The sequence below is a fragment of the Paenibacillus sambharensis genome (assembly GCF_003233845.1).
Classification (GTDB): Bacteria; Bacillota; Bacilli; order Paenibacillales; family Paenibacillaceae; genus Paenibacillus_I; species Paenibacillus_I sambharensis.
In genome coordinates this window covers 1-112,922 of record NZ_QKRB01000057.1, presented here as the reverse complement: position 1 = coordinate 112,922, position 112,922 = coordinate 1, and the positions used below count along the sequence as shown (strand labels likewise).

Below are 112,922 nucleotides of genomic sequence, written 5' to 3'. Positions count from 1 at the left end.
AAAAAGGGCGGTGAGAGGTTTTCACCTTCCAACCACCCTTTCTGTCATGGCCAAATTTCCATTAAGCCGTTGTTTGTTCGCCTTGGTTGGCTTCCACAATTGCATCAGCCATCTTGGAAGTCAGCAATTTAACAGCACGGATTGCATCGTCGTTACCCGGAATAACATAGTCGATTTCGTCCGGATCACAGTTCGTATCAACGATACCTACAATTGGGATACCAAGCTTGCGTGCTTCAGCAACCGCAATGCGCTCTTTGCGCGGGTCGATGATGAACAGTGCGCTTGGCAGGCCTCTCATGCCTTTGATGCCGCCCAGGAATTTCTCAAGACGGTCTTTCTCCTTGCGGAGGATGATAACTTCTTTCTTCGGAAGCACTTCAAATGTGCCGTCCTCTTCCCACTTCTCCAGCTGGCGCAGACGATCGATACGCTTCTGGATCGTTTGGAAGTTGGTCAGCGTGCCGCCGAGCCAACGTTGGTTGATATAGAAATGTCCACAGCGTTCCGCTTCTTCCTTCACGGAATCCTGGGCTTGTTTCTTCGTACCTACGAACAGGACAGTACCGCCCTCTTCAGAGATGGAACGTACAAAGTTGTACGCCTCTTCTACTTTCTTAACTGTCTTCTGCAGGTCAATGATGTAAATACCGTTTCTTTCGGTGAAGATATAACGATCCATCTTCGGGTTCCAACGACGGGTCTGATGACCGAAATGAACCCCAGCTTCGAGCAGCTGCTTCATGGAAATTACCGCCATCTCCACAACACCTCCTAGTATGGTTTTTGTTTACCTCCGCCTGTCGCATCTTTCGGCAAGACTCGCGCAATCACGCAAGCACCCTTGACGAAATTGACAGCCGTGTGTTTTTAACACCGTCAATTACTATAACATATTCACATTAGCCTTGCAACTGCCTGTAAATGAATAAAAAAACCGCCATCTATGTCGCAAATGGCGGGCTTGTAATAATCTTCTTAACATCGGCGTAAGTAAGCTCACCGTCAAAATAGTAGAAACCTGCAACAATCTTGCTGCTGTAATCGGTCATAATCGTCAAGAAAACCTTCTCATCGGCAATTACACCCTTGGATTTGAGCAGCGAAGCAATCTGGGTAAGATTCATTCCGCTCTTGATCCGCACGGGGAGCATGGATACCGTCATCGTCTCCGGCTCGGCCGCTGGCGCTTCCTTCACACTGCCGCTCTTGACAGGCGCTGTCTCCGCTTCCTTAGAAGGTCCATCTGCCTTGGCCGGCTCGCCAGACTCAGGCGTCCCCTCCGCATTGGCATCATCAGCCTTTGTGTCGTCAGCAGCTGACTCTTCTTCTGCAGGGGCTTGCAGCTCTGCGCGCAGCCGCTGCTTAGCCTCTGCGATCAGATCATCCACCTGTTCCTGCGTATACATGTCCTCTGGTCCCTGTTCAGCCCTGCCTGCCTGCTGCTCCGAGACATACATCAGCTGCAGCAGGAGAGCTCCGACAATGATTCCGATTCCTAAGCCAAAGAGGAACGTCCGGTTTCTAAACACGCCGCTCCTCCTCCTGTTTGGCAAGCTGAAGAATCAGCATAACCTCACCTTTGTTCATCGCCATCTTCTTCGCGATCCATTCCACAGACTTACCCTGGCTGTGCAAATCAAATACCTCTGCGTAGCGCTCCCGTATCGGCTGGTTATGCTCCAGCTCGGCAGCCGCCTCTGCCACTTGCTCTTCTTCTGCCCTCTCTTGTCCGGCGTCCGTTGAATGAAGCGGTGGTGGAGACACATTTATAGACGGCTTAGCGGTTTCCTGATAGCCGGCAAGCTTCTGCTCCAGCTCGGCACAGCGCTGTTCCAGCGCAGCAATGCGCTGCTCCTGAACCCGGCTGTCCTCCCGCTGCTCCTTGCGTGCCTGGGCTATCGTTTCAACCATTCCCCGGCTGTCCGCTTCCATCTGTTCCATGAAATGCTCAAGAGCCGCCTGCATCTGTTCAACCGTATCGTCCGTATTCTGGCCGGATTCAGTCTTCTTGCGAGGTATTACCATAGCGCATACGATGGCGAATGCGCCTAACAGGACTACAAGCTGCCAAGGGGACAAAAGCCATCACCCGCATTCTTTTTAGTATTTTGTAAATCAGAAGGAAATATCAATATGCTTTCCTTTATAGGGATGCTCCTTGGCAGGGGCTGCTTCTTCAGCGGACTTGGAGTCCTTCCGCCGCTCTCTGGACTGCCCGCCGCCCTGCTTTCCCGCTTCTCTGTCCCGGATCGTCTGTCCGGTGGCCTCTTCAATGCCAGTACTCATCTGTCTTTCCTTCACAGCCTGCTTCTGGGAATCCCCGGCCAGCATGGCCTGTTCATTGGCAGCCCGCTGCAGCTGCTGGCTGTGAATGCCGCTTGCCTCCTGTGTTCGCGGTATCGACATTTGAAGATCGATAGACTTAAAGGTCATCTGATCATCCCCTTTAACCGGAGTGGCCTTGTTCAATAGATCGCCGACATGACAACGTCACCTTCGGAGTAATGGAAATAAACGCGCTGAGCCGCATCCTTCACAAACCGGGTGTACCGCCCGATTACGACCTTCGTTCCTCCGTACACCGTGTTAATCACTTCAACACGTGCACGGTCCGTATCCTCCAAGGTCTTCTCAATCTCAAGAATACGTTCGCGGCCTTCCTTCATCTCCTGGGTTGTCTGCCGCTTGGTGGCGTTCAGCTTGACCCTTAGCGCCATCTTGTCGGGCGACAGCTGTCCCGCCGCAGCCATCTGGTCGAGTAAAATCAGCGCCTTCTCCGTCTTATCCAGGTTGTCCGCCATCGAGCGAGTCTGCTGACGGAGCTCGGTAAGCTCAGCTCTAAGCTCGGGCAGCACTCCCACCTCTATCGTTGTCGCTGTGGACATGGTATTCCCGACCGTCCTTGCTGTAACCCTCTCTCCAGCCTGCACTGCTCCGCCAACCAGCAGTCCCTTGGCGCCCGAGCATATTACACTGCGTCCCGCGCGGACATGAGAATGCATGATGGATTGGGAGACCAGCACGTCCTCACCCGCTACTACATTCCCATCCTGGATAAACGAACTCTTCACATTCTTACCCGCTTTGACCAGACCTTTATTGCCTGCCACTATGCCGCCGGTTATTTCGATGGAGCCGTCGCTCTCCAGCTCAGCACCTTCAACCCCGCCAATGACGCGGATATCGCCTGCTGCTCTGACACGGAATCCGGTCAGGACATTCCCCCGGATGACAACGGTTCCGACAAAATCGATATTGCCGATATTATAATCGACGTCGCCATTAACCTCGTATACCGGAAACACATTGATCTTATCCCGGTCCGTCTTGGCAATCATGCCGTCAATGGCTGCATACATGGCAGTTTGTTCCGGATTCAGTACAACATTCTTGCCAACCTTAAATCTCGCTTCCTTACCGCTTCTACCATTAATAACCTCACCGGTAACCGCCTTGCCGGGCTGGCCCTCTACAGCAGGCAGCCGCTCCGCGATCAGCTGACCCTTCTGTACATTGTTCAGCTGTGTAATCTCCTTGAAGTCAACTGTTCCATCATCTAGCTCGGCTGGCTTGCGGCTGTCACTGTCCATCCGATAGACAAAATTGATCTTACCATCCTGTCCATCAACTGCAGGTATCCCGTTCGCAACTACCGTTTCACTATCATAATAAGCTTTGGGATTAGCTGCAACCGCCGCTAGGGTATCCTCCCTGAGGCCAAATACAACTCCACTGTCATGAAGCAGTTCTCTAAGCTCGTCTACTGAAAAATCGCCAAGTCCGTCGGTTTTCTTGAATGTAAGTACTGCGCTCATGCTGTCTGCTGCCAGGCGGACTCCGATAAACGTATTCAACGCTACCGGATTCGACACATCGAACCCCTCCTTATATTAATGCTGCATCAGCTGATTCTTCTGCTTGTCCAACGCTCCTCTTAACCGGAGTATTGCCTTGGAATGCAGCTGGGAAATCCGCGATGGCGAAAGCTGCATGACCTCAGCGATTTCACTGAGAGACAGCTCCTCATAGTAGAACAGGGAAACCACGATTCGTTCCTTCTCGGTTAACCGCTCAATACCTTTAACCAGCGTTTCCTTCAAGAAAAATTCCTGTACCTTATGGTCAGGGTTCTTCGCCTTCTCGTCAATCAGCATGGACAGCCGGGTTTCCGACTCCTCCTCACGGATTGGATCCTCCAGCGAACAAACCGTCGTGACCGCTATATCCTGAAGCATCGTCTGAAATTCACGCTCGCTCACATTAAGATAGCTGCTGATCTCCTTGTCCGATACAGTTCTAAGATACTCCTGCTCTAGATGCTGATAGGCTTCTTCGATGCGTTTCGCCTTCTCGCGAACTGATCTTGGCACCCAGTCCCCTTGTCTCAAGCCATCAATCATAGCCCCGCGTATACGCCAAGAGGCATAGGTTTCAAACTGAAGGCCCCGCTGATAATCAAACTTCTCTATGGCATCAATCAGACCCATCACGCCGTTGCTGGCCAAGTCGTCTCTTGAAACGTTCTTGGGCAGGCCGATGGCCATCCGGTTCGTTACGTAGTCAACAAGCGGCAGGTAGTGCTCGATGAGCTGCTTCTTCGCCTGTATATCCTTATCTTCCTTCCATTTCTGCCACAACTCGATGTTGGACAAATGAGGCGCTTTTGGTTCCATTATCATCGTCTCACCCTCCCAAAGCTTTCCTTAAGGAAAACCGACCATGTCAGGATGATTCCCGTTTTGCTTAAGGAAAGCATTCCTTTCATCCGTTCGGTCATTTCCCTTCTTCTGATAGATGGCGAAGAGCGTTCGCCAATTCTTCCGGATTTTTATTCTGTGTCGAAACAAGCCGTTTAGGCTCAAATGGCTTGAAAGCATTCTCTTCGCTTCGATCCGGCTCCAAACTGCCTTCCAGCTGCGATTTGAGCAGATCGTTCAGGTCCTCGCCTTCATCCGGTGTAACAGCATCAACTTGGCCGCCGAGGCCTGCTGATGACGTCTCCATAACCGGTGCAGGAGAACCTCCAACGATTAAGGATAAAACTGCTCGAAATAAGAAGCCAATCAGAAAAAGGGCGATGAACGCATACAGCCCGCGCAATGACGAAATGGCAAATCCATTCTTTCCAAGCGAGACGAGGAATGTCAGAAGCATTCCGGCTCCGCCGATTACAAGATTCCAGCGCACTGACCCCAGCATGCTACAGCTCCTTTACACCGTGCTGGACACTCCGGATCAACAGAATTCCATTCGAGCTGTCCAGCTCAATCGTACGGCCATAATTGGCCCCCGTATCCTCTGCCGCCAGACGGATTGAATACCCGCCAAGCAGCGTTTTGCAGGTTTCCACATTACGCGGACCGATTCTCATCGTATCCTGCTGTCCCGCAAACATAAACATCTGAGCTCCTCCTGCGATCTTGGCAGTCATTCTGCCAATCGAGGCACCCAGCTTCAGCATGTGCTCAATCAGCATCGGGAGCGCCGTATCGGCGTATTTGGCCTTATTGAAGTTCTCCTCCCTCGCGATTTCCGAGGAAGGCAGCATGATGTGGGCCATTCCCGCTACCTTAGCGGTTGAATCATACAGCGTCAAACCAACGCAGGAACCAAGACCTGTCGTTTTGAGTACTTCCCCTTCGGCAGCTATGTTCAGATCGGCCATTCCTACTTTGATTTGTTGTTTCATTCCGTCGGCACTCCTAGTGCAAGGAAGATTTTCTCGAATGATTCCGGATCGGGGATCAGGAAGAAATGGCCTTCCACCTCTTCTTTGTCCTCCAGAAAGGAAGTTTCAATGAGAAGCGCATCATCGCCCATCGTCCCAAACTGCAGCAGTCCGTAGCTGAGAATAGCTCCGGCCATATCTACAGCCAGTGAAGGAACGGTCGGCGCCATGGAAAGCTTCGTGAAATCAGCCAGCGAAGATAAGTAAGAGCCTGCCAGTATATTACCAATTTCACTCAGAGCCGAAAATTCCATCTCGGAGTAAGTCAATCCGTTATCCAGCTCGATCGACAAGAGATTGCTGAGCAGTCTCTTCGCCGATTCTTCCTGGATGATGAAAAACATGTTGCCAGGCGCATCACCTTCAACGCGCAGAAATACAGCGACGACAATTTGCTCGGAGCCGCCGACCCGATCGGCTATTTCCTCGAACGGGACGAGAGCAACCGTAGGTACACCCATATCAACCGGCTTGTCCAGCAGGCGGGAGAGGGCAGTGGCCGCGTTACCTGCCCCGATATTCCCGACTTCTTTTAAGACATCCATCTTGAAATGGGAAAATTCATTGACCGGGTTCAAAACCTAGTCCTCGAACTGTTCGATCTGGACGATCTCTTCTTTGTTCAATACTTCGGCCAAGTTAAGCATAACGAGCAGTCTGCCATCATTCAGCTTGGCAACGCCGCGCAAATATCTGGCTCTAATGCCGCCGATCACTTCTGGCGGTGTATCAATGGCATCGGAGTCAATGTCGATGACATCGTTAGCCGAATCCACGATGAAGCCCACTTCAAGATCGTTGACAGCTACAATGATGATCCTTGAGTTTTCGGTAGCTTCCGCCTGCTCCATGTCGAAGCGGCCGCGCAAATCAATCACCGGAATAACTACGCCGCGCAGATTAATGACTCCTTTAATAAATGCAGGTGTCTTCGGTACGCGGGTAATCGGCATCATCCGCTCGATTGTCCGCACCTTGTCAACCTCAACGCCGTAATATTCGCTTGCAAGACCAAATATAATAACCTTTAATTCCTCACCCATGGGATAACCCTCCTAAAGTTCTTGTAAGGAAACTCTTTTACTTAATCAGTGCATTCGGATCAATAATGAGAGCAACTTGACCGTCTCCGAGAATCGTAGCGCCTGAAACGACAGCAGTATTCGACAAATATTTGCCGAGCGGTTTCAACACGATATCACTTTGCCCGATAAATTCATCCACCATGACGGCTGCCCACTTCTCACCCTTGCGGATGATGACAACCTCGGTTTCATTTTCGGTAAGCTCATCGAAATCTGGTGATTCCAGCAGCTTGCTGAGCGATACGACCGGAATAATGGCGCCTCTAAACTCAATCATGCTGCTGCCGTGTATATGGTGTACCTGGTCACGGCGGACAATGGACGTCTCCATAATAGAAGACAGCGGAATCGCATATTTCTCACTGCCCAGCTTGATCAGCATCGCTGAGATAATCGACAGCGTAAGCGGAAGCTGGATCGAGAAGATCGTTCCTTTGCCAAGCTGGGATTTGACGCTTACAGCACCACCCAGTGAATTAATCTTGGACTTAACAACATCCAGCCCAACACCGCGACCGGAGATATCCGAGATCTTATCTGCCGTACTGAATCCTGGAGCGTAAGAGGAGCATGTATACTTCCTCGTCTGTCATTCCCGCACCTTGTTCAGCTGTGATTACGCCGTTCTTCACCGCAATGCTGAGAACACGTTCACGGTTGATGCCTGCGCCGTCATCTTCAATCTCAATGAATACGTTATTGCCGCTGTGGAAGGCGCGCAGGTTGACTGTTCCGGTTTCAGGCTTGCCAGCCTCCACCCGTTTCTCCACCGACTCAATACCATGATCGAGCGAGTTGCGGAGCAAATGAACCAGCGGGTCGCCAATCTCGTCAATGACGGTTCTGTCAAGCTCTGTCTCAGCACCGGAGATAATCAGGTCGATCTTCTTCTCAAGTGTCTTCGCCAGATCCCGCACCATTCTCGGGAAGCGGTTGAATACCGATTCCACCGGCACCATCCGCAGCTTCAGTACGATGTTCTGCAGATCTCCGCTGACTCTTGCCATATGCTCAACGGTCTCTGTGAGATCACCGCGTTTGATTTCGCTTGCCAGCTGCTCGAGCCGTACACGGTCAATCAGCAGTTCGCTGAACAGGTTCATCAGCACATCCAGACGATCGATGTCGACACGAATCGTTTTGGTTACTGCTGCTGCTCCTCCGCCTCCGCCTGCTGCTGGTGCTCCGGCAGTTGGCTTGGCTTCAGATGCATCCTTCTGTGCCGCAGGCTTTGCTGTCTCAGGTCTTGATGGCTTAGACAGCATGCCGATGGATTCTTCATCCATAACCGTTACCTGAGCCGACTCGATCTCTGAAATATTCTCAATCCGCGACTTCAAGTCTTCAGAAGTATGCTGGGTGATGAGATAAACCGAGAAGGAACGGTCAAATTTCTCCTGCTCGATATCCTGTACGGACGGTTCAGATTTCACTACTTCCCCGCTTTGCTCAAGAAGTTCAAACACCATATAAGCACGAACTGCCTTAAGCATGCAGGTTTCCTGTACAGTTACCTGAATGTGGAACACCTGATGACCGGTTTCAATGGACTGCTTCAGTACAGAAATTTGGAACTGGTCAAGCTCAATATCCGCTCCTGCTTCCCCGCCAGATTTCTCAGGGGCGGATGCCGCTTCCGCTTTAGGCGCGCCCTGCGTTTTATAATCCGGACTCACAATGGCCTTGAGATTCGTAACGATTGCCGAAACATCCGCTTTACCAGTGCCTCCGCCAACCACGTCCTGGACCATTGCATCCAGCGCATCTAAGCCCTTGAACAGCGTATCGAAGATGAAGTCATCCATCTTAAGCTTGTTGTTTCGGACAAGATCCAGGACATTCTCCATCTCGTGAGTCAAGGCAGCCAGATCTTCAAACCCCATCGTAGCTGACATACCCTTAAGCGTGTGAGCAGACCGGAAAATAATCTGTACAATACTGATATCATCAGGAGCACTTTCCAGCTTTAGCAGATTTTCATTGAGTGATTGAAGATGATCGTTGGACTCATCAATAAACATGGACAAATACGCATTCATATCCATTCCCATTGCACCTCCTGTTGGACTGTAACTTGCTGTAAGCTTTTTATTTCATCACCGCAGAGACGATCTGTCCTGCTATGCCTTGCAAGGGCAGAACGGTTTTGACGGCGCCCCCTTCCACGGCTGACCTCGGCATCCCGTAAACAATACAGGTTTCTTCCGACTCTGCGATCGTCGACTTCGCACCGTTCTCCGCCAGCGCCTTCATTCCCTTGGCACCATCGCTTCCCATGCCTGTCATAATAACAGCGTGCCGGTTAAGCTCGCTGTAAGGGAGCAGCGATTCGAACAGCACATCAACGGAAGGGCGATGCCCGTTACGGGCGGGATCCTCAGTCAGCCGGATGCGGTACAAGCCGCCGTCCTTCTGCAGTTTCATGTGATAGCCTCCGGGTGCTATGTAGACAACCCCGGCAGCAAGCACGTCTCCCTGCTCTGCCTCCTTCACGGTCAGTTCGCTGTACGAATCCAGGCGCTGGGCGAGTGAATGCGTAAATTTGGGCGGCATGTGCTGCACGATCAGAACCGGAGCAGGCAGGCTGCCCGGCAGAGATGACAGCACTTGATGAAGCGCCCGCGGCCCCCCGGTCGATGTACCAATAGCAACCAGGTGCCGGAAGCTTGCCGCATGTGTTTTCTTCATTGCGGCTGCCGGCGGAGCATCCGGTTTAACGGTACGTTCGGCCGTCTTTCCCCGGGTTGAACCTGCTGCCGCTGCTTGATCAGCAGCTCTGGGCTTTGTTAGCCCGTTAAACGGCTCCCCAGCTGCATTATGTCCCGCTTCTCTGCCAGGCTGCACAGCTTTCTGCAGACCTGTCGGTTTCAGAGGTGCTGCCGGATGCTCCAGCGGATTGGCCGGCTCGGCCGGTGTTACATCCGCTTGACGGCTTGTTGCCGGGCTTTTACCGGTCAATCTGTCCTGCATCTTAGCCTTTTGTGGAGCGGCCGGAGGAGGGGCTGGTGCCTGCGGCTTGGGCTTCTTATCAGCTGCATCATCTCCGCGAATTATGGTCAGGGAAACCGGCTTGTCAGGTATCTTCAGCACCGGTTGATGCTTTCTGACACTGACCGCAAGCTTCAAGCGGATGATTAGCGCCTCTGCCACGCTCGCAATATCATCGGTAATCCCTGACGGCTTCCTGATAAAATCAAATGCGCCAAGCTGCAGAGCAGCAATGGTTTGCCGCGTGTTATCCTCACTGATTCCCGACAGCATAATGACCGGAGTCGGCTTCTTCGCCATGATAATCTTCAAGGCTTCCAACCCATTCATCTCAGGCATCTCAAGGTCCAGCGTCACAGCATCCGGATTAAGCGCTTCTACTAACCGGACTGCCTCTGCTCCCGTAGATGCAGTACCTACAATCGTAAAGGACGAATCCTGAGTGATAATATCGGAGAACAGCTTTCGCATAAAGGCAGAATCATCAACAATTAATATACGGTAAGGCGTCATGCTGCTCACCCCTAGCAAAGGATTAAATTATAGTCTGAACATACGGTGTATAAATCCTTTGATTCCGCCCCCCCGGGTGACGGTTTCAGCCGCCAGGAAACGCCTCGCGATATCTTCTACACCCCGGGACGCACTGCCAGAAGGGAAAGCCAGCGTAAAGGGCACCTGCTTCTTCACAGCCTTTGTCACCGAAGGGTCATCCATCACAACACCGAGTACCGGAATATCCATCTGCAAGAACTGCCTTGCGACCAATCCAATCTTGTCTGCAGTCTGCTTGCCCTCGCGGTTGTCCACTGCCCGGTTGACGATTAACTTGAAATCAACCTGGTGGTTCATGGACTTCACCATCTTAATGAGGGCGTAAGCATCGGTTATGGATGTTGGCTCCGGTGTCGTTACTACGATGGTTTCTTGTGCCGCAACGATGAATTTCACCGTTTCCCGGGATAGACCTGCCCCTGTATCAAATAAGATAAAATCATAGTGGCCGTGAAGCTTGCCGATCTGATCACCGAAATAATCCAGCTCTTCGTCTGATAAATCAAGCAAATCCTTAAATCCCGAGCCGCCGGCTATAAAATGCAGACCAAGCGGACCTTCATGGATAATATCCCATATCGTTTTGTCTCTCTTCAGCAGATGATACAGGTTGTAAGGAGTCGAGCAGCCCATCAGCACATCAATGTTGGCCATTCCGATATCAGCATCGAATACCAGTACACGCTTGCCGAGCTTCTGCATGGACAAGGCGAAGTTCAAGCTGAAATTCGACTTGCCCACTCCTCCTTTGCCGCTTGTCACCGTAAGAATCCGGGTCGATCTGGCACCCGCATCCGTACCCTGCACCTCCACAAGTCTGCGGAGAGCATGTGCCTGATCATTCATGAGCGGACGCCCCCAATAGCTGTTTTACAAAGGTGTCTGACTGAAATGGTTCAATGTCATCCGGTACATTTTGCCCGTAAGTTATATAAGCGGTCTTCAGCTGATGCTTCATCGACATATTCAGAACGGCTCCATAGGTATCGGTTTCGTCCATTTTTGTGAATATCAGCTTGCCGACACCGTACTGCGAGAAGCGCTCCGCCACCGCCTCCATGTCCCTCGTCTTGCCGGTAAGGCTGAGCACAAGATAGGTATCCTTGCTGTCTCCAGCTTGCATCAGGCTGTTCACTTCAGATACATAAAGGTCATTGCGGAAGTTCCGTCCCGCCGTGTCCATGAAGACCAGCTCACGGTCTTCCAGCTCCTTGTAAGCCCGGTTCAGTTCAGCCGGCGAGAACACAATTTGAAGCGGAATGTTGAGAATGTTAGCGTATGTCCGGAGCTGATCGACCGCTGCGATCCGATATGTGTCGGATGTGATCAGACCCACCTTGCGTTTATGCTTCAATGATTGTTCAGCAGCGAGCTTTGCAATTGTCGTCGTCTTGCCAACCCCTGTAGGGCCCACAACATGAACTACACGACCGGCATATTCGACTCCGGCTGTCTCGAACGGCTTCATCCATCCGGCCAGGATCGAACCAGCTGTATCGAGGACAGACTCAGCACTACCTTCAGGACTGTAATCGGGATGCTCAAGGAGCTCTTCGACCAGCTTGTCAACCCATATCTCCTCGACTTCCTGTTCAAGAAGCCTGCTCCGCAGCGGTGCCAGATTCTCCGGTTCGTTGCGGCTGTCCTGCTGCTTGGCAAGCCGGACCACCAGCTCCTTCATTTCCTTCAGCTCATCAAGTACGGCTGACTGATCTGCTGACTGCTGTTTGACTTGCGGACGTTCTGCCGGCTTAGCTTCCTGCACAGTTGTCTGTACCGCCGCTTGAGCAGCTGCCTGCTTCAACAGCGCCATCAGGTCTTCATTGCCGCCAGCTTCAAGGCTTACTGCGGATGAGGCAGCGGGCATAGCGCCAGCCCTCTCAGCCGATGAAGCCCGCGCCGCTTGCTTGCTGAGCGGGTCGGCCACTGCCGGCATACTACTGCCGCTAGCCTGCTGTTTGACCGGACTCTTAGGCGCCGCTTGCTTCGGCTTGGGCGCCGCCGCTCCGGATTCTATGGCGGCAATGACCTCCATCTTCTTCTTACGGAACATGCCCATGAAGCCGCCTACGAATATTTCCTTGGTGTTCAAGATCACTGCATCCTTGCCCAGCTCACTGCGGATTAACGGCAGCGCCTCCGGAACATCATTGACAATATACCTTTTCACCCTCATAGGTTCACCACCCCTACGCTTTGGACTTCAACGCTTGGTTCCAATTCACTGTAAGATAAGACGGGAATGTCCTGCATGGTTCGTTCGACCAGCTGCCTTAAGTACATGCGGATCGTCGGAGACGCCAGCACGATCGGCTGTTGTCCAGACTGCAGCTGCCTTGTAACCTGTTCATTCAGACGATGATAAATCTGTTGGGTTGATACAGGATCAAGCGCGAGATAGCTTCCCTGATCCGTCTGCTGCACACCTTCGGCAATCTTCTTCTCAAGCGAAGGACCGACTGTTATAACCTTCAGCGACTCGCCGGCAGCGGAGAACTGGTTGGTAATCTGTCTGGACAGCGACTGCCGTACATACTCGGTAAGAACATCGGGATCTTTCGTATAATTGCCATGGTCGGCAAGCGTCTCGAATATGGTGACAAGATCCCGGATCGAAATTTTCTCACGCAGCAGCTTAACAAGAACTTTCTGAATATCACCGACAGTCAGGATATTCGGGATTAGCTCATCAACAAGTGCCGGGTAAGACTCCTTCACATTCTCAACCAGCGCCTTCGTCTCCTGACGCCCAATCAGCTCATGCGCGTGCCGTTTGATAATTTCCGTCAGATGAGTTGCAACAACGGAAGGGGGATCAACGACCGTATAGCCGGAAACCTCCGCCCGCTCCTTCGTCACCTCATCGATCCAGAGGGCCGGAAGCCCGAATGCAGGCTCCTGGGTTTCGATGCCAATGATCGATTCGTCATCATAGCCGGGGCTCATTGCCAGGTAATGATTAAGAAGCAGTTCTCCCCTTGCTACTGTATTACCTTTGATTTTGATCACGTACTCATTCGGTTTGAGCTGAATGTTATCCCGGATCCGGATAACCGGTACAACCAGTCCAAGCTCAAGTGCACACTGCCTGCGAATCATGATAATCCGGTCGAGGAGATCCCCTCCCTGCTGAGTATCAGCAAGCGGGATCAAGCCGTAACCAAATTCGAATTCGATAGGATCAACCTGCAGCAGGCTGATGACACTTTCAGGACTGCGCACCTCTTCGATCTGCTGTTCTTCAATAATAAGCTCTTCTTCCTGCTGCTTCTTCGCCAGATTGGCTGACATGCGGTATCCTGCGAACACAAGCACCCCGGCAAAAGGCAGCGTGGCTACAGGTCCAATTGGTGTTGCAAGCCCCAGCAGCGCAACCGTACCGGCTACAATGTACAGCAGCTTCGGCTGCTGCAGCATCTGGTTCGAAAGATCATAGGCCAGATTGCCTTCAGAAGCAGCTCTCGTTACAATCAGGCCAGCTGCCGTAGATATAAGAAGCGCGGGGATCTGACTCACCAGACCATCGCCAATCGTCAAGATCGAATACGTTTCTAAGGCTTCGGAAAATGGCATGCCGTGCACCGACATCCCGATTACAAAGCCGCCAAGAAGGTTAATAATAAGAATGACGATTGAAGCGATGGCGTCGCCTTTAACAAATTTGCTGGCACCGTCCATTGCCCCGTAAAAATCCGCTTCCCGTTCGATTTTTTCGCGGCGGTCACGGGCTTGCTGTTCATTAATCAATCCCGAGTTCAAGTCAGCGTCTATACTCATCTGTTTACCAGGCATCGCATCGAGGGTGAAGCGGGCTGCAACCTCTGCTACCCGTTCAGAGCCTTTGGTGATCACGATGAACTGCACAACGACCAGGATGAGGAAGACGACAAAACCAACCGCAATCTGGTTACCTGCCACGAAACGACCGAACGTCTCGACTACATCTCCACCTTCTGCCTTGGACAAAATGTTTCGGGTAGAGGAGACATTAAGCGCCAGCCGGAACAATGTCGTGATAAGCAGTAAGGCAGGGAATATGCTGAAATCCAGCGCCTTCTGCGTATTCATAGCGATCAGCAGAATCATCAATGCCGCGGATATGTTGACGATCAGAAGAAAATCCATCATCACAAGCGGTACCGGGATGACCATCATCAGCACAATGCCTATGATACCGATCAATATAGCTAAATCTTTAACTTTCATCAGGCATTACCCTTCCTATGATGATTTCCCGCGACCGCGGCCTTTAAGTTTGTATACATAAGCCAGTACTTCCGCAACAGCCTGGAACAGGTCGGCCGGGATTGCTTCGCCGATTTCCGCCCTGTCGTACAGGGCTCGTGCCAGCGGCCTGTTTTCCATCATCATGACACCATTCTCTTTCGCAACTTCCCGAATCCGCAGGGCCAGATAATCAACCCCTTTGGCCAGTACGACAGGCGCATCCATATTGGATGCATCATACCGCAGTGCGACGGCAAAGTGAGTCGGGTTCGTAATGACCACATCGGCCTTTGGCACATCCTGCATCATTCGCCGCAGTGCCATTCGCCGCTGCCGCTCCCTGATCTTGCCCTTAATCAGCGGGTCACCTTCTGATTTCTTGTATTCATCTTTGATGTCTTGCTTGGACATTCTGAGGTTTTTCTCGTAATCATATTTCTGGTACATGTAGTCAAAGACTGCGAGAACCAAAAGAATTGCGGCAATCTTTATACCGAGTGACAGAGTGGTTGAAGCAGCAAAGCTGAAAATATCCTGAGGCGCCAGATGTGCAAGCTGCAGGATCTGCCCCCGCTCACCCCAGAGCGAAATGTACACCATAACACCGATGATCGTCAGTTTCAGTACACTTTTACTAAACTCAACTAATGACCGGAGCGAAAATATTTTCTTAAATCCCTTAATCGGATCGAGCTTCTTGAAATCAGGCTGCAGCGGCTTGCCGGTAAACAGAAAGCCTATCTGCAGATAATTGCCCACAATCGCAATAATAAAAGCAATTCCGAGTATCGGGGACAGGAGCAGAAGCAGCTGCACGAGTAAATTGGTAAATAACGGCATTACATTCCCTGTCGTCACATCGAAAGTCAGCCAATCCTCGAAGAAATCACCGAACAGCCTTAGAATACGCTCCCGGTAAAACCCGCCCAGCATCATGAAACTGAGGAAGATACTGAGCAGAATCAGCGCGGCTGGTATCTCGTTACTCTTGGCTACCTGGCCCTTCTTGCGTGAATCCTGCCTTTTCTTCGGGGTGGCACGTTCCGTCTTCTCCTGAGAGAAAAGCTGCAGATCAAGTGTCAACCTGAACTTGGTCAAGTACGGCCACCTCCTGTAAGCATAAGAACCATCACACCAGCTATCTTGCAGCACTGCCGTTGACGATCGCCATCAATTCTCCCATTGCGTTAAACATCTGGCTGAACAAGTGAGCGAACAGCCCCGTCAAGCCGGGTACTACGAGTGCCAGCAGCAGCAGACCGATCAGGATTTTCAGCGGCATTCCGATTACAAAGACGTTAAACTGCGGCGCCGTCTTGGCCAGAAATCCGAGGCCCACATCCGTTAGAAACAAGGCAACAACCAGCGGTGCGGATATTTGCAGGGCCAGCATAAACGTGATCACCAGCGCTTTGGTAAGGAACTGTGTGATCGTACCGGCTGCCATCTGTGTGAACAATCCGTTGTCGATCGGGATCCAGTCGTAGCTTTGGACAATTCCGTCAAGCAGGAAGTGATGGCCGTTCATTCCGAGGAAGATCAGCACCATGACATAAAACTTGAAGTTACCGGTAATCGGCGCCGATGCACCTGTCATCGGGTCGTACACATTCGCCATCGCCAGTCCCATCTGCAGGTCAATGAAGGCGCCGGCCGTCTGAACCACCGTGAAGAACAAGTAACAAGTGAAGCCAATCAGAAGACCTACCAAGATTTCTCTTCCAACCAGCAGCAGGTAGGTTGCATCTGCAGGCACCGCCGCCTGGCTTGATCCATAGCTGAGATAGACGATTACCGATAAGAAAAATCCCAGCCCCACCTTGAACATAGTCGGAACGCCTCGGGTCGAAAAGACTGGTGCCACGACGAAAAATGATGTTATTCGACAAAAAATTAATAAAAAAATTGGGAATGCCTGCAGAAATGTATTCATCTTTCCACAGCCTATCCGATATATTTATAGAGGTTATTAAATAGGTTGTACGTAAAGTCAACGAGCGTGTTCAAAATCCAGGGACCAAAGATCAGAATGGAGACCAGAACAGCGACAATCTTCGGTACAAATGCCAGTGTCTGCTCCTGGATTTGAGTTGTAGCCTGAAATATACTGACGATCAATCCCACCGCTAGTCCCAATACCAGCATCGGCGCACTGCTCTTCAGCGTAACATACACCGCCTGACCGGCAAGCCCGATTATAAAATCCGCATTCATGATGCCGCCCCTCTCGATAACCTATGGATTAAAACTCAGCAGCAGTGACCGCACAATCAAATACCAGCCGTCTACCAATACGAACAGCAAAATCTTAAACGGCAGTGAAATCATGACTGGCGGAAGCATCATCATACCCATGGCCATCAGCGTGCTGGAAACGACCATATCAATAACCAGGAATGGTATAAAGATCATAAATCCCATCTGAAACGCGGTTTTCAGCTCGCTTATTGCATAAGCCGGAACCAGTACGGTAAGCGGTATCTCCTCATAGCTGCTTGGCTTCTCCATCCGGCTGTACTTCATGAACAGCAGAAGATCCTTCTCTCTCGTATGCGAGAACATGAATTCCTTCATCGGCTTAGCGGCAGCTTCGAGCGCTTCCGTCTGGGTCAGTTCGCCCTTCAGGTATGGCTGAAGTCCTGCCTCATTCACCTGGGAAAGCGTAGGCGCCATGATGAAGAAAGTCAAGAAGAGCGCAAGCCCGATCAGTACCTGATTCGGCGGCATTTGCTGCGTTCCGAGCGAGGTCCGGACAAAGCCGAGAACAATGACAATACGGGTGAAGCTCGTCATTAACACGAGAATAGCTGGTGCGATACTTAGTACTGTAATGAGCAGCAGTATGGAAACCGCCGATGTATTCGGCTCCCCTTCTTCTCCGCCAATTGAGATATCAATGTTCGGGAGAGGCTCCGCATAAGCCTGGTTCATATAAAGCCCTGTCCCTGCAACGAGCAACAGCAGTACAGCTAATAGTAGTTTCTTCTTCATGCATCTCTCGACCGATCTGTATGGTTTGCGTCATTAAGCAGCGTTTCTACCTGCTGCTTATGTTCCGATTGACGCTTCAGCTTATCCTGTAAAATCGTCCGGAAGCTCTCTGCGTCCATCGTTGTCCCCTTCCCCTGTGGCTCCTCCTCACCCGAGCGTCCACGTAAGCGGTTAAGGACCGCCACGAAACCGCTGGCGTTCCAGCCTTCTGACTGCTGGCCTTCCAGCATGCTGATGATCGCTTCGGCCTGCCCTGGATCATCGATCTTGTCAAGAAGCGTCACATTCTCTCCAACCCCAACAACGTAGAGCAAGCCTCCGATATCGACCACCTGCATGGACTTGTTCTGTCCTAGTCCCACTCCGCCCAATGTACGGAGCGACCTGTTTATTCCCATTGCCCGGCTGCGGCCGGAGAGAAACTTGATGAAGAGAACAATCAAACCGATAACGAGAAGGAGAGCGATGATGACCCATACCAAACTTCCGGCAACATTGGTGTCAGGTGCGTATTCGATTCCGCTGTTAAGGTCGGCCAAGTCGTTGCCGTTACTCGCGGCTAATGCCGCAGCCGGGGCAGCGGCCATTGCAATTGCCGCAAGCCCGGCCGTCATCCATTTGGTTGTCCTCATGGCACTAACCGTTAACCCAGTGTCTTCTTAATTGCTTCGATAACACGGTCAGCCTGGAAGGGCTTAACGATAAAGTCTTTAGCGCCTGCCTGGATGGCATCGATAACCATGGCTTGCTGGCCCATAGCGGAGCACATAATAACCTTTGCATTGCCGTCAAGCTTCTTGATTTCCTTCAGCGCTGCAATGCCATCCATCTCCGGCATGGTGATATCCATCGTAACCAGGTCGGGCTTAAGTTCTTTATACTTTTCTACCGCTTGTGCGCCGTCCTGTCCTTCACCGACGACCTCGTAGCCGTTCTTAGTCAAGATGTCCCGGATCATCATTCTCATGAATGCTGCGTCGTCTACGATTAAAATGCGGTTTGCCATCTTTTTTCTTCCTCCCAGAAGTTATTGTAATTTTTGAAGCCGGTCCCATTGACTGACAATATCCGTCACGCGTACGCCGAAGTTCTCATCTATAACGACAACCTCGCCTTTGGCGATCAGTTTGTTGTTAACCAGTATATCTACCGGTTCACCTGCAAGCTTGTCCAGCTCAATGACAGATCCTTGTGAAAGCTCCAGAATCTCTTTGATCTGCTTCTGCGTCCTACCTAATTCTACAGTCACCTTCAGTGGAATGTCGAGCAATAAATTCAGGTTGGAATCATCCGCCTGAACATATGGCGCTCCCTGGAAATTAGCAAATTGCACAGGCTGCACATTCACGTTCCGGCCAGGCATTGAACCAAGCGTCTGCGGCGCGTGTGCATGCATTGGCATGCCGCCCCCGGTATAATCAGGCGCCATTGGCTGAGCATACTGCGGCTGTGGCGGTGCCATCGGCGGCGGTGTATGCTGAGGCGCTTGAGGCGCGTGAGGTGCTTGAGGCTCTGGCGATGCTGTCTGCTGCGGCGCAGGTGCAGCTGCCTGCGGTGCTGGTGCAGCAGCCGGAGCCGGAGCTGGATCCGGGGCTGTTCCGCCCATCAGGGTCGATACAAGCTCCTTCGCGAATGGAACAGGCAGCAGCTGCATAATGGTTGAATCTATCAAATCCCCAATCTTCAGGCGGAATGATATTTTTACAAACACATCCACCGGAGGCAGATTGCTGACGCCTTCTCCACTGGATACGTCAAGGATATCAATACCCGGAGGCGAGATGTTAACGAACCGGTTGAAGATCGTTGACATGGACGTTGCCGAAGAACCCATCATCTGGTTCATCGCTTCCTGAACGGCGCTGACGTGAATCTCGTTCAGCTCTTCAGCCGTCACGTTGCCTTCACCGCCCAGCATCAAATCTGCAATGATCTGAGCATCCAACGTCTTGATAACAAGCGAGTTAATACCCTGAAATCCATCCACATATTCCACATGGACAGCCACATGGGGTCTTGGAAACTCACTGTCCAGATCTTCCCGTCTAATCAGCGAAACCTGAGGTGTCGTGATGTCGACCTTCTTGCCAAGCAGTGTGGACAAGGCTGTCGCCGCACTGCCGAACGTGATATTGCCTATCTCTCCAAGCGCATCCTCTTCCAGCGGATCCAAATACTGATCAGCGGCCAGAGCCTCGCCTTCTCCGGAAGAATCTCCGTCCCCGGAAGATTGCCGCAGCAGCGCATCTATCTCTTCCTGCGACAAATAATCCTTACTCGTCATGATCTTCTTCCACTCCTTCGCTTACAATCTCGTCGACCTGTATGGCTACGCGGTCTCTGATAGTACCCGGGCTGCCGATAAATTTCAGCTTCTCGCCTACTTTAATTTGAAGCCCTTCTTCTACCCGCTTATCCAGCGAGATTACATCTCCTACCGACAGGCTGAGAAACTCCTGAATCGATATGCTGGAGGCGCCAAGCTCAGCGACAATCGGCAGCTTGGCTTTGCTGACCCGATTGCTGAGCATGTCCACTTCTTCCGGTGCACGGCTCTTCTTCTGTGATACGAACCAGTGATGTACGGATAAGCGTGACATAATCGGTTCGATGACGACATGCGGTATACACAGGTTAATCATACCGGTTGTATCACCGATTTTGGTGCTGAGTGATATCAAAGCAATTGTCTCGTTTGGAGAGACAATTTGCATGAACTGCGGGTTCGTCTCCAATGCTTCCAATCTGGGGGAGATATCGACAACCGTTTTCCACGCTTCCTGCAGACTCTCGAATGCCCGGTTAAATATCCGCTCCATGACAATCGTTTCAATTTCCGTAAGTGAGCTGATTTTGGTTGGTGCTACACCTTGTCCTCCCAGCATGCGGTCCAGCATCGCATAGGCTACGTTGGGATGGACCTCAAGCACCATACGGCCTTCAAGCGGATCCGCCTCGAAGATATTCAGAATCGTCATCTTCGGTATCGATCGGATAAACTCATCATAAGGAAGCTGCTCAACCTGCACCACATTAATCTGTACGAAAGTACGCAGCTGGGCTGAGAAATACGTTGTCAGATAACGGGCAAAATTTTCATGTATACGGGTCAGGCTCCGAAGATGGTCTTTCGAGAAACGGACGGCACGTTTGAAATCGTATGCGCGTATCTTCTTCGTGGTCTCTTCTTTCTTGAGTTCCTCCGCATCCATCTCACCGGATGAGAGGGCCGCGAGCAGCGCATCGATCTCATTTTGCGATAACACATCCACCATTTGTCTCACCCCCCTTAAAGAGCTGCAATTACATTCTGCCAATAATATGTTAGATCATTGTTACGATAAAGTTAGTCACTTCAACTTTTGTCACTTTTCCTGCAGAAAGTTCCTTATTGATGGCATTAATCAGCTTGGCGCTCAGTGCATCCTTGCCCTGCGAGCCCTTCAGCTCCTCCGGCATCATGTCTGCAAGCGCGCGGATAATAATCGGCTTGATCTGGATGTCCTTGATCTTGTCGAACTCTTCCTTGGATTTCTTGTCATCCAGCTGGAATGCGAAGCTCATAACAACCAGATAATCCGTATCAAGCAGGTTCGTCTTGATATCCTGAATTTCGGTTGTCATTTCAACCCGTTCGTCAGCGCTGAGCTTTTTGGGTTCAACTTCGTGAACGCTGTGCTCTGCTTGCAGAGCAGGGTCATCCTCACTGTTCATAAACTGGTTGTACAAAAACACTGCTACTACCGCGATCAGAGCAATCGCCAGCAGGATCGTAATCAGCCAAGGCAACATTTTCTTCATGATGATGGCCCCTCCGTTTGCTCGTTCCTGTATACAGCTGCCACCAAGCCAATTCCTCTTAAGTAATTCTGGATTCGTTCCTGCAGCAGTGCCGCAGGCTCTGTGGCCACGAATTTTTTACCAGTCGTCAGCGTGATCAGTGTATCGGGAACTTCTTCAATCAATTCGATCAGAAGTGCGTTAACCATGATCTTCGTACCGTTCAGCCGTGTTACTTCAATCATGAGCTACCTCCTTACAATACCGGGAGGCGGCTGTGCGCCCCCGCGGTTAATGTTCATTAACGCTTAAGATTAACAACTTCCTGCAGCACTTCATCCGATGTCGTAATAATTCTGGAGTTCGCCTGGAAACCGCGCTGTGCAGTGATCATTTCTGTAAATTCGTTTGTCAGGTCAACGTTGGACATCTCCAGCTGTCCGGAGATGATAGCGCCGGTACCTACTTCAATGTCGCCAGCCGCACTCAGTACAACCTCACCATCTGGATGCGCGTTCGGTGTCATGCGGTAGAGGTTGCCGCCGATCTTATCAAGACCGCTTGGGTTCGCTACCTTTACGACAGCAAGCTGGAAGTCAGTAGGTTCACTTGTACCGTCAGCACGAACCGAGATAATCCGTCCGTCCTGAGCGATTGAAAATGCTGTGACATCCTCTTCAAGAATGATAGGCTCGCCGTCGGCACTGAGAACGAACTGGCCATCAGCATTCACCAGCTGCCGGTTGGCATCAAGTGTAAAGTTACCGGCACGTGTCAAGTAAGGAACCTCTTGGTCAGGTGTGGACTTGACCGCGAAGAATCCGTCACCATCGATGCGTACATCCGTCGCAATATTAGTCGTCATGGCACTGCCAGGGGTATGAATCGTATCAATTGCCGAAAGGGTTACGCCAAGGCCGACTTGTTTGGCGTTCACACCGCCTCTTGCTCCCTCTTCCGGTGCAGACACACCCGATACGGTTTGGCTTAGGATATCTTTGAACATTACGCGGCTTGCCTTGAAGCCTACCGTGTTGACGTTGGCAATGTTGTTGCCGATAACGTCAAGCTTTGTCTGGAATGCTCTCATGCCGGATACGCCGGAATACATCGATCTTAACATAGGTTTGTTAGCCCCCTATTTGGAATGTGTTATGGATGGCCGCATCAATCGGTCAGCGGCCCCGGGCCTCCTGTAAGGTCCAGCCCTGATTATGAAAGAACGACGGCGCTGTCAATCTGGGTGAAAATATTACCTTCCAGCGATTTGTGATCCATTGCCGTAACAACTGTTTTGCTGGGAACATTGACGATCATTGCGATGTCCCGGTATAGGACCAGTGAATCCTTGGCACCTTTAGCTTCCGCTTGGCTCAGCATGTCCGCAATCCTGCTCAGCTGCTCAGGCTTTAGATCAATGCCCCGCTGCTTCATCCGCACTTCAGCATGATGACTGAACTTGAGTTCACTCGCATGGAGATAAGTATCAAAGGAGACGGATTTATTATCGGATACCGCCGGCTTGCGAACGCCGATCGGCATACCCTGAGAAGGATACAGATGTCCAATACGAATGGCATCAGACATTGCCGGCATCCTCCTTTGGCTCGGAGATAGACGTCACAAATTCCATTGGAATCTTGGATCCACCACTCTGTGCATACTGGACGCCATCGCTTACTCCGATCGACTCGACAATGCCTTTCTTCGTCATGAGCGTACCATTGGAGTCATATTCGAACCATTCGATCTGTTTGCCGATAAGACTGCTTGCCGTACCAAGGTTTTGGCGCAGCGCCGTCATTTCCTTGGACATGTTCATCAGCTGCTCTACCGAGGAGAACTGTGCCATCTGAGCAATGAAATCCCGGTCCTGCATCGGCTGCATCGGATCCTGATTACGCAGCTGGGTCACAAGAATTTTTAGAAAATCATCCTTGCCAAGTGTTGAGCTCTCGGTACTCGCTTTGCCGGCCGCCTTAATATTGGTTGAATCATAGTAAGGCCACACGTTGCGTGTTGATATAATGCTGTTGCCGCTCGACATGTTGTCGTCACCTCCGTTCATTCCTGGCTTATGCCTTGACGTTGATTGACCTGCCGTAGCCGAGTCCGTTGATGACTGCCTGTTCGACCAGCTCGCCTTCAAAGGCAGTAACAGAATCGTCATGAAGCCCGCCCTGCTTGCCCTTCTGCTGGAATGCCTGGCCGCTTCCTCCGCGCTGCTGAGGATCTTGGAATGCCTGGCCCTGTACAGGGTTATGGGTTACCTCAAGCTTCTCGACCTGAAGGCCTTGTGTTTGAAGCGATGCACGCAGTTGAACCATCTGGCTCTCAATCATATCCCTGGCCATCACATTATCGGTTACGAACTGTGCGGTAAGCTGTCCATTTTGCATCGATATCTTGACATCTACCTGCCCCAAATGTTCGGGCAGCAGTGTTAATCTCGCTTCCGACACGGCATTACCCTTAAGCAAGCCGAACTGCTTGACGAATGTACCGCTAACCGTTTCAGCGAACCGCTGTACTGGTACTTGTTCAGGCACCGGAAGCTTGGCTTGTTCAGTACCAGCGGACTTAGCTGTTTCCTGTACAGCTGAACCAGCGGTCGTTGCCACTGTTGGCACAGCAGGCTGTGCATCCAGATCTGCCACCGAATCAACTCCAGTTACTGCAGCTGAATCACCTGCATCCTGAACGACCGCAGATAAGACGGTAATCGGCACTGGCTGCTGACCAAGACGTCCAAGAATATTGTCTGCTGGTGTCACGGTCTTCGCCGTCTTGATGACCAGCTGCTCGGTAGTCTTCAATTCCAATCCGCTGTTCTTAACAGCCAATACATCTGTCATCACTTGTTCGTCAGCACCAGATGCAGCAGCAGTCGCAGCATCAAGAGTACCGCTAGCTTGAGCCAACTGCTTAACCTGTTCAAGCTTATTGGTCAGCGTCGCAAGCTGCTCTTTCGTCAACGTCTTCAGCTGGCCTTCTTCAACAAGCGCCTTCAATGCCGCAAGCGTATCAGCAAGTCCGGCTTTCATTGTTTCTAGTGCATCAACTGCCGAAGCTTGAGAAGCAGCTGCTGGCGCTGAGACTGCGGCCGCTGATGAATGCTCTGCTTGATCACCAAGAATAAGAGCAGGTGCCTCTGCTGTAAACTGTACCGGAATTACAATTGGAGATAAGGGGAACGACGCGGACAGCAGTTCATTTAATTCCGCTAACTGTTTCTGAAGCTCCTCCAGCTGTCCTTCATCAAGCTCCAGGGACGCCTCGTCACCAAGAAGAGCGAGCAGCTCATCAAGCTGGGCAGCAAGCTTGTCTTCAGCGGTTCCGGCCATCATTCCGGTGAATCCGCCGCTTACAGCTGATACAGCAGCAGCTTGTCCTTCCGCAGTATTCACTCCGGCGGCAGCTTCTGCCGGCTTGCCGACTGTCTGAACCAGCAAGTTTGCAAAACCTTTGCCTGCTTCAGCGCCTCCTGCCTTGGCAGTCTGCTGAACGGGAGCAGCCGTCATTTGACCGATCATCATTTCCATATTGTTGTCACCTCCCTTCGCATGTAATGAAGGCTCAAATCATGGTGTCTATATAATAGAAGGAACTTATTTGCCTGACATCAGCTTGGTCATGAGCTGGGCTGTATATTTCTCGTTAAGCTTGCTCATTTCATCCAAAATATTGGACCTTGCCTGATCATTAACAGCGTTGAGTGCCTGCAGCACCTTGGACGGGCTGACCTCAGCCATCTGAAGCAGCAGCTTGGCAGCACTGGCTGGTGCCATATTGCTGAATGTAGAACTTACCTGTGTCTGATCCAGGAATGAATCTGATACCGTAGTTGACGTCGTCTGCTTTTCCTTCAGCCTTGCTTGCAATGCGGCAATCTGCTTATCCTTGGCTGGCATCGTATCCTTCAGCATGACAGTTGCCTCGGCAGCAACCTTCGGATTCATCTTCTCCATAATGGTAGCCCGGACATCAGGACGCATGGCGTCCATGATCAGCACCATCTCTTCAAGTGTCATGCTCTGCAGAATAGGCGCCGCCTTGCTAGCGGAGATTTGCCCGAACATGTTAGCGAGCCCGGAGATCCTGGCCTGGTATTCCTCATCAGTTTGCTGCTGGGCAGTTCCAGCCTTACCGAGTTCTTCAAGCTTCGCCTGAAGCTCAGCAATGGTTTGCTCCTGGCCCTCAAGATCAGCTGAAAGCTTCGTTACCTCTGCTTCCTTCTCAGCCAGCTTCTTCTCAAGCTCCTTCACCCGGCTGCTATCCGCTGCAGCGGCTTGGGCTTCTGTGTCAGCCTCTTCTACCGGAGCATTAGGATCCTTCGGCGCTTCTGGCAGAACCTTCTCAAGAACGGGAACCTTGTTGCCGATCTCCAGAAATTTATTGCGCAGATCAATATTGAATAATGTCATCAGTACGCCGAGTAGAACGAGTGTAAAAAGGATTGGCGTCAGGAAGAACATAAACCGTTCCATGCCGCTGTAGCCTTTCTCCTTCTCTGTATCAGCCATGTAACTCCCTCCCTTGGCAGCGTTGTCCGGATAACCCTGGTTGCGGCATACCCGTTAGTCCACTCTGTATGCCCGCTTAACGTGCAGGCATGACGTAGCGAACCGTTGCCATTTCGTCCAGCTCGTTTTGCTCCTTCATCTGCATGGCATGCATAAATTTATGCAGCGCCTTCTCCTTGGCCTTCTCCCAAACCTTCTCATCCTTCATCTTGTCAGATAGATTGGTTTGATTAACCTCTACATCTTTTCGTGCATGCTTCACATCATTCGTCTTCCGGTCAATAGAGCCATCCAGATATTCAACATAGCTTTGGATATTTTGCAGCTCCATCAGAGGAATTCCACCGCCTGCAGCCGATTGAAGCCTCTCCATCCATTCCAATCTTTCTTCATTCAATCGTTTTAGGGTGTCTACCTCAGACTGAAGCTTTCCAAGCGCTGACGAAAGCATCCATTCAGCCTGAGTTTTTTCACTGTGTTTCAAATCCACGATTTTTTGGTAAGGATATAGGTAATGCTTCATTCCTGGGCTCAGCCTCCACCAAATTCATTTAACAGCCTTGTCTGTACATCCGATAAACTAATCTTCTCATTCGTCTTCTGCTGCGTGAATGAGCGGATGGTGTCATAGAAGGCGATCGATTGGTCGATTTCCTCATTGGAGCCGCGTTGATATGCTCCGATATTGATTAAATCTTCTGAATCACGGTATACGGCAAGCAGCTTCTTGAGCGTGTTGGCTGCATCCTTCTGCTGCTCGGAAACAATCTCATTCATAACCCGGCTTACGGAAGCCAGCACATCAATCGCAGGGAAGTGGCCCTTGTTGGCCAAGCTCCGGCTGAGTACAATATGCCCGTCCAAAATTCCGCGTACCGCATCAGCAATCGGTTCATTCATATCATCACCGTCTACAAGGACGGTGTAGAATGCTGTGATTGAGCCTGTCGGTCCGGTTCCTGCCCTCTCAAGCAGTTTGGGCAGTGTTGCAAAAACAGATGGTGTATACCCTCTCGTTGCAGGGGGTTCGCCGATTGCTAAGCCTACCTCACGCTGCGCCATGGCAAAACGTGTAACGGAATCCATCATCAGCATCACATTCAAGCCGCGGTCGCGGAAATATTCGGCGATTGTCGTCGCAATAAGAGCACCCTTAATCCTAATTAAGGCTGGCTGATCAGAGGTTGCTACAATGACAACCGAACGCGCCAAGCCTTCGGGACCCAGGTCTTTCTCCACAAACTCAAGCACCTCGCGGCCGCGCTCACCGATCAGCGCGATTACATTCACATCGGCTGATGTGTTGCGGGCGATCATGCCAAGCAGTGTACTCTTGCCTACACCCGAACCTGCAAATATACCGACCCGCTGTCCCCGTCCTACTGTGAGCAGGCCATCGATTGCCTTGACACCGATTCCGAGCGGCTCTGTTACACGCGGCCGGAAGAGCGGATTGCTGGGCGCATTGTGCGTAGAGTAATGAGGCATACGTGTTGGAATGAAGGAGCCGTCAAGCGGCTGGCCCAATCCGTCAAGCACTTTGCCAAGGAGCTCGGAGCCGACCTGAACGGTAAGCGGCTTGCCTGTTCCTACAACATCACAGCCGGGACCAATCGCATGCAGCTCGCCAAGCGGCATTAGAATAACCTTGTTGTCACGAAAACCAACAACCTCTGCCTTCAGCGGCTTGGCCGATTTGGCCGGATAGATATAACATACATCCCCAACACTGGCATCAGGTCCTTCCGATTCAACCGTAAGCCCGATTACCTGTGTAACCTTCCCGTTCACGCGAACGGGATCAAGCTGCCGAAGATGCTCCGTGTACTTACTGCTGTCAAGTCGCGAATTCATGATCATCCGCCTGCCTCTGCTCTTCACTTTGGAGTGCGATCTGTATCAGTTCGCGTTTGATTTCTTCCAGCTGGGTATCGATCCGTGCGTCGATGCTCCCGAATGACGAACGGATAACACAACCATGATCCTTGACTGTGGCATCAGGCACAATCTGCAGCTCAGCCTGAGAATCAATAGCCAGACTCAGCTCTTCTCTGGCTGCTTGTACGAAAGCAAGCTGAGAAGGAGCAACACAGAGGGTAATGACGCCTTGTTCCCTTCTGCGCTGTAGTGACTTGCGTGCCAGCTCGATTGCAATCTCAGGAGAAATTGTCAGCTGCTGGCCGATAATTTTCTCCGCAATCCTGGTGCTAAGCTCAACAAGAAACGGCTCCGCTTCCTGAATGATCTGTTCTTTCAACCGGTAGGCATTCTCGAGCAGGCTTCCAGCCTCAGCAAGCCTTGCCTCCCACAGCTGCTTCACTTCTAGGGCAGCATGGGTCTGGCCTTCCAGGTACCCTTGCTCAAAGCCGGCTTCTCTTGCCGACTCCGTCAACTGCAGATCCTGATCTCTTCGTTCCTGCCACCACTGCTCGATCTGGTCGTTTGCTTCCTGCAGCCTGCGCTCAGCTTCTTCTGCCGCATCTGATACGCGCTGCTCCGCTACAAATTCCGCATCTCTTAAAATCTGTTCCTTTAATGATATCGTCTCTTGATCCGGTACCTGCTGTTCCTCTTCCTCCGCCTCTGCCGTTTCGAACGGCCGGCTTGCATGGTGCTTCGTCCACTCAAGCAGCTTCAGTTCTTCAAGAGATACAACATGCGAGGATTTAATCAAATTAGACAATGATATCATCTCCTCCACCGCGAGCAATGATAATCTCTCCAGACTCCTCGAGTCTGCGGATTGTTGCTACGATGCGGGTCTGTGCTTCCTCGACATCACGCAGCCTTACAGGGCCCATGAACTCCATCTCTTCCTTGAAGGTCTCCGCCATCCGCTTGGACATATTCTGGAAGATCGATTCTCTGACCTCTTCGCTCGCCACCTTGAGTGCAAGCTGCAGATCGGCGTTCTCGATGTCGCGGATAATCCGCTGGATGGAACGATTGTCGATGTTGACGATATCCTCGAATACGAACATCCGCTTCTTGATCTCTTCTGCAAGCTCCGGATCCTGGATTTCCAGGGAGTCGAGGATGGTACGCTCTGTACCTCGGTCGACACCATTCAGAATCTGGACGATGGACTCGATGCCGCCTGCAATTGTGTAATCCTGAGTAACTGTCGATGAGAGCTTCTGCTCAAGCACGCGTTCAACCTGCGATATGACCTCAGGTGAAGTGCTGTCCATAAGCGCTATCCGGCGGGCAACCTCTGCCTGCTTCTCCTGCGGCAGCGATGATAGGATCGCTGACGCCTGGTCGGACTGCAGATAGGATAGAACAAGTGCAATAGTTTGAGCGTTCTCATTCTGAATAAAGTTGAGAATCTGGGTCGGATCCGCTTTTCTGGCAAAATCGAACGGACGCACCTGGAGAGTAGCAGTCAGCCTGTTGATAACCTCCAGTGCTTTTCCCTCACCAAGCGCCTGTTCAAGGATTTGCTTGGCATATTGAATGCCGCCCTGTGAAATGTATTCCTGAGCCATACAGATTTGGTGGAACTCGGACAGTATGGCTTCCTTTTCACCGCTATCTACCTTGCGTACGTTCGCGATTTCGAGCGTAAGCTGCTCGATTTCCTCCTCGCGCAGATGCTTGAATATTTGTGCAGATACTTCAGGACCAAGGGTGATCAGCAAGATAGCCGCCTTCTGCCGTCCCGTCAACCCCTGGAAACTTGCTGCTTTTGCCAATTGATTCACCCCTATTCATCCACTAGCCATGTACGAAGGAGATTGACGAATTCATCCGGCTTCTTGTTCGCAAGCTGTTCAAGCTGCTTGCGTACTTGGCTCTCCGTTGTAACCTGATCGAGATCGATCGTCGGAAGCTCGACTCTCGACGGCTGAATCATCTCTTCTTCTGCTTCTAGCTCTTCTGCACGCTTGCGCTTGCGGAGAATGAAGAACACCGCACCGCCTGCCAGCGCCAGCACCGCCGCCGCTATACCAATCACCCAAGCCAGCGGAATGCCGCCTGAATTGGCAGAATCAGCCGCACCTACGAATGGCTGTGTTATAATGGAAACTTTACGCTGCATAACCGTATCATCATCCACATTCTGACCGGACTCACGCAGCTGCGCACGTACCAGCTCCGTTAAATAAGAAGTCACAATGCCGCGGTTGTCTTCGGACATGACCCCCTCCTGTACACCGATCCCGATGGACAGATCCTTCAAAACATAAGGTGATGAAACGATATCATTCTGAATCCGGCTTACTTCGTAGTTCGTCGTACGGGAATTACTCTCCGCCGATGATCCGTCTGTTCCTTCATTAGCCTGGTAACCCGGTACATCCGTTTCGCCTGTACCCGCTACACCACCGTCAGCAGACCCGCCAGTACTTGTGCTGTTCTGCGTTTGTTCACTAATAATAATTCCATTATTGTTGTTGTTTTCCAGTGGTTGGACAAGATTCTGCCTCGATGTCTTCTGATCGAAGTTCATCGTAGTCGATACGCTGATCACAATGTTTTCTTGGCCAAGAATGGTTCCAAGAAACTGCTGAATGTTGCGCTTCAGATCGGATTCATACTTTTGCTGTACCTGAAACTGAGCATCTACTGCAGAGGAAGCCAGTGCTGGACCGCCTGTGATTTTGGAGGAAGCAATCAGCTCTCCCTGTTGACTTGAGATGGTAATATCCTCTACCGCCAGGTTAGGAACCGCTGTTTTCACCAAGTTGTAGTAACCATCAATCTGTTCCTGTGTCGGTCTAAAGCCCGGTTTGAATGTCATCATGATCGAGGCCGATGCATTCTCCTGCTCCTCAGGATTCAGGAACACGGTTTCCTTAGGCAGATTGATCAGCACATTCGATTTTTGAACGCCTGTCATGTCGTTAAGAAGCTGCTGAATTTCTCCATTCAACGCATTCTTGTACCGCACACCGAATTCATTATCGGTCATCCCGAACTGCGACGAGCCTTGACTGAACTCTTCAAAACCGATGGATCCATTCTGCACCATGCCCTGCGAGCCCACATTTACCTTGACCCGGTTCGCGTCAGCAGCCGGAACCGAAATACTGCTCCCATCAGGCCCCAGCTGATAAGGAATTCCGCTTCCATCCAAATACTCCATTATAGCGGCCGCATCTGCCGCGTCCAATCCCTTGAAAGCCAGCTCATATTCTGTCCTCGAAAACATATAGGTCAGAAGGATAATCGCAAGGATCAGGCCGCCTAACGTCGCACCCAGCATTATCTTTTGCTTCTTGCTAAACTGCTGCCAATACTGAGAGACACGTTCTCGATATTGGGCCCATTTCTCGTTCACAATTCCACCTCACCCAGTTACTTTGCTAAGTCAAAAGTGCGATCATAACTGCATCCGCATGATCTCTTGATAAGCCTCTATCGCCTTATTGCGTACTTGAACGGTGAGCTGAAGACCGAGTTTAGCCTGCTCGGAGGCAATCATCACATCAGATACATCTGCTTGACCAATAATAAACTTGTCCGTTACCTCGTGGACTCCCTTTTCCTGGTCCGCTACGCTATTGATCGCATCTTGCAAGAAACTGCCAAAATTTTTGGCTGCCTCAGCCGGTGTTGTCTTGGACGCGGAGCCTGCTTCTGTCATTTTCAGAGGTGCAGCTGTCCCGACTAACGCGTTCGTGATCATTATAAACCCTCCATGTTAGGAAATTATTTGCCTATCTCTAATGCTTTCATAAACATCGACTTTGTCGAATTAAGGGCTGTTACATTTGCCTCATAGGAACGTGTGGCAGAAATCATATCTACCATCTCTTTCAACACATCCACATTAGGCATTTTTACATATCCGTCAGCGTCTGCGTCCGGATGGGTCGGGTTATACACCAGTTTTGGCGGAGTCCGGTCTTCCATGATTTTGGTAACCTTCACACCATTCGAGCGGCTGCTGCCGCCTTCAAGCTTCTGATCCAGCATATCTGCAAACGAGCCTTTCACAGGAGCCATTACAACCATCTTTCTTGCATAAGGCTGAAATTCTCCATTCACCACTTTACCGCGGGTTGTCTCTGCGTTAGCTATATTGGATGAGATAACATCCATGCGAAGTCTTTGAGCCGTTAATGCGGAAGCACTCGCATCAAATCCATTCGTTAGTCTCATATTTATACCGCTCTCCCTTCGACGCCAATGCGCATCATACTCATTTCATGATTTAACTGCTGGACTAATGCATTATATCGAAGCTGATTCTTCGCGAGAAGTGACATTTCTCGATCAATATCGACATTATTTACATTGTTGTTCATGACAGAAGTTTGATCTGATACCAGCTTCGGAGCCAAGGCTTGGGAATTTGGACCGATCGTAATGTGCTTTTCACTGGTCTTTCTTCCTGCCAGTTGCTTTGCCGGGCCGAAGCCATTCATCTGCTGCTCCAGAATCGACTCAAAAACAACTTCAGACCGTTTGAAATATGGCGTATCAACATTTGCCACATTGTTTGAGATGACCTGCTGTCTCATTTCAGCAGCCCCGATTGCAGCTGTCAGTCGATTGAATCCAGCACCATTCAATACGTTCAACTATCGCCCACCACTTTCCCCGTCTATTATCTAAGCTATGTATTCAACAAAACAGGCCCCATTCCTTCTAAATTCGACAAACCTTTATTAAAAAAATGAGAGCTGTATGTCGATTAATGCCGACAACCTAATATTCCATATTTTCCTAACTCCGGACAATAAGAACAAAGCCCTATCTTTTTGAAAAAGATAGGGCTTTGTTCTTATATTCTTGTAATTTTTTTGTAACTTTAGATTTTGATCTTGTCCAGCTCCTGCAGCAGCTGATCATTTAATATTTTGATATAGGTGCCTTTCATACCAAGCGACCGGGTCTCAATGACTCCCGCGCTTTCCAGCTTTCGGAGGGCATTAACGATAACTGATCTTGTAATCCCCACACGATCCGCCACTTTGGAAGCGACAAGCAGGCCTTCTTTGCCGTCCAGTTCTTCAAATATATGCTCAACGGCCTCTAATTCACTGAACGATAATGAATTGACCGCTACGGAAACAACCGCACGGCTGCGGGCCTCTACTTCAATTTCTTCCGCTCTTTCACGCAGAATTTCCATGCCTACTATCGTGGATCCGTATTCCGCTAAGATCAAATCATCGTCATTGAATGCGGTCTGCTGCCTTGTCAGCACCAATGTGCCGAGCCGGTCGCCTCCGCCTATGATCGGTACAACGGTCATAATCTCTTGGGCGGATACATCCGGGAACGTTTCAGCGATCCCGCTGTCGAGCTGCACATTCGTAACCGTCTCGTTCATCTGCAGGAAACGGTCATTGGTCGCGGCTGGGAATCTTGTCTCACCTGTTGTTGCTGCCCGTAATCGCTCATGCTCCCAAGCGCCTACAGCGTCACAGCCCAGCAGCTTGCCTCTTCTGCTGACAACGAATACATGTGCCTGAATGGTTGAACACAGCACCTCGGCCATCTCGCGGAAATTCAGCGCCTTGCCAGCAGCCCGCTGCAGCAGCCGGTTTAGTGTCCGTGTCTTCGCTAATAAACTCATTGCCTGCCCCCCACAATGTTTACGCTACAAAATATATTGGCTTAAATCACGATTCTGCGCAATATCGCCAACCTTATCCCTTACATACTCCGGTGTGATGAGCATTTGCTCAAGAGAAAGCTCAGGCGCTTCAAAGGAAAGATCCTCAAGCAGCTTCTCCAAAATGGTATGCAGCCGCCTAGCTCCGATATTCTCCGTATTCCGGTTCACATCTGCCGCTATCCCCGCAAGCTCTCTGATCGCATCCTCCGAAAACTCCACCCGAATTCCTTCGGTCTCAAGCAAAGCTGTATACTGCTTAGTGAGCGCATTCTTCGGCTCGGTCAGAATACTGACAAAGTCGTCCAGCGTAAGATTGCTGAGCTCGACCCGGATCGGGAAACGGCCCTGCAGCTCTGGGATAAGATCCGCTGGCTTGGCAATATGGAAAGCTCCCGCGGCTATGAACAGCACATAATCGGTCTTGACCGGGCCATACTTGGTCATAACCGTTGAGCCCTCCACAATCGGCAGAATATCGCGCTGCACGCCCTCTCTGGACACATCCGGCCCGCTTCCACGCGATGGACTGGCGATTTTATCGATTTCATCAATAAAGATAATTCCTGTTTGCTCGGCGCGCCTCGTGGATTCCTGGATAACATCATCCATATCAATCAGCTTCTGAGCTTCCTCATGAGTCAGCACCTTGCGGGCTTCCCGGACCTGCAGCTTACGCTTCTTCATCCGTTTCGGCAGGAACTGCCCAAACATCTCCTGCATGTTCATGCCCATATTCTCCATCCCTTGACCGGACAGCATATCAAGCATGTTGGGACTTGCGTCTTCCACTTCTATCTCAATAACCTCGTCCTCCAGCTTGCCCTGCGCAAGCTGCTCTTTAACCTGCTTACGCCGTTCCGCTACTGAGTTATCCGCCTCTTCCTCTTCCGGCTGCTGCTGCTGATTCTGATTGCCAAACAGCATTTCGAGCGGATTACGTCCTGTCTTGGGCTTGCTGGCACCCGGCACAAGCAGCGAAACGATCCGGTCATTAGCCAGCTTCTCCGCTTTATCACGAACCTGTTCCGTCTTCTCCGCCTTCACCATCCGAATCGAGGTTTCCACCAGATCCCGCACCATCGACTCTACGTCGCGGCCTACGTAGCCCACTTCTGTGAACTTGGTAGCCTCCACTTTAACAAAAGGAGCGTTCACCAGCTTCGCCAGACGTCTGGCTATCTCTGTCTTGCCCACACCGGTTGGCCCGATCATGAGAATATTTTTCGGAACGATCTCATCCCGCAGCGACTCCTCCAGCCTGCTTCTGCGATAGCGGTTGCGGAGCGCAATTGCCACCGATCGCTTGGCCGCCTTCTGGCCAACTATATACTTATCAAGCTCAGCCACGATCTGCCGCGGCGTCAGCGCCTCATTGCCCATTCGACATACCCCCGATTCCGTGCCGCTGCCTGGCACGCATGAATTAGACTTCTTCGACGATAATATTCCGGTTGGTAAATACACAAATATCAGCTGCTGTTTCAAGCGCGAACTGAGCCATCTCCCTGGCATTCAGGTGAGGCGCATGAACTTTAAGCGCTCTGGCTGCAGCCAGAGCGAAGCTGCCGCCCGATCCGATTGCCAAAATGCCATCATCCGGCTCTATGATTTCTCCATTGCCGGATAACAACAGCAGACCATTGTTATCCATGACGAGCATCATAGCCTCCAAACGGCGCAGCACACGGTCCGAACGCCATTCCTTGGTCATCTCTACTGCAGCACGCTGCAAATTGCCGTGATGCTCCTCCAGCTTGCCTTCAAATTTCTCAAATAAGGTGATAGCATCGGCCACCGATCCGGCAAAACCGGCAACGACCTGCCCCCTGTACAGCCTTCTAACCTTCTTCGCAGAACCTTTCATCACCATGCTGTTGCCGAAGGTAACCTGACCGTCACCCGCTATGGCACCTTTGCCTTCGTGACGAACCGCACAGATCGTTGTGGCATGAAACTGCATCTCCACTTCCCGCTCACTCCTTCCAAGATATACTGAAGGTTCCCTGCGCACCCTCTGCTGCCGTTATTGCATATGCATTCGATATATAAAAGATCTCCGCTTAAGACGGCTGATCCATATATTCCACTTTAAACTGCTCAAGCTGCTCCAATGCCCGTCCCGCAATGGCTTCGTTCTTATCCTTCTTATTCCGAATCTTCGTACCAAGGGGCGGAAATAGTCCGAAGTTGGCGTTCATCGGCTGAAAATGCTTGAAGTCAGCTGTTGTAATATATTGCGCCATGCTGCCTAATGTCGTCTCTGGAGGCAGTACCAGCGGTTCAAGCCCCCTGGCCATACGACCGGCATTCAAGCCTGCAATCAGGCCGGAAGCGGCAGACTCCACATATCCTTCGACACCAGTCATCTGGCCGGCGAAGAAGAGATTCTCTCTCCCCTTGAACTGGTAAGTCTTCTCCAGCAGCTTGGGAGAGTTAATGAAGGTATTGCGATGCATTACACCAAAGCGGACGAATTCCGCATTTTCCAGTCCCGGGATTAAGGAGAACACCCGTTTCTGCTCCCCCCACTTGAGATGGGTTTGAAATCCTACCAAATTATACAGCGTACCAGCTGCATTATCCTGTCTCAACTGCACAACGGCATAAGGCAGCTTGCCCGTATGCGGATTGATTAACCCTACCGGCTTCATCGGCCCGAACAGCAGCGTCTGGCGGCCCCTTGAAGCAATGACCTCTACCGGCATGCAGCCTTCAAAATATACTTCCTTCTCGAATTCCTTCAAGGCAGCTGTTTCAGCTGTGATCAGGGCATCATAAAAGGTGTTGAACTCTTCCTCTGTCATCGGACAATTAAGATAAGCTGCTTCTCCCTTGTCATAACGGGAAGCCAGATAGACCTTGTTCATGTCCACAGATTCCTTCTCCACGATCGGTGCCGCGGCATCGTAGAAGTAAAAATATGATTCTCCAAGCAGGCTCTGAATCTTCTCGGATAAAGCAGGAGACGTCAGAGGGCCAGTGGCAATGACGGTAATTCCGTCTTCCGGGATATCTGTAAACTCTTCATTGCGCACTTCGATTAGCGGATGATTGCGCAGTGCCTCCGTTACCGCACCCGAGAACCCGTCACGGTCAACTGCAAGCGCGCCTCCTGCCGGCACAGCATGCTGGTCCGCCGAGCTTAGAATAAGGGAGCCCATTCGCCGCATTTCTTCCTTCAGTACACCAACGGCGTTGGTCAGGCCATTGGCACGGAGACTGTTGCTGCATACAAGCTCTGCAAATTTATCGGTATGGTGAGCAGGTGTCCGTGTGACCGGCCGCATCTCGACCAGTACGACCGGCACACCTTGGGAAGCGATCTGCCAGGCAGCCTCGCTGCCGGCAAGCCCTGCTCCAATTACTGTTACCTTCTTAACCTGATTCAACGTATGTTCCTTCCTTTCCAGATCAACCGGCTGTCAACTACAGTCTGTGTTCCTGCTGTAAACCTGCTATTCGGCCTGCTCCTGATCGTCAGGCAGCTCCTCTGAGTGGCTGCATTGTGTACACAGCAGCTTGCCGCCAGAGCGATTGCGCTTCTCAACCATAAGCGTACTGCATTCAGGACAGGGCTTATCGGTCGGCTTATCCCAGGATACATAATCGCAGCCGGGATATTGATCGCAGCCGTAGAAGATTCTTCCCTTCTTGCTGCGCCGTTCGATAATTTTGCCTTCCGTGCATTTCGGGCACTTTACGCCGATGTCCTTGACAATCGGCTTCGTGTTGCGGCAATCAGGAAACCCTGAGCAGGCCAGGAACTTGCCGAACCGTCCCATCTTATACACCAGATGGCGGCCGCATTTCTCACAAATTTCATCTGAAACCTCGTCCTGGATCTCCACTTCCTTCATCTCATCCTCCGCGACCTCAAGCCGCTTCTCGAAGGATTCGTAGAAGGCTGCCAGAACCTTTACCCAATCTTCCTTGCCATCCTCCACACTATCGAGGTCGCCTTCCATATGGGCGGTGAATTCTGCATCCAATATTTCGGGGAAGAATTCTTCCATAAGCTGTATAACCAGCTCGCCAAGCTCGGTTGGAACAAATTTCTTCTCTTCAATCGCCACATAGCCGCGCTTCTGAATAGTCTCCAGTGTCGGAGCATACGTACTAGGCCGCCCAATTCCCAGCTCCTCCAGTGTACGAACCAGCCTTGCCTCCGTATAGCGCGGCGGCGGCTGGGTGAAGTGCTGCTTGGGCTCTATGGTCTGCTTCTCCGCTTTATCCCCCTGCTTGAGAGGCGGAAGAAACTTGTCTTCCTCTGTCGTGCCGTCATCGTTCCCCTCAACGTACACCTTCATGAAGCCGTGAAACTTCACTTTTGAACCGACTGCCCTGAATGTAACGGGACCGACTGCAATATCAACCGTCATCGTGTCCAGAACAGCAGAAGACATCTGGCTCGCCAAAAATCTTTCCCAGACCAGCTTATAGAGACGCAGCTGGTCGCGCGTCAGGAAAGGCTTCATTTCATCAGGGGTCCTAAGAACCGAAGTCGGACGGATCGCCTCATGCGCATCCTGGGCATTGGCGTTCTTGCGGACGTAGTTACGGAACTCCTCAGGTGCATAAGGCTCCCCGAACTTTTCGATAATGTACTCCTTGGCTTCCTCTTGGGCGACGGGGGAGATTCGAGTCGAATCTGTACGCATATAAGTGATAAGACCAACCGTGCCTTCCTTGCCCAAATCAACACCCTCATAGAGCTGCTGGGCAACCGACATTGTCTTGGCGGCACGAAAGCCGAGCTTGCGGGCAGCTTCCTGCTGCAGCGAGCTTGTGATGAAAGGCGGCGCCGGATTCCGGAGCCTCTCCTTCTCCTTAACTTCCTTAACTACAAAGTCAGAGCCCTCCATCGCCTGCAGCACCTGCTGAACATCAGCCTCGCTGGACAGCTCCTTCTTCTCCCCATTCATGGCATAAAACTTGGCCTCGAATGCGGATTTGCCGTGCAGCAGAGACGCTGTAATCGACCAGTATTCTTCCGGCACGAAGGCGTCTATTTCATTTTCCCGGTCAATAATCAGCTTGACTGCAACCGACTGAACACGACCGGCCGACAGGCCCTTCTTCACTTTCTTCCATAATAGAGGGCTGATCTTATAGCCTACAAGACGGTCCAATATCCGCCGTGCCTGCTGAGCGTTAACCAGATCCATATTAATCGGTCTTGGCGATTTGAATGCATCCTTGACGGCTTGCTTCGTAATTTCGTTAAATACAACCCGGCATGTTTCCGTCTCATCGAGATCCAGATAGTGGGCCAAATGCCACGCAATCGCCTCGCCTTCGCGATCCGGGTCAGCCGCCAGATAGATTTTTTTAACTTTTTTGCTGGCATCCTTCAGTTCCTTCAGGACACTGCCTTTTCCGCGAATCGTAATGTATTTGGGCTCAAAGTCTTTCTCCACTTCTACACCGATCTGGCTTTTGGGCAAATCCCGGATATGACCCATCGACGCCTTTACGATAAACTTGCTGCCTAAATATTTGCCGATCGTCTTCGCTTTTGCTGGTGATTCCACAATAACCAATGAATCCGCCATACTGCCCCTCCTCCCGACAATGGTTCTGTAAAATGCGCTAAACCGCGCTATATAATGAACCCGGATGTTGTTCAATTTTATGTTTTATAGATAAATTTATCAGAAGTGCGTGTAAAAGTCCAAAAGCCATGCCGGTAAGCTCGCACAGCTCATCCGCCGTTCGCGGCTGATCGCGCAGCAGGCGTAATACCTCTGCCTCGGCATCTGATACCTGCCCGGCCTTATCCGGCAGCTGCCCGCTGCTGTCCTGCTGCGGAGTCTGAGCTGCCTGTGCGGCATTCTTATCAGCCCGCAATGGACTGCTTAATGCGGTCCGAATGACCTCAGGCTCTGCGGTCCGTATGATATGGGATAACAGCGGTTCCACTCCCGTTAAAAGCGCTGCTTCACCGCGGGCAATCAGCTCGTTCGCCCCTTCACTCTTCTGCGCGCCAAGCGGACCGGGCACAGCGAATACCTCACGGTTATAATCCACAGCCTGGCCCGCTGTAATCAGCGATCCGCTTCCCTTCGTCGCTTCCACTACTACAGTCGCCCAGGAGAGGCCTGCGATGATCCGGTTGCGCTGCGGAAACATTCCCGGGTGGAACGGGCTGCCAACAGGGTACTCCGAAACGATCAGCCCGCGTTCCGCAATAGCCCTGTACAGCGAGGCGTTCTGCGGCGGGTAAATCCGGTTGACCGGCGTGCCCAGCACAGCAATCGTACTTCCCGTACTGTCCAAGGCTCCTTCATGGGCATAAGCGTCAATGCCTTTGGCCATTCCGCTAATAACCGTAATCCCTGAACGTGACAGCTCTCCCGCAAGCTTCAATGCCTGGCGCCTGCCGTAAGCCGTAGGTCCTCTTGTACCGACTATAGACACTGCAGGTGCCGCTAGCAGCTCCTCTCGGCCGACATAATAGATCACCCACGGCGGATCAGCGATTTGTCTGAGCATCTCAGGATAATTCGCATCCAGCACGGTCATCCAGCGGATTTTTGCTTCATTATAATAGTTGGCCCTTCTTAAGAAGAATGAGCGGTTCATCGTCCCGGCAGCCGCTGCTGCCTGAGGTCTGTTCAGCCCTGCTTCCTTCCATTCTTCTTGAGAGAAGGTCAGGCAGCGGCACAGCAGCCCCTGATTGACCAGCTTGCGTATTGTCTGAGCACCAATCCCCCTGGTTTCGTGCAGTGTGAATATGATTTCCCTATCCGACCATTCCATGATTTCCTTCGCTGTCATTCCAAGCCACTCCTTGTCAGGACCGGCAGGCATTCACTTTCTCTTCATTAGATATACACAATATTCAGTGAACTCCATACCTTATTGTGCTTCACTCGGGAAAAGAATGCAAGCGCGGCCATATAATTGGTCTCTGCCGGCTGTCTTACAACCGTATGGCAGTGTGATCAAACACAAAAAGACAGCCTTCCGCCACCTTGTCTCAAGGTGAAGGAAGGCTGCCCGCCTTCTTACTGGTTTATTCCATTATACTGCTTATTTGCAGGTAACGCACTTGTCGAGAAGACCCTTCTCTTCCAAGACGCTGACGAGAGTTGCGCCCATCTCGGAAGGCGTAGGTGCGACCTTGACACCGCAGGCCTCCAGTGTTGCAATCTTCTCTGCAGCTGTGCCTTTGCCGCCCGAGATAATTGCACCCGCATGACCCATGCGCTTGCCCGGAGGAGCTGTGGCACCGCCGATAAAACCGACAACCGGCTTGGTCATATTAGCCTTAATCCATTCAGCCGCTTCTTCCTCAGCGGTACCGCCGATTTCGCCGATCATAATGACCGCATACGTATCCGGATCGTCATTGAACATGGACAGGATATCGATGAACTCGGAGCCTTTAACCGGGTCACCGCCGATACCTACTGCAGATGACTGGCCAATGCCGCGTGTCGTAAGCTGGTGAACCGCCTCATAGGTCAGCGTACCGCTCCGGGAGACGACACCGACATGTCCCTTCCTGTGAATGTAGCCCGGCATAATGCCGATTTTACACTCGTCCGGTGTGATGACACCTGGACAGTTCGGGCCGATCAAGCGAGTTTTGCGGCCTTCCATATAACGGCTTACCTTTACCATATCAAGAACCGGAATACCCTCGGTAATACAGATTACGAGGTCCAACTCCGCATCAACCGCTTCCATGATCGCATCCGCCGCGAAAGCGGGTGGAACATAGATAACCGATGCTGTGGCACCAGTGGCCGATACCGCTTCATTCACGGTATTGAATACCGGCAGAGAAACCGTACTCCCGTTCTCCAGTGTGATATCCACATTGGATCCGCCTTTGCCCGGCGATGTACCGCCCACCATCTGCGTGCCGTAATCCAGCGCGCCCTTGGCATGAAACAGGGCGGTTTTACCTGTAATGCCTTGCGTAATGACTTTCGTATTTTTATCTACCAAAATGCTCATCGAAGGCTCACATCCCCTATATGAATTCGTGCGGTAAACTGCTCCTTCAGTCTGTTCAGAAGCCTGTCAGAACGCCGCCGTATATCCGCTCCGGCCTGTCCTGCCTATGCACTTGTTACTTTACGAGTTCAACGATCTTCTGAGCGCCGTCTGCCATCGAATCCGCAGCGACGATATTGAGTCCCGATTCGTTCAGGATTTTCTTGCCGAGGTCCACGTTCGTGCCTTCAAGACGGACAACGAGCGGACGGCTGAGGCCCAGCTCCTTGGCTGCTGCCACAACACCCTCAGCAATAACATCACAGCGCATAATGCCGCCGAAGATGTTGACGAAGATGCCTTTAACCTGCTCGTCGGACAGAATGATCTTGAACGCTTCTGTAACCTTCTCCTTGGTGGCACCGCCCCCAACATCGAGGAAGTTTGCCGGGTCTCCGCCGTAATATTTGATAATATCCATCGTAGCCATTGCCAGTCCGGCGCCGTTAACCATACAACCGATATTACCGTCCAGCGCTATGTAGCTCAAGTCGAATTTGGAAGCTTGAATTTCCTTCTCGTCCTCTTCGTCCAGGTCGCGAAGCTCCAGAATATCGGCATGCCGGTAAAGCGCATTCGAATCAAAATTCAGCTTGGCATCGAGCGCCATAACATTGCCGTCTCCCGTTACAACAAGCGGATTGATCTCTGCAATCGAGCAGTCCTTGTCCACAAAAGCCGTATACAAAGCCGTCATAAACTGCACCGCTTTATTCACGAGCTCCTTCGGAATATTGATCGCGTAAGCCAGCTTGCGCGCCTGAAACGGCTGCAGTCCGACTGCCGGGTCAATCACTTCCTTGAAAATCTTCTCCGGTGAATGCGCAGCTACCTCTTCAATCTCGGTGCCGCCTTCCTCCGAAGCCATCATAACGACGCGACCTGTACCGCGGTCAACCACGACGCCAACGTAGTATTCCTTCTTGATGTCGCAGCCCTGCTCAATAAGCAAGCGCTTTACTTCTTTGCCTTCAGTGCCCGTCTGATGCGTCACCAGCGTCTTCCCTAAGATGTCTCCCGCGTACTGCCGGACCTCGTCCAGGCTCTTGGCAACCTTGACACCGCCTGCCTTACCGCGTCCGCCTGCATGGATTTGCGCTTTCACCACAACAACCGGTGTGCCCAGCGCTTGTGCCGCTTCTACTGCCTCATCAACTGTGAAAGCGACTTTGCCTTCCGGTACTGCGACCCCGTATTGCTTCAGGACTTCTTTGCCTTGATACTCATGGATATTCATTACCGAAATCCTCCCTATCCGCAGCTTCAGTCTCGATATGTACACAGACCATTGTTATTGTAACATGATTCCAATCGGCTTTCCTTATTTTTTCGTATAAAATAGCACAGCTTTTTTCATACAACTTTGATATGGGTTTCATCTAAGGTTGCGAATGTTCCCTTATGAAGCAGTAATTTGCCCCCTCCTAGTATGGACATTTGGCCAGTTTTTTACCACAGCTTTTTCCATTTGGACATTAAACTTTGCCCCTTCCTCCGTCACTGATGCTGTGAATCAAGGAAAGGATTGACAAGGCTCGCCCCCATCCTTTAAACTATCACCAACAATTGAATGACGTGCGGCCAAGGCCGCTAGACGTTAGAGGAACGTAAGGAAGCACCTTCATCCGCTATGTGATGGAGGTGCTTTTTGCTATGTATACAAGAATGCTGTGCGCGGCAGTCCAAGGTGTGGAAGGTCGTCTGATTGAGGTTGAGGTAGATATCTCCCCGGGATTGCCCCAGGTTAACATTGTGGGGCTGCCCGATCCGGCGGTGCGTGAATCCGTCGAGCGCGTGCGTGCCGCGCTCAAGAATTGCGGTTATCAATTTCCGCTTCAGCGCATTACCGTTAATCTGGCACCGGCCGACCTTCGCAAGGAGGGGACAGCCTTCGATGTCGCCGTGGCCGCCGGCATACTGATCGGCAGCGGACAGCTCAAGCCGGCGGCATTTGACGGCGCCCTGCTGATTGGAGAGCTTGCCTTAAACGGAGAGGTGCGTGCTGTGCCCGGCGTCCTGCCGATGGTCGAGCAGGCCCGGCGGCATGGCATCGGGAAGGTGCTGCTGCCAGCCGCCAACGCTGCCGAAGCTTCACTAATCGGAGGATTAGAGGTGGTCGGCCTGCACCATCTAAGCAGACTGGATGGCCGTGATCCCGAAGATGGGGCAGCTGGCACAGAGGTCTGCAGCACTGCCCGCAGCTCTGTTACTGCGGATGTCTCGGGTTGGTCAGAGGGCCTGTCAACGCTCGATTATGCCGACGTGCTTGGCCAGCAGACAGCCAAACGCGCCGTGCTGACAGCCGCCGCCGGAAGGCATAACCTGCTGCTGTCCGGGCCGCCTGGAACCGGCAAGACCATGCTTGTCAAGCGTCTGCCCGGCATCATGCCCCCGCTAACAGAGCAGGAGGCGCTGGAAGTCACGAAGATTTATAGTGTAGCCGGCAAGCTGAGCGGAACAGGCCCGGCTCTGCTCAGGGAGAGGCCTTTCCGGGCACCGCATCATACGATCTCCACAGGCGGCCTGATTGGCGGAGGCCCGGTGCCGCGTCCCGGTGAAGTAACGCTTGCTCATCAGGGCATCTTATTCCTTGATGAGCTTCCCGAGTTTACCAGGCAGGCACTCGAAGTCATGCGGCAGCCGTTGGAAGACAGGCATGTCACGATTTCCCGGGCCCGCGCTGTTCTGCGCTTCCCGGCACATTTCATGCTCGCTGCCTCCTTAAACCCTTGTCCATGCGGCTATTATGGTCACGAAACCGACGACCGCCGCTGTTCCTGCACGCCTCATCGGATATCCGCCTATATGGCCAAGCTGTCCGGGCCGCTGCTGGACCGGATTGATGTGCAGGTCGATGTGCCGAGACCCCGGCTGGAGAACAGTCCACAGCCTGGAATGTCTTCGGCTGGCATGTCAGCTCTGGTGCAATCCGCCGCTGAGCGGCAGCGCTTCCGCATGAAGACTGCCGGTGTGATGTGGAACAGCGATTTGCAGGGGAAGATGCTGTATGGCGCCTGCCGCATGAGGAAGGATGCAGCTGTCCTGCTCGATGACGTGTACCAGACACTCGGTCTCAGCATGAGAGCTCACGAACGCATCTTAAAGCTGGCGCGGACCATCGCCGATCTTGCAGAGCAGGAGGATATTCTGGCTGAGCACATCGCCGAAGCGGTCCAGTACCGCTGTCTGGACCGCAAGCTTCTTCCCTTGCTATAGGAGGCCCCTTGGGCTCGCCAAGAATAGAGAAGACCCGCAAGGCATGGGGCAATCCCATGCCTTGCGGGTCTTCAAAATGCATGCTCGTAATGCGTACATACCAGCGGGCCATCCGCCTCTTCATAGGTGACCGCGATTACATCAAAGCGCACGGCCAGGCTTGCGATGTTGCCGTGCGCAGCCATATAAACCTGCGCAACCTGCTGCAGCTTCCGCTGCTTCCGCCAGTCTACTGATTCCGCTGCGGTTCCGTAACGGCTGCCGGACCGCCGCGTCCGTACCTCTATAAATACCGTTGTCCCGCTGTCATCTGCTACGATATCCAGCTCGCCGCTGCGGCATCGCCAATTGCGGTCAAGAATCTTATACCCCTTGCCTTCAAGCAGCTCGGCCGCCGCCTGCTCCCCCCGGCTGCCTGTCTCCTTACGGCGGGACAAATCCCTGCTGCGGCTGCTGAATTGATTCCCGTCCATGTTACTGCTCATCCTCCCACTCCTTCGCACGCCTGTCAGACTGGTAGACGAAGCTTAATATCTCGGCTACCAGCGTATAGAGCTCGGATGGAATCTCCTGGTCCACATCCAGCTTGGAGAGCACCTCGACAAGCGACGAGTCTTCCTGGATCGGGACATCATGCTCCTTCGCCTTCTCCAGAATGGACTCGGCAATCGCGCCTTTTCCCTTGGCAACCACAATAGGGGCGCTGCGTTTCTCGGCATCATATTTAAGCGCAACCGCCTTAGTTACCGCATTCTTGCCGCTGGCTTTGTCCTGCTTCATGCCCGGTAGTCCACCCCTTTGTAACGCTTGGTCTGATAAGCCGATGGCTCGGGAAGCAGGGGGGCCTTCTTATCCGCTGCCTGGGCGGCTGCTTCTGCCGGATCAGGCAGCGGCCTGGCATTAAGCGCCGACAGCTGGTAGCCGGCGCCAGCCAGCGCCGCCGATACTTCAGCGCGCGCCTCTCTGACCATCGCCCCCATAACCGGATGGTCGTTCCAGATACTCAGGCTGACCATCTTCTCCACCACCTGCACATCCACTACCGTAGCTCCAAGCTGCTTCATCTGCAGATCGAACAGCAGCCGGCAGTTATCCGCATCCAGCTCGCCTTTCTTGCCTCGTCTCGACTGGACATGAACAGAGGCTGTCTGTGACCCGTCCGGCCCATGAAACGGGATCATAAGTGTCACATGAGACAACAGCGAGCCGCCCCGTTCCGGCGAGAGAAGCAGCTGCTGCCCTGTAATATGCTGTACCAGCTGCTGTGCAGTTTCCCGAACGGCAGGAGGCATATCATCCCCATTTACCAGGCTAAGCAGAGCTCCCTTTAATGTCTCGGCCGCGGGTGTTCTCACCAGATCCGCTTGGGCAGCCGGTTCAGACTGCGGGCCGCTTGTCTGCAGGGCCATCTGGAACGGAGAACGCTCTGGCGTCTGGCCTTGCCGAAGCTCGGCAGGGGGCGCCGGCTGTCTTGCTGCTGAAGGATCTGTCTTCTGGTCGGGAAGCTGCTGTCCCCGCGCACTGTCATCCGCAGCCTGCTGTACAGCAGCAGCCGCTTTTCCCTGTCCGCCTAAAGTCTCTGCAAGCATGCTTTCATGGTTTACCCCGAGCCACTTCATCAAGCCGCCTACCCAGTTCTGGCCTGAGCCAGACGTTACGGCACTCGGCGTGCCCGTTGTGCTGCCAGAAGTGGAGCTGCCGGAAGCCATTGATTCCGCTGCTTTAGCCGAACCGCTCTCAGCGCCTCCACCATTTACCGCTCGCATGGAAGCACTGCCGGCGGCATTCCCCGATGCTCGCGTTCCAGCTTCCCTGCCTGCATTCATGCCGGGGGCATTGCCTGCCTGCACCAAATCAGGCGCCGCGGCCGGTTTACCCGAAGCTGCTTGTCCATGAGCCGCGGCAGATCCGGATGCTGCGGCCTGCTGCGGCAGCGTCTGCTGGCCGGCCGCCTCACTCCCGCCGCGGGCAGCTGCTGCAGGAACCGAGCCCGCATGAGCAGCTTGACCGGCCGCCGGGCCCGCTTCCGCTGAAGCGGCTCCCTTCATCAGAGCAGCGCCAGCGTCGAGCAGTGACAGCACCTTAGCTGCCGCTGCAGGCAGCCTGCCGCCTGCTGACGTGCCTGCAGCGGCAGGCTGCGAATCGGCATTTTCCACCATTGCACTCAACTGCTGACGAAGCGTCTGCAGCAAATCTGTTACCGGCTTGCCTGATTGAGCCTGATGCAGTCCGGACAGAACCCCCTGCGTAACCGGCAACCCCCGCTTAAGCGCCGTTCCGGCAGCCTGCATCCACTGCTCCTCATTGACTCCGGTCGGCCTCGCTGCAGCTGCTTGCTGAAGCGATTGCGCCGTCTCACGGTTAACCGGAAAACCCTCTCGCTTCAAGTCGCGCACAATATCCATTGCCCACTTCCGGTCTTGAAGCCCCAGTGTTTTCACCAGATCCCTAAGACTCTCCTCAGGCATGCCCGATCCGGAAGGATCCACTGCTTTCAACGTAACTAGACCGCCCGCAGATTCCGGCTGCACCTGCAGCATTGTCGTTTGACCCGGCAAGAGCGCTGTCTCCAGCCTGGCGCGCACAGCTACACCGTTAATCTGCACCATGGCTTCCTGGCCTTCCATCATCTGCATGATAACACCGCGGACAATCTGTCCGACCTTCAGCTCAAGCGCCTTTCCATCTGCGGGCTGAGCTTCGCCAAGCATTCCCCGCATCAGCTGTCCAATATTCACTGGCCCCGCTCCCCCTCTCCAACGCCATTCCTGATGTCTGCCCTATGATAAACCCGGCCGCCTGCCGGTTTCATCCCCTAATACCTATATCGGCTTGACCTTGCAAAATATAAAGCAAAGCTCCTGCAAAACCGGCATAAGCTCCGCCGCTGTAAGCGGGGAGCTCTGGTTTCATCCAGTCTTCGGCATTATCCCTCGTACTGTATCCGGCAGCAGCCCGAACATCTAGAACAGCTCCTGCTGCCGGGTCAGCAAATTGCCGAGGAAGGACCGCCGGTGCATCGGCGTGGGACCGTAAGCCAGGATCTGCTCACGGTGATGCTTAGTTGCATATCCTTTATGTAAGGCAATCCCGTATTCCGGATATAACCGGTCCCATTCCCCCTTGCAGAGGCGGTCACGGGTCACCTTTGCCATGATCGAAGCAGCGGCAATAGACTGGCTGCGTGCATCGCCGTGAATAACCGGAAGCTGCGGCAGCTCCACATCCAGTCTCTCAGCATCTACCAGCACATAATCGGGCTGAACGGCAAGCTGACTAATTGCCTGCTTCATTGCAAGCCTTGCCGCCTGCTTGATGTTAATCCGGTCAATCACATCGGCAGTTATGCAGGCTACTGACCAAGCCAGCGCCTCTTCCGCAATCCGCTCATAATAATATTCCCGCTTCTTCTCGGTCAGCTTCTTCGAATCGTTGATCCCCTCGAGAATTAGACCAGGCGGAAGGATAACCGCGCCTGCCACCACATCGCCAAACAGACAACCACGGCCAACCTCATCGGCGCCTGCTACGGAAGCATAGCCCTGCTCCCATAACGGTCGTTCGAAAGCGAGCATATCAACCGCCGCTTCTTCCGCTTTCTCTTGTGCAGGCTTCCCCTTCGGTCTTCCCCTGCGCTTCTCATCTGCCCTGTTCTCCTGCTCTCCCGTCACAGACAATCAAACCTCCCCGGCTTGTGCTTCTTCCGGCGTCTCCAATGTCACTCTGCCCATCTTGCCGGCACGCATATCACGCAAAATAATGCCGGAGGTCTTCTCCAGGTCAATCCGTCCCCCGCTCACCAGACATCCGCGTTTGCGCCCGATCTCTTCCATAATCGCAACCACTTCATCCGCGTTATCAAGGTCCCGCTCCTTCTCCTCGACGCCGAAGCGTTCAGACAGGGCATCCGGATAGCGGGAGGCGATAACCTTGATGGCGAAGAAAGCGATATCCTCCACATTCAGGATCTCTTCCTTAATGGCGCCGGTCATGGCAAGCCGGTAGCCGACCATCTGATCCTCGAATTTGGGCCATAATATACCCGGTGTATCCAGAAGCTCCATCTCGGTCCCTACCTTGATCCACTGCTGTCCCTTCGTCACGCCTGGACGGTCGCCGGTTGCGGCGATATTCCGGCCGGCCAGCCTGTTTATCAAGGTCGACTTCCCCACATTCGGAATCCCGACGATGAGAGCCCGTACTGCACGCGGATTCATCCCCTTGGCAGCCATTCTTGCCCACTTCTCGGCAACCAGTGCTTTGGCCTTCACCGGTATTTCGCCGACACGGGTACCAGTCGAGGAGTCGACAGCCACACAGGAGTGTCCCTGGGCGGTAAAATAAGCCATCCATTCCTCCGTCATCCGGGGATCGGCCAAATCCGATTTGTTCAGCACAATCAGCCGCGGTTTATCCGGCAAAATCTCATCGATCATCGGGTTGCGGCTCGCAAGCGGCACCCGGGCGTCCAGCAGCTCAATCGCTACGTCAATCAGCTTCAGCTTAGCCTGTATCTGTCTCTTCGCCCTTGTCATATGACCCGGAAACCATTGAATCGTCACAAGTATCACCTTCTCTGTATGCGTCGACGGGACGCACGCAAACGCGCGCGTCCCGTCTTATTTTTATCAAGATTGCGGATTCTCAGCCGGTTCCCCGGCATTATTCGCAAACTCCTCAGCTTTCACAGGTGCGGTATGTCCAACCAAGCTCAGCTTATCCAGCGGCCAGAATATGAAATCCGCCCGGCCCACAATTGAATCATAATCCACATAGCCGATCATTCGGCTGTCCTTGCTGTTGCTTCTGTTATCTCCGAAAACAAGCACCTTGCCCTCCGGTACCGTATCCTCGGTTATGAACGGATTCGGGAATCCTTCTCTCGTGTTGTACAGCTCGCCGCGGCTGTTCGCTTCAGCGATCGCTTCCTTCAGATAAGGCTCGTCCATCTCAACCCCGTTTATGTAGAGCGTATCGCCTTCGAGCTTCACCTTGTCTCCGGGAAGACCAATGATCCGTTTAATGAAATCACGCTGCTCATCCGGCACATAGAATACGACAACCTCTCCGCGCTGCGGAGCTCTAATATCATAAATAATCTTGTTGACAATAAGCCGTTCGCCGGACTCAAAATTCGGTTCCATCGACTGGCCGTCAACGATGAACGGAGCAAACAGCAGCCAGCGGATCACAAATACAAGCAATGCGGCTATCGCAAGCGCTTTGAGCCATTCAATCATTTCTCTATACAATCTGCTGCCACCGCGGGGTGCCTGACCTGACGCCTCGACCGTCTGACCCGGCTCTCTGCCGGTATCCGGTGATGACGGCACAGCTGCCTGTTCCGTATCGCTGCCTTCCGCCGGGTCCCCTGAGCGATGCTTCTGCGATTCGTCCATTAACACGCCTTCCTTCCGCTGCACATTAAGTCTATCATCTCAAGAAGCCTTCAATCTATGAAGCCGCTCCCCGTTTTCGAAGAAGAGAAAGGGAGGCTTGTATGCGCAAGCCCCCCTTGGTAGAACAATTAACGAATTTCTTTGATTCTAGCTGCCTTACCACGCAGATTGCGAAGGTAGTACAGTTTCGCGCGGCGCACTTTACCACGGCGAGCTACTTCAATCTTGTCGAGTTTCGGAGAATGCACCGGGAACGTTCTTTCTACGCCTACTCCGTAGGAGATTTTGCGCACTGTAAACGTCTCGCTGATTCCGCCGCCGCGACGCTTGATCACGACGCCTTCGAAGAGCTGGACCCGCTCACGGGTACCCTCAATAACTTTAACATATACCTTCAGCGTATCGCCTGGACGAAAGCTTGGGATGTCTTTACGGAGCTGCTCTTGCGTAATCGCTTGTACGATATTCATATTCATGTTCCCTCCTTCCACAACAGGCGTTCTTATAAGCTCTCCGGCTTCCCTGGGAAACCGAGTCCTGGCCGACAGCGGACCGCCCGACTATTACAAACAACATTTGAAATTTTACCATACGCTAGATTAAAACACAACTATTATTATTACGAGCCGGCACTGCCGCTGCATTTTTACCCTGCTGGTATTAATGAGAAAAGTTTCAGAACCAGCGATTCCCAAAAACGAATGACAGACGCTAGGCCGATACGTTAACATAAATCTTATTCCGGGAAAGGAAAGGAGAATACAGCATGCTGCACAAACAACCTCATTCCCTGATCATCAGAGTCGCCTTCATGGCAGTACTAATCACTCTGCTAGCAGGTTCTGTCATTCCAAGCCAGCAAACCATAGGCGTCCATGCTGCCGCGGCGTCATCCTTTAAGGACACGAACGGCCACTGGGCTGCATCTGTTATAGACTGGGCTGCACGCAGCAAGATTGCAGCAGGTTATGAAGATGGGACCTTCCGGCCTAACCGCACAGTTCAAGAGAGCGATTTTATCGTGATGCTGATGCGCGCTTATCCGGAGCTTAAGCTCCGCCAGGCAGGCCCCCAGGACAAGTGGTACGATCCGGCATACGACAAGGCCGAGGAGCTGAACTGGCCGACCGGCGCATCACCGTTCAGGCGCGGTGAAGCGGCTGTCCTGCTGGCGGCGGTCAATGGCCGTTCACTATCCGTTAATGCAGCGGTCCAGTGGCTGCTTGATGAAGGACTGTCTAACGGCAAGACCGCACCAACCGTTGCCGGCTTCAAGGCAGCCGATACAATGACCAGAGCGGAAGCACTGACGTTCATCTATAACCAGAAACAGTACAAGCCGGAACTCGGCTCATCGCCGGTTCTCCCGGCAGCGAAGCAAACGGACACGCAAACCGTACTTTCGCTGCGCGGCACCGCAATCGGCGACACGGCAGCATCCGTAATCTCACGGCTCGGAGAGCCAAACCGCAAGGACACGGCAGATAACGGGATGCAGTGGTATGTATATAATAAGGACTACTCTTCCTTTGCTATGGTTGGTATACAATCCGGTAAGGTGGTCGCTCTGTTCTCAAATGCTAAGAGCTGGAGCAATGTCAACGCAATCCAAGTCGGCATGGATGCCGAGCAAGCGCTTGAGGTATTCCGTTCTAAGCATGGCGCCACAAGTGTTCTGAAGGGTGAAGATTATTACAGCTTCACTTCCCGGTCGAACAGCTACCAGCTGTACCGCGACAAACTGGACGGCAACAAGCTTGCTGCCATCCTGGTTCTGGCGGAAGGCACCCAGCTTGCCGGTACCAATCAGACTGTAAGCGCAGACCGGACTGCAGCCATGGAGCGCCAAGTGTTCGACCTGGCCAATGCTGAGCGTACCAGACGCGGCCTTCAGCCGTTCACTTGGGATGAACAGGCCGCTGCCAGCTCACGCAAGCACAGCAAGGATATGGCGGTTAACGGCTACTTCAGCCATACGAACCTTCAGGATGAAAGCCCGTTTGACCGCATGAGTCAGGAAGGCATCTCCTATCGCATGGCAGCTGAGAACATCGCGGCCGGTCATGCGAATGCGTTTCACGTCCATATCGGATGGATGAACTCGCAGGGTCACCGTACCAACCTGATGAATGAGCGACTGGCCCGGCTTGGCGTCGGCATCTATGCCGGCGGTTCTTATAAGCTCTATTATACCCAGAACTTCTTTACTCCATAGCATACAAGCCTGCTAAAAGCCCAAAAAGAGCGTTGTCCCTCGGACAAGGCTCTTTTTGTTACGTCGTTCCGCCGTCATCCGCAGCTGGTCCGCACTGTTCTTTCCGTTCCTGTTCACTCAGCCTCCGCTGCTCCTCCAGCCAGCTGCGTTCCTTCGCGCTTAGCTCCGCCTGCTCCAGCAGGTCTGGACGCCGCTGCAGGGTTCTTAACAGAGACTGCTCCCTGCGCCAGGCGTCTATTCGGCCGTGATGGCCCGAGATCAGCACTTCCGGAACATCCATTCCTCTGAAGGAAGCCGGCCGCGTGTAATGCGGGTATTCCAGCAGACCTGTGCTGAACGAGTCGGTAACCGCAGAGGTTTCATTGCCGAGCACACCTGGAAGGAGCCGGACTACTGCATCAATGACAACCATGGCAGGCAGCTCCCCGCCAGTCAGCACATAATCGCCGATTGACAGCTCATCCGTTACAAGATGCTCACGAATCCGTTCATCATAGCCCTCATAGTGGCCGCACACGAATATCAGATGCTCTGCTGAAGACAGCTCCTCCGCTTTGCGCTGCGTAAAGCGCTCTCCCTGCGGACACATCAGAACGATCCTCGGCTTCTCACCCGCATCCTTCACCAGATCCTCCACAGCGGCAAACATCGGCTCCGGCTTGAGCACCATACCGCCTCCGCCGCCGTAAGGATAATCATCCACCGTATTGTGCTTGTTATTGGCATATGCCCGAAAATTAATGGCCGCCAGCTCAACAATACCTTTCTCTTGTGCCTTGCCGAGGATGCTTGTGCCAAATACGCCGTTAAACATCTCCGGGAAAAGGGTCAGCACATCAATCTTCATCAGATCAGCCCTTCCATCAGGTGGACGGTTACGAGCTTCTCCTTTACATCCACGCTGCGGATCACATCATCAATGACCGGCAGCAGCACCGGCTTGCTCTTCGGGCGCTCCACAACCCACACATCATTGGCTCCCGGGCTAAGGATTTCCGATATTGTTCCGAGCTCTTCGCCCTCGTCTGTTACTACTCTGCAGCCTACGATCTCGTAGTAGTAATACTCTCCTTCTTCCAGATCAACCAGCTCTTCATCCGATACCTTAACCGCCCAGCCTTTATACTTCTCTACCTCGTTGATATTGTCAAAGCCCTTCAGCCGGACAATAAACATGCCTTTATGCTCACGGGCTGCTTCCACTTCCACTGGCACAATCGTGCCGCTGGCATCGTGAAGGCTCAGCTGACTTCCGGGAGCGAAGCGGACATCCGGGAAGTCCGTGGATGGATAGATTTTAACCTCGCCCTTAATTCCGTGTGTGTTTACAAGCTTGCCGACAGTAAACCATTTGTTTGCCATCCCTGATCCTCCTTGCTGCTCGAATGAACGCTTACCCTTACTATGCGACGAAAAAGGGTTAGGACATTCATCCTAACCCCTGCCCACTGCTATTCATGAGACAATATCAACAATAATACGCCGCCTGTCCTTGACAGCCGCAGATGTCACCACAGTCCGAAGCGCTTTGGCAATACGTCCCTGCTTGCCGATTACCTTCCCGACATCCTCGGGATGGACCGAAAGCGAGTATACGGTTCCGCGATCATCTTCCCGGATGTCAACGCGGACATCTTCCGGATGATCTACTAAAGCCCTAGCTATGACAAGAATCAATTCTTTCATCACAAGGCCCTCCGCAGCAGGATGTCAAAACGGCCTCCGCAAAATGCGGATGCCGCTGAGCATGCCTGTGGCTATTATTTCTGTTGTTTCAGCTCATGGAACTTAGTCAGAATGCCCTGTTTGCTGAGCAGGTTACGAACGGTGTCAGATGCCTGAGCACCCGTTTGCAGCCATTTCAGAGCTTTCTCCTCATCGATGCTTACTTGAGCCGGTTGTGCAACCGGGTTGTAAGTACCGATTTCTTCAATAAAACGACCGTCGCGTGGCGAACGGGAATCGGATACTACTACACGATAGAAAGGCGCTTTGTGCGCACCCATACGTTTCAGACGAATACGTACTGCCATTGTTGATTCACCTCCTTCAAAAAATTGCGGGCCCTTTGCCCGGTATCGCAATCAAGTCAGCCGATCAGCCGAAAGGAAACTTTCCTTTGCCGAGCATTCCCTTCAGGCCCTTCATGCCGCCCTTGGGTCCCTTCGGTCCCATCATCGACGAGAACTGCTTCATCATCTTGCGCATTTCATCAAACTGCTTGATTAGGCGGTTAACCTCGGCAATCGAAGTGCCGCTGCCCGCTGCAATCCGTTTGCGCCGGCTGTGGTTAAGCAGCTCGGGCTTCTGTTTCTCTTCAATCGTCATGGACCTGACGATCGCCTCAACCCGGTTGACCTGCTTCTCATCAACCTTGATATCCTTCATGCCCTTCATCTTGCCCATGCCAGGAAGCATGTCGAAGATTTGGTCAAGCGGTCCGAGCTTGCGCACTTGAGCCATCTGATCAAGGAAGTCCTCGAACGTAAACTCTGCATTGCGCATCTTCCGTTCCATCTCGGCGGCTTTGTCCGCGTCAATGCCGGACTGGGCTTTCTCGATGAGTGAGAGCATATCCCCCATTCCGAGAATACGTGACGCCATCCGGTCCGGGTGAAACGGCTCAAGTGCATCAATCTTCTCGCCCATAGCCGCGAACTTGATCGGGCGTCCGGTTACCGCTTTAACCGACAGGGCCGCACCGCCTCTGGTGTCGCCGTCAAGCTTGGTCAGAACAACGCCTGTCAGCTCCAGCTGCTCGTGGAAGCTCTGCGCCACATTAACAGCATCCTGACCTGTCATCGCATCGACGACCAGCAGCACTTCATCCGGCTTCGTTACTTCGTGAATCTGCTTCAGCTCTTCCATCAGCGCCTCATCGATATGCAGGCGGCCCGCTGTATCGATGATCACATAATCGTTGCCGTTTTCCTTCGCCTGCTGCATGGCCTGACGTGCGATCTCAACCGGGCTTGTCTTGTCACCCAGCGAGAAGACAGGCACTTTGATCTGCTCGCCGAGCACCTGCAGCTGCTTGATCGCAGCAGGACGGTAGATGTCGCCCGCTACCAGCAGCGGTTTGTGATTGCTCTTCTGCAGCAGTCTCGCCAGCTTGCCTGAGGTCGTTGTCTTACCCGCACCCTGCAGACCCGCCATCATAATGACGGTCGGCGGCTTGCTCGCCTTGGCGAGCTTGCTCTGTGTACCGCCCATCAGCTCGGTCATTTCCTTGTTAACGATGTCGACGACAACCATGCCGGGCGTAAAGCTCTTCATGACCTCCTGGCCGATTGCCCGTTCCTTCACCTTGGCGATGAAATCCTTGACAACTTTAAAGTTAACGTCGGCTTCCAGCAGCGCCAGCCGAACCTCGCGCATCGCCTCGTTGACATCATCTTCGGACACCTTGCCCTTGCCTCTCAGCTTGCCGAACACGTTCTGCAGCCTGCTTGTCAATCCTTCAAAAGCAGCCATGAACCTCACCTCCTCTTGCAACTATTCGATCTCTACCGCATGCCGCAGCCCTCTAGCAATGCCGCGCAGCTCTGAGAGCGCCGCCTCGTCCTGCCCAGCTTCAAGCGCTTCGTCAAGCCGGTCAATCAGCAGTATGAGCTTCTCATGCCGCGCCACCAGGCCCAGCTTCTGTTCATACGTTTCAAGGACCGCTTGGGCCCGCTTAATGTGTTCATAAATAGCCTGCCGGCTGATTTCAAATTCCGCGGCAATCTCGCCAAGCGAGTAATCATCGTGGAAATAATATTTTAGGAATGTGCGCTGCTTGTCAGTCAGCAGCGATTCATAGAAGTCAAACAACAGATTAATCCGGGTTGTTTTCTCCAGGGCACCCGGTTCGCTCATAGCCACCGTCCGCCCTCCTTCCGTCAAGGAAAAAACCTTTACAGCTTTGCAACGTTTCTTATCATATCCCAACCTGCAGCAACGTGTCAAGTCTTTTAACTTGTCAGCCAACTGGAGCCTACCGGAAAGACCACTGGAGCCCTGAGAACAAGAAATGCAGCGGGTATTCTGCTCTCGGGCTGTGCGCAGGTGACGGTAAGGAAAAGGCCGCTTCCTTAATAGCGGAAACGGCCCAACATGGCCTGGTATTGTTTACTTCACCGGCAGGCTGCCGATCAAGTCGCCCTGGCCTCAGACCTCCTCGGTCTGCTTCTCTTCCTTGGCGATCAGGCCTGCAAACAGCGCATGGACAAACTGCTCGGAATCAAATTCCTGGAGGTCGTCCATCTTCTCGCCGAGACCTACGAATTTTACAGGCAGGTTAAGCTCATTACGGATCGCTACGACGATACCGCCTTTTGCCGTACCGTCAAGCTTGGTCAGCACCAGACCGGTAACACCGCTCTTCTCGCCAAACAGCTTCGCCTGGCTGAGCGCATTCTGTCCAGTTGTCGCATCCAGCACGAGCAGCACTTCATGAGGCGCATTAGGGATTTCCCGCTGAATAACACGGAAGATCTTGTTCAGTTCTTCCATGAGGTTCGTCTTGTTCTGCAGCCGTCCTGCCGTATCGCAGAGCAGCACATCGACGCCCCGCTGCTTGGCAGCCTGAACCGCATCGTACATAACCGCTGCCGGGTCAGAGCCTGCCTGCTGCTTGATCACGTCAACCCCGACACGCTCACCCCATACCTCCAGCTGTTCAATAGCTCCCGCACGGAAGGTATCGCCTGCGGCCATCAGCACGCGCTTGCCCTGGCTCTTGAAGCGGTGGGCCAGCTTCCCGATCGTCGTCGTCTTGCCGACGCCGTTCACACCGACGAACAGCAGCACGGTAATGCTGCCTTCGGGCGCCATATTCAGCTTAGGATTCTCTTCACCGCGCAGCAAGCCGACAAGCTTCTCGGACAATACGGGCTGCAGCTCGGCCGCATCCTCGATTTTCCGCTTCTTCACCTCGACGCGCAGCTCATCAATCAAGTCCATGACCGTATTAACGCCTACATCCGCGCCGATCAGGATTTCCTCAAGCTCTTCGTAGAATGCCTCGTCGATTTTCTTGCGGCGGATAACCAGCTCCTCCACCCTCTCAACCAGGGCGGTTCTCGTTTTCTCAAGGCCTTCCTTAAATTTATTGGTGACCGCTTCGGTCTTGCTCGAAATACTTTCCTTCAACCGCTTAAAGAAACTCATCTCTCTAATCGCCTGCCTTCCTTGTATATAAGCGCACCGGCCTCTTCATCGCCTGGTCTAGTGTCTAGTGCGTATAGCCTGCTTCATCAGATACAGCCGAATAACTTTCATCAGGCGGAGACTGCCGCCTCGTCATCCTCAAGCCGCACCGACACCAGCTTGGACACGCCGCCTTCCTCCATCGTCACCCCGTACAGCACGTCGGCTTCCTCCATTGTGCCCTTACGGTGGGTAACGACAATAAACTGCGTCTGTTCCGAGAACTCGCGCAAATACTGGGCAAACCTGGCTACATTCGCTTCATCAAGCGCCGCCTCGACCTCGTCAAGCACACAGAACGGCACCGGCTTCACCTGTAAAATCGCGAACAGCAGCGCCATCGCTGTCAGCGCGCGTTCACCGCCGGAGAGCAGCTGAAGATTTTGCAGCTTCTTGCCGGGCGGCTGGGCTACGATATCGATACCCGTCTCCAGTACCCGGTCAGGATCAACCATGACCAGATCGGCACGGCCGCCGCCAAACAGCTTCGTGAACGCCAAGCCGAAGTGGCTGCGGATGGCATCAAAGGTCGTACGGAACCGCTTGCCCATCTCCTCGTCCATCTCACGGATAACCTGGTACAGCGTGGTCTTGGCTTCGATGAGATCATTCTTCTGCGCATCCAGGAACTCATAACGCTCGCGTACGCGATCATATTCCTCAATGGCTCCCAAATTCACATCGCCAAGCATCGTAATTTGGCGCTTGAGGTCGCGAACCTGATTTTGCGTTCCCTGCACATCCTCCGGCACCGGATAACGCTCCTTGGCAAGCTCGAAGCTGAGCTCATATTCTTCGCTCAGCTTGCGGAGCACATTATCTAGCTCAACATCGAGCCTGTTAGCAGCAATCTCTGTCTGGCGGATGCCATCCTCCACCTGACGAAGCTGCGCCCGCTGCTCCTTCGTCTCGCTCTCGCCGTCCTCGAGCTGACGCAGCTTCTCGGCACGCTCTGCGCGTTTGAAGTCGGTCTGCTCTGCACATTCCTGCTTCTTGAGCCGGTAGTGGTTCAGCTCCTCCGTCTGCCGGATCTTCTCGGCATCCAGCTTGCGCTGCTCTTCCTCCTGCTGAACAGCCAGGCTGCGCAGTGTGGACAGCTCCTGCTTCGCCCGGTTGATATCCGAGCGGATGCGGACAGCCTGATCCTCGAAGGACAGCTTCTCCTGATCGGTCTTGGCGACCTGGATTTTGAGATCGGTCAGATGCGTCTGCAGCTCTTCCTTAGCCGATTCACTGGCTTTGCGCCGGTCCTCTGCCGCCTTGATCGCCTGCTGCAGCCGGGCTTCCTCGGCTGTCAGCTGAGCCAGCCTCTCCTCGGCATCGGCCTTCAGCTTGTCCAGGCTGGTTGATTCGGTGATCTGGCTGCTGCGGTCCTCATGAGACAGCTGATGCTGCTCCCGAAGATGGCGGGCTTCCTGCTCCACCTGCTGCAGTTCGGAACGAAGCTGCTGCTCCTCCAGCCTGCGCTTATCGCCTTGGTCCCGCAGTTCCTCAATTGTCTGCCCCAGGATGGACAGCTCCTTACGCAGGTCCGATACCTTATCCCGCAGCTTATCCAGCTGCCCCCCGGACTGCTTAATGTCCTCATCCAGCTGCTCGATCTGCCGCTGCCGGCCGAGCAGGTTGGCGCCCTTCTTCTGCAGGCTGCCGCCTGTCATCGAGCCGCCGGCGTTGACCACGTCGCCATCAAGCGTCACAACCCGGAACCGGTATTGACATTTGGCCGCAATCCGGTTAGCCTGCTCAAGCGTCTCTGCAATCAGTACATTTCCGAGCAGATTTGCCACAATAGAGCTGTATGCCGGCTCCGATCCAACCAGGTCGGCTGCTACGCCGACGAAGCCTTCCACTGAAGCGACAAGCCGCCGCTCCTGCTCCGGAACACTCCTGCCCTTAATAACATCCAGAGGGAGGAAGGTCGCCCGGCCCAGCTGGCGCTGCTTCAGGAAAGCAATCGCCGCCCGTGCAGAGCGCTCGTCCTCCATAACGACATGCTGCAGCGCTCCGCCGAGCGCGGTCTCAACCGCTGTCTCCAGCTTCTCGGGAACGCGGATCAATTCGGCAACTGCTCCGTGCACCCCGTCCACTCCGCCCCCGCTGCGGCGCGAAGCCTTCAGTACTTCCCGGACACCATGCATGAAGCCGTCCAGATCATTTTGCATTTCTTTCATCGTATCGCGGCGTGAGGTAAGCGCGTCCAGCTTTTGCTCCCACTTGCGCACCGCCATCTGAGCCTCCTCAAGCAGCTGCTGAGAGCTCTTGAGCCGGTCCCCTTCCTTTATGTAGCGGTCCCTCAGTGCGGACAGCTCGGCAGCCGTACTGTCCAGACGGCTCTGCAGCTCCTCACGCTTGCCTTCAAGCGCGCCCAGCTGCTCCTGCCATTTGGCCTCTTCTTCCCCAAGCCGTTCAATCCGCTTCTGCAGCGTCTCCTTCTGCTGATCGGCATACCGGATTTCGTTGCGCGTGGAAGCCATGCCGCTCAGCACATCCAGCAGCTCACCTTTCAGCTTCTCCTCCGCGTCGCTACCCATACCGCCGGCCACGCCAATCAGCGTTGATTCTTCCTCATCGAGACGCCGGCGCAGGGTCTGCAGCTCTTGTTCAAGCCCGGCTGCCTTCGCGCGGAAATCCGTCTCTTCCTTCGTTAATGCCGTAATTCGTTCCGACTGAGCGGCTATGGACTCTTCAAGCTGGCGGCGGTTCTGCTCCAGATTGCGCGTACGCTCCTTCAGCACCTCGCCTTGGCCCTCGCACTTCTCGTACTCTTCGCTGTAACGCAGCATATCCTCATGCAGACGCTCCAGCGCTTCCTCGATATCCCGCAGCTGCAGGCGGTCCTTCTCCAGGTGCGCATCATGCTTGCTGACGACGGCGGACAGCTCCAGCTGCTCATTCTGCAGCTTCTCAAGCTTCGCTGTCGCTTCCTTCCAGCTGCTGTGCACCTGCTCAATCTGATGCACATACATCGAAATTTCTTTCGTCTTCAGCTGCTCGCGCAGCGCCTTGTAGTGAATCGCCTTCTCCGACTGCAGACGCAGCGGCTCCACCTGATCCTCAAGCTCAGTCACCAGGTCATTGATCCGCAGCAGGTTCTGCTCGGTATCATCAAGCTTCCGCTGTGCTTCCCGTTTACGTGATTTATATTTGACAATGCCCGAGGCCTCTTCAAAAATCCCACGGCGGTCCTCTGAGCGCGTGCTTAAAATTTCCTCGATCCGGCCCTGGCCGATAATCGAATACGCTTCCTTGCCGATACCGGTATCCATGAACAGCTCCGTAATATCCTTGAGACGGCAAGACTGCTTGTTAATTAAATATTCGCTCTCGCCGCTGCGGTGGACACGGCGGGTTACCGTTACCTCGTCGTATTCAAGAGGAAGAGAGCCGCTGGAATTATCAAGCGTCAACGAGACTTCCCCATAGTTGACAGCCTTGCGGGCATCACTGCCGGCAAAGATAATATCCTGCATATTCCCTCCGCGCAAGCTCTTGGCGCTCTGTTCGCCAAGGACCCAGCGGATGCTGTCCGATATATTGCTCTTGCCGCTGCCGTTCGGTCCAACCACGGCTGTGATGCCCCGCACGAATTCCAATTCCGTCCGGTCTGCGAACGATTTGAACCCGGCTAATTCGACTCGCTTCAGAAACATAGTTATACCTTCACCTCTAGCGTTATTGTACCATACCCGCAACCATTCGACATCAGCGGAAAATTTCGGGAGGCATCTCAAGCGCATAAAAAAACCGGCAAGCCTGGTCAAGATCCATTGCGGTTTCACTAATGGATCTTGACCACCGATGCCGGGGTTACTTATCGCTCTTATCTTCTGCTGAAAGCTGGCGCCATGCCTCGGCCGCAGCCCGCTGCTCTGCTTCCTTCTTCGTGCGTCCTGTCCCTTGGCCCCAGGACTCGCCGCCGATCAGTACGCGGATTACAAATTCCCTGTCATGCGCAGGGCCTCGTTCTTCCTCAATAACATATTCAATCTGACCAAGAGAACGATGCTGGGCACGCTCCTGAAGCTTCGACTTGAAATCCTTTACCGGCAAGTGATCCTCCGCATCAATAAGCGGAAAGATGCTGGCTTCCAGAAAGTCCCTGACCGCAATTAATCCCTGATCCAGATAAAGTGCACCCACGAATGATTCGAATAAGTCAGCCAGCAGAGCCGGCCGCTGCCGGCCGCCAAGCTGCTCCTCTCCTCTTCCAAGGAGAACATACCGGCCAAGCTCCAGCGTTTCGGCGAAGCGGGCGAATGACGGTTCACATACGATGGAGGCACGCATGCGCGTCAATTCGCCTTCGGGCCGCTGCGGGTGCGTCGTATAGAGGAACTCCGACACCAGCAGCTGCAGCACCGCATCACCCAAAAACTCCAGCCGTTCATTATCCTGCGTGTTTCCGCCCTTATGCTCATTTACATAAGACGTATGCGTGAAAGCCTGCCTTAATAGCTTAGTCCGGCGGAAACGTATACCGAGCCGCTGCTGCAGCTCGTCAAACCGGTCATGCTTCATATTTCCTCATGACGATCGTGGCATTATGGCCTCCAAAACCGAAGGAATTCGAAACCGCTGTCCGGACATTCGCCTCACGAGGCTTGTTGGGCACATAATCCAGATCGCATTCCGGATCCTGGTTCTCCAGGTTGATCGTTGGCGCGATAACGCCATTCTGCAGCGTCAGACCTACAATAACCGCTTCCACGCCGCCTGCGGCGCCGAGAAGATGACCGGTCATCGATTTGGTTGAGCTGACGGCAAGCTTGTACGCATGATCTCCGAACGCTTTCTTGACGGCCAATGTCTCCGACCGGTCACCAACAGGGGTAGACGTGCCATGCGCATTAATGTAATCCACTTCTTCAGGGCTGATGCCGGCATCGCGGATCGCCCTTGTCATGCAGCGGGCTGCCCCTTCCGGATCTGGCTCTGTCATATGATACGCGTCGCCGCTCATGCCGTAACCGATAACTTCAGCATAAATGCGGGCACCGCGCTTGATTGCATGCTCATAGGATTCCAATATAAGAATACCGGCTCCTTCACCCATCACAAAGCCGTCCCTGTCCGTGTCAAACGGCCGGCTTGCTTTCTCGGGCTCATCATTGCGGGTGGACATCGCCCTCATTGAGCAGAAGCCCGCCATGCCTGTTGGACGAATCGTCGCTTCAGCACCGCCGCAAATCATCATATCCGCATCACCGCGCTGAATCAGCTTGAACGAATCGCCGATGGAGTGCGTGCCGGTTGCACAAGCGGTTACCGCCGTGCTGTTCGGGCCCTTGGCACCCGTCGTCATGGAAATCTGGCCGGAAGCCATATTGGCAATCATCATCGGAATGAAGAACGGGCTGACGCGCTTGGGACCCTTCTCAAGCAGAATCTTATGCTGATCCTCCCATGTACCAAGCCCGCCGATACCGGAACCGACCATAACGCCGATACGTTCAGGATCAACATCGCCGCCGATGTCAATACCGGAGTCCTTAACGGCAAGCGTGCTGGCCGCAACGGCGAACTGCACGAAACGGTCCATGCGCCGCGCTTCCTTCTTATCTGCATACAACTCAGGATTGAAATCTTTGATTTCCGCGGCAATCCGCGTCGGATACTCCGATACATCAAAGGCTTCAATCAGTGAAACGCCGGACTTTCCTGCCATCAGGTTCCCCCAGAATGTCTCCAGGTCGGATCCGAGCGAGGTCATGACTCCCATGCCGGTGACTACGACTCTTTGCTTCATATCTATCACCTCTAACGACAGCCATTCAAGTTAAAGCCTCAACTGCCGATTCATTTATAGTATCAATCTATTACAATGATGATCTCTTCATAATGAAAGAACAGCCTTACCTAAGCGCTGTTCCTAAGTGAATGGATACAGATTCCATCCCGCTGCATCCCTTGCCCACGCCCTGATATGGAGAGAAGTCCCGTCTGCTAAACGGGACTTTCGTACATTACGTATGAGATTGTATGTAATTGACTACTTCTCCCACCGTGGTGATCTTCTCTGCGTCTTCATCAGAGATCTCCATATCGAACTCGTCTTCCAATTCCATAACAAGCTCCACGACATCGAGAGAATCCGCGCCGAGGTCGTCTTTAAAATTGGCTTCGAGCGTTACTTCGGCTTCGTCTACGCCGAGGCGGTCAACGACGATGCGTTTTACGCGTTCCAATACGTCGGACATCCGGTTCACCTCCTCCTTGGTATTATACGAGAATGTTGGACAAATTGCCATAGGGGCCTGGAAGGCGCCTTTAGCCCATATACATGCCGCCGTCCACATGGATTGTCTGCCCAGTCATATAGGCAGCTGCATCCGATGCGAGGAAGCGTACGGCACTGGCAATATCCTCAGGCTGGCCCAGGCGGGCAAGCGGAATTTGACCGCTGAGCTGGTCGCGGGTTTCGGCAGACAGCTTGTCTGTCATATCCGTTGCGATAAAGCCCGGGGCCACACAGTTTACGGTGATTCCCCGTGATGCCAGCTCCCGTGCACTCGCCTTGGTAAGGCCAATGACGCCGGCTTTCGCCGCCACATAGTTAGCTTGTCCAGGATTACCAACCGCCCCTACTACGGACGAAATATTGATAATCCGGCCTGAGCGCTGCTTCATCATCGGGCGTGTAACGGCCTTGATGCCATTAAACACGCCTTTGAGATTCGTCTCAATGACCTGGTCAAATTCTTCTTCCTTCATGCGCATGATTAAATTGTCCCGGGTGATGCCGGCATTATTCACCAGTATGTCCAGGGAACCGAAAGCCTCCAGCACTTCCTTAACCATGCTCTCGAAGGCATCGGCCTTTCCCACATCACCCTTGATCAGCAGCGCACGGCGTCCAAGCGCTTCCACGGCGGCAGCCGTCTCGGCGGCGGCACCTTCACTGCCTGCATAATTAACAGCTACGTCCGCACCCGCTTCTGCCAGCGCCACGGCGATTGCTCTGCCGATTCCTCTGGATGCGCCAGTAACCAGCGCCTTCTTGCCTTCAAGACCTGCAAACATGGATTGTCCTCCTTCAATTGAAGCTGGTTCGTCTGGCTCTAGCCAAGCTCATCCAGCAGCTGAGCTGCAGCCGTAAGACTGTTCACCGAACGCACGCGCACCGATTTGTCCGTCTTCTTAATGAGACCGGCGAGTACGGTTCCAGGACCAATCTCAACGAATTCATCCACACCCTGCTCAATCAGCCAAACGATTGTATCCTCCCACAGCACCGGCGACACGACCTGCTCGGTCAGCAGGCCCCGAATGTCTGAAGCTGACTGCACCGGTCTTGCCGTAACGTTAGCTACAACGGGTACCGTGCTGTCCTTCAGATCAGCCTGTTCCAGCACCTGCTGCAGCTGATCAGCTGCAGGCTTCATGAGCGAAGAGTGAAACGGACCACTCACTTCAAGCGGAATCACCCGCTTGGCCCCGGCTTCCTTACCACGCTCAACAATGGCCGCTACGCCGGCTGCCGTGCCGGAAACGACAATTTGTCCCGGACAGTTGACATTTGCCAGCTCCACAGCACCCGCTTCACCCGACACCGCTTGGCAGAGCGCGGCGAGCTGCTCACGATCCGCACCCAGAACGGCAGCCATCGCTCCCTGTCCCCCTGGTACAGCCGATTCCATAAATTCGCCTCTGGCACGCACAATGCGGACGGCATCTTCAAATGAGAGAACGCCAGCAGCTGCGAGCGCGCTGTATTCGCCCAGGCTGTGCCCGGCAACATAATCCGGCCTAACCCGTTCTTTAATAAGCTCCAGCAGTGCCAGACTTACCGTCAGCAGCGCCGGCTGCGTGTTGGCCGTCTGCTTCAGCTCCGCTTCAGGCCCGTCAAATATAATATCGGACAGCTTGAATCCCAGCGCTTCATCCGCCCGCCGGAACAACGAACGTCCAGCTTCGGATGCTTCATAGACATCTTTACCCATCCCGACCGATTGCGCCCCTTGGCCGGGGAATACGAATGCTGTTTTACCCATTAACCATAACCTCCTGCACTACCATATCAGCACGGTTGCGCCCCAGGTCAGTCCGCCCCCGAAGCCTACCAGCACGATGCAATCGCCATCCGAAACCTTCCCCTGCTCCACCGCTTCAGCCAGCGCAATCGGAATGGACGCCGCGGAAACATTGCCGTACTTGTCCAGGTTGATCATGCATTTATCTTCAGCCAGCTCAAGCCGGTTAAGGGATGATTGAATAATTCTAATATTCGCCTGATGCGGCACCAAGAGATCGATGTCCGACTTGGCGATGCCCGCCTTGCGGAGCGCCTCTTCAGCTGCATTGCCCATGATCCGCACCGCAAACTTGAACACCTCGCTGCCGGCCATCTGAATATAATGCCTGTTCTGTGCCACGCTGTCCTTATCCGAAGGAATACGCGAGCCTCCGCCGTCAATCTTCAGAAGCTCCCCGCCGCTGCCGTCTGCGCCAAGCTCGAAGGACCGGAAGCCGCGTCCCTCAGCCACCGGACCCAGCACGACAGCACCTGCGCCGTCCCCGAACAGGATGCAGGTATTGCGGTCCGTGTAGTCCGTTATACGTGACAAGCACTCGGCGCCCACAACGAGGACATGCTTATACATCCCGCCGGCTATCATGCTGGAGGCATTGGCCAGCCCGTAAATGAAGCCCGAGCACGCTGCCGATAAGTCATAAGCGGCCGCCTTGCGGGCCCCCAGCCGGTCCTGCAGCAGGCAGGCGGTGGAAGGAAAGAACTTATCTGGCGTTACAGTCGCCACAATAATAAGATCCAGATCCTCCGCTGCAACCCCGGCGCTGCGAAGCGCTTCCTCCGATGCCTTCAGGGCCAGATCAGAGGTCGCCTCCTCCGGTGAAGCGATTCGGCGCTCCCGTATGCCTGTACGGGTCACAATCCACTCATCATTCGTTTCCACCATTTGTTCCAGATCATGGTTCGTTAAAATTTTCTCCGGCACATATTTACCGGTTCCAAGTATGCCAACTGCTCGTAAACTCATCAGAAGCAACCTCTCATTTCCCGCTGATTTCAGCCTTAATCGAACGGATCAACTGACCCTGCAGCGCAATTCTGGCTTGTCTGACTGCATTTTTGACCGCTCTGGCGTCGGAGGAGCCGTGCCCCTTGATCACCAGACCGTTCACGCCAAGTAGCGGAGCGCCGCCATGCTCCTTATAATCCATTTTGGCGCGCAGCCCGCGCAGTCCCGGCATCATTATGGCGGCCGCCAGCTTGGTGCGCCAGTTCCGTGTGAATTCTTCCTTAAGCGCCCCCATAACCATGCTGGCCGTGCCCTCCATTGCTTTAAGCAGAATGTTGCCGGCAAAGCCGTCACATACCAGCACATCACAGGCGCGCTGGAGCACATCCCGGGATTCGACATTGCCGACAAAATGTATCGGGGCCTGCTCGAGCAGCTCATAGGCCGCCTTGGTCAATTCATTGCCCTTCGCGGCCTCGGTGCCGACATTGAGCAAGCCGACCCGCGGCTTCGCAATGCCGTGAACGCTTGAGCGGTAAATACTGCCCATCAGGGCATACTGGAGCAGATGCTCCGGCTTCGCATCCATATTGGCGCCCAGGTCAAGCGCTAGCATGCCCTGGTTGTCAGCAGTCGGCAGCATAGGCGCCAGCCCAGGCCGCTCAATGCCCTCGATCCTTCCGACAACCAGCAGTCCCGTTGTCATCAGCGCGCCCGTATTTCCAGCGGATATCATCGCATCCGCTTCCCCTTCGCGCACCATTTTACCGGCAACGACCATCGAGGAATCCTTCTTCCGTCTTACCGCACGCACTGGCTCCTCATCCGGTCCAATCTGCTCGGAGGCATGCCGGATTTCAAGATTAGCGTCCATCTGGCCGTCCAGATGAGGCTCTAGCCGCTCCCGGTGTCCGACCAGCACGATCACGGTATCCTTCCATTCCGCCGCCGCCTGAACCGCACCCTTGACGATTTCAGCCGGTGCGTGATCGCCTCCCATAGCGTCAATTGCGATCCGCACGTTCGTCTCCTCCTTCGATGACCTGCTCCCCTGCAGAACGGTAGATGATAAAGTGCCCTTGAAACACCATTTCCTCTCCCACGTAGGTGAACACCTCCACCTTCGCCTTGCTTCTGCCGCCTGATCTCACATAAGCCTTGGCAATACATTTCTCACCGAGCTTCACCTGGCGGACAAACCGGATATCGGCCGTTGCCGTCAGGGCGATCTCATCATTAATGACGGCTACCGCAAGCGAGTTCGCCTGGGCGAAGACATGATGGCCGCGGGCAATGCCTGTCCGGGAAAACACATGCTCTTCACGGATTTCGAAGATCGATATGCCGCTCTTATCCAGCTGCAGGTCGACAATGTCGCCGATCACCTCATGGAGGGGGAGTGAACGCACCGCATCATAAGAACGTTCAGCCATCAGCTTCAGACGTTCGCGCAGCTCCGGAATGCCAAGCTCCATCCGGTCCAGACGGATCGTCTGAATGCTTACCTTCAGCAGCCGGGTCAGCTCCCGGTCTGTCATAAACGGATTTTCCTCGACCAGTCGGGACAGCTGCTGGTGCCGCTGCCGTTTTGGCAGACGCTCCATGGTCCGCACCGCCCTCTGTATTATTATTAAGCAGCAATATGTATAATCATGACAAAATATCGGCAGCTGCTATTATCACCTGGTACTAATCCAGTATAAAGAATAATAAGCGGGGAAGCAATGGAAAAGCAAGTCCCTTTTGCCCCAGGTTTTTACACTAACAAGCCTGGAAGCAAAAAAATAGCACCTCATCCAAAGATGAAGTACTACTCTCTTGTCGAAACTATTGCTTAATGATCTCTCTTGCCTTGTAATGTCCGCAAACCTTACAAACGCGATGAGCCAGCTTCAACTCTCCGCACTGCTCGCATTTAACCATGCCTGGAACCGCCAGCTTGAAGTGCGTACGACGTTTGTCGCGGCGAGTTTTGGATGTTCTTCTTTGTGGTACTGCCATGTTTCCCACCTCCTTCAAAGACTAGCAGGAGCGTGTCCTGCCACTTGCTCTATTCATCAACAGCTTACGATTTAAAGAAATCCTTGAGCCCTGCAAGCCTTGGATCGATCACTTCACGGGAGCAGCCGCACTCCCCTTCATTGAGATCGGACCCGCACTTAGCACACAACCCCTTGCAGTCTTCGCTGCACAGCGGGGCAAAAGGCAGTTCAAGCAGCAGCGCTTGTTCAACATAAGGCTGAAGATTGAGCCACTCTCCGTCAACCGGGATAACCTCGTCTTCCTCGACTTCAGCTGTCGTAACAGAGGAGGCCGGTTTGAACTGTTCATGGAACGGTACCGCAACATGGGCAGCTGTCGGTTTAAGGCATCGGGAACAGGACATCTCAAGATCAATGTCCAGTCCGCCGTCCACCTGAACGGCTTTGCTCTCCGCACGGGCTTCCAGGCGCACCTTCAAAGGACTGCTCCGGATTACATCGGGTCTTCCGTCCACCAGTGACGAAACGTCAAGCTCGGTGTCGAACGTATGGGTTTTCCCCCTTAACGTTTCCTGCATATGAATATTCACGCGTCATCACTCCAAACAAACAAAGATTATTATATCGACCAGGCACAGGTTTTGTCAACAATTTCAGAGCGTGATATATTCTTTGTATGGGCAGATGAACAGTCATCAGATCAATCGCGGGTCCGCCGGCATCAGCCGAATGCGGTGAACGCGGTTCTGGTAGGATAGCATCAGCAGCCTGCAAAATGCAAGAGTATGAATGATGGAGGGATCGTTATGCGCACCGTCGGCGTGATTGTGGAATACAATCCTTTTCACAACGGCCATCTATATCATCTGCAGCAGTCCGTGCGGCTAACAGGCGCGGAAGCTGTCGTAGCCGTCATGAGCGGACCGTTCCTGCAGCGCGGGGAGCCTGCTATGCTGAGCAAGTGGGCACGTGCCGAAACCGCTCTGCGCTGCGGCTGCGATCTGGTCATTGAGCTTCCTGTCGCCTATGCCACTAATGCGGCCCAATGGTTCGCGCACGGCGCCGTCTCCCTCCTCCATGCGACCGGTATCGTAGATACCCTCTGCTTCGGCAGCGAGACGGGGGATATCGACACGCTGCGCGGCATTGCCGGCATGCTCGCCGCCGAGCCGGAGGATTTCCGCGCTCTCCTCGCCGCTGCTCTGCAATCGGGCAGCAACTATCCGGCAGCCTACAGCTCCGCCGTCCGTTCCTACCTGTCAGGTCTTGGCCAGAGCCAGGCTGCAGACTTTCCGCTGCAGGAGCCGAACAACACACTTGGCCTGCACTACTTGATCGCACTGGAAAAGCTCAGAAGCCCAATCGTTCCCTATACAGTCAAGAGAGAGAAGGCAGGCTACCATGAACAGAGCATATCGGATAACGCCATTGCAAGCGCCACCGCTCTGCGCAAGCTGCTGACCGAACGGCGGAGCCCTGAAGCGATCGCCGCTTACATCCCGCCCGCTTCGCTGCGCCTGCTGAAGCAGGAATGGGAAGCGCTTCGGGCGCCGCTTGATTGGAACGGCTTTCTTCCCAGGCTGCTGCATGAAATCGTCCGCAGCAGCACGGACGAGCTGGCCGCTTGCCGGGAGGTGAATGAAGGGCTGGAATACCGTATCAAGCAGGCCATCCCTAATCTTCCCTCGCTCGGGTTTGAACCGTTAATGGAAGCGCTCAAAACCAGACGGTATACGAGAACGCGGCTCCAGCGGGCCCTGCTCGCCATTCTGCTCGGCCACAGGAAGCAGGACTTCACAGCAGACAGCCTGGCCTCTGGCATTGAATATATCCGGGTGCTGGGATTTACGGACAAAGGCAGAGCCCTGCTCAAGCGAATGAGAAGTACAGCCTCCATACCAGTGCTCCACAGTGCAGCACGGCCTCCGGCTGCCTTCCGCATGCTTGATCTGGATACGAGAGCGGGTGCGGTCTATGCCCTTGCTTTCGGCAATGCGGCTCCGCCCGACCTGTTCCGTGATTATTTTGACGCTCCGATTATTGTTTAAATGCATTCAGATACAGCTTTTGTTCAAGGGCTTCAGAAGCCGTTCCCCTTAAGGCCCTCCAAGGCTTCTGCCAGCGTAGCAACCGGGATAATCACCATCGAGGTGCCGGTCGCCTCCGCCTGCCGGGCGGCTTCCTTATAGTTCCCCTTCGGCACCAGAAACATTTGGGCTCCTGCACGCTGCGCAGCAATTACCTTGAGCGCAGCTCCCCCGATGGCACCAACCGAGCCGTCGGGACTGATTGTACCGGTAGCCGCTATTTTCCTGCCTTCAGCCAGCTCTCCCCCAGTCAACCGGTCATAAATCTCCAGCGCAAAGGCCAGGCCAGCCGAAGGTCCGGCTACCTCTCCGGCCTTAATTTCCACCTGATGAGCCGGATCTTCGGGTACGATGGCCTTAACAACGGTCAACTCATCAACTCCAAGCAGCCTGGGGAGGTCCTGTTCATCCAGACTGTTCCCCTGGGCAGATCCGCCCTTCGGCACCTCGACGCGGGCACTAACCCCGCCACGCTCTACAGCTATGCGCCAAGGCTGTTGTCCGTCCTCGCCTGCCTTATCCTTCAGCAGTTCAAGCAGTTGACCGGCATCAGTCAGCGCAGTGCCGTCTACCTCTGTTATACGATCCCCTGGCGCGAAGCCTGTTCCGTCACCCGGGTCCGTAATAACAATTGCCTTCGTACCGATCGCATACGAAATACCCGCCTGCCGGTAAGCCGCCTCCACGGCACTGCTCTGCGAATGATCCATTAACACATGCATCCGCTGGGCATAGTCATCCATTGTACCGCCCTGCAGAATTTCATTGCGCGGGTAGGCTTCAAGGTCTTTCCTCCACAGGGATTGCAGCACCATCCAGTAATTGGATCTTCCTGCCATATATACAGTCATGACCAGAAATCCGCCGTCCCGTTCGCCTGCTTCCTCTCCCACATGCACCAGCGGCGCAGCTTCCTGAGCCGGTCCCGGCTGTGCTACAAGATAGGGGGCCGGCACATACAACAACACAATCATCAGCACGGCTGCCGCAAGCGCCCATTTAAGCGGAAGCGCCGCAGCAGGCCGTCTATACTTGAATCTGCTCACCGCAGCCTTTCCTTTCATGTCTGGTCTAAAGCCCCGCTTGTCCGCGTACATTGTGAATAATCTGCCTATTTTTGCAGCTGGTCCCGCCTCGCGGCCGGGAGTTTAACGTTCAACGTACAGGAGGGAAGCTGAGTATGTTGCGAACCATTATGGTGGGAGCCTTTATGCTCGCGCTTGTTGCAGCCATTATCCAAAGCCCCGGCGAATCATTTCAGTCTGCCGTTCAAGGGCTGTCCGTCTGGTGGAAAATCGTATTTCCCGGACTGCTGCCCTTTTACGCCTTATCCGAGCTGCTGCTGGCCTTCGGCGCCATTCACGCTGTAGGCGTGCTGCTGGATCCGCTTATGCACAGACTGTTCCGCATACCCGGCTGTGCCGGATGGGTAGTCGCTCTCGGCTGGACAGCCGGCTTCCCGTCTGGTCCTGACGCAGCCGCCTCGCTGAAAAACAGAGGGCTGCTCAGCGGACCGGAAGCGCAGCGGCTGGTAGCGCTCAGCCATATGCCGAGTCCGATCCTGATGCTGGTCGTCATCGGAGCAGGCTTCCTTCACCAGCCTTCCACCGCCCTTACAATAGCAGCAGCCGTATGGCTGTCCGGCGCCATGGCCGCCATTATATCCGCACGTCTGTCCGGCACCGCACGCTCCTCAGCGGCCCACACACCGGCGCAGCTCCGCAGATCCTCTGATCGGCCCTCCATATTGAAACTGGCCCTTACGGCGATGCAGGATGCACAAGAGCGCGATGGCCGCAGCTTCGGCAAGGCGCTCGGGGAGGCGATCTCCGCCAGTGTACAGAAGCTGCTGCTGATCGGCGGCTTTATGATTGCCGGGTCTGTGCTCATCGGTCTCCTGCAGCGGCTTCTCCCCGGGCAGCTCGAGCCGATTGTTTATCCGGGCCTGTTCGAAGTCCATCTCGGCGCTTATGATATCGCTGGTCATTTCGCTGCATGGGGTACGCCGCTCGCAGCCGCTTCCTTATCCGCCTTTCTGGCGTGGAGCGGAATGGCTGCGCTTCTCAGTGCCCAGAGCAGCCTGACCGCAGCCGGGCTGCGGTTTGCTCCGCTGCTGCGGGGCAAGCTTCTGCATGCCGTACTGGCATTTGGCGCCACGTTTATGCTGTGGAAGCCGCTCGGCCGGGTTTGGGAACAGCTCGAGCCTTCCATCACCCGCTGGGGCGGCATGACTGAAGCCGTGTTCGCCGCCCGGGGCGGCTCCTTATCCTTTGCAGCCCTCCCCGGTCTCTGGCTCCCCGCCGCTGCAAGCGCAGCTCTGCTGGCATGCCTGGTTCTCGGACTGTCCCTCTTATCCCTCTTCCGTTACAGGAGGCATACGGACCGCTGACTTCCTATTCCCGGTATTTGTCCAGCAGTGCAGCCTCAACCTCAGCCGGTACCAAATCATGCACATTGCCCTGAAACCTGGCGATTTCCTTGACGATGCTTGAGCTTAAGTAAGAAAACTTCGGATTGGTCATCATAAAGATTGTCTCAATCTCACTGTCCAGCTGATGGTTCGTTGAAGCAAGCTGGAGCTCATATTCAAAATCCGACACCGAGCGGATTCCCCTGATAATAACGTTAGCCTGTCTGCTCTGCATGTAGCGGACCAGCAGATCCCGGAAGCTGTCAATTTCCACATTCGGCATGCTCCGTGTTACCTGGGCAAGCAGCATCTTGCGCTCTTCCACTGAGAACAGCGGATTCTTGCTTGTATTGTTAAGGACAGCCACGATCAAACGGTCGAACTGCTTCGACGCGCGCTGTATAATATCCAGATGCCCTAATGTTACCGGGTCAAAGCTCCCCGGGTAAACCGCGATTCGCTGGGGACATTCATTCTCCATCATCTGCCATGCCGCCTCTCTCGCCGCCAATCGGCCCATAGTGATATATTGCCACTGCTGTTTCACCGTACAGAGCTAGTCTGCGCTGCTGAAAATCTCCGAATGTCTCAGGGTAGCGAAATCCTGATTCATGCTCAACGACCAGGGTTGCATCCTCCGCAAGCAGGCCCCGGGCCGCCAGCTCCAGCATCAGCTCGTCCGCATTCTTCATCCGGTAAGGCGGATCAAGAAATACCAGATCGAACCGGATATCCCGCTTCTCCAGGGTGCGGATGGCACGTTCGGCCGTGTTGCAGTATATCTCCGCGTGCTCGGTCATACGTGCTGCTTCCATATTGGATTTTATAATCTCCACGCTCCGCCTGTCGCTGTCCACGAAGATCGCGAGCTCCATGCCGCGGCTGAGCGCTTCAATGCCCAGCCCGCCTGTTCCCGCAAACAGGTCCAGCGCCGTTCCTCCTTCGAAGAATGGCCCGATCATGCTGAACATGGCTTCCTTCACTTTATCTGTGGTCGGACGTGTATGGCTGCCCGGGACCGCCTTCAAGCTCCGTCCTCTGGCTTCGCCCGCAATTACTCTCACAATATTACCCCCTTGCCTGCTGCTCGCTGTCTTAGCTATCGTACCATATTTTGCACGCCGCGCAAGCGCCAGCCATGACAGCGCATATCCATGCCTTTTCCTGCGGCTTTTTATTTTTTTGAAGAGAATATGTATAAAACTGGCCGTCTCCGGCCATCCTTACATTATCGGCGTCGAGAGATGCCGTAGACAACCGCGGAGAAGACTTACGTTTCCCCATAAGCTCTTCGTCCGGTTTCTCCTCTCCCATGAAAGGGACCCCGAAAGGGGTCCCGATTTTTTTATGCCCATGCGCCTCTCTCAAGGCCTAATCGTAACTGCCGTGCCTACGCTTACGAGCTTTGACAGCTCCAGCACATCCCCGTTATGCATCCGGATACAGCCATGTGACACTTCTTTCCCAATCGATGAAGGGTCATTGGTACCGTGTATGCCGTAATGGGGCTTGGACAAACCCATCCAGAAAGCACCGAACGGGCCGCCGGGATTCTCCTGCTTGTTGACAATCGTAAATTCTCCCTGAGGGGTCTCCGTAGCCGTCCTGCCGATCCCTACAGGATACTGCCGCTCTACCCGGTCACCCTCCAGCAGATAGAGCTTGCGGTCGGACAGATCCACGATAATCCGGTATTTCGCCATCTGCATTCCTCCTCTCCGAACAGCTTATGACTGTCCGGGCCAAGCGGAGTGGGCGGCCGCTGACGCATCCCTTGTACCGTTACAGATGGCATGACAAAAAAACTCCCGGAGGGCCGTAATCCGCTGCTGCGAATTACGGCCCTCCGGGAGTTCCGGCTGCAACTGTATTAGACTATCCTATAATGGCCGCAGCATTATCTCCTGGATGAACCCGTCGAAGCCAGTCGCCGCCGCTATTCCGCTTTCGACGACTGGGTTGGATCAGCCCCCGGCTTAACCATAATAACCTGCTTGCCTGTATAGGCTACATCATAGCCAGCGGACTCTCCAACCAGACGAACCGGCGCATAGCTTCGGCCGTCTACGATGATGACCTTGCCGGCTGGTTCATACTGGATGACCAGATCCTTCTCGCCCTGGATCTTCTTGCCGACAAGACTTGTTTCGGCACCATACGCGCTGAGACTGAAGCTGATTGCAGCCCCAACCAGGATACCGACGAAGAGATAGCCCTGTTTCTTCATTATCATTTATACCTCATCTCTGGTATTTAATGTCGTTTCCTGCAGTTATCAGTTTATCATGCGTCAGGCCAGCTTGTCACCGTTTTTCCCCAAACTTTGCAGCTGTAAGGCAGCTTCATCCAGCAGGTCCATAACCTGCTTGGCATATTCAAGCAGCACCTTGCCCTGTACCGTCAATCTGACCGACCTGCCGCTGCGTTCAAACAGCTGCACTTGATACAGCTCCTCCAGCTGCTGGATATGGTTCGTTATCGTGGGCTGAGAACAATACAGCCGTCTCGCTGTTTCCGTATAAGACCTGCATTCAGCCAGCGCGATGAACGTTTGAAACCGGTCCAATGCTTTCATTAACTGTACACCTCGCTCGATAGAGTCCCGACCACTCTTATAGTGATAAAGATTATCATTATCGCTTTAGTGTGTCAATGTAATGATGCATTGCATGGTACTGCGCTGCTTGCCTGCGGCCGCAGCACTGTTCCACATTAACGAGCCTTTCGGCCGGGCTTGGCATTGCCATGCTGCTTCCGCTATCCTTAATAACAAAGGAGGGATGATCATCATGAATCAGGTGCCTAAGCTGTTAATGATGCTCGGAGCCATTCTCTTTGCTGTGGGATTGCTATGGATGCTCATCGGCAGGTATATTCCTCTGGGCAGACTGCCGGGCGACATTGCCATCGAGAAAGAGAATATAAAGTTTTACTTCCCGATTGTCACCTGCATCATCATTAGCGTCGTGCTTTCCCTGGCAGCCTACCTTGTCCGCCTGTTCCTGAAATAGCCGGGACAGGCGGGCAGGCGGCTGTCACCCCCGCACGGTGTGCCGCCGCCACCAACGGGTAACTGTCAGCCGATTCCGTAAAAAGCCTTCGTGCCCTGCAGCAAAACCGCAGCTGTTTCGGGAAGCGGCTGACCCTTTAGCGCAGCGATTTCGGCGACCACATCGGCCGCCATGGCCGGCGTCGTCCGCCGCCCCGCATACTGTCCTTCAAACGGCCACGGCCCATCCGTCTCGACCATCAGCTGTGTCAGCGGGTACTGCCTCACCAATGCCTGAATCTCCGCTTCATAGCGGACATCGGGCGTGATGGACACATAGTACCCGGCTGCGGCCATTCTTGCGACCGTCTCTGCCGGCCCCTTGAACCAGTGAAAATGCGCCCTTCTTACCCCGCAGCGCTCCAGCATATCGCAGGCTTTAGCAGCATCCTCATAGACAGCATGCAGCACGACAGGCCGGTCCAGCTCGGCTGCAAGCCGGATAAACCGCTCAAGCAGCTGCAGATAAGGCTGTTCGTCGAACCTCTCTCCTGCCGCTGCCGCTTCTGTCCGTCTGTAATAAGGAAGGCCAACCTCCCCGATTGCAAAACGTTCGCCAGCCTGGTGGCGTTCCCGGATCCATGCTGTAAGACGTTCCGTCTGCGCTTCATCCGGAACCGCCTGCTCCGGATGGTAGCCGTAGGCCGGCATCACTTGTCCGGGCCAAGCTAACGCCAGCTGCCGTGTTGCCCTGCACGACTCCAGGTTCATTGATACCGCTACGACCGCCTCCATACCAGCAGCCGCAGCATGCTGCAGCAGTCCATCCCGCTCATCATCCCTGTAGGCATCCAAGTGAATATGCGCATCAATCCACGCAAAGCCGGCATTCATCCGTGATGCTGCCACTCTGCACTCCCCCTTCGCCCGTTCATTCTCCCATCCTGCCTCAAGCTCTTCCCGTATCTGCCGTCCCATTCGCGGGCTTAAGCAGCTCATAGATCTGCTCCTTCATTTCGTTGAACAGCGGCGTACTCCACAGCCGCTCATCGCGAGGCCTGTCGAATGGTACTGGAATCTCCCGCAGCACAGAAGCAGGCTTGGCCGACAGCACCACAATCCGGTCAGACAGCAGCAGCGCCTCCTCAATGCTGTGGGTAACGAGCAGCACCGAGCGGCGGTTCTCTTCCCAGATCGACAGCAGCCACTGCTGCATCTGCATCCGCGTCAGCGCATCAAGCGCGCCGAACGGCTCGTCGAGACACATCAGCGGCTGCGGACTGAGCAGCGCGCGGATGAACGAAACCCGCTGCTGCATCCCGCCAGAGAGCACATGCGGATAAGCGTCCGCATATTCGCCGAGACCGACGCGGGCAAGCCACTGCCTGGTCTCCTTCCGTGCCGCTGCCTTCGGGACACCGCCGATCTCCAGCGCCAGCTCCACATTGGCAGCTACCGTCCGCCACGGCAGCAGCGACGCCTGCTGCGGCATATACGCGATATTCCCGCGCTCACCGGTCACCTGCCTGCCCGAGACCATGATATCTCCCGCCTCCGGTCTCATGATGCCGCCAATCATCTGAAACAGCGTGCTCTTCCCGCTGCCCGAGGGACCAAGCAGGGCGACAAACTCGCCTTCGGACACCGTGATAGACACATTGTCCAGAACCGGCATGCCGTCAAACTGCTTGCTTACACTGCGTATGTCCAGCGCATGCTCTGTCATGGCTGCAGCCCCCCTCCTTCTCCCTGCGGCTTCCACCGGACAAACCAGCGCTCGGCCGCGGCCACAAGCATATACAACAGCAGGCTGAACAGCACGATAATGCCAGTTGCCGCAAGCACACGCGCCGTGAAGAAGCCGCTTGCCGACAGCTTGATGAAATAGCCAAGGCCACTCTTCGCCCCAAGCCACTCGGCTACTATGGCCGATGTTACGCTGTAGGCGGCCGCTATTTTCATGCCCGAGAACAGATAAGGCACCGCTCCTGGAAGCTCCAGACGCCGGAACATCGTCCATCTCCCCGCCCCAATCATTGCCAGATAGTTGGCCAGCCGCGGGTCGCTCTGGCGAAGCCCGGTCATCATTGCCACCGTGACCGGAAAGAAGCATACCAGAACAATGAGAACGATTTTGGGCAGCTCGCCGAAGCCGAGCCAGATCATCAGCAGCGGGCCAAGCACGATAATCGGAATATTCTGCGACAGGATCAGCATCGGGGACAGGCCCCTGCGCGCACCAGGAACCAGATGCAGCAGCATGGAGAGCACAATACCCGCTGCCGTGCCCAGAGAGAGCCCAAGCAGCGTCCGCTGTGCCGTCGCCAGCGTATGCTCGACAAGACGCGGCCATACCTTGTCCGACAGCGCTTCCTGTACAACCTGAACCGGCGAAGGCAGCAGATAAGGCTTGATGCCGCCGTACATGACTACGCCCTGCCAGGCAAGAAGGAAAAGGAGGATGACCGCCAGCGGCGGCCATCCTCTGCGTAGCTTACTGCCCATCGGGATACTTCTCCAGCAGACGGCCCATCGAAGCGCCCTCTTTCGGATTGTAGTACAGCTTAACCTGGGAGATGACCGACGGACAGCCCATTTCTCCCATTGCCTCATTCATATCCTTGACAAGCGTCAGCAGCACGTCCATGTCGCCTTCGATGGTAGTCTCCAGCGGGCTTACGCGATACGGCAGCCGAGACGCCTTAATGATATCAATCGCCCGGTCTACATAAGGAATGACATCCTCACCGCCAGGCGTGCGCGGAATAATCTGTATACTAAGAAGTGCATTTGCCATTCATCCATCTCTCCCATCCACCGTCTGCCCAAGCGCCCGTGCGCGTTGCGGCATTCTGCTCTTACTCGGGCAGGAACTCGTTCGTAAACGCCTGCTCCGCATTAAACTCGCCCTCCAGCACGCCATGCTCGGTCATCCACTCGGCATAGCCCTGCCATACCTCCAGCTTCTGCTCGCCCCAGCGCGCGGCATCGTCCTGGTATTTCGGGCTCAGCCACTTCTGGCTGGCGCGAACCAGCTCGGCGTTCAGATCCGGCTCTGCGGCAACCAGAATATCAGCTGCTTCCTCCGGATTCTGGATCGCATAGAGGTAGCCCTCCGAGGCACCCGCCACAAATGCGCGAACAAGGTCCGGATTGTCGGCAATTAGCTGCTCGCTTGTCGCCAGCACAGGCGTATAATAATCCAGCTTGTCGCTGTAATCGGTCAGGTACACCATGTTCAGCTTCTCGCCGCGCAGCTCGGCTTCAACGCCTGTCCAGCCGTAATAGATCCACTGAAAATCAATGTCACGCTCAATTGCCGTGAAGAAGTCTGCATCGCCTACGCTGACGATATCGACCTTCGACACATCGGCGCCCTCCTGCTGCATCAGCGAGTCAATTACGGCCTCTTCCACCGGCGCGCCCCATCCGCCGTAGGTCTTGCCTTCAAAATCCTTCGGCGACTTGATGTTCAGCGCTTCAGGCGAAGCAAATCCGGATGTATTGTGCTGAATAACCGCCGCTACCGATACGACCGGCACCCCGTTCGTGCGTGCCATCGTCAGCTGCTCCTGGTAGCTCACGCCAAATTCCGCGCTGCCTGTGGCAACCATCTGCTCGGCCCCGCCCTCACCCGGCTGAACGATCTCTACATCAAGGCCGTGATCACGGAAGAATCCCTTGTCACGCGCTACATACAGACCTGTGTGATTCGTATTCGGCGTCCAGTCCAGCACGACACGCACCTTCGTCAGCGGCTTGTCCGCTTCCCCCTGCTGCTCCTGCTGCGCATTGCCCTCGCCTGTATTCTCTCCGGCCGTATTGCCTCCGCCCGAATTCCCGCCGCAGCCTGCCATCAGCAGCATCAGTGCCAGCAGTGCCAGACCCCATTTCATTCCCTTAAGCTTCTTCCCGTACAGCATGCTGTTTCCCCTCTCTGTCTTGTAAGCTTGTCTCGACAACCCATGCAAAAAAAGACGTCTCCCGATCCGGGAGACGCCGTGTTCACGTATTCATCAGGAGACTGCTGCCGCGAAAGCCTTCTTCGCATGCGGAAGCCCTGCGGCGGCTGTACCGCCATCTTTCCTACGCTGGCATTACCCAGATCAGGTATAAGGGTCGGTATCATTCGTCGCGCTTCTCTACGGGATACCCTCTCAGCCGGCCTGCCCAGCTCCCCTGGTTGCTGCATATTAGTTGTTGTCATGCCCTATTATAACAAACCATTCGAAAAAATCCACATATCTCCGATATTTCCTGCCCCCCTGGACTTATGCTCATGCGTGGCGGCGATGCCCCGCGTACGATAAAGCATGCATCAGGAAGGGAGTTTTCAACCATCATGACAATGCTAGGCAAAGCCATCGTAACCGGCGGCGCAGGCTTTATCGGCTCTCATCTGACCGATGCCCTGCTTGCCGCCGGAACGGAAGTTCATATAATCGACGACTTATCATCCGGTGACTGGCTGCGGGCCAGCCCGAGGGCGCGCCTTCACCAGCTGGACGTCTGCGGCCCCGAGGCCTGCCGTACAGCAGCAGCCATCAAGCCAGATGTCATTTACCACCTCGCCGCTCAGGCTGATGTGCAGCGTTCCATCCAGAATCCCGGGCTTGACCTCTCGGTTAATGTCCAGGGCACCATCAACATGCTGGAAGCCTGCCGCTTGGCCAGCGGCTGCAAGCTCGTCTTCGCCTCCACCTCCGCTGTCTACGGCGATCTTGCCAAGAATATCCTTACCGAGGATGATCCAGCCCGGCCCATCTCCTTCTATGGGCTCTCGAAGCTGACAGCTGAGCACTATATCCGCCTGTACGCCCGTCTGTTTGGCGTACCGTACACCATTCTTCGTTACGGCAATGTATTCGGCCCCCGCCAGACAGCCAAGGGGGAAGGCGGAGTGGTCGCCGTCTTCATGGACCGGGTTGCCGCGGGCGAGCCGCTTGGCGTGAACGGCGACGGCGAGCAGACCAGGGATTTCATCTATGTTGCCGATATCGTGCAGGCCAATCTCGCCGCCGCCTCACGTGGTGACGGGGAGACGCTGCATGCCAGCACAGGGCATCCGACCTCTGTCAATACGCTGATCCGGCTGCTGGAAGAGCTTCATCCTGCAGGTGTCAGCGCGCAGTACCGCCCCGCCAAAGCCGGTGACATCCGTCACAGCTGCCTGTCCACGAACCACGCAGCCGCCTGTCTTGGCTGGAGCCCCGCCTATTCCTTCGCAGAAGGAATTGAGGAGACCTACCGTGCCCGGATGAACGCCAGACGCCGATAAACAAGAAGCAGCCTTGATCACTGCCTCCCGGCCTGTGATCAAGGCTGCTTCTTTGCGTCTTTCTTCCCTGTTCTTCTTACTCTTCCTTCCAGCAAGAACGGCCCCTTAATCCGGGCGCGCCCTTCCGCCGACTGGACCGTGAGGTAGAAGTGCTCCGCAGAGCCGCTGGCCTCCACAGCGAAAGTCTCCGTTGTTTTCGCTTCCTGAAAGCAGTTCTCGGTGGTCCAATACACAACCGGACCATCCTTCGAGCCGTGCCGCACGGCGACCTCCAGCTCACCTGTATCCCACTCCACCGGCTTCTCCCAGCCTATCTCCAGCCGCAGCAGTATGCGCTCTCCCGAGTCTACCGGGAATAACGAAACCGAGGTCAGCACGACTTCTGCCTCTCCAATATCAAACGCCGGGAAGCTCCCTGCCGGCGCTCCCACCTTGTGATAACGCTGAATCACAAGCAACACTGCCCTTCGTATGGTTAAATAGTTTGCAGCATGCCAAGGAAATGGCTGCCGTATGCCGCGGGGGCAAACCCCTGCCTCACATGCTGCTCGGCCCCCGCCCGGATCCGCTCCCGCAGCAGCATATCCTCCATCAGCTCACGCGCTTCACGCACGGCATGCGCGATGTCGCCAAGCCTGTAGAACTTGCCGGTCTGGTTATGATAGATCGAGGTTGAGACCCCGTCGGAATTGGTGGAAAGGACCGGGCAGCGGCAGCTCATCGCTTCAAGCACCGCATACGGCGCCCCCTCGACCTTGGACGTCGAGCACAGAAAACCGCCTGAATCACCTACTCTTGAGAAGTAATACTGCATCTCGGCATGCGGCACGTTCGTCCGGATAGTCAGCCGCTGACTGAGCCCGAGCGAATCGACCAGCTGAACAAACTGCTCTCTCTCAGCCGGTATAGCCAGATTCGGATCCTCGAACATCCACATCTGCAGGTCGCCGTAGACCTTGCTCAACTGATGGCCGATATGCAGAAACTCCCGCCAATTCTTGTTGTCCTCGATTCTGCCCAGCCATGCGATAACCGGCGCCCCCGGCTTCGGGCCCGGACGGTAGGTGAACTGGGCGGCATCAAAGCAGTTATTAAACTGAAATCTCGGAATATGCGGGTACAGCTCCTGAAACAGCGCGCTGATATGCGGCGTCTGCGGATTAAGGAGTGCGGAGGCATGGGCATTAATGACAGGCATTGCGTCAGTCAGCTGCTGCCGGGCCACCTCCTTCGGGCCGTATCCCTGAATTTCCAGTATGAGCTTGCCGCCGAAGCCGAGCAGCCGAAGCCTCTGCAGGCTCTTGTGATCGGTCGTCACCACAATGGCATCATAGTTTCCTGAATCCAGAATATGCTTGATCGCAATATCGTTCTTCGTTACGTGAACCGGAAAATCAGCCGGGTTTTGCAGACCCGCTCCCCATCCGTAGTACAGACATTCCGCATGGACGCCAAACTGCCGCAGCAGCCGGCAGCGCTGCCGGTTCAGCGTATCAACCCCGCCGCTTGGCACGTAATAAACGAACAATACTTTCATCAGTTCCTCGTTCCCTCCCTCGCCGTGCAGTCCTCTGCCGCTACTATATAGTTGGCTAGTGCATTCTGGTAAAGTCTTCCTGTGTAAACACGGCTACAACGGCTCCGTGATTCTTGACATGCGCCGTAATTCCGGTGGTGTGGAACGTATGATAATTCGTTACGAGCAGCAGACCGAAGGACGAATACTGCGTCATCAGCCCCGGGATGCTCATAACCGCGCCAACCGGCACGTGAATGAGCCCCACATGAAACACTCCCTCCGGCTTATAGCCGTGGATCAGCATCTCATACGGCTCAGCCCCGATATTCGATACGGTCAAGTCCACGCTTTCAATATAACGGGAATCCACCTTGGTATACGGTGCGGCCTCCAGACGAAATACGGACATGCTGTCTCTCCCTCCCGCTTGCATTTCTTCTACATCCTATGCTTCGTCCGTGCAGGCCGCAAGGGCATACCGTCAGGTCCAGTTACCCATATCCGGCAGGCAGGCACCATCTGTCCATACAAGCCGGCCGCCGTCTTCATTATATAAAGCAGGAGCATTACGCTTATCAGCCAGGAAAGAAAGGAGAGAGCTTTCATGCAGCTGAAGAGACTAAGAGGGACGTACGACGCCATATTCAGCCTGGGGCACCTGTGTATCGCCGGCATTCAGCTGGAAAAGATGGGGCTGCGCCCATTCGCAGGACCGCTGGATTGGATGTCATCGCCGAGGTTGTCTGATGTTAACCGGCTCCTTGCAAGCCGCTTTGCCGGCTTTATGGACTATCCTCATCTTGTACTGGCCGGCCGGGCCAGTGACAAGCTGTACCTTGTGAAAGAGACGGAGTATAACATATACTCCAACCATGATTTTTTTACGCACAACAATTTCCCGCCCCACTTCGCCGCGTATCCGGAGATTAAGGCAAAATACGACCGCCGGGTTGCGCGTTTTCTTGATAAATGCTCGGTATGCCGGCGAATGCTGTTTATCCGCACAGAGGGCACATGCGAGGAGGCGAGGAAGCTGGAGGAAGTGCTGTCCGGGCTTGTAAAAGGGGATTTCCGCGTGCTGCTTGTCAACCATGCCCCTGTCGAAGGCATAACACCGCTTGACTGGCAGCTAGAGCGCATTGCGGCCGTTCAGCTCCCAAATTGCAGCGACATTCTGCAGGGCAACAGCCGTTATTGGGCGAAGCTGCTGGAAGGAATCCGGGTAGCGCCGCAGTAACCCGCTTGCATAACCAATAGTCTGCCGCCATTAAACAGGGGCTCCCCATGCCGGGAAGCCCCTTCTATTTGCATGCTGCTGCGTGCTTCAAGCCCGCTTCTGGGAAAGGACCGGCAGATCCGGCACCATATACCCCTTCGGCAGGTTTGCAAAAATTTGATTCCAGTACGCATAATCCACAAGCTGCTCAGGCGTACTGGTCTGGACAGCAAAAATCCGGTTGTACAAATCCCCCATCACCATAAATGCCTCCTGCTGCATCCGTTATCCCCCCCTCTACCGCCCGCTTCGTACACGCTCATACACCGCCAGAAGCCGCTCCATCATTCGGCTCATGGACCAGTGCCGTTCCGCCCACTGCCTCGCATTTCGGCCAAGCTCCTTCCGGTAGCCATCATTCTCCAGCAGCATGGCAAGCTGATTGGCCAGGGTACCGGAATCCCCTGCCGGACTGATAAGTCCGGTCCTGCCGTGCTGCACCATCTCTGGCAGCCCGCCTGCGGTCGACACCAGCGCAGGAATCCCTGAGACCTGAGCCTCCATGACGGAGAACGGCTGGTTATCCTGAATGCAGGAGTGGACAAAAATATCCGAGTGCTGCAGCAGCGCCGGCACATCGCTGCGCTGCCCCAGGAACTGAACCTCCTCGTGCAGGGCAAGCTTCGCCTTCATCTGCTCCAGTGCCTGACGCTGGTCGCCATCCCCGACAATCCAGCATACCCAGTCATTTCGGGTCTGCTTCAGAATGCCAAGCGCAGCCAGCAGCACATCTACGCCTTTCACAAATACAAGCCGTGCGGGACAGATGATCACCTTCTTGCCGGGGGGCCTATGGTAGGGCGTGCCAAGTGAAGCTTTGCGGCGGAAGGTGCCGATATCGAGGCCGTAAGGAAACACGTCCATGCGCTCCTCTGGCACACCGAACTGATGCACAAGAAGCCGCTTCTGCCACTGGTTCGCTGTCACGGTTCTTGTGCCCGAGGATGCTCCGTGATGCTCCAGCGACTCAAAATATTTCCAGGCCGGCGAGCTTTCCGTCACGCCGAGCTGCGGATTCAGCTGAAAATGCAGCATATGCTCCACTGCAACTGAACCATGCACATGCGCCACCAGAGGCGCATCCGGCTTGATCCGGCGGATGGCCCGGGCCGCGAATATATCCTGGGCGTGAATAATATCGTAGCCTTCGACGCCTATGCAGGCCGCCCCCAGCTCGAAGCAGTACCGCTCCAGCTCATAGAAGCGGATGACAGGATCTTGAAGCTGCGGATAATGTGCCCTGTCCAGCTTCTTCTCCAGCAGCGGCAGCAGGACTGATTTCTGTATTGCCTGATTCCGTGTCACGTTATGGACCTTGCTGTTGTGAGGACCATGGCCCATCATATCCACCGTGTGTCCTCTTGCCTCCAGCTCCCGCTTCAGCTGCTGCATGTAGTTCCACACCCCGCCTACATGGGGGACTGCCCAAAACGTGCAGAGCAAAATGTTCATACCTCACGTCCTTTCTCACCGCCATGCGGCCCTGATTCCAGTAGTACACTATATTAGCCTCGCTCCAGCCGGGGCACGACGGTTGAACCCCTTGGCCGGCCCAAAATGTTATGTCCGCTATGTAGAAGGGCAAGCCCCCTGCAAAAGGGGCCTTGCCGAACCGGAGTTTAGTTCGAGTATCCGGCTGCCGTGAAGCTGACCGGACCAATAAGATCTACCTCGGCTGCTGGATCTGCAGACGTAAATGCCAGAACAACCGTGTAGATGTGGAAGGCTGCAGGAGGCAGATAGTCTGCACCTGAAAATGACAAGAGCTGATTAACGCCATCATCAAAGTTTTCGATTACCTGGTAGATTGGAACGCCATCTCGGAGGACAGTAGCTGTTACACCCACTGGATCGGTAGCATCAACATCAAATCCTGCTGTGAAATCAAAGTGAACCTGCGCATTGGGACCTGCACCTGTGAGGTTTAAACCTAGTGTAGCGACCTGCGTACCGGCAGCAGAGACAGGAGTAGTTGTTGCTGTCGGAAAGCTGCGTGCTTGGCTGAGCTGAGCATCAAGAAAACGGTTTGCCATTGAAAATCATCTCCTTTTCGTTTGATAGTGTATCTTATGAGACAGGACTGCTCAGGGATTGGACGGGCCGCCTGATATATGCCTGATTTTGGTAGAAAAGGCTGTTATCTCATAGATTGCTAGAGCATCTCTGTCATAGAATGAACCGGCTTACATGGCATACAAGTTTTTCCGGTTGCATAGGGAACAGATGTTCGTTATATAATAAGAACGAAACCGATGCCCGGCTGGAGGTTGGTCAACATGTCCTCGTCGCCCCTGCAAACTGAAGAAGAAATACAGCTTATTAAAGAGTACATCCTCCTTCCTGTCATGTTCGATGTGCTCGAGCGGGATATCCAGACGATGGATACGCTGCGTCTAAAGCTGCCTCACTTCTATATCCGCAGCCTTCAGGCGGTTCAGAAGACGGTGCTGATGCGGCAGATTGCACTGCGGAAGGAGCTTGCGAACCGCGGGCTGAAAGTGATTCATGAGGAAAGGCGGACAGCCTGCCTGCGGGCACGCTACCTGTGCCGCGGCTATGAGCATAAGATGGACCTGATGTGGGAGATCGTGAAGGCCGAAATCGAGGTGGCGCTGGCAGCGCATTTTCAAATCAGCGGCGAATAAGGAGGCAGGGTCAGCGTGGGAGCAAGGGACAACCGGATTATTTTCCTGGCAGACTGCCAATCCTTCTATGCTTCGGTTGAAAAAGCCGCCAACCCGGCTTACCGGGGCAAGCCGCTCGTCGTTTCGGGAGACCCGTCACGCAGAAGCGGCATTATACTGGCCGCATGCCCGCTCGCCAAATCAGCCGGCATTGTGACCGGAGAGGCGCTCGGTGAAGCACAGCGCAAATGTCCCGGCCTGGTCGTTATGAAGCCGCGAATGCAGACGTATATCCAGGTCTCCCTGCAGATTACCTCGATCCTCGAATCTTATTCGGATCTGGTCGAGCCGTTCAGCATTGACGAGCAGTTCATGGACGTCACGGCCAGCCTCAAGCATTTCGGCTGCTCGGCAGCCGAGCTGGCGGCACATATTCAGATGCGGATTCTTCATGAAACCGGGATTTACATAAGGGTGGGCATCAGCCATAACAAGATTTTGGCGAAGATGGCCTGCGATAATTTTGCGAAGAAGAACGGCACCGGAGTATTTGAGCTGACAGACGCTAATCTGGATGAGCTCTGGCAGTGCTCTCCCCATAAGATGTTCGGCGTCGGCAGCCGTACAACGAACCACCTGGCCAGGATCGGCATTACCACTATCGGACAGCTTGCCCGGACGCCTCTCCCCGAGCTCAAGCAGCGGATGAAGCGGTATATGAAGAAGAACTGCGATATATGGAGCGAGGTGCTGTGGCGCACGGCGAACGGCTATGACGATTCTCCGGTTACGCCGGATGCCTTCAGCAGGCAGAAGGGAATTGGGCGGCAGACTACGCTTCCTGTCGATTACCGCAAGCCGGAAGACATTGACGTCATCCTGGGCGAGCTTGCCATGCTCATCTGTCGGCGCGCCAGAGCCAAGGGATACATGGGCAGCGTCGTGCATGCCGGGGCGCAGGGGGCGGATTTTGACCAGCCGGGCGGCTTCTCCCGCCAGATCAAGATCCTGGAGCCGACCAACATTACCCGCGAAGTCTATGCCGCTGCCCGGCAGCTGTTCGACCGGCACTGGGATCGGCAGCCCGTACGGAAAATCTGGCTGTCGCTCGACCAGCTGCAGGATGATTCGGTCCACCAGCTCTCCCTGTTCGGCGACCGCGAGCGAATCATGCAGCTCGAATCGGTTATGGATGAGCTTCAGGACGCCTTCGGACCAGCAGCCGTCTTCTATGGCTCGTCCCTGAAGCAGTCCAGCCAGCTGAAATTTTTGAATGCCAAGATCGGAGGACATTACAAGTGAAGAAGCTGACAGGCAACGGTCTTTGGGAATCCTCCCGCATGATGCTGTTCGAGCATCGCGATTCGCTGCTCGACCGGGAAGCGGGCAAGACGAAGAAGCGCCGCCCCGAGCTTGATGAGCAGCATCTGGAGGTTATAGCTGAGCAGATTAGCGCCGCCTATACAGGCAGACAGACGCTGCATGCCACGCTTTACGAAGAGTACGGGGAGCGGCAGCTTAGCGGGAGCGTTACAGGGGTAGATCCCCTGCGGCAGAGAGTGCGGATCGGCGACAGCTGGATTCCTGTCGCTGACATTCTGGAAGTACGCATAGAAGATGCCACAGGAGATGATGCGGAGAATGGCGTGTAGGAATTCCCGCATGTACGGGCGCGGCCGCACTCCCGGACTCCCGCTGCCATTACAACCGTGAGCGTGCCACACCAATTTCTTGGGCTGTTAAGACTGCCATCTCGACCTTGCTTAGGCCAAACCCGTATTCATTCGTCATCTCAAAGCTGAGCGGCATCCGCAGCTCCCCGAAGTAAGGGGTAACCGCACTTGAAGCAGCGAACCAGTCTCCCGGCTCTGCCGGGTCCGCGCTGCAATCCGGCCAGGCATCCGCAAGCCGGGGACTGTACAGCGCCTCAGCCTGCGGGCGCAGCCTGAGGCCCGACAGCCTTTCCCGGTAAGGGCGCTGCGGGGGACCGTGACGCAGCGGGGCAAACAGGTGAGGCGCATAGTCCGACCGGGAGCCAGTATGCCTGACCTGCCGTGCAAACTGGTGTACGCCCTCCCGCACCTCCGGGATACCGAACAGCATGGCATACAGCCGTTTGCCAAACTCGATTCGCTCCTTCAAGCTGCCGAAGCTTTCCAGCACAAGCCCAGCAAGCCGCAAATCTGAGCCCCGCTGGCGCCCGTCCTGCTTTTCCAGATAAGCAGCAGGTTCAAGATGATAGGGAAAGACCACCTGATTCAGCTGCAGCAGCGACTGCATGCCGAAGAACAGGGTGCCAAGAACCTTCTTCTGATAATAAGGATGCTGTACAACCCGCTTTTCGATCACATGCTGCTCATTCACAATAAGTGAAATCGTCAGCGGTACAGGATCTCGGCGGCGCCAAAACTGGGCCCAGACCGGCTGCATAAACCGGGAGACGCCGAAGGCCGGCAGCAGGCGCGACAGATCCCGTCCGTACCGCAGGCTTGCCTCATAGAGCAGCAGCTGTGGATAGGCATCCCCGAAGATCAGCCAGTTGGCCCGCTCCAGGAACTGAAACGTCGGCTCGCGCTTGTCAAGGCCCAGCAGCCGGGGCAGCCACTCCCCCTGCAGGTCCGTCATATTCCAGCCGCCATTGCGGGAAACCATATGGGCGAGCATGGCCCAGTGAAGCTCGGGGCAGCGCGAATATACCGCCCGGTACGCTTCGGTTCGGGTGACATTATTCCGGTTGTGGCGCTGTGTCTCCCCACGAATCCGGTGAATGATTGCATCATAGGCATCGCCCGGCAGATCCGGCGGATACCACAGGGAAGCAGCGGGGCCGTTCTCCGCCTCTTCTTCTGTCAGGGTGCCAAGCGGAGCAGCGGCTTCAAGCCAGACGGACGGGGCTGCCTGACCAGGCAGAAGCAGCTGCTTCCATGCAGCCGCCAGCTCCTTCACAGCCGTTCTGTCCAGCTTCAGGGGTTCGGCAGCCTTGGTCATGGTATGGGAAGCAGACAAGCCCTTCCATTTCCCAAGGACGTAACGGCCTACCGCCTGCGGCCAGCCTGTCAGCCGGTCCAGCCAGCTGGAGCCCTCCTGCTGTCCGCTGCTGCGCTTATTGAATTCATTCACGATTACATCCCCCCGTCCAGCACTGCCGTTGTCATCCTGCCTTAAAGCCTCTCCTATACCCAGTATCTACCTTCAGCCTATTCTTAAACGTTCTGGAGGGTGAAGCAGCCAGTCTGGCAGTATCCTCTCTGACAGGAGGGCCGCCGGGTGGTATACTTATCCTGTGAAATTTCTTTGTCCGCATGGGCACATTTTTATTGACAGAGGGGGAGAAGCTTGTGTGCGGCAGGTATACGATAACCGTTACACTCGAAGAACTGATGGCCCACTACTTAATTGAAGAGAGCCGCTTCCCTCGTTACGAGCCGAGATACAACGTCGCGCCGGGACAGCTCATTCCTGCCATCATCCACGATGGCGAGCGCAATCGTCTGGGCGGGCTGAAATGGGGTCTTATTCCCTCATGGGCACAGGATGAGAAGATCGGGAGCCGTATGCTTAACGCCAGATCTGAAACAGCGGCAGTGAAGCCAGCCTTCCGGCAGGCGCTCCGTCAGAGGCGCTGCCTGATACCAGCGGACGGCTTCTACGAATGGCAGCAGGTGGCCGGCGGCAAGCAGCCGATGAGAATTATCAAAGCGGACGGCGGCCTGTTCAGCATGGCCGGCCTGTATGAATCCTGGGTTGCCGAGGATGGCCGCAGGGTGAGCAGCTGCACCATTCTGACTACGGCACCGAATGAGCTGATGGCGCCAATCCATGACCGTATGCCCGTCATCCTGCAGCAAGAGGACGAGCCTCTCTGGCTGGACCGGCAGGTCCAGAGCCCTGAAGCCCTTCAGTATCTGTTCAAGCCCTATCCTGCGGAGCAGCTGAAAGCCTATCCGGTCAGCACGGCTGTGGGCAGTGTCCGCCAGGATGATCCAACCTGTATTGAGCCGCTTTAAGGCAGGGACCCGTCACCCCTCGTTGTTGCCCCCGGCCCTCCTTAATGAAGCATCGCACCGGCATAGAGCATACAAAAGCCGCTTCAGCAGCCACCCTCCCGGATGGCCGCCGAAGCGGCTTTTAAATGTTATGGAAACATGCGGCTTTATTCAGCGGAACATGCTCCACAGCTTGAGGAGATGAAACGTATTATTCGGATCAATCTTCTGACCGAGCACGAAAGCCACCATCTGCTCTTGCTGTGTCTCGGTCAGCGGCTCATTGAGAATAACCGCAACCGAACGGATCAGCCGCTTTACCTTCGCCTTGTCCTGAAGATCCGCTTTGGTCAGTCCCTGCAGCAGCGCCTTCACGCGCTCCTTGGCAGCCGGGTGCTTCATCTTCGTCTTTACACGGCCGACCAGCTCAGGCCGAATGCCATACTTTTGGTAACTCAACTTGGGGCACCTCCATCCGATTTCACAAGCAATCTGTAAAAGGATATGCGGCCCCCGTGCCATTGTTGCCTACAGGCCCCTTAATCAAGCAATTCGCCCTGAAAAATCTGCTCCCGCATTAAATACTGGTGAAGGGCCGTATAATCCGGCCGCTCCCAAAAGTCAGGCTGCGTCACCATCTCGGCCGCGTCATCGCGCGCCGTCTCAAGTACGGCAAAATCGGCCGCCATATCCGCTACTTTAAACTCCGGCAGCCCGCTCTGCTTCGTGCCGAAGAAATCCCCCGGACCCCGGAGCTCCAGGTCACGGCGAGCGACCTCGAAGCCGTCGTCGGTCTCTGTCATCACCTGCATCCGCTCCCGTCCCGTCTCCGATTTGGGGTCAGCTACCAGCACGCAGAACGACTGATGGCCGCCGCGCCCAACCCGGCCGCGCAGCTGGTGCAGCTGGGAGAGGCCGAACCGCTCCGCATCCATAATGATCATAAGCGTAGCATTCGGTACGTCGACACCCACCTCAATGACCGTGGTCGCAATCAGGACATGCGTCTCGGCTTCACTGAACAGCCTCATGACCTCCTCCTTCTCGGAGGCCGGCAGCCGGCCGTGCAGCAGCCCGACCTTAAGGTCCGGGAAGGCCTGCTGCAGCTGGATGTGCAGATCAATGGCATTCTGCACATCCAGCTTGTCGGATTCTTCAATAAGCGGACAAATGACATAAGCCTGCCGCCCCTCTCCGACTTCACGCCGGATGAAGCCAAGCACCCGGTCGAGCATCTCATGCTTGACCCAGTAAGTCTTGATCGGCTTCCGTCCCTGCGGCCGCTCCTTGATCGTGGAGACATCCATATCGCCAAATGCTGTAATGGCCAGCGTACGCGGGATCGGCGTCGCCGTCATCGTCAGCACATCAGGGTTCATGCCCTTGCGCCGCAAGATGCTCCGCTGATTGACGCCGAATCGGTGCTGTTCATCGGTTACAACGAGACCAAGACTCCGGAAGAATACATCCTCTTGTATGAGTGCATGTGTGCCGACCACAATATCGATAAGACCCATCTGCAGACCTGCCAGTATTTCCCGGCGCCTGCGCTCGCCGAGGCTGCCGGTGAGCAGAGCGATCTGTATGCCGTACGGACTGAACAGCTTGTCCAGCGTGCGGCCATGCTGCTCGGCCAGAATTTCAGTCGGCACCATCAGAGCCCCCTGATGGCCGGACTTTACAGCAGCATAGAGCGCGACCGCCGCTACGACTGTTTTGCCTGAGCCCACGTCGCCCTGGAGCAGCCGGTTCATACTGTAAGGCTGCCGCATATCGTACATAATTTCATTAATTACTTTCTTCTGGGACTCGGTCAGCTCGAAGGGCAGTCCCTTGACAAAGGAGCGGATCGTCTCATTGTCTGTCGTATGCGTCACACCATCCGCCTTGCCGCGTGTCTGCGCGCGGAAGGCATGCAGCTTCAGCTGAAACAGAAACAGCTCCTCATAAACCATACGGCGTCTAGCCGCCTGGCCCTCCACGGCATCACCGGGCAGGTGCATGCGCATAACAGCCTCCCTGCGCGGGATAAGCTGATACTTGGATGTGAGCACATACGGCAGCACTTCGGGAATCATGGATCCATACTGTTCCAGAGCTTGTTTGATTGTCTTCCGCATCCAGCTCTGGGTAATGGCGCCGCCCACCGAATAAACAGGCTGCAGCGTTCCGGTCTTGGCCGTCCCTTTATCAGGAAACTCGGAATCCGTTACCGTAACCTGCCGCCGGTTCTGATCCCATTTGCCCGTAATGGTGATCTCCCTGCCCGGAGTCAGCTGACTCTGCAGGAAATTCCGGTTAAACCATACGGCTGTGAGCAGCATATGGTCCACTGCCACTCTGCAGGATAGACGGGATTTCCCGCGTCCATACCGCTGAAGCGAAGGCGTGCTCATAATTTTACCCTGGACAGTAGCCTTCTCCCCATCTTTCACTTCCGCCAAATCCCGTACCCGGTAATCCTCATACCGGAACGGAAAATAGTCCAGCAGATCGGCTACGGTCTGAATGCCAAAGGCGTGAAGCTCCTGTTCCTTCTGAGCGCTCACGCCTTTGATCTGCCGGACGGCAATCTCATGTAATGCCGTCGTCATATGAAACCTCACACCTTATAAGCGAACACGGCTGCAGTACCCGGACCGACATGCGTCCCAATAACGGCGCCGATTGTCGTAAAATTAACTTCCTTGACTTTGAATCGTTCTTTGATCAGGTTCAGCATCTCCATCGCAGGTGCTTCATCACTCGTCCAGGCCATCACCAGATTAAGCTCCGATCCTGCACCGAAATCCCGCTCAAGCAGCTCCATAATGCGCAGCATCGCCTTTTTCTGGCCCCGCACCTTGTCCACCGGCGCCACGTAGCCCTCTTCGTCAATCGTCAGGATCGGCTTAATATTCAGAATGGAGCCGAATAATGCCGCGGCCCTTCCAATCCGTCCGCCCCGCTGAAGATATTCCAGCGTGTCCACTAGGAAGTACAGCTCCAAGGTGGCAGCAATGCACTCGACCTCTGCCAGGATCTCTTCCTTCGAACGGCCTTCACGAGCCATCTCCGCAGCACGGACGACGAGAACTCCGAAGCCTGATGAAGCAGACTTCGTATCGATGATTGTAATATCAGCGTCGCGCTCCAGCAGTGACTTGCCCAGCACTGCGGACTGATACGTGCCGCTGAACTGGGAGCTTAGATGGAACGAAATAATTTGAGCTTCCGGGTCCTCGGCCAATATCCGTTCGAAAGCCTCCATGAATTCGACCGGCGATGGCTGAGACGTTGTCGGGAGGACAGGCGAAGCTGACAGCATATCATAGAACTGCCCCGCTTCAAGCGTCACAGCATCCAGATAAGACTGATCGCCAAACAGCACCTTCAAGGGCACCATCTCAATTCCCAGCTTCTCCCGAACCTCACGAGGCACGTCGGATGTGCTGTCTGTCACAATTTTTACTGCACACATAGGAAAGCCACTTCTTTCTTCCGGCTGAGCCGTTATTCAACTGCTATCAGATACGGGTACAGCGGCTGTCCGCCAGGGTGGACCTCAAGCTCTGCATCCGGGTATTCCGCTTCGATCCAGCTAACCAGCCTGTTCGTGTCCTGCTCGGCAGCATCCTGTCCGGTCAGCAGCGTAATTAATTCCCCGCCATCCTCCATCATACGGGTAATCAGGCCCCGGCACGACTCCTGAAGATCTTCCGAGCTCGAGACGATCTCCTTCTCCCGAATCCCGATATAGTGACCTTCGCGGATAGTCAGGCCATCCATCACGGTATCGCGGACTGCGAGCGTAACCTGCCCGGACTGCACATCTCCGGCAGCCCTCGTCATGCGCTCTGCGTTGCGTTCCGCCGATTCGTCCTCGTTGAAGGCCAGCAGTGCAGCCATTCCTTGCGGAATCGTCTTGGTTGGTATGACGGTTACATTCCGCTCACTCAGCTCTGCCGCCTGCTGGGCAGTCAATATAATATTGGAGTTATTAGGAAGAAGATATATGTGTTCCGCACTAAGCGAGTGAATCGCTTGTACGAAGTCCTCCGTGCTTGGATTCATGGTCTGTCCTCCGGACAGCACCACATCTACATTATTGCCGCTGAATATATCCGAAATGCCCTGGCCCATTGCTACTGCGATAATACCAAACGGGGCAAATTCATGCACCTCTTCAGGTGGAACCCCCTGCACGGGCGCTCCTCCGGTCAGCACTTCTGGAGCCGCCCACTCCGGCATGGCTCCGTCATGGCCGAAAGCCCGGTTCGCCTCGTCAGTCTGTTCCTCAGTTACATTGCCCTCATGCTCCAGCAGATCCCTGTGCTGTTCCCGCATATTGAGAATCCGGATATCAGTCAGCTCCCCATAGGGCAGTGAAAGATTGAGCACATCTCCCGGCTTGCGGGAATGCACGTGAACCTTAATGATATCGTCATCAGCAATAACAATGATCGAATCCCCGTCTTTGGCAAGTGCGCGTCTGAACCAGGATTCGTCAAACTTCATCGCATTTATGCTGCCGAGCTGCCGGTTAATGAAGAATTCCATGTCATACAGGAACTCGATGGACTCTGTCTCCAGTCTAGACTGGGCGGTCGCGCCTGCCTGCGGCTGTCTGGATACTGCCCTCTTCGGGGCTGCAGCCGGAGCAGATGCGGGAGCCTCTTTCACAGGCAGCTCAACATGTATACCGGACAGACTTTCTACAAATCCTTCATATATAAATACAAGGCCTTGACCGCCTGAATCCACAACACCAACCTGTTTGAGCACCGGAAGCATGTCAGGTGTCCGCTGCAGCGCCTCATGGGCTTTGGCATGAACCTCCTGCATAAGCTGAGGCACATCGTCCGTACGCCGTGCGATCGTAACCGCATGCTTGGCCGCCTCCCGGGCAACCGTAAGAATCGTTCCTTCAACCGGCTTGACCACCGATTTGTAGGCCATATCCACACCTTGCTGAAGAGCGGCCGCAAATTGGACGGGACTTACCTCATCCAGATTGGCCACACCGCGTGCAAAACCGCGAAACAGCTGAGACAAAATAACACCCGAGTTGCCCCGCGCGCCCATAAGCAGCCCCTTGGACAGCGCCTCCGCCGCCTTCCCGACAGAATCGGAAGGCCGGGCACGGAGTGCCTCTGACCCGGACCGCATGGTCAAATTCATGTTCGTTCCTGTGTCCCCGTCAGGGACAGGGAATACATTCAATGCGTTAACGTGCTCCGCGTTACGCTCCAGATGCTCGGCGCCCAAGAGCGCCATCCGCATAAAATCTGTTCCGTTAATAAAGCGCTTACCCACCGGATAACCCCCTACCGAGATACACGTACGCCTTGGACAAAAATATGGACATGGTCAACCTGCAGGCCAACCACTTCATTCAGCACATATTTAACTTTCGATTGAATATTGTGCGCAACTTCCGATATTTTGGTTCCGTAGCTTACGATGATGTACAAATCAATATGAAGCTGCTCGTCTTCCCGGCGGACTTCCACACCACGGGACAGGTTCTCCCGCCCAAGCAGCTCGGCAATGCCATCCTTTAATTGTTTACGGGACGCCATTCCGACGAGTCCATAACATTCCATGGCTGCAGATCCGGCAATCACGGAGATTACCTCATCTGTTACGTTAACGTTTCCGAGCGCGGTATCGAACTGCAATGGCATGGAAGATCACTCCTTTGTATATGTATTATGGACTAATCCCCATTGTACTATAAAAAAAAGCGACATTGAAGTCTAATCCGCTCTTTGACTTCATTTTTCTACGGTTTCCTCATTCTGGCTGGCTGCCGCGCCCCGTTATCATCTTTCAAGAAAGATATAGTGGATTTTCATAATCTGCTGTGATATGATATTCAAGTGTTTATTTGCAGCGGTCTCTAGCTTTGAAGGAGGTGTATTTCATGTCTCGCAAGTGTTACGTAACAGGCAAAGCGCCGGGTTCGGGCAACCACGTTTCCCACGCTAACAACAAGAACCGTCGTACTTGGGGCGTTAACGTCCAGAAGGTTCGCATCATGGTTGACGGCAAGCCGAAGCGCGTATGGGTAAGCACCCGCGCTCTGAAATCGGGTAAAATTACTCGCGTATAATGGTTTTTGCACGCCATAGACAAAAAGCACCTGACTTGTTCAGGTGCTTTTTATTTGCACGACGCGGCCGTTGGGGAGCTTTCATCGTTCCGGCCTACGGCCGTTGGAGGAAAGGCTCCTGGCGTTAATTTTTTTGGAATGTGTTCAGAATCGCTTTCACGACACCACCCAAAAACTTCGGCAGCTTGATCGTGTAAAATTTCATGCTCCTTCCCTCCTTAGGCACGCTCATCATCAGCTTTCTGTCTATCATATACGCACAGAACAAAAATGGTTACACGAGAACTGCACTCATGTAACCATCCTATGCGCCCTAAGGAAGTCCTATTCCAAATGAACAACCATCAAGCCCGCCTGTTCAAGATCAAGCCGGCACTTCGTCCAGCATGCCGTTCGCATACATAATAATAACACCAATCATAATGAAGAACACAATGAAGATAACGGAAAGCACAATCATCCCAATCCGCAGCCCAATGCTGTCATACTTGCCAAAGAACCGGATGCCGAGCAGCAGCGCGCCAAGCGAGAACACGAACCGGATAAGACCGGGTATAAAAGAGAACACGGCGAGCAGCAGCCCGATCACCGTGCTGTACCCCAGCATCCAGAAGATGTTCTTCCACTTATTGTCCTCGAGCGGCTCCATCACCCTCTCAGCTCCGCAATTGCCGCCGTGCGATCAGCACGGCTGAATATCGCGTTCCCTGCCACCAGCACATCAGCTCCGGCTTCCTTTACGAGCTTTGCCGTTTCCCCGTTGATTCCGCCATCAACCTCAATATGTACTTCCGTTCTGCCCCGTTCGTTCAGCATCTGGCGGATCTGACGGATTTTGGCCGCCGAGTGCGGAATATAAGCTTGTCCGCCAAATCCGGGGTTCACCGTCATACAGAGCACCAGATCCAGATCGTCCAGCAGATGCTCAATGACCTGAATCGGAGTCGAAGGATTCAAGGCGACACCGGCAGGCAGTCCAAGCTCCTTCACCATATGCACGACACGATGCAGATGAACACAAGCCTCCGCATGAATCGTGATCCGGTCGGCACCCGACCGGGCGAAGTCGGCAATATACCGTTCAGGCTGCTCAATCATCAAGTGTACGTCAAAAGGCAGCTTGGTTGCGCTGCGAACTGCATCCACAACAAGCGGCCCGAATGTAATATTGGGAACGAAATGGCCGTCCATGATGTCAACATGGATCCAGTCAGCCCCGCTCTTGTCCACATCTCGGATGTCATCCGCCAGCCGGGCAAAATCAGCTGACAGGATTGACGGAGCAATTATTGTCATCATTAATACCTCCGCTTCTTTTCCTTCAGTTCAGCCAGAAACTGCAAGTAATTGTCATACCGGCTTGCAGCAACCCGCCCTGCCTCCAGCGCCTCCCTTACGGCGCATTCCGGTTCATGCACATGGGTGCATCCGCGGAACTTGCAGTCCGACGAGAGCTCCCGGAATTCGCGGAAGCAGGAGCCGAGCTCCTCGATTCCAAGCTCCTGGAAGTCCAGCTGGCTGAAACCCGGCGTATCGGCTATAAATGTGTTCTCTTCAACCCGGATGAGCTCCACATGACGGGTTGTATGCTTACCCCTGCCAAGCTTCGCAGAGATCGCATTCGTCTCCAGCTCTAGGCCCGGCACGAGCGCATTCAGCAAGGATGACTTGCCGACACCGGATTGACCGCAGAACACGGCAACACGGCCGCGCATCCGTTCCCTAAGCGCTTCGGTTCCGTCTCCGCTGCGCGAGCTCGTCACCAGGATATCATAGCCGATCGGAGGATAAATCCGCTGCACGGCTTCCATTGCCTCCAATGCTTCCTTCGCTTCCTTGGTATCCGAGTTATCCGCTAAATCACGCTTGCTCAGGCATAATACCGCTTCAATGCCCGCATGCTCGATATGGGCCAGGAACTTGTCCAGCAGCTGCAGGTTAAGCGACGGCTCAGTAAGAGCAAATACAAGTACGGCCAGCTCTACATTAGCTACAGGAGGACGGATCAGCTCGGACTGGCGGGGCAGCAGCTCAGACACCGTGCCCTCGCCATTATCCGTCATCACATAGACAACCCTGTCTCCGACAAGCGGATTCAGGCCCTTCTTCTTGAATACGCCGCGGGCGCGGCATTGAATCATACTGTCCTCTACATCCCTCTGGCCGTCAGGAACCACGTAATAGTAACCGCTCAGCGCTTTAACAATCGTTCCGGTCAGGCTGCTATTCGGGCTGCTGCTCATCGCTTTCGCCACCATCCTCTTCAGACTGCGTTTCGGTTTGGGCAGGCTTATCGGCAGGCGGTTCCTCGCCAGTCTGTTCTTCGGCAGGCGGCTCGCTTGTAACAGGAGGCTCGACCTGCTGGCCCGGTACAGACTGCGGCTTGGAGCTGCCGCCGCTCTTGGCCTCATCATAGGTGACCGTAAAGGAATCTGCGAACTGTCCGTCACGGTATACCCTGACCACCGCTTCCCCGTTAGGCGCCAGAACGACATCAACCGGGAAAGTCTGCGTATCTTCTATTGTACGCTGAATGGACTCCACATTATCACCGCGTGCGTCGGAGTAGACGATACGAACCTTGCTCGGTTCACCGGCAATGGCAGGCGAAATCGCAATATTGAAGGTATATTTGACCGCATCGCTTGGCAGGCCGGAGCTGATCGTCAGCGTGACTTCGCTGCCCTTCGCTACGTCGTCGCCAGGCTTGTAGGGGAACTGATCGATAACCTTGCCGTCCCCCTTATAGCTGCCTTCCGTGACGATGCCGGAGTCCGGACCCAGCTTCAGGCCGTGTTTTTGCAGCTCATTGCGGGCCTTCTGTTCATCCATTCCTAAAAGGCTCGGCATCTTGAACGTTTCTTCACCTTTACTTACCGTGAAGGTTATACTGCTTTCAAGCGGGTTGAATTCCTGGCCAGCCGGAATGGATTGTCCAATAATCGTCCCCGGATCGCTTTCGTTGAATACTTCATTGGTCTTGATCTGCTCGCGTGTCATGTTTAAATCCATTAGAGCCTGAACGGCTTCGTCCACCTTCCGGCTGCTGAAATCCTCCATAACCTCCATGTCGGGACCGGTACTGACGAAGAGCTTGATATAAGAGCCCTGCTTCACCTTCATATTGGACTTGTTCTGATCAAATACCGTATGAGGTTCAATGTCAGGCCTTGATTCATAGACAATCGGCTCTTCAATCTTAAGCCCCGCTTCCGTCAATACCCGTACTGCTTCTTCCTCCTGCATGCCAACTACATAAGGTACATCAACCTCGCCCGGATCAAGAATGCCGAGCACAGTACGCACTCCGAAGAATACGGCCGCCAGCACCAGGAGAGTGACCGCCACGGTTACCGTAGGTTTGACCCACTTCTTGCCCTGCTTCGTATTCGGACCCGTCACACTGTCTGCCTTGCCGCTCGGCGTTCCCTTGGACGGTGAGCCGGACGCGGATGCTGTGCTGCCTGACGCTGCACTCGCACGAATCGCTGGCATGACACGTGTTTCATCCATGTCAAAATCGAAGGTGATCTTCGGCTCATGCAGCCGTTCGGGCAGCAGACAGGTCTCCAGGTCATTCAGCATTTCACGGGCTGACGAGTATCTCTCGCCCGGATTCTTCCGCATGGAGCGGACCACAATATTCTCTACACTCTGCGGGATATGAGGATTGACAGCGCGCGGCTCCTCAAAATCCTCCTGCAGATGCTTAAGCGCCACGCTGATCGGGCTCTCGCCCAGGAAGGGCAACCGCCCAGTTAACATCTGGTATAAGACGATACCAAGTGAATATAAGTCCGACTTTTCCCCTGTACTGACTCCCTTGGCATGTTCCGGTGAGAAATAGTGAACCGATCCGACAACCGAGCCTGTCTGGGTAATCGTCGAAGAAGTGACCGCTCTGGCGATCCCAAAATCCGTCACCTTCACGCGCCCATTCTTGCCGATCAGGATATTATGAGGTTTGATGTCCCGGTGGATAATCTGGTTCTGATGCGCATGCTCAAGCGCATCACAGATTTGAAGGGCAATACGAACCGCTTCCTCCGCCTGCAAAGGAGCGCGTTCCTGAATGACCTCATTCAGATTGCTCCCCTCTACATACTCCATGACGATATAATGTGTCTCATCCTCCTGGCCGACATCATAGACACTGACGACATTCGGATGCGATAAGGAAGCGGCCGATTGAGCCTCCCGCCGGAAGCGGCGGACAAATTCCTCATCATGAACGAACTGCTGTCTTAATATTTTGACGGCGACATTACGGCTCAGAAGCACATCATGCGCCTTATATACCAGCGCCATGCCTCCGCCGCCAATTCGCTCAAGGATCTCATACCGTCCGCCCAAGTCATGTCCGATCATTGGTCACTCACCCCTCTTGCCCTTCACCGGAATCGCTATGTACCAGCAGAACGGTTACATTGTCCTCGCCGCCGGCATGCAGCGCCTGCTCGATCAGCCGTTCAGCCCTGCCATCAAGGTCGAGCTCGCTTTCAAGCAGCGTCAGCCGCATCTCTTCATCGCTCACCATAGAATACAAACCATCACTGCACAGAAGCAGAAGATCGTCTTCTTTCCAGGAGAAGCCTTTAATATCCACTTCTACTTCCCGATCGGTGCCAAGCGCTCTTGTCAGCACATTACGACGCGGATGGCTGGCCGCTTCCTCGGCGCTGATCTGCCCCGATTTGGCAAGCTCATTGACCAGCGTATGGTCCTCCGTCAGCTGGCAAAGCTCCCCTTGGCGCAGCTTGTAAGCCCGGCTGTCACCGATATGGCCTACCACGCCGCTGTCCTGCAGCAGCATGGCAGCCACTACTGTGGTACCCATATTGTGATAGTGGTCATTCTGCGAAGCCAGCTCGTAAACAACCTCATTGGCCTGCAGGATCGCCTGCCTGAGCAGCGTCTTGGCAGCCTCAAGCGTAAGCTCGCCGCTGACGCTGCTCATGACCTCGCGAAACGTGTCCACCGCCAGCTGACTCGCCACATCGCCGGCCTGATGGCCGCCCATGCCGTCTGCCACAATGGCCACTCCAATGCCGCCGGCAGTCAACTCCGCCCAGGCACGGTCTTCATTTACAAGCCGAATTCGTCCAATATCACTGCGATTTGCGGTTTTCAATCCTTATTCACCTCGTGGACTCCATATGCTTCGCACGCAGCTGCCCGCAGGCGGCGGCAATGTCATGCCCCTGTTCCCGGCGGATCGTTGCGTTGATTTTCTTCCGTTCCAATATGCGCTGGAATTCGAAAATATCCTCCCGCGGTGTACGTACATAGTTGCGTTCAGGCACATAGTTAACCGGGATCAGATTCACATGGCACAGCATGCCCTGCAGGACATCAGCCAGCTCCTCGGCATGCTCGGGACGGTCATTCACTCCGCCGATCAAAGCATACTCGAATGTCACCCGGCGGCCGGTCTTGGCAATGTAGTAGCGGAGAGCTTCCATTACTTCCTCGAACGGAAAGCGCCGGTTGACCGGCATAAGCTTCGACCGCAGCGCATCGTTAGGCGCATGAATCGAGATCGCCAGATTGATCTGCGTGTTCTCATCGGCAAATTTGTACATGCTTGGCACGATTCCGCTGGTCGATACGGTAATATGCCGCTGGCCAATGTTAAGGCCCTTCTCATGGATCATAATCCGGAGGAAATTCATCGTCTCGTCATAGTTCTCGAACGGTTCGCCTGTGCCCATGATGACGATGCTCGAGATGCGCTCTTCCGTCTCGTCCATCATCCGCTGGGCCGTTACGACCTGCGCCACAATCTCACCGGCCGTCAGATTGCGCTTCAGCCCGCCAAGCGTGGAAGCGCAGAAGGTGCAGCCGACCCGGCAGCCCACCTGCGTCGTCACACAGATGCTGTTGCCGTAGTTGTGCCGCATGACAACTGTCTCAATTGCGTGGTTGTCGTGAAGCCCGAACAGATATTTCACTGTGCCGTCCTTGGACTCCATTCTTGTGATCTCGTTCAATGTAACGAAGCGGAAGCTGTCCTCCAGCTTCTCCCGGAGCTGTTTGGGAAGATTGGACATCTCCTCGAAGGAGCGCACCCGCTTCACGTACAGCCAGTCAAACAGCTGGCCTCCGCGGAACGCAGGCTCGCCGTTTTCCTTCATCCAGTCCTGCAGCTGCTCCAATGTAAAATCATATATAAACGGCTTCATTCTGTTCACCCGTTCTGTTGTGGTATTTGTTGGTGCTTCTTTTGCCTTGGCCATCGTCCTATTTTACCACAATTGGGCGGGACGGACTACAAAGTGGAAATTAGCCGCGTCTTCGCAATCTGGCAATGAAAAAGCCGTCGCTGCCAAAGTGCTGGGGCAGCAGCTGAACCATGCCGGCAGGCTGTCCTTCCAGCGCACCAGCCGTCTGCAGCACATCCAGAATTTTCTCCGGCCATTCAGGGTCAAGCTCAAATGCTTCGTTGCGGCTTAGAAACCGCTCAACCTGCTGTTCATTCTCTTCCCGTTCCATAGTACAGGTACTATAAACGAGCACCCCGCCCGGACGGACGAGCACGGAAGCAGCATCCAGCAGCCGGTTTTGGATAGCGGCAATGGCTGCCACATCACTGGGCTCTTTCGTCCACTTGATTTCCGGCTTCCGCCTGATAACCCCCAGCCCGCTGCAGGGCGCGTCCAGCAGGACGACATCCATTGAGCCGGCAGCGTGCCGCTGCGGCAAATCCTCTGCGTCCATCACCGTAGTCCGTACCGCCCGCAGGCCCAGACGGTCAACCTGGTCCTTGATCAGTTCTTCCTTGTGGGGATGAATATCATTGGACCATACGGTCCCCTCGTCTTCCATTATCTCGGCCAGGTGCGTAGTCTTCCCCCCGGGAGCCGCACAGCAGTCCAAAACCTGCATCCCCGGCTTGGGTGCAGCTACCTCGGCCACCAGCATCGAGCTTTCATCCTGGACAGTCCAGTCACCTGCGCGGAACGCCTCATGGTCCGCCAGATTGCCTCCGCCTTGCACGACAATACCCGAGGCCGACAGCGGAGAGGGCATTGCGGCATAACCCGCGTGCCGCAAACGGTCGACAACCGCATCACGGCCGCTGCGCATCCGGTTGACCCGAATGCTCGGACGCGGCGGTTCGTTGCCTGCCGCACAGATCGCTTCGGTTTTCTCTGCCCCGTAGATCTCAAGCCAGCGGCTTACCATCCATTCCGGATACGAATGCTTAAGGGCAATACGCTTCACATCATCCTTCTCCTCAGGAAGCGACAGACGGTCCCGGCTGCGGTCGATGTTGCGCAATACGCCGTTAACCATCCCGGATATGCCTTGGTGGCCGCGCTTCTTGGCAATCTGAACCGCTTCATGGACAGCCGCATGGGCAGGAACACGGTCAAGGTATACCATCTGGTACAAGCTCATCCGCAGCAGCAGCAGCACCCAGGTTTGAAGCTTGGCCGTGCCCTTGGCGACAAAGCCGTTCAGCCAGTAATCCAGTGTGGCCTTCCGTTGAATCGTTCCGTAGACAAGCTCGGTCACAAGCCCGGCATCCGCCCGGGACAAGCCGGATTCCTTGAGCGCACGGTTAAGCTCAAGATTACTGTAGGCGCCTTCCCGCTCGATGCGAATCAGCACATTCAGTGCCACTTCACGCGCTGTATTCCCTTTGCGGCCGCTCATTGCTCTCCTCCGCCCAGCACAGCGCCGGGCTCAGGCCGGGTGCCCTTCAGCCACTCGGATGCGGGCATCGCCTTCTTGCCTGCAGGCTGAACCTGAAGGAGCTCCAGCATGCCTTCGCCGGTCTGCACGATGAGTGAAGAAGCCGACACTTCCGCTATCGTGCCTGGCGCCAGGGCTGCCTGCTTGTCCAGCGCCCGGCTTTCCCACACCTTCAAGACATCGCCGTTATAATAGGTAAAAGCCCCGGCCATCGGGACAAGTCCCCGTACCTGGTTGAATATTTCTCTGGCACTGCGTGTCCAGTCGATCCGTTCATCCTCGCGGGTCAGGTTCGGCGCATAGGTTGCCTCCGCGTCATCCTGCGGCACAGCCTTCGCAGTCCCGTCAACTATCGAGGGCAGTGTTTCAAGCAGCAGTGCTGCACCAGCCCTACTTAGCTTCTCGAACATTGTGCCCGAGGTGTCCTCGTCGCGGATCGGAACCTCTACACGGCTGATCATGTCACCGGTGTCGAGGCCTTCCGCCATATACATAATGGTTACACCCGTGACGGCCTCGCCATTGATAATAGACCGCTGAATCGGCGCACCACCGCGGTATTTGGGCAGCAGCGAACCATGCACGTTAATACAACCGAGGCGCGGCAGATCCAGTACGGCTCTGGGCAGGATTTGCCCGTAAGCCGCTGTCACAATCAAATCCGGCTCGAACTCGGCAAGCTCAGCTACCGCTTCGGGGCTGCGCATCCGCTGCGGCTGCAGAACGGGAATGCCGCGTGCTTGCGCCGCTTCCTTCACTGGAGTAGGGGCAAGCACCTTCTTGCGGCCCTTGGGACGGTCAGGCTGCGATACAGCTGCCACCACCTCGTAGCCGTTATCCACCAGACTATGTAAAGAAGGGACGGCGAATTCCGGCGTCCCCATGAATATAATCCTCAATTGACTCACTCTCCGTCTCTTCTGGACTTCGCCGAGGTTTCATAGAGCTCCTCCGCAAGATCCGTGAACAGCACGCCGTTGAGATGATCGATCTCATGCTGGAACGCGCGCGCGAGGAAATCCTCCGCTTCTATTGTGAACGGTTCTCCATTGCGGTCCAGCCCCTTGACCTTGATCCGCTGTGCCCGGCGCACATCCCCGCTGAGACCCGGGATGCTCAGACATCCCTCAGGGCCTAGCTGCTCGCCGTCCTTCTCCACGAGCTCAGGATTCACCATTTCGATCAGCCCCGGCTCTTCCCCCGTATCCACTACAATAACACGCTTTAGTATACCTACCTGCGGCGCTGCAAGACCAACGCCTTCCGCATCATACATGGTCTGCGCCATATCATCGAGCAGCTTATGCAGATTGCGGTTGAATTTCGTTACTTCGATAGCCCGCTCCCGCAGTACGGGATCCGGGTCCTTCACTATAAGTCGGATGGCCATTGCCTTCCCTTCCTTTATCGTAAGTTGTATGAGCCGTACGGAGCAGCCCGCTCCATGCCGGAACCTTATAAAATAACCTGCGGATCAACATCAATGCCGATCAGCACCTTCCCGGCCGCCGAGCCTTCCATATGCGGGCGGGCCGCTTGCTTAACAAGGGCTGCCGCATCAACGGCTCCCCGATATTTTATCATACATTGGAAACGGTAGCGATCCTTGAGCCGCGGGATGGGCGAAGCAACCGGTCCCAGCACCTCCATGGCGTCTGCCTCGCGGGAGTCCAAAGACACCAGCACTCCCGCTTCTGCCGCGAGCACTCGAAGCTCCTCCGCGAATTTCTCAGAGACCGACACCAGCTGCGGCAGCTGCTCATGCGACAAGGTAACGAGAATCAGCCTGCAGTAGGGCGGATAGGACAGAATGCGCCGCTGCTTCAGCTCCTCACGGACAAACGATTCATAATCATGCCGCTGTGAGGTAAGGACCGAATAATGCTCCGGTGTATAGGTCTGTATAATAACCTCACCAGGCAGCTCATGTCTGCCCGCGCGGCCTGCCACCTGCGTAAGCAGCTGAAAGGTCTTCTCCGCCGCGCGGAAGTCAGGCAGATGCAGCGACGTATCCGCCGCTATGACCCCAACTAGCGTTACGTACGGAAAATCAAGCCCCTTAGCCACCATCTGCGTGCCCAGCAGCACATCCGCCTGACGCTTGCCGAAGCGGGAAAGCAGCTTCTCATGCGAGCCCTTCTCCGTCGTTGTATCCACATCCATCCGGATGACCCGAATGCCCGGAAACAGCTTGGCTAGCTCTTCTTCCACCCGCTGGGTACCTGTGCCAAAAAACCGGATATGCTCACTCCCGCAGGAAGGGCAGGTTTCCGGCGAGCGCTCGGTGTGCCCGCAGTAATGGCAGCGCAGTGCACGGCTCTTCTGATGAAAGGTCAGTGAAATTTCACAGTGCGGACAGCCTGCCGTGTAGCCGCAGGAGCGGCACATTACGAAGGTGCTGTAGCCCCGGCGGTTCAGCAGCAGCACGGACTGCTCGCCGCGTTCAAGGCGGTCAGCCAGCCCTTGGTGCAGCTTCCTGCTAAACATCGAGCGGTTGCCTCCCTGCAGCTCGGCCCGCATATCAACAATCTCCACGCCGGGCATCGGCCTGCCGCCAACCCGCTCGGGCAGCGGCAGCAGAACAGCCCGCTGCAGCATCCCCGTTTCCACGGCCTGAGTAGAATAATCCGGCCGCTGACCTCCATAAGCGGCATGCACTCCTTCGCCGCCGGATGAATGCCGGGAGCCGGGAGCCAATACGGCCGCGGCATAGCTTTCGAGAGACGGCGTGGCTGATCCGAGTACAACGACAGCACCATGCTGCTCGGCACGCCGGACAGCCACATCCCGGGCATGATATTTCGGACTTTCCTCCTGCTTATACGAGGTTTCGTGCTCCTCATCAATGATAATAAGCCCGATTCGCTCGAATGGCGCAAAGATCGCCGATCTCGCCCCAATCGCGACCTTGACGCGTTTTTCCCTGATTTTGCGCCATTCATCATAACGTTCACCGGTCGACAGCCTGCTGTGCAGCACAGCAACCAGATCACCGAAGCGGCCTTTAAACCGCTCAACCATCTGGGGGGTCAGCGCAATTTCGGGAACCAGCACAATCGCCTGCCTGCCCTGCATGATGCACTGTTCAATGGCCTGAAGGTAGACCTCCGTCTTGCCGCTTCCCGTTACACCCTGCAGCAGCATGGTCCCCTGCTGCTCCGACCGGACGGCCGCTGCTATCTGCCCGAAAGCGGCAGACTGCAGCTCGGTTAGCGGAAGCGGCTCTGTCCGGACAAACGCCCGGCCAGCGTAAGGGTCGCGATCCTGCTGGGTTTCCTCGATCCGCAGCAGTCCCTTGTCAGCGAGCGCCCTTACACTGCTCGCCGATAAACCGGCTCCCGCAAGAAGCTGCTGAAGGGGGACAGGCTCCTCCTGCTCCAGCATATAGGCAAGCGCTTCGCGCTGCTTGGCTGCCCTTGCGGGCATGTCCGCCACCGCTGCCTCTGCCGCTTCCCGGTCATCCGGGGGAAACACGGTCAGCACCTTCTTGACCGCTACCCGGTTGCGTACCGATACCGTCTCGGTCAGCAATCCTTCCCGCAGAGCCGACTTAAGAAGACCGCTCCACTGCGGATAGCGCTCCTGCAGCAGCGACAGTTTGACCGGTTCCTGCTGCCGGATGAACTGCTCCAGCTCTATCGGCAGTGACAATGCACCCAGGCTGAGCTGTCCCTGCCCGGATCCTCGTTCATAACCATCCTGATCTGCGGTCCTGCTATCAGCATATTCGCCCCGGTCTTCCGTTATGTAAACATAACGTTCAGCCTTTCCTTTCAGGGCTGCCGGGATCATGGCCTGCAGAGCGGTTGTCCATGTACAGACATAAGTAATGCTCATCCAGCGGGCCAGTTCAATAAGGTCAGGGAGAAGCGGGGGCATCGGGTCAAGCAGCTCGGCCACCGCCTTCAGACGCCCTTTTTCCACCTCGGCCTCTTCAGCAAAGCCGACTACAAAGCCCTGAAGCGTCCGCCCGCCGAACGGCACCGCGACACGGCTCCCCACTTCGATCCAGCCGGCCATGTCACTGTCTACCCTGTAGTCGAATGGCCGGTCGGTCTGACGGCTGGGCACATCGACAATGACTCTGGCGATCATCGTTCTTCCTCCACGCTCGGCCGCTGCTGAAGCCGCTCCGCAAGCAATGCCATCAGCCGGTCTGCCGCCTCTCGTTTCGAGAGCAGCGGCCATTCGGCCACCCTGCCGCTGCGGTCGAACAGATGGAGAATATTCGTATCCCCATTAAAACCCGCGCCTTCTGCTGACACATCGTTAGCTGCTATCAAGTCACAGTTCTTCCGGTGCAGCTTGTCCATTGCATATTGTTCCAGGTTACCCGTCTCCGCCGCAAATCCGACCAGCAGCTGATGCTGCTTGCGGCGCCCCGCTTCTTCCAATATATCCGTTGTTTTCTCCAGCTCCAGCGTGAGCGTGCTGTCCTTCTTCTTCAACTTGGCGTCATGCCGGACCGCCGGACGATAATCCGCCACAGCTGCTGCCTTGATGATAATGTCACTGCTGTTCATTTCAGCCATAACTGCCTGGAACATATCTTCCGCTGATTCGACACGAATAATCCGAATGTCATCCGGCAGAACAGCAGATACCCTCCCAGCTACAAGCGTCACGTCCGCGCCAAAATCCCGAGCGGCTTCCGCGATGGCGATACCCATTTTTCCCGAAGAGTCATTCGTAATATAACGGACAGGATCAATACGTTCGATGGTCCCGCCGGCGGTTATAAGCACTTTCCGTCCCTTAAGCGTTAGCATCTGCGGCTGCATCTGCGGCTGCATCTGCGGCTGCTCATGTTCAGCAAACCAGTGGTCAGCGGCCTGAACTATGTCCTCCGGCTCAGCTAATCGCCCCTTGCCTACATAACCGCATGCCAGCTGACCAGTTCCGGGCTCAACGAAACGCACTCCCCGCTGGCTTAGCAAGGACATATTGTGCTGCACGGCCGGATGAGCATACATGTGAACATTCATGGCAGGAGCAATCAGAAGCTGCGCTCTTGTTGCCAGAAGCGTTGTGCTGAGCATGTCGTCCGCCATCCCCCACGCCAGCTTGGCCAGAATGTTGGCAGTCGCGGGCGCTATAATCACCAGATCCGCCCGGTCAGCCAAGTCGATATGGGAGACAACGGCTGGGTCACGCTCATCAAATGTGTCCGTATGAACCGGGTTGCGCGACAGCGTCTGCAGCGTAAGCGGTGTAATAAACTTGGCTGCCGACTCGGTCATGACTACATGCACGGCTGCTCCGCCCTGCACCAGCTTGCTGCACAGCGCCGCCGCCTTATAGGCGGCTATGCCGCCCGTAATCCCAAGCAGAATCGTCTTCCCCTTCAAATTGTCTGTTAGCATCAGAATCCCCCCTCGCATCCAAGCCGCAGCACAGCAGCCCGTTTCCCCTCAAAAAAAGAACAACCCGTCAGTTGAGGGTTGTCACGGTTGAACCTTATGATTTGCCGTCCTTCGCGTCTACGCCAGCTTCGACCTTCAGCAGATCGTGATGGATCTCTTCCAGAGCCACGCCGACAAACTTATGCGACTTCGGTGTCTTCATGTCTGTCTTCACACCGTCTCTAAGCATTCTTGCACGCCGCGACGCCGCCACAACAAGCGAATATTTGCTGTCGACCTTCTTCATCATTTCATCAATAGATGGGTATAACATTCCCGTTCACCTCGCTTACGCTTTCTCGATAACAGCCTGCAGTTCCGCATAATCAGCCAGGAACCGTTCTCTCCGGCAGTGTTCTGCCGTGACAATGCTTTGGATCCGGTGGCAGGCGGCATCAATCTCGTCATTAATAACCGCGTAGTCATAATAACGCAGCAAGCTCATCTCTTCACGCGCCACTGTCAGACGATGGTCGATAACAGCCTGGGTTTCCGTTCCTCTCCCCGTAATACGCTGTTTCAGCTCATCCAGTGAAGGAGGCAGCAAGAAGATAAACACGCCTTCCGGGAACTTCTCTTTCACCTTAAGCGCGCCCTGCACTTCAATCTCCAGTATGATATCCTTGCCCTCGGAAATCGTCTTCTCTACGAAGTCGCGAGGCGTGCCATAATAATTGTCCACATACTGCGCGTATTCGAGCAGCGCGTCGCGGGCAATCATGTCCTGGAATTGATCCTTGCTCTTGAAAAAGTAGTTCAACCCTTCGGTTTCGCCTTGACGGGGACTCCGCGTGGTCGCCGATACCGAATAAACGAGCTCAGGCATCTTCTGCCTCAGCACCGAGCATACGGTGCCTTTCCCAACGCCGGATGGTCCCGACAAAACGATTAGCAATCCTTTTCTCATGTTACGCTCCATCAATTATTCGTCGTTGTCGTCATCTTTCGTGGACAGCCGGTGTGCCACAGTTTCCGGTTGAACCGCAGACAGTATGACATGGTCGCTGTCCGTAATAATGACAGCTCGCGTGCGCCTGCCATACGTCGCGTCGATCAGCATGTGCCGGTCCCGCGCTTCCTGGATGATCCGTTTGATCGGTGCGGATTCCGGACTGACGATCGAAATGATCCGGTTAGCCGACACAATATTGCCGAAACCGATATTAATAAGTTTGATAGCCATGACTGGTTCCCCTCCGGTCTTCCTCGCGCATCACAAATAGTATGATTCCAAGTATCATTCTGCCGTTCTGCATGCTGCCGGATTCTTCTAGTTTAGACCAAAATATCCCGGAGCATACGTTCGTGCGTCTGATGGTTACGGGAAACCGCCGTATTCGGAACCGCCTGTCCCGGGCCAAAAGACCTCAACGATGGCAAGTGCATCCATTACCCCATATTCTAATTCATTTCAGGCGTGGGAACAAGAGAAAAAGCGAAATTGCAAGTAAACGGCGGATTCGCAGGGGTTTTCTGCCAATTGCCGTTTGCGTAGAGAGCCGAAGCTTCCGGTATTTATGTCCGGATGTTCGGCGCCAAGTAAACGGCGGATTCGCGGGGGTTTTCTGCCAACCGCCGTTTGCGTAAAGAGCCGAAATCCCCAGATGCTTATGCAGGTCTTGGCCGTGAAAACTTTTTTAGCCGTTTGTAAACAGAACAGCAAGCCCCTAGCGCCAAAAGGAGCCGCGTAGGAACTATTTAATAACAAAAACTGCAAAAACTCCTAGGCCCCCTAATTAAACTGGAGTCCTCCCATCCAATAATTTAAACTTAGGATAAGGGAGTGATCCGGTATGGGGAAAAGGCTGAGCAAAGACACGCAACTTAAAATAGTTAAAGAAGCACTGGCTGGGATAAAGGTGGGGGCTCTTGCCCGCATGTATGACATACACCCTGAAACCATTCGTACGTGGATAAGAGATTACCGTGACACGATTCCAGCAGAAGAGATTCCGCTTACTGACGAACATGTGCAGGAAATGCAGCGGCTGCAGGAGGTTGAGCAGCGGTATGAAAAAGCCGTTAAAGTACTCGGTGAGAAGGAACTCGAAATTGAGATTCTCAGAGAGTTGCTAAAAAAGAAAGACCCCGCTTATCTGAAAAACTTGAAGTAGCAGAACCATTTATTAAGCGGGGAGTGCCAGCAGCATTGGTTCTGCGCATTCTAGGTATCGCTGAATCCACCTATTATGATCGAAAGAAAAGAGAGATGTCTTGCCCGCCTGAGCGCCCTGCAGAAAACCGGCGTGGTCGCCCTGTGCCTGGATACTCTCATACGTTTGATGGCGAACGCGTAGTGGACAGCCAGATCAATGACTGGTTGCTTGAGCTCATCGAAGGCGAAGAGCATGTTTACGGGTATAAACTCCTTGCGCAATGCATACGTGACAAGTACAACGTGAGGCTAGACAAAAAGAAAGCATACCGGTTATGTAACGAGTTGGGCATTCTTCAAAAACCACGTCAGCGAGTTCAGGCGCATCCGCGCAGGCTGCCGAAAAACCGTGTCGTTACAGGCTCCAACCAGTTGTGGCAAATGGATATTAAGTATGGCTACGTCCGTGGGCTCGAGCGATTCTTCTATGTGCTCAGCATCATTGATGTGTTTGACCGCGTCGTTGTTCAGCAGTACAGGGGAACATCTTGTGAGGCTAAGCATGCCGTTCAGACACTTTGTTATGCGCTACAAAGCCGTCTACGCCCTGGTGATGAGATGCCTACTATTCGTACCGATAACGGCCCTCAATTCGTGAGCAAGCTGTTTGGAGATATGTGTGAGAGTCTCGGCGTGATCCACGAGCGTATACCTCCAAGAACACCTAATATGAATGCCTATATCGAATCCTTTCATAGCCTGTTGGAACGCGATCTATTCAGCAAGAGAGACTTCAGAACCTTTAAAGATGCATATGAAGAGCTAGACGGATACATGGACTTCTACAATAACCGTAGAATGCATGGCAGCTTAAAACGAAAACCTCCTGCCGTGTTTTCAGCTTGGGTTCAGACACTGGAGGATTCTTCAGCTTTTCATAAAGCGATGTAATCCCCCGAAAAAACGAGTAATTCTATGCCTGCATTATTTTTGGTGGGCAGGACTCCGGTTTTAGGGGGCCTAGCCG

Annotated in this window: 122 protein-coding genes, 1 pseudogene and 1 riboswitch; of the genes and pseudogenes, 14 read left to right on the top strand and 109 right to left on the bottom strand. The window is 54.4% G+C overall.

The window, feature by feature from the left end; translation table 11 throughout:
- Window positions 1-61 precede the first annotated feature (61 nt).
- From rpsB to sucC, 46 genes and pseudogenes are all read right to left on the bottom strand, one after another.
- Window positions 62-760 (bottom strand): 30S ribosomal protein S2, encoded by a 699-nt coding sequence (gene rpsB, locus DNH61_RS22185; RefSeq protein ID WP_111149021.1) that lies wholly within the window; start codon window positions 758-760, stop codon window positions 62-64.
- A gap of 184 nt (window positions 761-944) precedes the next feature.
- Window positions 945-1,532: a hypothetical protein gene (locus DNH61_RS22180; RefSeq protein WP_111149020.1), complete on the bottom strand. Its 588-nt coding sequence runs from the start codon at window positions 1,530-1,532 to the stop codon at window positions 945-947.
- Window positions 1,525-2,082, bottom strand: a complete 558-nt coding sequence (locus DNH61_RS22175; protein WP_111149019.1) for a DUF6115 domain-containing protein — start codon at window positions 2,080-2,082, stop codon at window positions 1,525-1,527. Before DNH61_RS22175 ends, DNH61_RS22180 begins: the two co-directional genes overlap by 8 nt.
- A gap of 36 nt (window positions 2,083-2,118) precedes the next feature.
- On the bottom strand, window positions 2,119-2,436 hold the full coding sequence (locus tag DNH61_RS22170) for a hypothetical protein (RefSeq protein WP_111149018.1): 318 nt from the start codon (window positions 2,434-2,436) through the stop codon (window positions 2,119-2,121).
- A 32-nt stretch (window positions 2,437-2,468) separates the two neighbouring features.
- Window positions 2,469-3,875 (bottom strand): flagellar assembly protein A, encoded by a 1,407-nt coding sequence (locus tag DNH61_RS22165; protein WP_111149017.1) that lies wholly within the window; start codon window positions 3,873-3,875, stop codon window positions 2,469-2,471.
- Window positions 3,876-3,893: 18 nt separating this feature from the next.
- A complete protein-coding gene (locus DNH61_RS22160) occupies window positions 3,894-4,682 on the bottom strand; it encodes a FliA/WhiG family RNA polymerase sigma factor (RefSeq protein WP_425452299.1) in 789 nt (262 codons plus the stop codon).
- A 94-nt stretch (window positions 4,683-4,776) separates the two neighbouring features.
- A complete protein-coding gene (locus DNH61_RS22155; RefSeq protein WP_111149016.1) occupies window positions 4,777-5,202 on the bottom strand; it encodes a hypothetical protein in 426 nt (141 codons plus the stop codon).
- Window position 5,203: 1 nt separating this feature from the next.
- Entirely contained in the window at window positions 5,204-5,692 is a 489-nt protein-coding gene (locus tag DNH61_RS22150; protein WP_111149015.1) for a chemotaxis protein CheD, read from the bottom strand.
- The gene (locus DNH61_RS22145) at window positions 5,689-6,276 is read right to left on the bottom strand and encodes a chemotaxis protein CheC (protein ID WP_111149380.1); all 588 of its coding nucleotides are present in this window, start codon (window positions 6,274-6,276) and stop codon (window positions 5,689-5,691) included. The genes DNH61_RS22150 and DNH61_RS22145 overlap by 4 nt, the downstream gene beginning before the upstream one ends.
- Before the next feature lie 36 nt (window positions 6,277-6,312).
- On the bottom strand, window positions 6,313-6,774 hold the full coding sequence (locus DNH61_RS22140; RefSeq protein WP_111149014.1) for a chemotaxis protein CheW: 462 nt from the start codon (window positions 6,772-6,774) through the stop codon (window positions 6,313-6,315).
- Window positions 6,775-6,811: 37 nt separating this feature from the next.
- Window positions 6,812-8,861 (bottom strand): annotated as a pseudogene (locus DNH61_RS22135) (chemotaxis protein CheW).
- A gap of 43 nt (window positions 8,862-8,904) precedes the next feature.
- The gene (locus DNH61_RS22130) at window positions 8,905-10,317 is read right to left on the bottom strand and encodes a protein-glutamate methylesterase/protein-glutamine glutaminase (RefSeq protein ID WP_111149013.1); all 1,413 of its coding nucleotides are present in this window, start codon (window positions 10,315-10,317) and stop codon (window positions 8,905-8,907) included.
- Between the two features lie 27 nt (window positions 10,318-10,344).
- Entirely contained in the window at window positions 10,345-11,205 is an 861-nt protein-coding gene (locus DNH61_RS22125) for a MinD/ParA family protein (protein ID WP_111149012.1), read from the bottom strand.
- Window positions 11,198-12,535 (bottom strand): flagellar biosynthesis GTPase FlhF, encoded by a 1,338-nt coding sequence (gene flhF, locus DNH61_RS22120; protein ID WP_111149011.1) that lies wholly within the window; start codon window positions 12,533-12,535, stop codon window positions 11,198-11,200. Before flhF ends, DNH61_RS22125 begins: the two co-directional genes overlap by 8 nt.
- Window positions 12,532-14,565 carry a flagellar biosynthesis protein FlhA gene (gene flhA, locus DNH61_RS22115; protein WP_111149010.1) on the bottom strand — a complete coding sequence of 678 codons (2,034 nt, stop codon included), beginning with the start codon at window positions 14,563-14,565 and terminating at the stop codon, window positions 12,532-12,534. The genes flhF and flhA overlap by 4 nt, the downstream gene beginning before the upstream one ends.
- Window positions 14,566-14,580: 15 nt before the next feature.
- Complete coding sequence (flhB, locus tag DNH61_RS22110; RefSeq protein WP_111149009.1) at window positions 14,581-15,684, bottom strand: flagellar biosynthesis protein FlhB; 1,104 nt, start codon at window positions 15,682-15,684, stop codon at window positions 14,581-14,583.
- Window positions 15,685-15,724: 40 nt separating this feature from the next.
- Complete coding sequence (gene fliR / locus DNH61_RS22105; RefSeq protein WP_111149008.1) at window positions 15,725-16,519, bottom strand: flagellar biosynthetic protein FliR; 795 nt, start codon at window positions 16,517-16,519, stop codon at window positions 15,725-15,727.
- Window positions 16,520-16,530: 11 nt separating this feature from the next.
- Window positions 16,531-16,800 carry a flagellar biosynthesis protein FliQ gene (fliQ, locus tag DNH61_RS22100; protein ID WP_111149007.1) on the bottom strand — a complete coding sequence of 90 codons (270 nt, stop codon included), beginning with the start codon at window positions 16,798-16,800 and terminating at the stop codon, window positions 16,531-16,533.
- Window positions 16,801-16,821: 21 nt separating this feature from the next.
- Complete coding sequence (gene fliP / locus DNH61_RS22095) at window positions 16,822-17,577, bottom strand: flagellar type III secretion system pore protein FliP (protein WP_111149006.1); 756 nt, start codon at window positions 17,575-17,577, stop codon at window positions 16,822-16,824.
- Window positions 17,574-18,209, bottom strand: coding sequence for a flagellar biosynthetic protein FliO (locus DNH61_RS22090; protein WP_111149005.1), 636 nt, complete (start codon window positions 18,207-18,209; stop codon window positions 17,574-17,576). Before DNH61_RS22090 ends, fliP begins: the two co-directional genes overlap by 4 nt.
- A gap of 11 nt (window positions 18,210-18,220) precedes the next feature.
- Window positions 18,221-18,583, bottom strand: coding sequence for a response regulator (locus DNH61_RS22085; protein WP_111149004.1), 363 nt, complete (start codon window positions 18,581-18,583; stop codon window positions 18,221-18,223).
- A gap of 21 nt (window positions 18,584-18,604) precedes the next feature.
- Window positions 18,605-19,861, bottom strand: a complete 1,257-nt coding sequence (gene fliY / locus DNH61_RS22080) for a flagellar motor switch phosphatase FliY (protein ID WP_111149003.1) — start codon at window positions 19,859-19,861, stop codon at window positions 18,605-18,607.
- The gene (gene fliM / locus DNH61_RS22075; protein WP_111149002.1) at window positions 19,851-20,852 is read right to left on the bottom strand and encodes a flagellar motor switch protein FliM; all 1,002 of its coding nucleotides are present in this window, start codon (window positions 20,850-20,852) and stop codon (window positions 19,851-19,853) included. Before fliM ends, fliY begins: the two co-directional genes overlap by 11 nt.
- 49 nt (window positions 20,853-20,901) lie before the next feature.
- Window positions 20,902-21,378: a flagellar basal body-associated FliL family protein gene (locus DNH61_RS22070; RefSeq protein ID WP_111149001.1), complete on the bottom strand. Its 477-nt coding sequence runs from the start codon at window positions 21,376-21,378 to the stop codon at window positions 20,902-20,904.
- The gene (locus DNH61_RS22065) at window positions 21,375-21,602 is read right to left on the bottom strand and encodes a flagellar FlbD family protein (protein ID WP_111149000.1); all 228 of its coding nucleotides are present in this window, start codon (window positions 21,600-21,602) and stop codon (window positions 21,375-21,377) included. The genes DNH61_RS22070 and DNH61_RS22065 overlap by 4 nt, the downstream gene beginning before the upstream one ends.
- 56 nt (window positions 21,603-21,658) lie before the next feature.
- On the bottom strand, window positions 21,659-22,480 hold the full coding sequence (gene flgG / locus DNH61_RS22060) for a flagellar basal body rod protein FlgG (RefSeq protein ID WP_111148999.1): 822 nt from the start codon (window positions 22,478-22,480) through the stop codon (window positions 21,659-21,661).
- An 89-nt stretch (window positions 22,481-22,569) separates the two neighbouring features.
- Entirely contained in the window at window positions 22,570-22,944 is a 375-nt protein-coding gene (locus DNH61_RS22055; protein WP_111148998.1) for a TIGR02530 family flagellar biosynthesis protein, read from the bottom strand.
- Window positions 22,937-23,404, bottom strand: a complete 468-nt coding sequence (flgD, locus tag DNH61_RS22050; protein WP_220036958.1) for a flagellar hook assembly protein FlgD — start codon at window positions 23,402-23,404, stop codon at window positions 22,937-22,939. Before flgD ends, DNH61_RS22055 begins: the two co-directional genes overlap by 8 nt.
- Window positions 23,405-23,432: 28 nt before the next feature.
- The gene (locus DNH61_RS22045; protein WP_111148996.1) at window positions 23,433-24,899 is read right to left on the bottom strand and encodes a flagellar hook-length control protein FliK; all 1,467 of its coding nucleotides are present in this window, start codon (window positions 24,897-24,899) and stop codon (window positions 23,433-23,435) included.
- A 66-nt stretch (window positions 24,900-24,965) separates the two neighbouring features.
- On the bottom strand, window positions 24,966-25,880 hold the full coding sequence (locus DNH61_RS22040) for a MotE family protein (protein WP_111148995.1): 915 nt from the start codon (window positions 25,878-25,880) through the stop codon (window positions 24,966-24,968).
- A gap of 76 nt (window positions 25,881-25,956) precedes the next feature.
- A complete protein-coding gene (gene fliJ / locus DNH61_RS22035; protein ID WP_111148994.1) occupies window positions 25,957-26,403 on the bottom strand; it encodes a flagellar export protein FliJ in 447 nt (148 codons plus the stop codon).
- Window positions 26,404-26,411: 8 nt separating this feature from the next.
- Window positions 26,412-27,734, bottom strand: a complete 1,323-nt coding sequence (fliI, locus tag DNH61_RS22030; RefSeq protein WP_111149379.1) for a flagellar protein export ATPase FliI — start codon at window positions 27,732-27,734, stop codon at window positions 26,412-26,414.
- Window positions 27,718-28,563, bottom strand: coding sequence for a FliH/SctL family protein (locus DNH61_RS22025; RefSeq protein WP_111148993.1), 846 nt, complete (start codon window positions 28,561-28,563; stop codon window positions 27,718-27,720). Before DNH61_RS22025 ends, fliI begins: the two co-directional genes overlap by 17 nt.
- Window positions 28,556-29,575, bottom strand: a complete 1,020-nt coding sequence (gene fliG, locus DNH61_RS22020; protein ID WP_111148992.1) for a flagellar motor switch protein FliG — start codon at window positions 29,573-29,575, stop codon at window positions 28,556-28,558. Before fliG ends, DNH61_RS22025 begins: the two co-directional genes overlap by 8 nt.
- 11 nt (window positions 29,576-29,586) lie before the next feature.
- Entirely contained in the window at window positions 29,587-31,164 is a 1,578-nt protein-coding gene (fliF, locus tag DNH61_RS22015) for a flagellar basal-body MS-ring/collar protein FliF (RefSeq protein ID WP_111148991.1), read from the bottom strand.
- 42 nt (window positions 31,165-31,206) lie between these two features.
- Entirely contained in the window at window positions 31,207-31,512 is a 306-nt protein-coding gene (gene fliE, locus DNH61_RS22010) for a flagellar hook-basal body complex protein FliE (protein ID WP_111148990.1), read from the bottom strand.
- 23 nt (window positions 31,513-31,535) lie between these two features.
- On the bottom strand, window positions 31,536-31,988 hold the full coding sequence (gene flgC / locus DNH61_RS22005; protein ID WP_111148989.1) for a flagellar basal body rod protein FlgC: 453 nt from the start codon (window positions 31,986-31,988) through the stop codon (window positions 31,536-31,538).
- Between the two features lie 2 nt (window positions 31,989-31,990).
- Window positions 31,991-32,410 (bottom strand): flagellar basal body rod protein FlgB, encoded by a 420-nt coding sequence (flgB, locus tag DNH61_RS22000; protein WP_111148988.1) that lies wholly within the window; start codon window positions 32,408-32,410, stop codon window positions 31,991-31,993.
- 230 nt (window positions 32,411-32,640) lie between these two features.
- On the bottom strand, window positions 32,641-33,411 hold the full coding sequence (gene codY, locus DNH61_RS21995; RefSeq protein WP_111148987.1) for a GTP-sensing pleiotropic transcriptional regulator CodY: 771 nt from the start codon (window positions 33,409-33,411) through the stop codon (window positions 32,641-32,643).
- Window positions 33,412-33,435: 24 nt separating this feature from the next.
- Window positions 33,436-34,833, bottom strand: coding sequence for an ATP-dependent protease ATPase subunit HslU (hslU, locus tag DNH61_RS21990; protein ID WP_111148986.1), 1,398 nt, complete (start codon window positions 34,831-34,833; stop codon window positions 33,436-33,438).
- A 43-nt stretch (window positions 34,834-34,876) separates the two neighbouring features.
- Window positions 34,877-35,419 carry an ATP-dependent protease subunit HslV gene (gene hslV / locus DNH61_RS21985; protein ID WP_111148985.1) on the bottom strand — a complete coding sequence of 181 codons (543 nt, stop codon included), beginning with the start codon at window positions 35,417-35,419 and terminating at the stop codon, window positions 34,877-34,879.
- A gap of 94 nt (window positions 35,420-35,513) precedes the next feature.
- Entirely contained in the window at window positions 35,514-36,842 is a 1,329-nt protein-coding gene (gene trmFO / locus DNH61_RS21980) for an FADH(2)-oxidizing methylenetetrahydrofolate--tRNA-(uracil(54)-C(5))-methyltransferase TrmFO (protein WP_111148984.1), read from the bottom strand.
- 66 nt (window positions 36,843-36,908) lie between these two features.
- Window positions 36,909-39,005, bottom strand: coding sequence for a type I DNA topoisomerase (topA, locus tag DNH61_RS21975; protein WP_111148983.1), 2,097 nt, complete (start codon window positions 39,003-39,005; stop codon window positions 36,909-36,911).
- Window positions 39,006-39,042: 37 nt separating this feature from the next.
- Window positions 39,043-40,230 carry a DNA-processing protein DprA gene (gene dprA / locus DNH61_RS21970; RefSeq protein ID WP_245948294.1) on the bottom strand — a complete coding sequence of 396 codons (1,188 nt, stop codon included), beginning with the start codon at window positions 40,228-40,230 and terminating at the stop codon, window positions 39,043-39,045.
- Window positions 40,231-40,485: 255 nt separating this feature from the next.
- Complete coding sequence (sucD, locus tag DNH61_RS21965) at window positions 40,486-41,418, bottom strand: succinate--CoA ligase subunit alpha (protein ID WP_111148982.1); 933 nt, start codon at window positions 41,416-41,418, stop codon at window positions 40,486-40,488.
- A 115-nt stretch (window positions 41,419-41,533) separates the two neighbouring features.
- A complete protein-coding gene (gene sucC / locus DNH61_RS21960) occupies window positions 41,534-42,694 on the bottom strand; it encodes an ADP-forming succinate--CoA ligase subunit beta (RefSeq protein WP_111148981.1) in 1,161 nt (386 codons plus the stop codon).
- A 416-nt stretch (window positions 42,695-43,110) separates the two neighbouring features.
- Here sucC and DNH61_RS21955 point away from each other — a divergent pair, with 416 nt between their 5' ends.
- Complete coding sequence (locus DNH61_RS21955) at window positions 43,111-44,673, top strand: YifB family Mg chelatase-like AAA ATPase (RefSeq protein ID WP_111148980.1); 1,563 nt, start codon at window positions 43,111-43,113, stop codon at window positions 44,671-44,673.
- 71 nt (window positions 44,674-44,744) lie between these two features.
- On the opposite strand, the gene DNH61_RS21950 is transcribed toward DNH61_RS21955, so the two are convergent.
- The 7 genes from DNH61_RS21950 to rplS form a co-directional block, all read right to left on the bottom strand.
- Window positions 44,745-45,158, bottom strand: a complete 414-nt coding sequence (locus DNH61_RS21950) for a YraN family protein (RefSeq protein WP_245948293.1) — start codon at window positions 45,156-45,158, stop codon at window positions 44,745-44,747.
- Window positions 45,148-45,453 (bottom strand): EscU/YscU/HrcU family type III secretion system export apparatus switch protein, encoded by a 306-nt coding sequence (locus DNH61_RS21945; RefSeq protein WP_111148978.1) that lies wholly within the window; start codon window positions 45,451-45,453, stop codon window positions 45,148-45,150. Before DNH61_RS21945 ends, DNH61_RS21950 begins: the two co-directional genes overlap by 11 nt.
- Window positions 45,450-47,411 (bottom strand): hypothetical protein, encoded by a 1,962-nt coding sequence (locus DNH61_RS21940; protein WP_111148977.1) that lies wholly within the window; start codon window positions 47,409-47,411, stop codon window positions 45,450-45,452. Before DNH61_RS21940 ends, DNH61_RS21945 begins: the two co-directional genes overlap by 4 nt.
- 225 nt (window positions 47,412-47,636) lie before the next feature.
- Window positions 47,637-48,344, bottom strand: coding sequence for a ribonuclease HII (locus tag DNH61_RS21935; protein WP_111149377.1), 708 nt, complete (start codon window positions 48,342-48,344; stop codon window positions 47,637-47,639).
- Window positions 48,345-48,350: 6 nt separating this feature from the next.
- Window positions 48,351-49,235, bottom strand: coding sequence for a ribosome biogenesis GTPase YlqF (gene ylqF / locus DNH61_RS21930; protein ID WP_111148976.1), 885 nt, complete (start codon window positions 49,233-49,235; stop codon window positions 48,351-48,353).
- 66 nt (window positions 49,236-49,301) lie between these two features.
- Entirely contained in the window at window positions 49,302-50,072 is a 771-nt protein-coding gene (lepB, locus tag DNH61_RS21925) for a signal peptidase I (protein WP_111148975.1), read from the bottom strand.
- Window positions 50,073-50,200: 128 nt separating this feature from the next.
- The gene (gene rplS, locus DNH61_RS21920; RefSeq protein ID WP_111148974.1) at window positions 50,201-50,542 is read right to left on the bottom strand and encodes a 50S ribosomal protein L19; all 342 of its coding nucleotides are present in this window, start codon (window positions 50,540-50,542) and stop codon (window positions 50,201-50,203) included.
- 296 nt (window positions 50,543-50,838) lie between these two features.
- On the opposite strand from rplS, the gene DNH61_RS21915 reads away from it, so the two are divergent.
- Window positions 50,839-52,287, top strand: coding sequence for a CAP-associated domain-containing protein (locus DNH61_RS21915; protein WP_111148973.1), 1,449 nt, complete (start codon window positions 50,839-50,841; stop codon window positions 52,285-52,287).
- A gap of 58 nt (window positions 52,288-52,345) precedes the next feature.
- On the opposite strand, the gene trmD is transcribed toward DNH61_RS21915, so the two are convergent.
- From trmD to DNH61_RS21825, 18 genes are all read right to left on the bottom strand, one after another.
- Entirely contained in the window at window positions 52,346-53,134 is a 789-nt protein-coding gene (gene trmD / locus DNH61_RS21910; RefSeq protein ID WP_111148972.1) for a tRNA (guanosine(37)-N1)-methyltransferase TrmD, read from the bottom strand.
- Window positions 53,134-53,649: a ribosome maturation factor RimM gene (rimM, locus tag DNH61_RS21905; protein ID WP_111148971.1), complete on the bottom strand. Its 516-nt coding sequence runs from the start codon at window positions 53,647-53,649 to the stop codon at window positions 53,134-53,136. Before rimM ends, trmD begins: the two co-directional genes overlap by 1 nt.
- A gap of 93 nt (window positions 53,650-53,742) precedes the next feature.
- Entirely contained in the window at window positions 53,743-53,973 is a 231-nt protein-coding gene (locus DNH61_RS21900; protein ID WP_111148970.1) for a KH domain-containing protein, read from the bottom strand.
- 74 nt (window positions 53,974-54,047) lie between these two features.
- Window positions 54,048-54,320, bottom strand: a complete 273-nt coding sequence (gene rpsP / locus DNH61_RS21895; protein ID WP_111148969.1) for a 30S ribosomal protein S16 — start codon at window positions 54,318-54,320, stop codon at window positions 54,048-54,050.
- 64 nt (window positions 54,321-54,384) lie between these two features.
- On the bottom strand, window positions 54,385-55,761 hold the full coding sequence (gene ffh / locus DNH61_RS21890) for a signal recognition particle protein (protein WP_111148968.1): 1,377 nt from the start codon (window positions 55,759-55,761) through the stop codon (window positions 54,385-54,387).
- A gap of 21 nt (window positions 55,762-55,782) precedes the next feature.
- The gene (locus DNH61_RS21885; RefSeq protein WP_111148967.1) at window positions 55,783-56,145 is read right to left on the bottom strand and encodes a putative DNA-binding protein; all 363 of its coding nucleotides are present in this window, start codon (window positions 56,143-56,145) and stop codon (window positions 55,783-55,785) included.
- A 291-nt stretch (window positions 56,146-56,436) separates the two neighbouring features.
- Entirely contained in the window at window positions 56,437-57,438 is a 1,002-nt protein-coding gene (ftsY, locus tag DNH61_RS21880) for a signal recognition particle-docking protein FtsY (protein WP_111148966.1), read from the bottom strand.
- A gap of 110 nt (window positions 57,439-57,548) precedes the next feature.
- On the bottom strand, window positions 57,549-61,127 hold the full coding sequence (gene smc, locus DNH61_RS21875) for a chromosome segregation protein SMC (RefSeq protein WP_111148965.1): 3,579 nt from the start codon (window positions 61,125-61,127) through the stop codon (window positions 57,549-57,551).
- Window positions 61,128-61,284: 157 nt separating this feature from the next.
- Window positions 61,285-61,995, bottom strand: coding sequence for a ribonuclease III (gene rnc, locus DNH61_RS21870; RefSeq protein ID WP_111148964.1), 711 nt, complete (start codon window positions 61,993-61,995; stop codon window positions 61,285-61,287).
- Entirely contained in the window at window positions 61,985-63,223 is a 1,239-nt protein-coding gene (fabF, locus tag DNH61_RS21865; RefSeq protein WP_111148963.1) for a beta-ketoacyl-ACP synthase II, read from the bottom strand. The genes rnc and fabF overlap by 11 nt, the downstream gene beginning before the upstream one ends.
- A gap of 217 nt (window positions 63,224-63,440) precedes the next feature.
- Window positions 63,441-63,674, bottom strand: a complete 234-nt coding sequence (gene acpP, locus DNH61_RS21860) for an acyl carrier protein (protein WP_111148962.1) — start codon at window positions 63,672-63,674, stop codon at window positions 63,441-63,443.
- Window positions 63,675-63,744: 70 nt separating this feature from the next.
- A complete protein-coding gene (gene fabG / locus DNH61_RS21855) occupies window positions 63,745-64,497 on the bottom strand; it encodes a 3-oxoacyl-[acyl-carrier-protein] reductase (RefSeq protein ID WP_111148961.1) in 753 nt (250 codons plus the stop codon).
- A 38-nt stretch (window positions 64,498-64,535) separates the two neighbouring features.
- On the bottom strand, window positions 64,536-65,468 hold the full coding sequence (gene fabD / locus DNH61_RS21850; protein WP_111148960.1) for an ACP S-malonyltransferase: 933 nt from the start codon (window positions 65,466-65,468) through the stop codon (window positions 64,536-64,538).
- Between the two features lie 18 nt (window positions 65,469-65,486).
- On the bottom strand, window positions 65,487-66,473 hold the full coding sequence (locus DNH61_RS21845; protein WP_111148959.1) for a beta-ketoacyl-ACP synthase III: 987 nt from the start codon (window positions 66,471-66,473) through the stop codon (window positions 65,487-65,489).
- Window positions 66,474-66,486: 13 nt separating this feature from the next.
- Window positions 66,487-67,476, bottom strand: coding sequence for a phosphate acyltransferase PlsX (plsX, locus tag DNH61_RS21840; RefSeq protein WP_111148958.1), 990 nt, complete (start codon window positions 67,474-67,476; stop codon window positions 66,487-66,489).
- The gene (fapR, locus tag DNH61_RS21835) at window positions 67,460-68,050 is read right to left on the bottom strand and encodes a transcription factor FapR (RefSeq protein ID WP_181438847.1); all 591 of its coding nucleotides are present in this window, start codon (window positions 68,048-68,050) and stop codon (window positions 67,460-67,462) included. Before fapR ends, plsX begins: the two co-directional genes overlap by 17 nt.
- Window positions 68,051-68,282: 232 nt before the next feature.
- A complete protein-coding gene (gene rpmF, locus DNH61_RS21830) occupies window positions 68,283-68,456 on the bottom strand; it encodes a 50S ribosomal protein L32 (protein ID WP_111148956.1) in 174 nt (57 codons plus the stop codon).
- Between the two features lie 64 nt (window positions 68,457-68,520).
- Window positions 68,521-69,027, bottom strand: a complete 507-nt coding sequence (locus DNH61_RS21825) for a YceD family protein (protein WP_245948292.1) — start codon at window positions 69,025-69,027, stop codon at window positions 68,521-68,523.
- Window positions 69,028-69,243: 216 nt separating this feature from the next.
- Between DNH61_RS21825 and DNH61_RS21820 the strand changes: the two genes are divergently transcribed.
- Window positions 69,244-70,485: a nucleotidyltransferase gene (locus DNH61_RS21820; RefSeq protein ID WP_111148955.1), complete on the top strand. Its 1,242-nt coding sequence runs from the start codon at window positions 69,244-69,246 to the stop codon at window positions 70,483-70,485.
- Between the two features lie 32 nt (window positions 70,486-70,517).
- On the opposite strand, the gene DNH61_RS21815 is transcribed toward DNH61_RS21820, so the two are convergent.
- Window positions 70,518-71,570 carry a YlbL family protein gene (locus tag DNH61_RS21815; protein ID WP_181438822.1) on the bottom strand — a complete coding sequence of 351 codons (1,053 nt, stop codon included), beginning with the start codon at window positions 71,568-71,570 and terminating at the stop codon, window positions 70,518-70,520.
- Between the two features lie 134 nt (window positions 71,571-71,704).
- On the opposite strand from DNH61_RS21815, the gene DNH61_RS21810 reads away from it, so the two are divergent.
- Window positions 71,705-72,913: a nucleoside recognition domain-containing protein gene (locus DNH61_RS21810; protein ID WP_111148953.1), complete on the top strand. Its 1,209-nt coding sequence runs from the start codon at window positions 71,705-71,707 to the stop codon at window positions 72,911-72,913.
- A 4-nt stretch (window positions 72,914-72,917) separates the two neighbouring features.
- On the opposite strand, the gene coaD is transcribed toward DNH61_RS21810, so the two are convergent.
- From coaD to DNH61_RS21780, 5 genes are all read right to left on the bottom strand, one after another.
- Window positions 72,918-73,418, bottom strand: a complete 501-nt coding sequence (gene coaD / locus DNH61_RS21805; RefSeq protein WP_111148952.1) for a pantetheine-phosphate adenylyltransferase — start codon at window positions 73,416-73,418, stop codon at window positions 72,918-72,920.
- The gene (gene rsmD / locus DNH61_RS21800; RefSeq protein WP_111148951.1) at window positions 73,405-73,998 is read right to left on the bottom strand and encodes a 16S rRNA (guanine(966)-N(2))-methyltransferase RsmD; all 594 of its coding nucleotides are present in this window, start codon (window positions 73,996-73,998) and stop codon (window positions 73,405-73,407) included. Before rsmD ends, coaD begins: the two co-directional genes overlap by 14 nt.
- Window positions 73,999-74,298: 300 nt before the next feature.
- Complete coding sequence (locus tag DNH61_RS21790; protein ID WP_111148949.1) at window positions 74,299-74,637, bottom strand: L,D-transpeptidase; 339 nt, start codon at window positions 74,635-74,637, stop codon at window positions 74,299-74,301.
- Window positions 74,638-74,870: 233 nt separating this feature from the next.
- Window positions 74,871-75,161 carry a hypothetical protein gene (locus DNH61_RS21785; RefSeq protein ID WP_111148948.1) on the bottom strand — a complete coding sequence of 97 codons (291 nt, stop codon included), beginning with the start codon at window positions 75,159-75,161 and terminating at the stop codon, window positions 74,871-74,873.
- A 63-nt stretch (window positions 75,162-75,224) separates the two neighbouring features.
- Window positions 75,225-75,509 (bottom strand): LysR family transcriptional regulator, encoded by a 285-nt coding sequence (locus DNH61_RS21780; protein ID WP_111148947.1) that lies wholly within the window; start codon window positions 75,507-75,509, stop codon window positions 75,225-75,227.
- Window positions 75,510-75,723: 214 nt separating this feature from the next.
- Between DNH61_RS21780 and DNH61_RS21775 the strand changes: the two genes are divergently transcribed.
- Window positions 75,724-75,945 carry a DUF2905 domain-containing protein gene (locus DNH61_RS21775; RefSeq protein ID WP_111148946.1) on the top strand — a complete coding sequence of 74 codons (222 nt, stop codon included), beginning with the start codon at window positions 75,724-75,726 and terminating at the stop codon, window positions 75,943-75,945.
- A gap of 65 nt (window positions 75,946-76,010) precedes the next feature.
- Here DNH61_RS21775 and DNH61_RS21770 read toward each other — a convergent pair whose 3' ends face one another.
- The 5 genes from DNH61_RS21770 to DNH61_RS21750 all read right to left on the bottom strand — a co-directional run bounded on the left by DNH61_RS21770 (window position 76,011) and on the right by DNH61_RS21750 (window position 79,819).
- Complete coding sequence (locus tag DNH61_RS21770; protein WP_111149375.1) at window positions 76,011-76,817, bottom strand: TatD family hydrolase; 807 nt, start codon at window positions 76,815-76,817, stop codon at window positions 76,011-76,013.
- A 55-nt stretch (window positions 76,818-76,872) separates the two neighbouring features.
- A complete protein-coding gene (locus DNH61_RS21765) occupies window positions 76,873-77,649 on the bottom strand; it encodes an ABC transporter ATP-binding protein (protein ID WP_111148945.1) in 777 nt (258 codons plus the stop codon).
- On the bottom strand, window positions 77,646-78,428 hold the full coding sequence (locus DNH61_RS21760; RefSeq protein WP_111148944.1) for an ABC transporter permease: 783 nt from the start codon (window positions 78,426-78,428) through the stop codon (window positions 77,646-77,648). Before DNH61_RS21760 ends, DNH61_RS21765 begins: the two co-directional genes overlap by 4 nt.
- Window positions 78,418-78,720, bottom strand: a complete 303-nt coding sequence (locus DNH61_RS21755; RefSeq protein ID WP_111148943.1) for a thiamine-binding protein — start codon at window positions 78,718-78,720, stop codon at window positions 78,418-78,420. The genes DNH61_RS21760 and DNH61_RS21755 overlap by 11 nt, the downstream gene beginning before the upstream one ends.
- 61 nt (window positions 78,721-78,781) lie before the next feature.
- The gene (locus DNH61_RS21750; RefSeq protein ID WP_111149374.1) at window positions 78,782-79,819 is read right to left on the bottom strand and encodes an ABC transporter substrate-binding protein; all 1,038 of its coding nucleotides are present in this window, start codon (window positions 79,817-79,819) and stop codon (window positions 78,782-78,784) included.
- A 170-nt stretch (window positions 79,820-79,989) separates the two neighbouring features.
- Window positions 79,990-80,114: riboswitch (TPP riboswitch) on the bottom strand.
- Window positions 80,115-80,265: 151 nt separating this feature from the next.
- On the opposite strand from DNH61_RS21750, the gene DNH61_RS21745 reads away from it, so the two are divergent.
- Window positions 80,266-81,201: an NAD-dependent epimerase/dehydratase family protein gene (locus DNH61_RS21745; RefSeq protein WP_245948291.1), complete on the top strand. Its 936-nt coding sequence runs from the start codon at window positions 80,266-80,268 to the stop codon at window positions 81,199-81,201.
- A 38-nt stretch (window positions 81,202-81,239) separates the two neighbouring features.
- On the opposite strand, the gene DNH61_RS21740 is transcribed toward DNH61_RS21745, so the two are convergent.
- From DNH61_RS21740 to DNH61_RS21730, 3 genes are read right to left on the bottom strand one after another with little or no spacing between them, the layout of a single operon-like run.
- Window positions 81,240-81,653: a hypothetical protein gene (locus DNH61_RS21740; protein ID WP_146241117.1), complete on the bottom strand. Its 414-nt coding sequence runs from the start codon at window positions 81,651-81,653 to the stop codon at window positions 81,240-81,242.
- A gap of 23 nt (window positions 81,654-81,676) precedes the next feature.
- Window positions 81,677-82,738 carry a glycosyltransferase family 4 protein gene (locus DNH61_RS21735; RefSeq protein ID WP_111148941.1) on the bottom strand — a complete coding sequence of 354 codons (1,062 nt, stop codon included), beginning with the start codon at window positions 82,736-82,738 and terminating at the stop codon, window positions 81,677-81,679.
- Between the two features lie 55 nt (window positions 82,739-82,793).
- On the bottom strand, window positions 82,794-83,129 hold the full coding sequence (locus DNH61_RS21730) for a hypothetical protein (protein WP_111148940.1): 336 nt from the start codon (window positions 83,127-83,129) through the stop codon (window positions 82,794-82,796).
- A gap of 195 nt (window positions 83,130-83,324) precedes the next feature.
- Between DNH61_RS21730 and DNH61_RS21725 the strand changes: the two genes are divergently transcribed.
- On the top strand, window positions 83,325-83,957 hold the full coding sequence (locus DNH61_RS21725; protein WP_111148939.1) for a DUF1796 family putative cysteine peptidase: 633 nt from the start codon (window positions 83,325-83,327) through the stop codon (window positions 83,955-83,957).
- Window positions 83,958-84,044: 87 nt separating this feature from the next.
- On the opposite strand, the gene DNH61_RS26510 is transcribed toward DNH61_RS21725, so the two are convergent.
- The 3 genes from DNH61_RS26510 to DNH61_RS21715 all read right to left on the bottom strand — a co-directional run bounded on the left by DNH61_RS26510 (window position 84,045) and on the right by DNH61_RS21715 (window position 86,029).
- The gene (locus tag DNH61_RS26510; RefSeq protein ID WP_181438821.1) at window positions 84,045-84,218 is read right to left on the bottom strand and encodes a hypothetical protein; all 174 of its coding nucleotides are present in this window, start codon (window positions 84,216-84,218) and stop codon (window positions 84,045-84,047) included.
- Between the two features lie 15 nt (window positions 84,219-84,233).
- The gene (locus DNH61_RS21720; RefSeq protein WP_111148938.1) at window positions 84,234-85,448 is read right to left on the bottom strand and encodes a glycosyltransferase family 4 protein; all 1,215 of its coding nucleotides are present in this window, start codon (window positions 85,446-85,448) and stop codon (window positions 84,234-84,236) included.
- Between the two features lie 167 nt (window positions 85,449-85,615).
- Window positions 85,616-86,029 (bottom strand): hypothetical protein, encoded by a 414-nt coding sequence (locus DNH61_RS21715; RefSeq protein ID WP_111148937.1) that lies wholly within the window; start codon window positions 86,027-86,029, stop codon window positions 85,616-85,618.
- 243 nt (window positions 86,030-86,272) lie between these two features.
- On the opposite strand from DNH61_RS21715, the gene DNH61_RS21710 reads away from it, so the two are divergent.
- The 3 genes from DNH61_RS21710 to DNH61_RS21700 are packed head-to-tail and all read left to right on the top strand — an operon-like array spanning window position 86,273 to window position 88,272.
- Complete coding sequence (locus DNH61_RS21710) at window positions 86,273-86,641, top strand: YhjD family protein (RefSeq protein WP_111148936.1); 369 nt, start codon at window positions 86,273-86,275, stop codon at window positions 86,639-86,641.
- Window positions 86,642-86,656: 15 nt separating this feature from the next.
- The gene (locus tag DNH61_RS21705) at window positions 86,657-87,922 is read left to right on the top strand and encodes a DNA polymerase IV (RefSeq protein WP_111148935.1); all 1,266 of its coding nucleotides are present in this window, start codon (window positions 86,657-86,659) and stop codon (window positions 87,920-87,922) included.
- A complete protein-coding gene (locus DNH61_RS21700; protein ID WP_111148934.1) occupies window positions 87,919-88,272 on the top strand; it encodes a YolD-like family protein in 354 nt (117 codons plus the stop codon). The genes DNH61_RS21705 and DNH61_RS21700 overlap by 4 nt, the downstream gene beginning before the upstream one ends.
- A gap of 49 nt (window positions 88,273-88,321) precedes the next feature.
- Here DNH61_RS21700 and DNH61_RS21695 read toward each other — a convergent pair whose 3' ends face one another.
- The gene (locus DNH61_RS21695; RefSeq protein WP_245948290.1) at window positions 88,322-89,740 is read right to left on the bottom strand and encodes a DUF2515 domain-containing protein; all 1,419 of its coding nucleotides are present in this window, start codon (window positions 89,738-89,740) and stop codon (window positions 88,322-88,324) included.
- Window positions 89,741-89,958: 218 nt separating this feature from the next.
- On the opposite strand from DNH61_RS21695, the gene DNH61_RS21690 reads away from it, so the two are divergent.
- Window positions 89,959-90,627 (top strand): SOS response-associated peptidase, encoded by a 669-nt coding sequence (locus DNH61_RS21690; protein ID WP_111148933.1) that lies wholly within the window; start codon window positions 89,959-89,961, stop codon window positions 90,625-90,627.
- Between the two features lie 150 nt (window positions 90,628-90,777).
- On the opposite strand, the gene DNH61_RS21685 is transcribed toward DNH61_RS21690, so the two are convergent.
- From DNH61_RS21685 to DNH61_RS21665, 5 genes are all read right to left on the bottom strand, one after another.
- The gene (locus tag DNH61_RS21685; protein WP_111148932.1) at window positions 90,778-91,065 is read right to left on the bottom strand and encodes a stage VI sporulation protein F; all 288 of its coding nucleotides are present in this window, start codon (window positions 91,063-91,065) and stop codon (window positions 90,778-90,780) included.
- Window positions 91,066-91,145: 80 nt separating this feature from the next.
- Entirely contained in the window at window positions 91,146-93,200 is a 2,055-nt protein-coding gene (recG, locus tag DNH61_RS21680; protein WP_111148931.1) for an ATP-dependent DNA helicase RecG, read from the bottom strand.
- Between the two features lie 8 nt (window positions 93,201-93,208).
- Window positions 93,209-94,066, bottom strand: a complete 858-nt coding sequence (locus DNH61_RS21675; RefSeq protein WP_111148930.1) for a DegV family protein — start codon at window positions 94,064-94,066, stop codon at window positions 93,209-93,211.
- A gap of 32 nt (window positions 94,067-94,098) precedes the next feature.
- On the bottom strand, window positions 94,099-95,901 hold the full coding sequence (locus DNH61_RS21670) for a DAK2 domain-containing protein (RefSeq protein WP_111148929.1): 1,803 nt from the start codon (window positions 95,899-95,901) through the stop codon (window positions 94,099-94,101).
- An 11-nt stretch (window positions 95,902-95,912) separates the two neighbouring features.
- Window positions 95,913-96,272, bottom strand: coding sequence for an Asp23/Gls24 family envelope stress response protein (locus DNH61_RS21665; RefSeq protein WP_111148928.1), 360 nt, complete (start codon window positions 96,270-96,272; stop codon window positions 95,913-95,915).
- Window positions 96,273-96,511: 239 nt separating this feature from the next.
- Here DNH61_RS21665 and rpmB point away from each other — a divergent pair, with 239 nt between their 5' ends.
- Window positions 96,512-96,700, top strand: a complete 189-nt coding sequence (gene rpmB, locus DNH61_RS21660; protein WP_111148927.1) for a 50S ribosomal protein L28 — start codon at window positions 96,512-96,514, stop codon at window positions 96,698-96,700.
- Between the two features lie 124 nt (window positions 96,701-96,824).
- Here the strand turns inward: rpmB and spoVM are convergent, their stop codons facing one another.
- From spoVM to remA, 15 genes are all read right to left on the bottom strand, one after another.
- Window positions 96,825-96,905 (bottom strand): stage V sporulation protein SpoVM, encoded by an 81-nt coding sequence (gene spoVM, locus DNH61_RS21655; protein ID WP_111148926.1) that lies wholly within the window; start codon window positions 96,903-96,905, stop codon window positions 96,825-96,827.
- A gap of 159 nt (window positions 96,906-97,064) precedes the next feature.
- On the bottom strand, window positions 97,065-97,352 hold the full coding sequence (locus tag DNH61_RS21650) for a hypothetical protein (RefSeq protein ID WP_181438820.1): 288 nt from the start codon (window positions 97,350-97,352) through the stop codon (window positions 97,065-97,067).
- Entirely contained in the window at window positions 97,349-97,996 is a 648-nt protein-coding gene (gene rpe, locus DNH61_RS21645) for a ribulose-phosphate 3-epimerase (protein ID WP_111148924.1), read from the bottom strand. Before rpe ends, DNH61_RS21650 begins: the two co-directional genes overlap by 4 nt.
- Window positions 97,997-97,998: 2 nt before the next feature.
- A complete protein-coding gene (gene rsgA, locus DNH61_RS21640; RefSeq protein WP_111148923.1) occupies window positions 97,999-98,943 on the bottom strand; it encodes a ribosome small subunit-dependent GTPase A in 945 nt (314 codons plus the stop codon).
- Window positions 98,924-101,068: a Stk1 family PASTA domain-containing Ser/Thr kinase gene (pknB, locus tag DNH61_RS21635; protein ID WP_111148922.1), complete on the bottom strand. Its 2,145-nt coding sequence runs from the start codon at window positions 101,066-101,068 to the stop codon at window positions 98,924-98,926. Before pknB ends, rsgA begins: the two co-directional genes overlap by 20 nt.
- 7 nt (window positions 101,069-101,075) lie before the next feature.
- Window positions 101,076-101,831: a Stp1/IreP family PP2C-type Ser/Thr phosphatase gene (locus DNH61_RS21630; protein ID WP_111148921.1), complete on the bottom strand. Its 756-nt coding sequence runs from the start codon at window positions 101,829-101,831 to the stop codon at window positions 101,076-101,078.
- 7 nt (window positions 101,832-101,838) lie between these two features.
- Window positions 101,839-102,882, bottom strand: coding sequence for a dual-specificity RNA methyltransferase RlmN (gene rlmN / locus DNH61_RS21625; protein ID WP_111148920.1), 1,044 nt, complete (start codon window positions 102,880-102,882; stop codon window positions 101,839-101,841).
- 100 nt (window positions 102,883-102,982) lie between these two features.
- A complete protein-coding gene (gene rsmB, locus DNH61_RS21620; RefSeq protein ID WP_111148919.1) occupies window positions 102,983-104,359 on the bottom strand; it encodes a 16S rRNA (cytosine(967)-C(5))-methyltransferase RsmB in 1,377 nt (458 codons plus the stop codon).
- Window positions 104,356-105,297 carry a methionyl-tRNA formyltransferase gene (gene fmt / locus DNH61_RS21615; RefSeq protein WP_111148918.1) on the bottom strand — a complete coding sequence of 314 codons (942 nt, stop codon included), beginning with the start codon at window positions 105,295-105,297 and terminating at the stop codon, window positions 104,356-104,358. The genes rsmB and fmt overlap by 4 nt, the downstream gene beginning before the upstream one ends.
- A 5-nt stretch (window positions 105,298-105,302) precedes the next feature.
- The gene (gene def, locus DNH61_RS21610; protein ID WP_111148917.1) at window positions 105,303-105,788 is read right to left on the bottom strand and encodes a peptide deformylase; all 486 of its coding nucleotides are present in this window, start codon (window positions 105,786-105,788) and stop codon (window positions 105,303-105,305) included.
- A gap of 65 nt (window positions 105,789-105,853) precedes the next feature.
- On the bottom strand, window positions 105,854-108,493 hold the full coding sequence (gene priA / locus DNH61_RS21605) for a primosomal protein N' (RefSeq protein ID WP_111148916.1): 2,640 nt from the start codon (window positions 108,491-108,493) through the stop codon (window positions 105,854-105,856).
- Window positions 108,490-109,761: a bifunctional phosphopantothenoylcysteine decarboxylase/phosphopantothenate--cysteine ligase CoaBC gene (gene coaBC, locus DNH61_RS21600; RefSeq protein WP_111148915.1), complete on the bottom strand. Its 1,272-nt coding sequence runs from the start codon at window positions 109,759-109,761 to the stop codon at window positions 108,490-108,492. The genes priA and coaBC overlap by 4 nt, the downstream gene beginning before the upstream one ends.
- 94 nt (window positions 109,762-109,855) lie before the next feature.
- Complete coding sequence (gene rpoZ / locus DNH61_RS21595) at window positions 109,856-110,074, bottom strand: DNA-directed RNA polymerase subunit omega (protein ID WP_111148914.1); 219 nt, start codon at window positions 110,072-110,074, stop codon at window positions 109,856-109,858.
- Between the two features lie 15 nt (window positions 110,075-110,089).
- On the bottom strand, window positions 110,090-110,707 hold the full coding sequence (gene gmk / locus DNH61_RS21590; protein ID WP_111148913.1) for a guanylate kinase: 618 nt from the start codon (window positions 110,705-110,707) through the stop codon (window positions 110,090-110,092).
- Between the two features lie 15 nt (window positions 110,708-110,722).
- Entirely contained in the window at window positions 110,723-110,983 is a 261-nt protein-coding gene (gene remA / locus DNH61_RS21585) for an extracellular matrix/biofilm regulator RemA (RefSeq protein ID WP_005548256.1), read from the bottom strand.
- 610 nt (window positions 110,984-111,593) lie between these two features.
- Here remA and DNH61_RS21580 point away from each other — a divergent pair.
- Both DNH61_RS21580 and DNH61_RS21575 read left to right on the top strand, forming a co-directional pair.
- A complete protein-coding gene (locus DNH61_RS21580) occupies window positions 111,594-111,914 on the top strand; it encodes a transposase (protein WP_111147616.1) in 321 nt (106 codons plus the stop codon).
- Window positions 111,915-111,937: 23 nt separating this feature from the next.
- Entirely contained in the window at window positions 111,938-112,846 is a 909-nt protein-coding gene (locus DNH61_RS21575; protein ID WP_281272414.1) for an IS3 family transposase, read from the top strand.
- The last annotated feature ends 76 nt before the right edge of the window (window positions 112,847-112,922 follow it).

What these genes read in the sequence shown, in the direction of transcription:
- DNH61_RS21765 (WP_111148945.1), bottom strand. Translation starts at nt 77,649, where the DNA reads ATGACAGAGCATGCGCTGGACATACGCAGTGTAAGCAAGCAGTTTGAC.
- DNH61_RS21955 (WP_111148980.1), top strand. Translation starts at nt 43,111, where the DNA reads ATGTATACAAGAATGCTGTGCGCGGCAGTCCAAGGTGTGGAAGGTCGT.
- fliQ (WP_111149007.1), bottom strand. Translation starts at nt 16,800, where the DNA reads ATGAATGCGGATTTTATAATCGGGCTTGCCGGTCAGGCGGTGTATGTT.
- rpe (WP_111148924.1), bottom strand. Translation starts at nt 97,996, where the DNA reads ATGACAATAATTGCTCCGTCAATCCTGTCAGCTGATTTTGCCCGGCTG.
- dprA (WP_245948294.1), bottom strand. Translation starts at nt 40,230, where the DNA reads ATGACAGCGAAGGAAATCATGGAATGGTCGGATAGGGAAATCATATTC.
- DNH61_RS22130 (WP_111149013.1), bottom strand. Translation starts at nt 10,317, where the DNA reads ATGACGCCTTACCGTATATTAATTGTTGATGATTCTGCCTTTATGCGA.
- DNH61_RS21720 (WP_111148938.1), bottom strand. Translation starts at nt 85,448, where the DNA reads ATGAACATTTTGCTCTGCACGTTTTGGGCAGTCCCCCATGTAGGCGGG.
- DNH61_RS21715 (WP_111148937.1), bottom strand. Translation starts at nt 86,029, where the DNA reads ATGGCAAACCGTTTTCTTGATGCTCAGCTCAGCCAAGCACGCAGCTTT.
- ffh (WP_111148968.1), bottom strand. Translation starts at nt 55,761, where the DNA reads ATGGCTGCTTTTGAAGGATTGACAAGCAGGCTGCAGAACGTGTTCGGC.
- DNH61_RS22065 (WP_111149000.1), bottom strand. Translation starts at nt 21,602, where the DNA reads ATGATTGAAGTAACACGGCTGAACGGTACGAAGATCATGGTTAACGCA.
- hslU (WP_111148986.1), bottom strand. Translation starts at nt 34,833, where the DNA reads ATGGGCAATGAGGCGCTGACGCCGCGGCAGATCGTGGCTGAGCTTGAT.
- DNH61_RS22170 (WP_111149018.1), bottom strand. Translation starts at nt 2,436, where the DNA reads ATGACCTTTAAGTCTATCGATCTTCAAATGTCGATACCGCGAACACAG.
- fabG (WP_111148961.1), bottom strand. Translation starts at nt 64,497, where the DNA reads ATGTTTGCAGGTCTTGAAGGCAAGAAGGCGCTGGTTACTGGCGCATCC.
- DNH61_RS21665 (WP_111148928.1), bottom strand. Translation starts at nt 96,272, where the DNA reads ATGCCATTGCAGTTCGATACCGCGCTCGGAAACGTTAACGTAACAGAT.
- rsgA (WP_111148923.1), bottom strand. Translation starts at nt 98,943, where the DNA reads ATGAGCAGCAGCCCGAATAGCAGCCTGACCGGAACGATTGTTAAAGCG.
- DNH61_RS22090 (WP_111149005.1), bottom strand. Translation starts at nt 18,209, where the DNA reads ATGAGGACAACCAAATGGATGACGGCCGGGCTTGCGGCAATTGCAATG.
- flgG (WP_111148999.1), bottom strand. Translation starts at nt 22,480, where the DNA reads ATGTTAAGATCGATGTATTCCGGCGTATCCGGCATGAGAGCATTCCAG.
- rpmF (WP_111148956.1), bottom strand. Translation starts at nt 68,456, where the DNA reads ATGGCAGTACCACAAAGAAGAACATCCAAAACTCGCCGCGACAAACGT.
- pknB (WP_111148922.1), bottom strand. Translation starts at nt 101,068, where the DNA reads ATGATCGGACATGACTTGGGCGGACGGTATGAGATCCTTGAGCGAATT.
- DNH61_RS21790 (WP_111148949.1), bottom strand. Translation starts at nt 74,637, where the DNA reads ATGGCGAAATACCGGATTATCGTGGATCTGTCCGACCGCAAGCTCTAT.
- coaD (WP_111148952.1), bottom strand. Translation starts at nt 73,418, where the DNA reads ATGATGGAGAATGAATGTCCCCAGCGAATCGCGGTTTACCCGGGGAGC.
- spoVM (WP_111148926.1), bottom strand. Translation starts at nt 96,905, where the DNA reads ATGAAATTTTACACGATCAAGCTGCCGAAGTTTTTGGGTGGTGTCGTG.
- fliI (WP_111149379.1), bottom strand. Translation starts at nt 27,734, where the DNA reads ATGAATTCGCGACTTGACAGCAGTAAGTACACGGAGCATCTTCGGCAG.
- remA (WP_005548256.1), bottom strand. Translation starts at nt 110,983, where the DNA reads ATGGCTATCAAACTTATTAATATCGGTTTCGGCAATATTGTGTCGGCT.
- DNH61_RS21760 (WP_111148944.1), bottom strand. Translation starts at nt 78,428, where the DNA reads ATGGGCAGTAAGCTACGCAGAGGATGGCCGCCGCTGGCGGTCATCCTC.
- DNH61_RS21810 (WP_111148953.1), top strand. Translation starts at nt 71,705, where the DNA reads ATGTTGCGAACCATTATGGTGGGAGCCTTTATGCTCGCGCTTGTTGCA.
- rpoZ (WP_111148914.1), bottom strand. Translation starts at nt 110,074, where the DNA reads ATGTTATACCCATCTATTGATGAAATGATGAAGAAGGTCGACAGCAAA.
- DNH61_RS21725 (WP_111148939.1), top strand. Translation starts at nt 83,325, where the DNA reads ATGCAGCTGAAGAGACTAAGAGGGACGTACGACGCCATATTCAGCCTG.
- DNH61_RS21885 (WP_111148967.1), bottom strand. Translation starts at nt 56,145, where the DNA reads ATGAGCGAACCGGGTGCCCTGGAGAAAACAACCCGGATTAATCTGTTG.
- fabF (WP_111148963.1), bottom strand. Translation starts at nt 63,223, where the DNA reads ATGAAGCAAAGAGTCGTAGTCACCGGCATGGGAGTCATGACCTCGCTC.
- DNH61_RS21775 (WP_111148946.1), top strand. Translation starts at nt 75,724, where the DNA reads ATGAATCAGGTGCCTAAGCTGTTAATGATGCTCGGAGCCATTCTCTTT.
- recG (WP_111148931.1), bottom strand. Translation starts at nt 93,200, where the DNA reads ATGACGACGGCATTACATGAGATTGCCGTCCGGCAGATCAAAGGCGTG.
- sucC (WP_111148981.1), bottom strand. Translation starts at nt 42,694, where the DNA reads ATGAATATCCATGAGTATCAAGGCAAAGAAGTCCTGAAGCAATACGGG.
- rpsP (WP_111148969.1), bottom strand. Translation starts at nt 54,320, where the DNA reads ATGGCAGTACGTATTCGTCTGAAACGTATGGGTGCGCACAAAGCGCCT.
- DNH61_RS22155 (WP_111149016.1), bottom strand. Translation starts at nt 5,202, where the DNA reads ATGCTGGGGTCAGTGCGCTGGAATCTTGTAATCGGCGGAGCCGGAATG.
- rpsB (WP_111149021.1), bottom strand. Translation starts at nt 760, where the DNA reads ATGGCGGTAATTTCCATGAAGCAGCTGCTCGAAGCTGGGGTTCATTTC.
- DNH61_RS22160 (WP_425452299.1), bottom strand. Translation starts at nt 4,682, where the DNA reads ATGATAATGGAACCAAAAGCGCCTCATTTGTCCAACATCGAGTTGTGG.
- sucD (WP_111148982.1), bottom strand. Translation starts at nt 41,418, where the DNA reads ATGAGCATTTTGGTAGATAAAAATACGAAAGTCATTACGCAAGGCATT.
- DNH61_RS21770 (WP_111149375.1), bottom strand. Translation starts at nt 76,817, where the DNA reads ATGAATGCCGGCTTTGCGTGGATTGATGCGCATATTCACTTGGATGCC.
- fliY (WP_111149003.1), bottom strand. Translation starts at nt 19,861, where the DNA reads ATGACGAGTAAGGATTATTTGTCGCAGGAAGAGATAGATGCGCTGCTG.
- DNH61_RS22145 (WP_111149380.1), bottom strand. Translation starts at nt 6,276, where the DNA reads ATGGATGTCTTAAAAGAAGTCGGGAATATCGGGGCAGGTAACGCGGCC.
- smc (WP_111148965.1), bottom strand. Translation starts at nt 61,127, where the DNA reads ATGTTTCTGAAGCGAGTCGAATTAGCCGGGTTCAAATCGTTCGCAGAC.
- def (WP_111148917.1), bottom strand. Translation starts at nt 105,788, where the DNA reads ATGGCCATCCGACTTATAGTGAAGGACCCGGATCCCGTACTGCGGGAG.
- trmD (WP_111148972.1), bottom strand. Translation starts at nt 53,134, where the DNA reads ATGAAGATTGATGTGCTGACCCTTTTCCCGGAGATGTTTAACGGCGTA.
- DNH61_RS21900 (WP_111148970.1), bottom strand. Translation starts at nt 53,973, where the DNA reads ATGAAAGAATTGATTCTTGTCATAGCTAGGGCTTTAGTAGATCATCCG.
- DNH61_RS21945 (WP_111148978.1), bottom strand. Translation starts at nt 45,453, where the DNA reads ATGAAGCAGGACAAAGCCAGCGGCAAGAATGCGGTAACTAAGGCGGTT.
- DNH61_RS21675 (WP_111148930.1), bottom strand. Translation starts at nt 94,066, where the DNA reads ATGTGTGCAGTAAAAATTGTGACAGACAGCACATCCGACGTGCCTCGT.
- DNH61_RS22045 (WP_111148996.1), bottom strand. Translation starts at nt 24,899, where the DNA reads ATGGAAATGATGATCGGTCAAATGACGGCTGCTCCCGTTCAGCAGACT.
- fliR (WP_111149008.1), bottom strand. Translation starts at nt 16,519, where the DNA reads ATGAATACATTTCTGCAGGCATTCCCAATTTTTTTATTAATTTTTTGT.
- DNH61_RS22040 (WP_111148995.1), bottom strand. Translation starts at nt 25,880, where the DNA reads ATGGCTGATACAGAGAAGGAGAAAGGCTACAGCGGCATGGAACGGTTT.
- fliM (WP_111149002.1), bottom strand. Translation starts at nt 20,852, where the DNA reads ATGGTGGATGTGTTATCGCAAAATGAGATCGATGCGCTGCTCGCGGCC.
- rpmB (WP_111148927.1), top strand. Translation starts at nt 96,512, where the DNA reads ATGTCTCGCAAGTGTTACGTAACAGGCAAAGCGCCGGGTTCGGGCAAC.
- fliE (WP_111148990.1), bottom strand. Translation starts at nt 31,512, where the DNA reads ATGATCACGAACGCGTTAGTCGGGACAGCTGCACCTCTGAAAATGACA.
- lepB (WP_111148975.1), bottom strand. Translation starts at nt 50,072, where the DNA reads ATGGACGAATCGCAGAAGCATCGCTCAGGGGACCCGGCGGAAGGCAGC.
- rnc (WP_111148964.1), bottom strand. Translation starts at nt 61,995, where the DNA reads ATGAAGCATGACCGGTTTGACGAGCTGCAGCAGCGGCTCGGTATACGT.
- flhF (WP_111149011.1), bottom strand. Translation starts at nt 12,535, where the DNA reads ATGAGGGTGAAAAGGTATATTGTCAATGATGTTCCGGAGGCGCTGCCG.
- DNH61_RS22150 (WP_111149015.1), bottom strand. Translation starts at nt 5,692, where the DNA reads ATGAAACAACAAATCAAAGTAGGAATGGCCGATCTGAACATAGCTGCC.
- rlmN (WP_111148920.1), bottom strand. Translation starts at nt 102,882, where the DNA reads ATGAAGCCGTTTATATATGATTTTACATTGGAGCAGCTGCAGGACTGG.
- rplS (WP_111148974.1), bottom strand. Translation starts at nt 50,542, where the DNA reads ATGAATATCGTACAAGCGATTACGCAAGAGCAGCTCCGTAAAGACATC.
- DNH61_RS21820 (WP_111148955.1), top strand. Translation starts at nt 69,244, where the DNA reads ATGCGCACCGTCGGCGTGATTGTGGAATACAATCCTTTTCACAACGGC.
- DNH61_RS21780 (WP_111148947.1), bottom strand. Translation starts at nt 75,509, where the DNA reads ATGAAAGCATTGGACCGGTTTCAAACGTTCATCGCGCTGGCTGAATGC.
- DNH61_RS22055 (WP_111148998.1), bottom strand. Translation starts at nt 22,944, where the DNA reads ATGTCTGATGCCATTCGTATTGGACATCTGTATCCTTCTCAGGGTATG.
- DNH61_RS21730 (WP_111148940.1), bottom strand. Translation starts at nt 83,129, where the DNA reads ATGTCCGTATTTCGTCTGGAGGCCGCACCGTATACCAAGGTGGATTCC.
- coaBC (WP_111148915.1), bottom strand. Translation starts at nt 109,761, where the DNA reads ATGCTAACAGACAATTTGAAGGGGAAGACGATTCTGCTTGGGATTACG.
- DNH61_RS21950 (WP_245948293.1), bottom strand. Translation starts at nt 45,158, where the DNA reads ATGAGCAGTAACATGGACGGGAATCAATTCAGCAGCCGCAGCAGGGAT.
- DNH61_RS21785 (WP_111148948.1), bottom strand. Translation starts at nt 75,161, where the DNA reads ATGAAGAAACAGGGCTATCTCTTCGTCGGTATCCTGGTTGGGGCTGCA.
- rsmB (WP_111148919.1), bottom strand. Translation starts at nt 104,359, where the DNA reads ATGAGCGGCCGCAAAGGGAATACAGCGCGTGAAGTGGCACTGAATGTG.
- DNH61_RS21710 (WP_111148936.1), top strand. Translation starts at nt 86,273, where the DNA reads ATGTCCTCGTCGCCCCTGCAAACTGAAGAAGAAATACAGCTTATTAAA.
- priA (WP_111148916.1), bottom strand. Translation starts at nt 108,493, where the DNA reads ATGATCGCCAGAGTCATTGTCGATGTGCCCAGCCGTCAGACCGACCGG.
- gmk (WP_111148913.1), bottom strand. Translation starts at nt 110,707, where the DNA reads ATGAGAAAAGGATTGCTAATCGTTTTGTCGGGACCATCCGGCGTTGGG.
- DNH61_RS21580 (WP_111147616.1), top strand. Translation starts at nt 111,594, where the DNA reads ATGGGGAAAAGGCTGAGCAAAGACACGCAACTTAAAATAGTTAAAGAA.
- DNH61_RS22125 (WP_111149012.1), bottom strand. Translation starts at nt 11,205, where the DNA reads ATGAATGATCAGGCACATGCTCTCCGCAGACTTGTGGAGGTGCAGGGT.
- fliJ (WP_111148994.1), bottom strand. Translation starts at nt 26,403, where the DNA reads ATGAAGCATTACCTATATCCTTACCAAAAAATCGTGGATTTGAAACAC.
- DNH61_RS22140 (WP_111149014.1), bottom strand. Translation starts at nt 6,774, where the DNA reads ATGGGTGAGGAATTAAAGGTTATTATATTTGGTCTTGCAAGCGAATAT.
- flgC (WP_111148989.1), bottom strand. Translation starts at nt 31,988, where the DNA reads ATGAGACTAACGAATGGATTTGATGCGAGTGCTTCCGCATTAACGGCT.
- rimM (WP_111148971.1), bottom strand. Translation starts at nt 53,649, where the DNA reads ATGGCAAACAAATGGTTTACTGTCGGCAAGCTTGTAAACACACACGGA.
- flhA (WP_111149010.1), bottom strand. Translation starts at nt 14,565, where the DNA reads ATGAAAGTTAAAGATTTAGCTATATTGATCGGTATCATAGGCATTGTG.
- fabD (WP_111148960.1), bottom strand. Translation starts at nt 65,468, where the DNA reads ATGGGTAAAACAGCATTCGTATTCCCCGGCCAAGGGGCGCAATCGGTC.
- DNH61_RS26510 (WP_181438821.1), bottom strand. Translation starts at nt 84,218, where the DNA reads ATGCAGCAGGAGGCATTTATGGTGATGGGGGATTTGTACAACCGGATT.
- DNH61_RS21755 (WP_111148943.1), bottom strand. Translation starts at nt 78,720, where the DNA reads ATGGCAAATGCACTTCTTAGTATACAGATTATTCCGCGCACGCCTGGC.
- flgD (WP_220036958.1), bottom strand. Translation starts at nt 23,404, where the DNA reads ATGTCGAGCGGCAACAGCATTATATCAACACGCAACGTGTGGCCTTAC.
- DNH61_RS21845 (WP_111148959.1), bottom strand. Translation starts at nt 66,473, where the DNA reads ATGAGTTTACGAGCAGTTGGCATACTTGGAACCGGTAAATATGTGCCG.
- fliP (WP_111149006.1), bottom strand. Translation starts at nt 17,577, where the DNA reads ATGAAGAAGAAACTACTATTAGCTGTACTGCTGTTGCTCGTTGCAGGG.
- DNH61_RS21745 (WP_245948291.1), top strand. Translation starts at nt 80,266, where the DNA reads ATGACAATGCTAGGCAAAGCCATCGTAACCGGCGGCGCAGGCTTTATC.
- codY (WP_111148987.1), bottom strand. Translation starts at nt 33,411, where the DNA reads ATGAGTTTATTAGCGAAGACACGGACACTAAACCGGCTGCTGCAGCGG.
- topA (WP_111148983.1), bottom strand. Translation starts at nt 39,005, where the DNA reads ATGGCGGATTCATTGGTTATTGTGGAATCACCAGCAAAAGCGAAGACG.
- DNH61_RS21735 (WP_111148941.1), bottom strand. Translation starts at nt 82,738, where the DNA reads ATGAAAGTATTGTTCGTTTATTACGTGCCAAGCGGCGGGGTTGATACG.
- DNH61_RS22070 (WP_111149001.1), bottom strand. Translation starts at nt 21,378, where the DNA reads ATGAAGAAAATGTTGCCTTGGCTGATTACGATCCTGCTGGCGATTGCT.
- DNH61_RS21750 (WP_111149374.1), bottom strand. Translation starts at nt 79,819, where the DNA reads ATGAAATGGGGTCTGGCACTGCTGGCACTGATGCTGCTGATGGCAGGC.
- DNH61_RS21915 (WP_111148973.1), top strand. Translation starts at nt 50,839, where the DNA reads ATGCTGCACAAACAACCTCATTCCCTGATCATCAGAGTCGCCTTCATG.
- DNH61_RS22085 (WP_111149004.1), bottom strand. Translation starts at nt 18,583, where the DNA reads ATGGCAAACCGCATTTTAATCGTAGACGACGCAGCATTCATGAGAATG.
- acpP (WP_111148962.1), bottom strand. Translation starts at nt 63,674, where the DNA reads ATGTCCGACGTATTGGAACGCGTAAAACGCATCGTCGTTGACCGCCTC.
- ftsY (WP_111148966.1), bottom strand. Translation starts at nt 57,438, where the DNA reads ATGAGTTTCTTTAAGCGGTTGAAGGAAAGTATTTCGAGCAAGACCGAA.